This is a genomic window from Aliivibrio sp. 1S175 (genome assembly GCF_001690985.1).
Taxonomy (GTDB): domain Bacteria; phylum Pseudomonadota; class Gammaproteobacteria; order Enterobacterales; family Vibrionaceae; genus Aliivibrio.
Genome location: NZ_MAJS01000013.1, coordinates 57,672 through 173,014 on the forward strand (window position 1 = coordinate 57,672; position 115,343 = coordinate 173,014).

At 38.3% G+C, this 115,343-nt stretch carries 82 protein-coding genes, 3 tRNA genes and 2 riboswitches (2 of these 87 cut by a window edge); of the genes, 48 read left to right on the forward strand and 37 right to left on the reverse strand.

The features are described from left to right. The 3 genes from A6E06_RS06715 to A6E06_RS06725 all read left to right on the forward strand — a co-directional run. Nucleotides 1-732, forward strand: partial view of a YjjW family glycine radical enzyme activase gene (locus A6E06_RS06715; protein ID WP_065591876.1) — the 3' portion only. 180 nt of this gene lie to the left of the window's left edge; the window shows 732 of its 912 coding nt (coding positions 181-912); its start codon lies off the left edge, out of view; it ends in the stop codon at nt 730-732. Nucleotides 733-957: 225 nt separating this feature from the next. Further along, nucleotides 958-2,208 carry an alginate lyase family protein gene (locus tag A6E06_RS06720; RefSeq protein ID WP_065591877.1) on the forward strand — a complete coding sequence of 417 codons (1,251 nt, stop codon included), beginning with the start codon at nt 958-960 and terminating at the stop codon, nt 2,206-2,208. Between the two features lie 162 nt (nt 2,209-2,370). After that, entirely contained in the window at nt 2,371-3,378 is a 1,008-nt protein-coding gene (locus A6E06_RS06725; protein WP_065591878.1) for a substrate-binding domain-containing protein, read from the forward strand. Nucleotides 3,379-3,433: 55 nt separating this feature from the next. Here the strand turns inward: A6E06_RS06725 and edd are convergent, their stop codons facing one another. Beyond that, nucleotides 3,434-5,230: a phosphogluconate dehydratase gene (gene edd, locus A6E06_RS06730; RefSeq protein ID WP_065591879.1), complete on the reverse strand. Its 1,797-nt coding sequence runs from the start codon at nt 5,228-5,230 to the stop codon at nt 3,434-3,436. Next, nucleotides 5,227-5,781, reverse strand: coding sequence for a gluconokinase (locus tag A6E06_RS06735; RefSeq protein ID WP_060993256.1), 555 nt, complete (start codon nt 5,779-5,781; stop codon nt 5,227-5,229). Before A6E06_RS06735 ends, edd begins: the two co-directional genes overlap by 4 nt. Before the next feature lie 154 nt (nt 5,782-5,935). On the opposite strand from A6E06_RS06735, the gene A6E06_RS06740 reads away from it, so the two are divergent. The 3 genes from A6E06_RS06740 to A6E06_RS06750 all read left to right on the forward strand — a co-directional run bounded on the left by A6E06_RS06740 (nt 5,936) and on the right by A6E06_RS06750 (nt 9,631). Next, the gene (locus A6E06_RS06740; RefSeq protein WP_065591880.1) at nt 5,936-6,550 is read left to right on the forward strand and encodes a bifunctional 4-hydroxy-2-oxoglutarate aldolase/2-dehydro-3-deoxy-phosphogluconate aldolase; all 615 of its coding nucleotides are present in this window, start codon (nt 5,936-5,938) and stop codon (nt 6,548-6,550) included. 112 nt (nt 6,551-6,662) lie between these two features. Beyond that, the gene (ascF, locus tag A6E06_RS06745) at nt 6,663-8,126 is read left to right on the forward strand and encodes a PTS cellobiose/arbutin/salicin transporter subunit IIBC (RefSeq protein ID WP_065591881.1); all 1,464 of its coding nucleotides are present in this window, start codon (nt 6,663-6,665) and stop codon (nt 8,124-8,126) included. A 74-nt stretch (nt 8,127-8,200) separates the two neighbouring features. Next, the gene (locus A6E06_RS06750) at nt 8,201-9,631 is read left to right on the forward strand and encodes a 6-phospho-beta-glucosidase (RefSeq protein ID WP_065591882.1); all 1,431 of its coding nucleotides are present in this window, start codon (nt 8,201-8,203) and stop codon (nt 9,629-9,631) included. A gap of 60 nt (nt 9,632-9,691) precedes the next feature. Here A6E06_RS06750 and A6E06_RS06755 read toward each other — a convergent pair whose 3' ends face one another. Both A6E06_RS06755 and A6E06_RS06760 read right to left on the reverse strand, forming a co-directional pair. Further along, nucleotides 9,692-10,456 carry a bifunctional 2-polyprenyl-6-hydroxyphenol methylase/3-demethylubiquinol 3-O-methyltransferase UbiG gene (locus A6E06_RS06755; RefSeq protein WP_065591883.1) on the reverse strand — a complete coding sequence of 255 codons (765 nt, stop codon included), beginning with the start codon at nt 10,454-10,456 and terminating at the stop codon, nt 9,692-9,694. Nucleotides 10,457-10,517: 61 nt separating this feature from the next. Next, nucleotides 10,518-11,444 (reverse strand): LysR family transcriptional regulator, encoded by a 927-nt coding sequence (locus A6E06_RS06760; protein ID WP_065591884.1) that lies wholly within the window; start codon nt 11,442-11,444, stop codon nt 10,518-10,520. Nucleotides 11,445-11,604: 160 nt separating this feature from the next. Then, nucleotides 11,605-11,729: riboswitch (yybP-ykoY riboswitch) on the forward strand. A 95-nt stretch (nt 11,730-11,824) separates the two neighbouring features. On the opposite strand from A6E06_RS06760, the gene A6E06_RS06765 reads away from it, so the two are divergent. Next, on the forward strand, nt 11,825-12,382 hold the full coding sequence (locus A6E06_RS06765) for a TMEM165/GDT1 family protein (protein WP_065591885.1): 558 nt from the start codon (nt 11,825-11,827) through the stop codon (nt 12,380-12,382). A gap of 86 nt (nt 12,383-12,468) precedes the next feature. Here A6E06_RS06765 and A6E06_RS06770 read toward each other — a convergent pair whose 3' ends face one another. From A6E06_RS06770 to A6E06_RS06780, 3 genes are all read right to left on the reverse strand, one after another. Then, nucleotides 12,469-14,229, reverse strand: coding sequence for a transporter (locus A6E06_RS06770; protein WP_065591886.1), 1,761 nt, complete (start codon nt 14,227-14,229; stop codon nt 12,469-12,471). A gap of 460 nt (nt 14,230-14,689) precedes the next feature. Then, nucleotides 14,690-16,462 (reverse strand): transporter, encoded by a 1,773-nt coding sequence (locus tag A6E06_RS06775; RefSeq protein ID WP_065591887.1) that lies wholly within the window; start codon nt 16,460-16,462, stop codon nt 14,690-14,692. Nucleotides 16,463-16,987: 525 nt separating this feature from the next. Next, complete coding sequence (locus A6E06_RS06780) at nt 16,988-18,025, reverse strand: polysaccharide lyase family 7 protein (protein WP_065591888.1); 1,038 nt, start codon at nt 18,023-18,025, stop codon at nt 16,988-16,990. A 519-nt stretch (nt 18,026-18,544) separates the two neighbouring features. Here A6E06_RS06780 and A6E06_RS06785 point away from each other — a divergent pair. Together A6E06_RS06785 and A6E06_RS06790 are read left to right on the forward strand one after the other, a co-directional pair. Then, the gene (locus A6E06_RS06785; RefSeq protein WP_065591889.1) at nt 18,545-19,408 is read left to right on the forward strand and encodes an oligogalacturonate-specific porin KdgM family protein; all 864 of its coding nucleotides are present in this window, start codon (nt 18,545-18,547) and stop codon (nt 19,406-19,408) included. 126 nt (nt 19,409-19,534) lie between these two features. Next, entirely contained in the window at nt 19,535-21,271 is a 1,737-nt protein-coding gene (locus A6E06_RS06790; RefSeq protein WP_065591890.1) for a hypothetical protein, read from the forward strand. 373 nt (nt 21,272-21,644) lie between these two features. Here A6E06_RS06790 and A6E06_RS06795 read toward each other — a convergent pair whose 3' ends face one another. Then, nucleotides 21,645-23,210, reverse strand: coding sequence for a polysaccharide lyase family 7 protein (locus A6E06_RS06795; protein ID WP_065591891.1), 1,566 nt, complete (start codon nt 23,208-23,210; stop codon nt 21,645-21,647). 1,042 nt (nt 23,211-24,252) lie between these two features. On the opposite strand from A6E06_RS06795, the gene A6E06_RS06800 reads away from it, so the two are divergent. Beyond that, nucleotides 24,253-25,002, forward strand: coding sequence for an oligogalacturonate-specific porin KdgM family protein (locus tag A6E06_RS06800; RefSeq protein ID WP_065591892.1), 750 nt, complete (start codon nt 24,253-24,255; stop codon nt 25,000-25,002). 68 nt (nt 25,003-25,070) lie between these two features. Here the strand turns inward: A6E06_RS06800 and A6E06_RS06805 are convergent, their stop codons facing one another. From A6E06_RS06805 to A6E06_RS06815, 3 genes are all read right to left on the reverse strand, one after another. Then, nucleotides 25,071-25,787, reverse strand: coding sequence for a 3'-5' exonuclease (locus A6E06_RS06805; protein ID WP_065591893.1), 717 nt, complete (start codon nt 25,785-25,787; stop codon nt 25,071-25,073). Further along, nucleotides 25,787-27,652: a DUF294 nucleotidyltransferase-like domain-containing protein gene (locus tag A6E06_RS06810; RefSeq protein ID WP_065591894.1), complete on the reverse strand. Its 1,866-nt coding sequence runs from the start codon at nt 27,650-27,652 to the stop codon at nt 25,787-25,789. Before A6E06_RS06810 ends, A6E06_RS06805 begins: the two co-directional genes overlap by 1 nt. A gap of 117 nt (nt 27,653-27,769) precedes the next feature. Further along, nucleotides 27,770-28,480, reverse strand: a complete 711-nt coding sequence (locus tag A6E06_RS06815; RefSeq protein WP_065591895.1) for a FadR/GntR family transcriptional regulator — start codon at nt 28,478-28,480, stop codon at nt 27,770-27,772. Nucleotides 28,481-28,870: 390 nt separating this feature from the next. On the opposite strand from A6E06_RS06815, the gene A6E06_RS06820 reads away from it, so the two are divergent. From A6E06_RS06820 to A6E06_RS06830, 3 genes are all read left to right on the forward strand, one after another. Continuing rightward, nucleotides 28,871-29,590, forward strand: coding sequence for a FadR/GntR family transcriptional regulator (locus A6E06_RS06820; RefSeq protein ID WP_065591896.1), 720 nt, complete (start codon nt 28,871-28,873; stop codon nt 29,588-29,590). Between the two features lie 69 nt (nt 29,591-29,659). Continuing rightward, nucleotides 29,660-31,000: an MATE family efflux transporter gene (locus A6E06_RS06825; RefSeq protein ID WP_255312066.1), complete on the forward strand. Its 1,341-nt coding sequence runs from the start codon at nt 29,660-29,662 to the stop codon at nt 30,998-31,000. A gap of 296 nt (nt 31,001-31,296) precedes the next feature. Then, nucleotides 31,297-33,825: a VCBS repeat-containing protein gene (locus A6E06_RS06830; protein ID WP_065591898.1), complete on the forward strand. Its 2,529-nt coding sequence runs from the start codon at nt 31,297-31,299 to the stop codon at nt 33,823-33,825. A gap of 271 nt (nt 33,826-34,096) precedes the next feature. Here the strand turns inward: A6E06_RS06830 and A6E06_RS06835 are convergent, their stop codons facing one another. The 3 genes from A6E06_RS06835 to A6E06_RS06845 all read right to left on the reverse strand — a co-directional run bounded on the left by A6E06_RS06835 (nt 34,097) and on the right by A6E06_RS06845 (nt 39,743). Then, nucleotides 34,097-34,978 carry an NAD(P)-dependent oxidoreductase gene (locus A6E06_RS06835; RefSeq protein WP_065591899.1) on the reverse strand — a complete coding sequence of 294 codons (882 nt, stop codon included), beginning with the start codon at nt 34,976-34,978 and terminating at the stop codon, nt 34,097-34,099. A 443-nt stretch (nt 34,979-35,421) separates the two neighbouring features. Next, nucleotides 35,422-37,572 carry a heparinase II/III family protein gene (locus A6E06_RS06840; RefSeq protein WP_065591900.1) on the reverse strand — a complete coding sequence of 717 codons (2,151 nt, stop codon included), beginning with the start codon at nt 37,570-37,572 and terminating at the stop codon, nt 35,422-35,424. Nucleotides 37,573-37,574: 2 nt separating this feature from the next. Continuing rightward, the gene (locus A6E06_RS06845) at nt 37,575-39,743 is read right to left on the reverse strand and encodes a heparinase II/III family protein (protein ID WP_065591901.1); all 2,169 of its coding nucleotides are present in this window, start codon (nt 39,741-39,743) and stop codon (nt 37,575-37,577) included. A 339-nt stretch (nt 39,744-40,082) separates the two neighbouring features. Between A6E06_RS06845 and A6E06_RS06850 the strand changes: the two genes are divergently transcribed. The 6 genes from A6E06_RS06850 (at nt 40,083) to A6E06_RS06875 (ending at nt 46,725) form a co-directional block, all read left to right on the forward strand. After that, entirely contained in the window at nt 40,083-40,418 is a 336-nt protein-coding gene (locus A6E06_RS06850) for a cupin domain-containing protein (protein WP_060993237.1), read from the forward strand. 34 nt (nt 40,419-40,452) lie between these two features. After that, nucleotides 40,453-41,391 (forward strand): sugar kinase, encoded by a 939-nt coding sequence (locus A6E06_RS06855; protein WP_065591902.1) that lies wholly within the window; start codon nt 40,453-40,455, stop codon nt 41,389-41,391. A 76-nt stretch (nt 41,392-41,467) separates the two neighbouring features. Continuing rightward, on the forward strand, nt 41,468-42,091 hold the full coding sequence (locus tag A6E06_RS06860; protein ID WP_065591903.1) for a bifunctional 4-hydroxy-2-oxoglutarate aldolase/2-dehydro-3-deoxy-phosphogluconate aldolase: 624 nt from the start codon (nt 41,468-41,470) through the stop codon (nt 42,089-42,091). A 379-nt stretch (nt 42,092-42,470) separates the two neighbouring features. Continuing rightward, a complete protein-coding gene (locus tag A6E06_RS06865) occupies nt 42,471-44,237 on the forward strand; it encodes a transporter (protein WP_065592042.1) in 1,767 nt (588 codons plus the stop codon). A 141-nt stretch (nt 44,238-44,378) separates the two neighbouring features. Continuing rightward, complete coding sequence (gene nfsA / locus A6E06_RS06870; protein WP_065591904.1) at nt 44,379-45,101, forward strand: oxygen-insensitive NADPH nitroreductase; 723 nt, start codon at nt 44,379-44,381, stop codon at nt 45,099-45,101. Nucleotides 45,102-45,354: 253 nt separating this feature from the next. Then, on the forward strand, nt 45,355-46,725 hold the full coding sequence (locus A6E06_RS06875) for an L-serine ammonia-lyase (RefSeq protein WP_065591905.1): 1,371 nt from the start codon (nt 45,355-45,357) through the stop codon (nt 46,723-46,725). Nucleotides 46,726-46,807: 82 nt separating this feature from the next. Here the strand turns inward: A6E06_RS06875 and A6E06_RS06880 are convergent, their stop codons facing one another. The 3 genes from A6E06_RS06880 to A6E06_RS06890 are packed head-to-tail and all read right to left on the reverse strand — an operon-like array spanning nt 46,808 to nt 49,556. Further along, entirely contained in the window at nt 46,808-47,605 is a 798-nt protein-coding gene (locus A6E06_RS06880) for an ABC transporter ATP-binding protein (RefSeq protein ID WP_255312059.1), read from the reverse strand. Beyond that, complete coding sequence (locus A6E06_RS06885; RefSeq protein ID WP_065591906.1) at nt 47,602-48,642, reverse strand: iron ABC transporter permease; 1,041 nt, start codon at nt 48,640-48,642, stop codon at nt 47,602-47,604. Before A6E06_RS06885 ends, A6E06_RS06880 begins: the two co-directional genes overlap by 4 nt. Continuing rightward, nucleotides 48,642-49,556 (reverse strand): ABC transporter substrate-binding protein, encoded by a 915-nt coding sequence (locus A6E06_RS06890; protein ID WP_065591907.1) that lies wholly within the window; start codon nt 49,554-49,556, stop codon nt 48,642-48,644. Before A6E06_RS06890 ends, A6E06_RS06885 begins: the two co-directional genes overlap by 1 nt. Nucleotides 49,557-49,618: 62 nt before the next feature. Next, a riboswitch (cobalamin riboswitch) is annotated at nt 49,619-49,685 on the reverse strand. Between the two features lie 147 nt (nt 49,686-49,832). On the opposite strand from A6E06_RS06890, the gene A6E06_RS06895 reads away from it, so the two are divergent. From A6E06_RS06895 to A6E06_RS06905, 3 genes are all read left to right on the forward strand, one after another. Continuing rightward, the gene (locus tag A6E06_RS06895; protein WP_065591908.1) at nt 49,833-50,423 is read left to right on the forward strand and encodes a hypothetical protein; all 591 of its coding nucleotides are present in this window, start codon (nt 49,833-49,835) and stop codon (nt 50,421-50,423) included. Nucleotides 50,424-50,476: 53 nt separating this feature from the next. Continuing rightward, nucleotides 50,477-51,019, forward strand: coding sequence for a cobalamin adenosyltransferase (locus tag A6E06_RS06900; protein ID WP_065591909.1), 543 nt, complete (start codon nt 50,477-50,479; stop codon nt 51,017-51,019). A gap of 325 nt (nt 51,020-51,344) precedes the next feature. Next, nucleotides 51,345-52,931, forward strand: coding sequence for a sensor domain-containing diguanylate cyclase (locus tag A6E06_RS06905; protein WP_141676909.1), 1,587 nt, complete (start codon nt 51,345-51,347; stop codon nt 52,929-52,931). A gap of 7 nt (nt 52,932-52,938) precedes the next feature. Here the strand turns inward: A6E06_RS06905 and A6E06_RS06910 are convergent, their stop codons facing one another. Continuing rightward, nucleotides 52,939-54,132 carry an MFS transporter gene (locus A6E06_RS06910; RefSeq protein ID WP_255312060.1) on the reverse strand — a complete coding sequence of 398 codons (1,194 nt, stop codon included), beginning with the start codon at nt 54,130-54,132 and terminating at the stop codon, nt 52,939-52,941. Between the two features lie 111 nt (nt 54,133-54,243). On the opposite strand from A6E06_RS06910, the gene A6E06_RS06915 reads away from it, so the two are divergent. The 9 genes from A6E06_RS06915 to A6E06_RS06950 all read left to right on the forward strand — a co-directional run bounded on the left by A6E06_RS06915 (nt 54,244) and on the right by A6E06_RS06950 (nt 61,618). Next, complete coding sequence (locus A6E06_RS06915) at nt 54,244-55,113, forward strand: LysR family transcriptional regulator (RefSeq protein WP_065591911.1); 870 nt, start codon at nt 54,244-54,246, stop codon at nt 55,111-55,113. A gap of 56 nt (nt 55,114-55,169) precedes the next feature. Then, nucleotides 55,170-55,328, forward strand: coding sequence for a hypothetical protein (locus tag A6E06_RS19950; protein ID WP_176713276.1), 159 nt, complete (start codon nt 55,170-55,172; stop codon nt 55,326-55,328). Further along, nucleotides 55,325-55,936 (forward strand): toxin-antitoxin system YwqK family antitoxin, encoded by a 612-nt coding sequence (locus tag A6E06_RS06920; protein WP_065591912.1) that lies wholly within the window; start codon nt 55,325-55,327, stop codon nt 55,934-55,936. Before A6E06_RS19950 ends, A6E06_RS06920 begins: the two co-directional genes overlap by 4 nt. Before the next feature lie 262 nt (nt 55,937-56,198). Continuing rightward, complete coding sequence (locus A6E06_RS06925; RefSeq protein ID WP_065591913.1) at nt 56,199-57,305, forward strand: tetratricopeptide repeat protein; 1,107 nt, start codon at nt 56,199-56,201, stop codon at nt 57,303-57,305. Between the two features lie 14 nt (nt 57,306-57,319). Next, nucleotides 57,320-58,834, forward strand: coding sequence for a 4Fe-4S dicluster domain-containing protein (locus tag A6E06_RS06930; protein WP_065591914.1), 1,515 nt, complete (start codon nt 57,320-57,322; stop codon nt 58,832-58,834). After that, a complete protein-coding gene (locus A6E06_RS06935) occupies nt 58,834-59,139 on the forward strand; it encodes a hypothetical protein (RefSeq protein ID WP_065591915.1) in 306 nt (101 codons plus the stop codon). The genes A6E06_RS06930 and A6E06_RS06935 overlap by 1 nt, the downstream gene beginning before the upstream one ends. Nucleotides 59,140-59,223: 84 nt before the next feature. Further along, nucleotides 59,224-60,432, forward strand: coding sequence for a 4Fe-4S binding protein (locus tag A6E06_RS06940; RefSeq protein WP_065592045.1), 1,209 nt, complete (start codon nt 59,224-59,226; stop codon nt 60,430-60,432). A gap of 2 nt (nt 60,433-60,434) precedes the next feature. Next, nucleotides 60,435-60,653: a hypothetical protein gene (locus A6E06_RS06945; RefSeq protein ID WP_065591916.1), complete on the forward strand. Its 219-nt coding sequence runs from the start codon at nt 60,435-60,437 to the stop codon at nt 60,651-60,653. Nucleotides 60,654-60,742: 89 nt separating this feature from the next. After that, nucleotides 60,743-61,618: an AraC family transcriptional regulator gene (locus tag A6E06_RS06950; protein ID WP_065591917.1), complete on the forward strand. Its 876-nt coding sequence runs from the start codon at nt 60,743-60,745 to the stop codon at nt 61,616-61,618. A 69-nt stretch (nt 61,619-61,687) separates the two neighbouring features. Here the strand turns inward: A6E06_RS06950 and potE are convergent, their stop codons facing one another. Both potE and speF read right to left on the reverse strand, forming a co-directional pair. Further along, nucleotides 61,688-63,007 (reverse strand): putrescine-ornithine antiporter, encoded by a 1,320-nt coding sequence (gene potE, locus A6E06_RS06955; RefSeq protein WP_065591918.1) that lies wholly within the window; start codon nt 63,005-63,007, stop codon nt 61,688-61,690. A 53-nt stretch (nt 63,008-63,060) separates the two neighbouring features. Further along, complete coding sequence (gene speF, locus A6E06_RS06960) at nt 63,061-65,253, reverse strand: ornithine decarboxylase SpeF (protein WP_065591919.1); 2,193 nt, start codon at nt 65,251-65,253, stop codon at nt 63,061-63,063. 385 nt (nt 65,254-65,638) lie between these two features. On the opposite strand from speF, the gene A6E06_RS06965 reads away from it, so the two are divergent. The 3 genes from A6E06_RS06965 (at nt 65,639) to A6E06_RS06970 (ending at nt 67,297) form a co-directional block, all read left to right on the forward strand. Continuing rightward, entirely contained in the window at nt 65,639-66,112 is a 474-nt protein-coding gene (locus tag A6E06_RS06965) for a hypothetical protein (protein ID WP_065591920.1), read from the forward strand. 469 nt (nt 66,113-66,581) lie between these two features. Then, nucleotides 66,582-66,737, forward strand: coding sequence for a DUF5993 family protein (locus A6E06_RS19955; protein ID WP_176703452.1), 156 nt, complete (start codon nt 66,582-66,584; stop codon nt 66,735-66,737). An 8-nt stretch (nt 66,738-66,745) separates the two neighbouring features. Beyond that, complete coding sequence (locus A6E06_RS06970; protein ID WP_065591921.1) at nt 66,746-67,297, forward strand: disulfide bond formation protein B; 552 nt, start codon at nt 66,746-66,748, stop codon at nt 67,295-67,297. Nucleotides 67,298-67,419: 122 nt separating this feature from the next. On the opposite strand, the gene A6E06_RS06975 is transcribed toward A6E06_RS06970, so the two are convergent. Next, nucleotides 67,420-70,065, reverse strand: a complete 2,646-nt coding sequence (locus A6E06_RS06975) for a beta-N-acetylhexosaminidase (RefSeq protein WP_065591922.1) — start codon at nt 70,063-70,065, stop codon at nt 67,420-67,422. A gap of 521 nt (nt 70,066-70,586) precedes the next feature. Between A6E06_RS06975 and A6E06_RS06980 the strand changes: the two genes are divergently transcribed. Beyond that, nucleotides 70,587-71,066, forward strand: a complete 480-nt coding sequence (locus A6E06_RS06980; RefSeq protein WP_065591923.1) for a DUF1097 domain-containing protein — start codon at nt 70,587-70,589, stop codon at nt 71,064-71,066. A 251-nt stretch (nt 71,067-71,317) separates the two neighbouring features. Here the strand turns inward: A6E06_RS06980 and A6E06_RS06985 are convergent. The 6 genes from A6E06_RS06985 to A6E06_RS07010 form a co-directional block, all read right to left on the reverse strand. After that, nucleotides 71,318-71,393 (reverse strand) — tRNA-Asn (locus A6E06_RS06985). 31 nt (nt 71,394-71,424) lie between these two features. Then, nucleotides 71,425-71,500 (reverse strand) — tRNA-Thr (locus tag A6E06_RS06990). Between the two features lie 49 nt (nt 71,501-71,549). Then, nucleotides 71,550-71,640, reverse strand: a tRNA-Ser gene (locus A6E06_RS06995). 159 nt (nt 71,641-71,799) lie between these two features. After that, a complete protein-coding gene (locus A6E06_RS07000; protein ID WP_065591924.1) occupies nt 71,800-72,702 on the reverse strand; it encodes a diguanylate cyclase in 903 nt (300 codons plus the stop codon). 35 nt (nt 72,703-72,737) lie between these two features. Continuing rightward, nucleotides 72,738-75,191, reverse strand: coding sequence for an ATP-binding protein (locus A6E06_RS07005; protein WP_065591925.1), 2,454 nt, complete (start codon nt 75,189-75,191; stop codon nt 72,738-72,740). 130 nt (nt 75,192-75,321) lie between these two features. Beyond that, on the reverse strand, nt 75,322-82,752 hold the full coding sequence (locus A6E06_RS07010) for a tandem-95 repeat protein (RefSeq protein WP_065591926.1): 7,431 nt from the start codon (nt 82,750-82,752) through the stop codon (nt 75,322-75,324). A gap of 169 nt (nt 82,753-82,921) precedes the next feature. On the opposite strand from A6E06_RS07010, the gene A6E06_RS07015 reads away from it, so the two are divergent. The 6 genes from A6E06_RS07015 to A6E06_RS07040 are packed head-to-tail and all read left to right on the forward strand — an operon-like array spanning nt 82,922 to nt 91,966. Then, on the forward strand, nt 82,922-83,251 hold the full coding sequence (locus A6E06_RS07015; RefSeq protein ID WP_065592046.1) for an Hpt domain-containing protein: 330 nt from the start codon (nt 82,922-82,924) through the stop codon (nt 83,249-83,251). A gap of 54 nt (nt 83,252-83,305) precedes the next feature. Next, on the forward strand, nt 83,306-84,634 hold the full coding sequence (locus tag A6E06_RS07020) for an HlyD family type I secretion periplasmic adaptor subunit (protein WP_065591927.1): 1,329 nt from the start codon (nt 83,306-83,308) through the stop codon (nt 84,632-84,634). Between the two features lie 6 nt (nt 84,635-84,640). Further along, complete coding sequence (locus A6E06_RS07025) at nt 84,641-86,866, forward strand: response regulator (protein WP_065591928.1); 2,226 nt, start codon at nt 84,641-84,643, stop codon at nt 86,864-86,866. Beyond that, nucleotides 86,866-88,230 carry a TolC family protein gene (locus tag A6E06_RS07030; protein WP_065591929.1) on the forward strand — a complete coding sequence of 455 codons (1,365 nt, stop codon included), beginning with the start codon at nt 86,866-86,868 and terminating at the stop codon, nt 88,228-88,230. Before A6E06_RS07025 ends, A6E06_RS07030 begins: the two co-directional genes overlap by 1 nt. Further along, complete coding sequence (locus A6E06_RS07035) at nt 88,230-89,810, forward strand: ABC transporter ATP-binding protein (protein WP_065591930.1); 1,581 nt, start codon at nt 88,230-88,232, stop codon at nt 89,808-89,810. The genes A6E06_RS07030 and A6E06_RS07035 overlap by 1 nt, the downstream gene beginning before the upstream one ends. 2 nt (nt 89,811-89,812) lie before the next feature. Beyond that, a complete protein-coding gene (locus A6E06_RS07040) occupies nt 89,813-91,966 on the forward strand; it encodes an ATP-binding cassette domain-containing protein (RefSeq protein ID WP_065591931.1) in 2,154 nt (717 codons plus the stop codon). Between the two features lie 29 nt (nt 91,967-91,995). On the opposite strand, the gene A6E06_RS07045 is transcribed toward A6E06_RS07040, so the two are convergent. Both A6E06_RS07045 and A6E06_RS07050 read right to left on the reverse strand, forming a co-directional pair. Next, on the reverse strand, nt 91,996-92,793 hold the full coding sequence (locus A6E06_RS07045) for a family 16 glycosylhydrolase (protein ID WP_065591932.1): 798 nt from the start codon (nt 92,791-92,793) through the stop codon (nt 91,996-91,998). Beyond that, nucleotides 92,786-94,264: a DUF3131 domain-containing protein gene (locus tag A6E06_RS07050; protein ID WP_141676910.1), complete on the reverse strand. Its 1,479-nt coding sequence runs from the start codon at nt 94,262-94,264 to the stop codon at nt 92,786-92,788. The genes A6E06_RS07045 and A6E06_RS07050 overlap by 8 nt, the downstream gene beginning before the upstream one ends. Nucleotides 94,265-94,445: 181 nt before the next feature. On the opposite strand from A6E06_RS07050, the gene A6E06_RS07055 reads away from it, so the two are divergent. The 3 genes from A6E06_RS07055 to A6E06_RS07065 all read left to right on the forward strand — a co-directional run bounded on the left by A6E06_RS07055 (nt 94,446) and on the right by A6E06_RS07065 (nt 98,513). Next, on the forward strand, nt 94,446-96,143 hold the full coding sequence (locus A6E06_RS07055; protein WP_065591933.1) for a type I secretion system permease/ATPase: 1,698 nt from the start codon (nt 94,446-94,448) through the stop codon (nt 96,141-96,143). 14 nt (nt 96,144-96,157) lie between these two features. Beyond that, nucleotides 96,158-97,447, forward strand: a complete 1,290-nt coding sequence (locus A6E06_RS07060; RefSeq protein ID WP_065591934.1) for an HlyD family type I secretion periplasmic adaptor subunit — start codon at nt 96,158-96,160, stop codon at nt 97,445-97,447. A gap of 289 nt (nt 97,448-97,736) precedes the next feature. Then, the gene (locus A6E06_RS07065) at nt 97,737-98,513 is read left to right on the forward strand and encodes a hypothetical protein (RefSeq protein WP_065591935.1); all 777 of its coding nucleotides are present in this window, start codon (nt 97,737-97,739) and stop codon (nt 98,511-98,513) included. A 151-nt stretch (nt 98,514-98,664) separates the two neighbouring features. Here the strand turns inward: A6E06_RS07065 and A6E06_RS07070 are convergent, their stop codons facing one another. The 3 genes from A6E06_RS07070 to A6E06_RS07080 all read right to left on the reverse strand — a co-directional run bounded on the left by A6E06_RS07070 (nt 98,665) and on the right by A6E06_RS07080 (nt 105,588). Beyond that, on the reverse strand, nt 98,665-103,002 hold the full coding sequence (locus A6E06_RS07070) for a calcium-binding protein (RefSeq protein ID WP_065591936.1): 4,338 nt from the start codon (nt 103,000-103,002) through the stop codon (nt 98,665-98,667). A gap of 143 nt (nt 103,003-103,145) precedes the next feature. Beyond that, entirely contained in the window at nt 103,146-104,186 is a 1,041-nt protein-coding gene (locus A6E06_RS07075) for a hypothetical protein (protein ID WP_255312061.1), read from the reverse strand. Between the two features lie 124 nt (nt 104,187-104,310). After that, entirely contained in the window at nt 104,311-105,588 is a 1,278-nt protein-coding gene (locus A6E06_RS07080) for a glycosyltransferase (RefSeq protein WP_065591937.1), read from the reverse strand. Nucleotides 105,589-105,784: 196 nt separating this feature from the next. On the opposite strand from A6E06_RS07080, the gene A6E06_RS07085 reads away from it, so the two are divergent. From A6E06_RS07085 to A6E06_RS07100, 4 genes are read left to right on the forward strand one after another with little or no spacing between them, the layout of a single operon-like run. Beyond that, entirely contained in the window at nt 105,785-107,038 is a 1,254-nt protein-coding gene (locus A6E06_RS07085) for a SpoIIE family protein phosphatase (protein WP_065591938.1), read from the forward strand. Continuing rightward, entirely contained in the window at nt 106,990-107,322 is a 333-nt protein-coding gene (locus A6E06_RS07090; protein WP_065591939.1) for an STAS domain-containing protein, read from the forward strand. Before A6E06_RS07085 ends, A6E06_RS07090 begins: the two co-directional genes overlap by 49 nt. A gap of 18 nt (nt 107,323-107,340) precedes the next feature. Continuing rightward, complete coding sequence (locus A6E06_RS07095; RefSeq protein ID WP_065591940.1) at nt 107,341-108,492, forward strand: sugar phosphate nucleotidyltransferase; 1,152 nt, start codon at nt 107,341-107,343, stop codon at nt 108,490-108,492. Nucleotides 108,493-108,507: 15 nt separating this feature from the next. After that, on the forward strand, nt 108,508-108,948 hold the full coding sequence (locus A6E06_RS07100; RefSeq protein ID WP_065591941.1) for an ATP-binding protein: 441 nt from the start codon (nt 108,508-108,510) through the stop codon (nt 108,946-108,948). A 37-nt stretch (nt 108,949-108,985) separates the two neighbouring features. Here the strand turns inward: A6E06_RS07100 and A6E06_RS07105 are convergent, their stop codons facing one another. The 5 genes in view from A6E06_RS07105 to A6E06_RS07125 are tightly spaced (at most 31 nt apart) and all read right to left on the reverse strand, a layout consistent with a single transcriptional unit that may run on beyond the window. After that, nucleotides 108,986-109,921: a hypothetical protein gene (locus A6E06_RS07105; RefSeq protein WP_065591942.1), complete on the reverse strand. Its 936-nt coding sequence runs from the start codon at nt 109,919-109,921 to the stop codon at nt 108,986-108,988. Further along, the gene (locus tag A6E06_RS07110) at nt 109,918-111,300 is read right to left on the reverse strand and encodes a DUF3131 domain-containing protein (RefSeq protein WP_065591943.1); all 1,383 of its coding nucleotides are present in this window, start codon (nt 111,298-111,300) and stop codon (nt 109,918-109,920) included. The genes A6E06_RS07105 and A6E06_RS07110 overlap by 4 nt, the downstream gene beginning before the upstream one ends. A gap of 19 nt (nt 111,301-111,319) precedes the next feature. Next, on the reverse strand, nt 111,320-112,723 hold the full coding sequence (locus A6E06_RS07115) for a DUF3131 domain-containing protein (protein ID WP_065591944.1): 1,404 nt from the start codon (nt 112,721-112,723) through the stop codon (nt 111,320-111,322). A gap of 31 nt (nt 112,724-112,754) precedes the next feature. Continuing rightward, the gene (locus A6E06_RS07120) at nt 112,755-114,074 is read right to left on the reverse strand and encodes a DUF3131 domain-containing protein (protein ID WP_065591945.1); all 1,320 of its coding nucleotides are present in this window, start codon (nt 114,072-114,074) and stop codon (nt 112,755-112,757) included. After that, on the reverse strand, nt 114,064-115,343 hold the 3' portion of the coding sequence (locus A6E06_RS07125; protein WP_065591946.1) for a glycosyltransferase. The gene runs 583 nt beyond the window's last position; the window shows 1,280 of its 1,863 coding nt (coding positions 584-1,863); its start codon lies beyond the right edge, outside the window — the gene reads right to left on this strand; it ends in the stop codon at nt 114,064-114,066. Before A6E06_RS07125 ends, A6E06_RS07120 begins: the two co-directional genes overlap by 11 nt.

Here is a 115,343-nt window from a genome sequence, read left to right on the forward strand (position 1 = left end):
CATTGTGGTGATTGCGTCGAACCTTGTCCAACAGGAGCATTAACCTTTAATGATTCTCCAAACAGAAAAGTCATTTGGAATGAAGCCTTATGTACTCAATGTGATAAATGTATTGATGTCTGTCCAAGTAAATCTAATCCTAAAATAACGACTTACTCAGTAGAAAAGCTGCTTGAATTTACTAAAAAACATGCTCCATTTTTAAGTGGCGTTACTATTTCTGGTGGTGAAGCAACCCTACAATTGCCGTTTATTATTGAATACTTTAAAGCCATCAAATCAGAAAAATCACTCGGCCACCTTACGTGTTTTATTGACAGTAATGGCAGCTTATCTGAGCAAGGTTGGAATAGAGTTCTACCCTATTTAGACGGGACGATGATTGACTTAAAAGCATGGCAAAATGACACGCACTTATGGTTGGTCGGCAGAGAAAACCATCGCGTATTACACTCTATCAATCTATTAGCTAAGCATGATAAATTGCACGAAGTTCGTTTATTGTATATTCCAAATAAAACGGATTTACTGTGTGAGATAGATGCCATTAGTGAGTATTTAAAAACACTACCAGAGCACATAGCTATCCGCTTAAATGCCTTCCAACATCACGGGGTTATTGGTGAAGCCTTGACATGGGATAAGTGCAACAAAGTACAAATGGAAGAATTTGAGGCCAAGTTAATTACTAAATTGGGGCGACCAGTTATCACCCCATCGGTTTATACTTAAACAAAGCATTGATTCATAAAGAAAGCCTCAGTGGTGGTGATAACATTAAAGCTGTTCTTTTATAATATAGTTCGCATAAATTAGATCTCGATTCCAACTTCTACCATAGCTAAGAAAACTACCCTGCTATTGAGCAACATTTAATCTCTAATTAGAAGCTAATCACATTAAATAATACAATATTAAAATAATATTATTTTGAAGAATTTAACTTAAGGATATTAAATGAAACTCCAAACAAAACTCTTAGTAACCCTGTGTCCAGTTTTATTTTCAGCAAACCTTCTTGCCCAATCATTTGTTAACTTTGACGAAGAATCATTAAGCAACGCAAAAGAGGCACTTAACAATAAAACGGCTCATGCAGAAAGTACACTTGCTTACAATCAATTACTCACACTTGCAGATTCATTATTAACACTTCAAAATCCAACTGTCATGGACAAAAAAATATCCCCTCCAACAGGTGATAAGCATGACTATTTAAGTATCAGTCGCTATTGGTGGCCCGATGAATCAAAATCAGACGAACTGCCATGGATTAGAAAAGATGGACAAACAAATCCAAGCACTCAAAATAACGATGTCGATAAACAAAGAATCGAATTAACAACTAAAAGTATACAAGCACTAGCTCTCGCTTATTATTTTTCAGGTGAGGATCAATATGCAAAGAAAGGCGTCAGTCTAATTCGTACTTGGTTTTTAGATGAAAACACATTAATGAATCCTAATTTAGAGTTCGCTCAAAGCGTTCCCGGAATCAATAAAGGTCGTCGCTCAGGTATTTTAGATGGTCGTATCATCCCCCAACGAGTCTTAGATGCCATCACAATGTTCTCTGATTCTAAATATTGGTCTGAAGAAGACGATACAAAAATGAATGTTTGGTTAACACAATATTTAGCTTGGTTAACCACGAGTGATCTTGGAAAAGAAGGCGCAAAGCAAACCAACAATCATGGCTCATGGTATGAATATCAAGTTGCTGCCGTTTCTTATTACTTAGGCGATACAAAGCAAACTAAGCAAGCCGTTAAAAACGCTGAGATTATATTCTCACAGCAATTTGATTCAATGGGCGCTCAACCTCATGAACTTGAACGTACACGTTCTTATTTTTATAGTACATTTAACTTAGAAGCGATTACTAGCACTGCAATTATTGCAGAAAAAGTAGGCCTTTCTATGTGGGAGTATGAGAGTAAAAACAACGCCACATTAATAAAAGGAATTGATTTCTTAATCCCTGCGGCGAATGGAAACGAGTGGATATATAACTCTTCTGTTGAAGGGGTAACGCCAGATAATCTTGCGCCACTATTGGCTGCTATTCCAGAGAAAATCAGGTCAAAAGAACAATCAGAGCTACTCACTAAACTATTACAAGGTTTAGAAACAAATGACAATAAAAAAGCTTATCAAGATGAAATATATAAGAAGTTCTTACTTTATATGCCTCAATATATTAAATAAGCGTTAATCGATTCAAAATAGGTTCTGTCACTAATTATGCAGAACCTTTTTTGTTTAAAAAACAATTCATCATCACGCCAATAATCTATTACCCAAACAAAGCATTGATTCATAAAGAAAGCCTCAGCTATAATGTTACTGTAACATTAACTAAGGCTTATTATGACTACTGAGATTAGAAAATCACGCCCAACTTTACAAGATATTGCAGACAGAATCGGCATCACCAAAATGACGGTCAGCCGCTATATGCGAGCTCCTAGTTCAGTTGCAGAGCCAACGCGAGTCAAAATAAGAGCCGTTGTTGAAGAGCTTGGATACATTCAAAACCGTGCCCCAGCAATGCTTTCAAAAGCCTCAAGTAAAGCGATTGGTGTATTGCTACCTTCTTTATCAAACCAAGTATTTGCTAATTTTACACAAGGTATTGAAGCGGTAACCAATGCTTGTGGTTATGAAACCTTAATTGCCCACTTTAGTTACAGCAAAGATATTGAAGAAAACAAGATAGCGGCCCTACTTTCTTATCAGGTAGATGGACTTATTTTAACCAGTTCAGAGCATACTCCGCGTACATTACAAATGATAAAAACCGCTGGCATACCAATTATCGAAGCGATGGAGTTACCTGAAAACCCAATTGATATTGCTGTCGGATTAGATCACGAATTAGCGGCTTATACTGTCATTAAATCTATGCTCAATAAAGGGAAAAAACACATCGTCTACTTTGGTGCCCGACTGGATACCCGAACACAACTACGTATGAATGGTTACGATAAAGCGATTACAGAAGCTGGATTTGAGCCAATCCACATCCTAACCGAAGCTCACTCAAGCTTTACCTTAGGTCAAAAACTTCTTGAACAAACATTAAGCATACACCCTACTGTAGATGGGATCTTCTGTACTAATGACGATATTGCTATCGGAACAATCATGGCTTGCCAAGAAAGAAAAATCCCAGTACCACAACAAATTAGTATCGTTGGATATAACTCATTAGACATAGGCCAAGCAATGTCACCAAAACTAACCAGCGTAGATACGCCTTTATATGCTATTGGAGAGAAAAGTGCACAATTACTGCTAGATTCTCTGGCAGGAAAAAGCCCAGAACAAAAAGTGTTTGATCTGGGCTTTACGATTACACAAGGAGAAAGCTTGTAATTTCAGCTTTCTCTATTGCGCTTTATTCCTGCTCCTTAGATATTAAGCCAATCTATTAATACAAGAATGAAGCGCCTTCTTCTGCACTCGAAACATTGTCTCGCATAATTTTGAATATATCTCGTCCCCACGTGACCTGCTCTTTTTCCGTATCAATGACCATAGGTTGACGCCCCTCATACGAGGTTAATAAATCTAACTTTCCATTTTCACTGTCAAGACGAACAATATCTCCTTCTTGAATCAGTCCAATCACACCACCACGTAGGGCTTCAGGAGAAATATGGATAGCCGCTGGAATTTTGCCTGACGCGCCAGATAATCGACCATCAGTAACCAAGGCAACTTTATAACCGTCTTTCTGAATATTTCCCAAAATAGGCATTAGCTTATGTAGCTCAGGCATTCCATTCGCTGCGGGTCCATTGTGGGTCACGACAATAATACAATCTTGATTTAACAGGCCTTTTTTGTACGCTGCCTCCACATCATGTTGTGAAGTAAATACTTTCGCTGGCGCTTCTATAAATCGGTATTCTTTTGCCACAGCAGACACTTTAATCACTGCGCTACCTAAATTGCCGTGTAGCACTTTTGTTCCACCAGTACTTTGAAACTCTTCGCCACTACATGCAATAACATTAGGGTTTGCAGTGCCTATGACATCGAACCATTCAAGCTGCCCATCAACCAAGGTTGGTGACATTAGCTGTTGATTGAAATCGCCAAAAGCTGGAGTAACATCAGTATGCAATAATTCACTTTCATGCAGACGCTTCATTAGTGCAGGAACACCGCCAGCGACTTGAAATTCATTAATATCAGCTGGCCCGTTAGGATAAACCTTCACTAAAAGTGGAACAATATCAGACAAGTCGCTTAAATCTTCCCACGTTAAAATAAAACCTGCTGCACGAGCGATGGCAATCATATGAATGCTGTGATTTGTACTGCCACCAGAGGCTAATAATGCAATTAAGCCATTCACTAAACTCTTCTCTGTAAACACCTTTTTTAACGGTCTATACGATGGGGTATCAGCAGTCATTGATGCCAAACGTACTGATGCATAATCAGTTAATGCCGCACGAAGTGGCGATTCTGGATGAACAAAAGCAGAACCTGACAACATTAGCCCCATCGCTTCAAATACAAGCTGATTTGTATTTGCGGTTCCATAAAATGTACAAGTTCCAGAAGAGTGATAGGCATTACATTCCATTTTCTGCAACGCATCTTGCCCGACTTTTCCCGCTACAAATTTTTGTCGAACATCGACTTTTTCTTCATTGGTGATACCAGTAGACATTGGTCCTGCAGGAATAAATGCCGTCGGTAAATGAGCATAACTTAGTGCCCCCATTAACTGTCCTGGGGCTATCTTGTCACAAATCCCAAGCAGTAATGTCGCATCAAATACATTATGGCTTAACGAAAACGCGGTAGATTGAGCAATTAAATCACGAGAGAAAAGAGACATATCCATGCCTGCTTGACCTTGAGTTACACCATCGCACATAGCAGGAACGCCACCCGCGATTTGTGCGGTATGACCGTGCTCATTTAGTGTTGATTTAATTTGATCAGGATAGTCTTTATATGTTTGATGTGCACTTAGCATGTCGTTGTATGCAGTAATAATCGCAACGTTTGCGTGTGTTAAATTCAATATCGTCGACTTTTCACTAGAACAAGAAGAAGCAACTGCATGTGCTAAATTACCACAAGACATTTGAGCTCGACCTTTACCCGCCTTTTCTTGTTCTTCAATTTTATTCAAAAAAGCCTGACGACTATCAACACTTCGTTCTTGGATTCGTTTCGTTACCGCTAAGATGGTTGAGTGAGTCATGCTACTACCTTATTTTGTTGTGTATTACTTAGGTTGCTAAAGCGAGAAAGGCTTTCTAATTCTAAAACTGTTTTTTCAATAATGTCATTCAGCGTCGCATCAATATTTATGGTAATAACGCTTTTCTCACTCACTGGACGCTCTAAAATATCAAACTGACTCTTTACCATATTCTCTTTCATGAAATGACCAGAGCGAAAAGACATTCTTTGTAAGATAAGCTCAATACTTCCATCCAGAAAAACAAAACTGACGTTTTTATTCCCTTCTCGGATTTTATCGCGATAGCTTTTTTTCAATGATGAGCAAACAATTACACCTGTTTCGTTTTTACTTTCAATGCTAAATGCCGCATCACGTACTCGCTCCAACCAAGGCAAGCGATCTTCATCGCTCAATGGCTCACCACGTGACATTTTTAAAATATTCGCTTTTGGGTGTAAGTCATCCCCATCGATAAATTTCGCTGAAATTCGTGTTGCCAGCAATTCACCAATCGTGCTTTTACCACAGCCTGAGACACCCATAATAATGATGCTTTTTCCTGACATTTTTACTCCCTAAGTTTTTTTGAGCTAGATCTCACTTTTCAAACATCGTGAAGAATTTAGTTTATTTCCTAAATGTTATTGGTAACATGTTACCCGTAACTTAGAGGTTTGTGAAACTATTTTCTTCAAGCTTCGACCAATTAAGGAATAAAAAATGCAAACCATCGAACAGCAATTAAAAGAAATCAAAATCGTTCCAATTATCGCAATTGAAGATAAAAATAATGCAGTTCCACTCGCTAAAGTACTTATAGAAAATGGATTACCTTGTGCTGAAATAACCTTCAGAACCGAGGCTGCTGTTGAATCTATTCGTTTAATGAGAGAAGCATACCCAACACTGTTGATTGGTGCAGGTACAATATTAACAACCCAACAAGTTGATGACGCTATCGATGCGGGTGCTGATTTCATTGTCAGTCCAGGTTTGAACCCAACCACAGTGACTTACTGCCAAGAGAAAAACATTCCTATTATCCCAGGAGTTAATAATCCAAGCTTAGTTGAACAAGCAATGTCTTTAGGATTAAAAACCGTCAAATTCTTTCCTGCGGAACCTTCTGGTGGCCTATCGATGCTAAAAGCTTTATCTGCAGTTTATCCTGTCAGCTTTATGCCAACCGGCGGCATTAGTCCAACGAATGTTTCTGATTATCTTGCTTTACCCTCTGTTGTCGCTTGTGGTGGAACATGGATGGTGCCAAATGCCATGATCAACAACGGTGATTGGAAAGGTTTAACTCAGCTAGTAAAAGACGTAAATAATTAAATTCTGACAAAAACAAAACAATAACAAGGCGAGCGATGAGTACTCTGTTGGTTATTTAATCAATGATTCGTTCGTCTGTTCTCACACATGGAAAGTAAACTTGGAGTTAAGCATGTCAAAGAATTATGGCGCTACTGCACAATCCGTCGTTGAAAAACTCGGTGGTTCACACAACGTTATCGCAGTAACTCACTGTATGACACGATTACGCTTTGTTGTAAAAGACGAAAGTTTGATTGATGTTACTTCCCTAAAAGCAATAAAAGGCGTAATGGGTGTTGTTCATAACAGTGATAAATGCCAAGTGATTATTGGCAATACTGTCTCTTACGTATTTAAAGAAGTGACTGCGCTTTGTAATTTAAGTGGTCAAGAAGATATCGAGACGACTAAAGTAAAGCTGACACCAAAAGTCATTGGTGCAAAAATTTTAGATGCCTTAATTGGTACCATGTCTCCACTGATCCCTGCGATCATCGGAGGCTCAATGGTAAAACTATTAGGCATGATCCTCCTAATGGCTGGAGTATTTGAAAAAACAGATTCAACCCTTATTATTTTAAATACCATAGGCGACGGTGCTTTCTTCTTCTTACCAATTATGGTTGCCGCTTCTGCCTCTATTAAATTTAAAACTAACATGTCATTAGCCATTGCGATTGCGGGCGTGCTTGTTCACCCTGCTTTTGTCGACCTAATGGCACAAGCAGCAAACGGTGTCGAAGCAACCTTCTTTGGCGTTCCTGTCCTTGCCGTAAAATACACCTATACGGTTATCCCAGTATTATGCATGACATGGGTGCTTTCTTACATTGAACGTTGGGTTGATAGTATTACCCCCGCGGTAACTAAAAACTTCCTTAAACCAATGTTAATTGTCCTTATTGCTGCACCTATCGCTATTGTTGTGATTGGCCCTGTTGGCATTTGGATTGGTACAGGTATCTCAGCAATTGTTTATACCGTTCATGACACACTTGGTTGGTTAGCCGTAGCGATTATGGGTGCAATTTGGCCTCTGCTTGTTCTTACTGGTATGCATCGAGTATTTACACCGACAATTATCCAAACGATAGCAGAAACAGGTCGTGAAGGTATGGTTATGCCATCAGAAATTGGCGCAAACTTATCTCTTGGTGGTTCATCACTTGCGGTTGCTTACAAAACTAAAAACAGTGAATTACGCCAAACTTCATTAGCTGCTGCAGCGTCTGCCATCTTAGCGGGCATTTCAGAGCCAGCACTTTATGGTGTTGCGGTTCGATTGAAGACGCCATTAATTGCAAGTGTCATCAGTGGGTTCATTTGTGGTGCCTTGGCGGGAATGGCCGGATTATTTAGTCATTCAATGGCTGCTCCAGGATTATTCACCAGTGTACAGTTTTTCGATGTTGATAATCCGATGAGTATCGTATGGGTATTTGGGATAATGGTGCTTTCTGTCGTCCTCTCCTTTGCTCTAACGTTAATTATTGGTTTCAAAGATATACCGGAAGATGAAACTGACATTGAGCAGAAAGAAGTTCAGAACGAAACTACGCCAGCTAACATCAATACAAAACCTGAAACCGCGTAACTGATAAACCAATTTATATCATAAAATCAAAGTGCCAATTCTATTTGGTACTTTGCTATTTAAAGGATAACAAAATGTCTAATAATGTATTTCCTAAAGACTTTTTATGGGGCGGAGCTATTGCTGCAAACCAAGCAGAAGGCGCACACTTAGAAGGTGGGAAGGGATTAACCACGGTCGATATGATCCCTTACGGTGAAAATCGTATGGCAACAAAATTAGGTTTATTGGAAAATGTCTCATTGGATGAATCTGAATATTACCCTAGCCACCAAGCCATCGATTTTTACCATCGCTATAAAGACGATATCGCTCTACTTGCCCAAATGGGATTCAAAGTATTTAGAACCTCTATTGCATGGAGTCGTATTTTCCCTAAAGGTGACGAGTTAGAGCCAAACCAAGAAGGCATTCGTTTTTATCGTGATCTCTTTTTAGAATGTAAAAAGTACGGTATTGAACCTTTAGTAACACTTTGCCACTTCGATGTTCCTATGCATTTAGTCAAAGAATACGGTTCTTGGCGCAGCAGAGAAATGATTTCATTTTTTGAACGCTATGCAAAAACCTGTTTTACTGAATTTGATGGATTAGTAAAACATTGGCTTACTTTCAACGAAATTAATATCTTACTGCACAGCCCATTTTCAGGGGCAGGTATTCTTTTCAAAGAAGGAGAAAATAAAGAACAAGTTAAATATCAAGCTGCGCACCATGAGTTAGTTGCTAGTGCATTAGTTACGCGCATCGCACATGACATTAACCCACAAAACCAAGTGGGTTGTATGTTAGCCGGGGGGAATTTTTACCCATACTCATGCAAACCAGAAGACGTATTAACCGCAATGCAAAAAGACAGAGAAAACCTGTTTTTTATTGATGTTCAGTCGCGTGGTTACTACCCATCTTATGCTCAAAAGGTCTTTGATGATAAAAATGTGATTATCGATATCACTGATGAAGATCGTAAGATCTTAAAGAATACGGTCGATTTCATCTCATTCAGTTATTACGCTTCTCGTTGTGCCTCTGCGGATATGAACGATAACAATACCAGTGAAGCCAATGTAGTTAAATCCATCAAGAACCCTCACTTAGAAGCAAGTGATTGGGGCTGGGTGATTGACCCTGTTGGATTACGTATCACCATGAATACTTTGTATGACCGTTATCAAAAGCCATTATTCCTAGTAGAGAATGGATTAGGTGCGGTAGACACAATTGATGAAAACGGCGAGATAAACGACGACTATCGCATTAACTATCTTAAAGAACATATTAAAGCGATGAAGGATGCAATTTCTGATGGCGTTCCATTAATGGGCTACACCCCATGGGGAAGCATTGATTTAGTCGCGGCTTCGACGGGTGAAATGAGCAAAAGATATGGTTTTATCTATGTTGACCGAGATAATTTAGGTAATGGTTCATTAGATAGAATGCCTAAAAAATCCTTTTACTGGTATAAAAAAGTCATCGCGACTAATGGCGAAGATTTAGAATAAAAGAATCCTAATAATAAATAGCCAACCTCTTCCTCCAGAGGTTGGCTATTTATTTATTCTTTATTTAGAAAAAACAGCTGTGAGATAACGATTGTTTAGCCCTTTCGTTAATATTGAATGCACTCTAAAGAACAACGCACTTGGTTTTTTAACATAATGCTTAACGATATTTCGCCCCACGCCTTGTGATCGGTTTTCTTTAGATTCTTTTTTCGAAAACAATCCTTTAAACTCCCAATATTGGATCTGCTCAAACGTTTCACCCGCTTGATAATTTGAAGCTGAAAACAGACGATAAAAAGAGGCCACTGTGAAATCATGTAAATGATGCGGATTACCATCAACCGTTGGTGTTGTCGGAACAGACGCGATCATAACCCCTTCTTTACTCAATTGAGTTAATAAATGCGTTACCATTTTTTGAGGCTCAGGTACGTGCTCAATCGTTTCTAAGCTAATAATGGTGTCAAACTGTTGGTATCTGTTACCACTAAGAAAAAGTTGGAAATCCATCCCATTACCGCATTCATAGCGTAAGTTATCCGCTTGATAATGCTCTCTCGCGTACTCGACTGCTAGAGGATCAACATCAACACCCACAAATTGTTTATCGGGATGGGCCTCAGCCATTAAAGCCGTGCCATAGCCACAACCACAAGCTATGTCTAAAATATGAGTTCCACGTAACTGCGTTGAGGCAAATTCATAGCGTTCTAAATGAATATCTAATACATCTTGATGACTTTTTTCATCTTGATTCAGCTGTTTTGGGTAAATTCGTTCTAGGGAATGCTCAGCTGTTATCTTTTCTTTTGTGAAATCCATTTAAATACCTTGATAAATGACGCCTAAAAATAGTAATGACAATGCTCATGTTGGTTGAGGATCAGATAGTAACATTATTTGGCTTTTTCATACGCTCACATAACCAATTTAGCGACTGATCATTCAAACTTAATTTGTTATAAACCATGCTATAAGCAACCTGACCATAATCAAAAGGCAACGCTTTAATAACTAATCCTTGAGCTTGCTTTGCCGTTTCAGCCCATCTTTTAGAACAAGTAAATAAAAATTCAGTTTGATGACAAAGAATCGCAGCACTGCCAAAATCAGCCACTGAAATAACAACCTCTCTCGGTGTAAATTGCTGACTTAAGCACTGTTCAAAATAAGGCACATTTAGCTCTTTATCAAAAATACCAACATGCTTATAGGCTAAGTAGTCTTCAACGCTTAGTTCTTTATCAACTAACGGGTGACCTACGCCCATCAAGCAAACCATCTCATCATCAAGTACGGTTTCCCACACTAATTGCTTTTCTGTCGTTGGTGGCTGACTTCTATCGTGAGGTAACAAAATGACATCAACTTGGCCATTTAATAAAGCATCAAACCCTAATTGCTCTTTAGAATGAATTTCAACACGAGAATTAGGCGCTTGAGTCGATAAAATATCACTAATGATAGAAGAGAATATTTCAAAGGTACTCTCACGCATAGAAAGGGAGAATTTACCCGAAAACGCCATTGGTTCAAAAGCCGATTGATTTAGTAATCCATTCATATTATTAAGAATTTGATGGACGGTTGAACCAATTTTTAATGCAAATGGGGAAGGAATAAGCTGAGTTCCATCTCGATAAAATAATTCATCACCAAGTAAAGAACGTAATTGAGATAATGTTTTACTCACGCTTGATGGACTCATACACAAAATCTCAGCACTTTTCGTAACACTATGAGTTGATAGCATGACATGTAGAGCCGTTAGTTGTTTAAAGTTAATACGAGAGAGCTGTATAAGATCCATAATACCTGATGAATAAAGCGATTGTGTAACACAAATTATAATACGAACCGAGTTAAATAGATGCGTAAAAATATAAGCAATTAATCCATTAAATTACGACATTTACATTTTCTAACAATACCTTGACTTGAACCTAGGTGATTATTCCCCTACTATAACGCCCTTACTCTTTGGGGAGTAGCCCGCTTTCTCGTTTTAATTATCAAAAATAAACAGAGAGTTCGTACATCAACATAATTGGTGCAAAATCACCATGGTGTGCGAGACAAGCATGAGCAGCTTGTTCGGCAAGACCTTAGATTAACATCACGAACCATTGGGTGGGCGTGAGGTTTTTCTATGGATCTTATAATTATAATCCCGCCCAAGTGAGTAATGTCATGAGTGTATTAGCAATATCAATAACCACCGTCGCACTAGCTGAAATCGGTGATAAAACCCAACTCCTCTCTTTACTACTAGCCAGTAGATACCGAAAACCAATCCCTATTATTGCCGCCATCTTTTTTGCGACCATTTTAAACCATGCTTTAGCCGCTTATTTAGGCGTTGTTGTTGCCGATTATCTAACACCTGAAACCTTAAAGTGGGCTCTCATTATAAGTTTTGTTGCGATGGCTGGCTGGGTGCTGATCCCAGACAAGTTAGACGAAGATGAAAGCATCTCAAGCAGAGGTCCATTTATTGCAAGTTTTATCGCTTTCTTTATTGCTGAGATTGGAGATAAAACTCAAATTGCCACGTCGATCTTAGGGGCTCAAAATGCCGATGCTTTACATTGGGTTATTATTGGTACAACGATAGGCATGCTATTAGCGAACGTGCCAGTCGTATTAATTGGTAAGTTTTCTGCCCATAAATTACCACTGACTTTAATTCATCGTATTACTGCTGTGATTTTCTTAGGATTAGCCGTAAGTACTTTCTTCGGTATGTAACGGGTTAGTATTATAGTAATAAATAGATAAAAACCAACCGAACGTATTGTTCGATTGGTTTTTTTATATCTTATTTAAAAGAAAATTTATTCTGTAATTACCTGTTTCTCCAGCTTGTCATCAACCGCTTTAACCAGCAATAAACCAACGCTAAAGACAATAAGGCCACAGAATACAAACACCATACGGCCCCATAATGGGTTTGGTAATGTAAACATTGCCATCACACCAACACCAGCGACTGCGATTAATGAACCAAGCATACGGCGTTGTTTATTATCTAATATTTTCTGTTCTGCACTCTCAGAAACCAATGGTGTCGCTAGGTTTTCAAAGAACTTATCTACGTCTTTTTCACGATGTGCTGCTAGAGGTTTGTAGAATAGTGTTGATAGTAAGAAGAACCCACCAGTAAATATCATATGAGAAATCAGACCAATCGCAACTTTTAAGTCAGCCCATTCACGACTGGTTAATTCATTTAATCCAAATACGTTTTGAACCATCTCTGCCGTAACAACAAAACCAACAAAGTAAGACACAATACCACCAACCACTAAGGTTCCCCACCCTGCCCAATCAGGCGTTTTGCGGATAAAGAAGCCAAGGAAAGCGGGGATAGTCATTGGGAAACCAATCAATGCACCTACATACATCATGGTATCAAACAAACTCAGCTCTTTTAGCGAGTTAATAAATAACGCGACTAAAATAATCACTAAACCAAATATGGTTGATGATATTTTCGACACTAATACTAACTCCTTCTCAGACGCTTGAGGTCGAAGAATGATTTCATAAAAGTTTTTAACAAAAATACCAGAGTTGCGGTTAAGCCCTGAATCCATTGATGACATCGTTGCTGCAAACATTGCTGCAATAAGTAAACCAACCATACCAACCGGCATATATTTTTCAACAAAGTAAAGATATGCAAAATCAGCCGCTTTACTTCCTGCCTCTGGATAGTGAGCAGCAAGATCAACACCCTGACCGGCAAGAAACCAGCTAGGCATGAACCAAATAACCGGTCCAATAGACATTAGAATACAAGCAAGTAACGCCGCTTTACGAGCATTGTTAGAATCTTTAGCAGCAAGATAACGGTACGAATTCAACATGTTATTGTTGATACTGAACTGCTTCAAGAAAATAAATACAGCCCAAATACCAAAAATACTCAGGTAGTTTAAGTTACCACCAGTAATAAACGAGTCTGTTGGGAAATTTTCAACAATATTTGTTACGCCACCACCATGATAAATCGCGACAACCGCACAAGTGACAGTTACTGCCATAATGATAACCATCTGCATAAAATCAGAGGCGATTACAGCCCAAGAACCACCAGTTACCGACATAACCAATACAACTAACCCTGTTAAGATAATTGTTGTAGTCATATCAAAACCAAAAATTCCAGAAGCAATAATGGCAAGTCCATTCAACCATATCCCTGCCGAGATCAGGCTGTTTGGCATACCAGACCAAGTAAATACTTGCTCGTTCACTTTACCAAAACGCATACGAATTGCTTCAATTACCGTAACAACGCGAAGTTGGCGGAATTTAGGCGCAAAGTACAAGTAATTCATTAAATAACCAAATGCGTTAGCAATAAAAATAATTGCTACTGCAAAACCATCAGTAAATGCTTTCCCCGCAGCTCCGGTAAATGTCCATGCACTAAACTGCGTCATAAATGCAGTTGCACCAACCATCCACCACAGCATATTACCGCCCCCGCGAAAATAGTCACTTGTCGTACTTGTAAACTTTCTAAACATCCAACCTATTGCAATTAAGAATAAGAAATAGACACCTACGATAAGAGTATTAAGTTCCATCTTTTTGACCTTTTTGTAATTATGTTTTTATTGAAGCTGATTATAGATAGCAATAAAAACATTTGTACTACAATAATTCAAAATGGTGATAGAAACTGTTAATTTGAAACTTATATAATCAGACAAGTGATGTAATTCACAATTTTATAATTAATAGCAATGAGAATAGGAAAAAAAGGAGTAAATTACGGTAAAAAAAACCGGTAAGAAACTGAAATAAAAGTAAATACATAGATGATAACAACCAGTTAATAATTGATTATAAATGAAAGTATTGCTAACAAATTATAGTAAAAACAACACTTTTGTATGATTTATTGATGTAAAATAATCTAAGGTTTGCGTATTAATCGCAATGGTTTTAATACGAACCATCATTATTTGAAGGGTAAAAATAAAAAACCAACCCTACACTGTAATGTAAGATTGGTTCTTTATATTCTTTTTTATAAAAAGCAGATTATTCTGTAATTACCTGCTGTTCTACTTTGTCATCAACGGCTTTAACCAGTAGAACACCGACACCACCAACTATCACACCACATAAAATAAAGACTAAACGTCCCCACATAGGGTTAGTCAGTAATGCCATAAGCATGATACCAACACCAGCAACGGCGATTAACTTACCTAACATTTGGCGCTGTTTGTTATCTAGTTGCTTCTGCTCTTCAGATTCAGCGACCAGTGGCGTCGATAAATTACCAAAGAACTTGTCGACATCGGCTTGACGCTTTTCTGTTAGCGGTTTATAGAACAACGTTGATAGCATGAAGAAGCCGCCAGTTAATGTGATGTGAGCAATTAGACCAATAGCCACCTTAACATCAGACCATTCACGACTTGTTATATCTTGTAAACCAAAGGCTGCCGATACCATCTCTGCATTGATAACAAAACCAACCACATAAGAAACAATACCACCAACAACAAGTGTCCCCCAACCAGCCCAATCCGGTGTCTTCTTAATGAAGAAGCCAAGGAAAGCAGGAATTGTCATAGGGAAACCAATTAAGGCACCTACGTACATCATCGTATCAAACAGACTTAATCCTTTAAGTGAGTTGATGAATTGTGCGATAAGGATAATAGCAAAGCCGAATACTGCAGAAGAGATCTTAGATACGGTAACTAGCTCTTTCTCGGATGCTTGTCCCTTACGAATAATTGGTTCATAGAAGTTTTTAACGAAAATACCCGAGTTACGATTTAAACCTGAATCCATTGAAGACATGGTTGCTGCAAACATTGCCGCAACTAATAGACCAACCATACCTGCTGGCATGTATTTTTCAACAAAGTATAGGTAAGCAAAATCACCCGCTTTTTTACCCGCCTCTGGGTAAGCCGCTGCTAGATCAACACCTTGACCTGCAATGAACCAAGAAGGCATAAACCAGATAAACACACCACCCATCATTAGCACACAAGCAAGCAATGCTGCTTTTTTAGCATTCTTTGAATCTTTTGCTGCAAGGTAACGATATGAATTAAGCATATTATTTGTAATAGAAAATTGTTTAACAAAAATGAAAAATGCCCAAATAGTAAAGATGCTTAGGTAGTTAATGTTGTTGCCCCAAAGGAAAGAACCACCTTCCTGTACCGGGAAGTTAGTCACAATCTCACTCACACCACCGGCTTGAACCACTGCAACAACGGCACAAGTAACGGTTACCGCCATGATGATAACCATTTGCATGAAATCCGAAGCAATAACCGCCCAAGAGCCTCCCGTTACCGACATTGCTAATACTACGAGTCCAGTAACCCAGATAGTCATGTTCATATCGAAACCAAAAATACCCGATGCAATAATAGCCAGTGCATTTAACCATACACCCGCAGACACAACACTGTTAGGCATTGAAGACCAAGTAAATACTTGCTCATTAGTTGCACCAAAACGCATTCGAATGGCTTCAATTACTGTTACAACACGAAGTTGTCTGAATTTAGGTGCAAAATATGCGTAATTCATGAAGTAACCAAAGGCATTCGCAATGAAAATAACCGCAACGGCAAAACCGTCGTTATAGGCTTTACCTGCAGCTCCTGTAAATGTCCATGCACTAAATTGGGTCATAAATGCAGTCGCACCTACCATCCACCAAAGCATATTACCGCCCCCGCGGAAGTAGTCACTTGTTGTACTAGTAAACTTTCTAAACATCCAACCAATTGCGATTAGAAATAAGAAGTAGATACCGACGATCAGAGTATTGAGTTCCATCTTTTGACCTTTTGTAATAATGATTTGTTACAAAACCGTATCATTTTAACGGGGTCTATTTGTAGTACGATACCTCAAATTAGTGATCGAGATTGTTTATTTGATAAATATATAATCATACAAGTGACCTATTTCATAAAACCATCAGATTTTTTTACACCTAAATCACTACAAAAAAGACATAAAAAACACCTAAACACATAAAAAAACCGTACAAAACTCAAGTAATTTAACGAACAAAGCTCATTTTCATCGGTTGAATTACTGCTATATATAAATATACCAAAGCACCACAACGATCATTTTGTATTACCAATAGGTGAGTTGCATCTTAGATGTTATTCCTATTTATAGATAATGGCTGACTATCGCTAAACAAAAATAACGCAAATCATTAGCGATCTCTTTTTGATATAAAGAAGCCCTCGTTAGAAAATTAAGCATAAAAAAGGCCACTTAACTTTTCAGCTAAGTGACCTGATTATCTGTTTGAAGAACCTCAACAGATAAATTAATACCGACGAATTATTTGCCGTTCAACTTCAGTTCAGTGAAGGTGACACTATTATAATCACCATTTTTCTTATCAATCGCAAAATCTCCAGTGCCAGAACAACCTGGCCCCCAAACTGGATGCGAATCATTCACACTGCATTGACCATAAGCGCCAGCTTTAAAATAAAAAGCATCTTTAGCGTATCCTGTTGGATAATCTTTGTTATCAATACCTTTACTTAAGTCAATTTCATACGTAACCGTTTCATGTCGTTCAGTTTCAAATGTTAAATACATCATGGTGTCTTTAACATCTATTTTATAACTAAATTCTTCACCAAGCTTAATGCCAGCATCCCCTGGTTCTGCTGGGTTTTCCCAAGTGTTCCCCCACACAGGATAAGCAATATCAATACGGTTTGGATCATTCTTATCTAGATTACGTTCATAGTTCCAAAAGACAGATCCCATTTTGTGCCCTGGGAACTTCTTATAGAAAATCTTAATCGGCTCATTACCGTGCCCGTAACCCGTTTTAGCCTTAATTTGAGCATTGTCTTTTTCTGCATGGATCTGACCAACCACGACTGAGTATGCTGGATATCTTTCTGGGTATTTAGCATTCTCCGAAACATGGTTAACTTTTAATGTTGCTTCAAGTATGCCACCAACAGCACTAAATGTTTTTGCATCAGGATGACTTGAAAGTGCCCAGTTATTCAAATTATCATGTGTATCAATAGAGAAATCTGCACCACGAGCCATTTGACGCAATTCTGAACGTGCATTTTTAGAGTTTTTTGTCGTTACCGCTTTGTTATGAACTTCGAATACAACATGACCATCAGCATTTAAATAGAAGAAGTCCGTATGCGAATAACTCATCATTGCCACGCCTTCAATTTCATCAACGCGGCCATCTTCGTTGATATCTGAAGGAATTGTAATCTTCCAATTGCGCATATCAAATTTATCCGCAGGAACTGGATTCGATACTCCATTATTTGCAAATGACACCATTGGAACTGCCGCTAACAAAGCAACTGCCAATATATTTTTTTTAAACATCCATCAATCCTTAGTATTAAGTAAGCACTGAGTTACCTCCTCAGTGTGAAATTATATTAATTAAAAGAAAATCGGTAATTTATAAGCTATTTAATCTCTCTTGAAGCTGAAGCATATTATTTATAGATAATCCGTTTTATTGAAATCACTCTTTATAAAAAATTGGTACAGCGCCTCAAAAAGAAAAACACTATTAATTAACATTAACCACGCCTTTTAAGCTCGTTAATAAACGTCTCTTTTGGAACGATTTAATCATTATTTGTATTATTTAAATATAAATAAATACAAATATTTCATCAATGGGATCACAATCAATATAAATACAAAATCATCAACAAAAAATGGGATAACCATTGCAATTAGTTATAAAACCGGCAATTGCTATGAACTTTTTGATTGGAATCACAGAAAATTAACAAAATAATTCGTAACATATTTGTCATACATTAATTCAATATCATTAATTAATGCGTACTAAGCAGTCACCCAAAAAATAAATAATAGTGAGACAAAGGTATGAATTCTGTTACAAAAATTGCAGCCATTATTGCTTCAACCCTTTTTGCAAGTGCAGCCACGGCAGCCACAATGGATTATCGATACGAATATCGAGCAGCAACCGATTATCTAAAGAATGGAGAAACGGAAAAGTCATCTGTAGATGCTCGCCATCAACACCGCGTCAAATTAAGCGAGAGCTTTACTCTTTCTGATAAGTGGAAACACTCCACAGGTCTAGAGGTTAAATTTCATACCGATGATTCTTACTATGATGTCGATGATGGAGAAGTTAAAAGTGCAAACAGTAACAGCTTCTACAATGGCAACTTATACATATACGGTATGGAGATGGATAATACGGCGACCTACAAAATCGACAACCATTGGTATTTACAAATAGGTATGCCTATCGCATTAGATTTTGATGAGCCTAATGCTAATGATGGCGACTGGAAAATGAAAAAAATTACCTATAAACCACAATTACGAGTCGGTTACAAAGCTGAGATGGGGTTAACAACAGCTTTACGTTACCGTCATGAATATGCTGATTTCCGTAATTATAATATGTTTGGTGATACAGATTCTGAAACGGGTGAACGTCTAGAGTCAGCACAAAAATCGAAAGTGACGCTTACTGGTTCTTATAAAATAAAATCTCTACCTAAACTCGCTCTTGCTTATGAAGCAAACTACGTAAAATCTCTAGATAACGTACTTCTATATGATAGTAAAGATTGGGAATGGGATGCAGGTATAAAAGTCAGCTACAAATTCGAATCTTGGAAGCCTTACGCAGAACTATGGTCGTCTGACATTAGCTCGACATCAAGTGATCGTGAAGCTAAATATCGTGTAGGTGTTTCTTACTCATTCTAATCACCTTAATAGACATTAGATTGATGCTAGCCCTGCGTAAGTGTAGGGCTAAATTTTATTCATTCACGCTGAAGGCGTACTCCTAAATCTTTTGTCTGAAAAATATAACGTACAAGAGAGTTTATTATGAAGATTTCTAAAATAGCTATCGCTGTCGCTCTTTCCACTGGCTTCTTATTTGGTTGTAATAGCGATGGTTTACCTATTCCACCAGAAACGTCAGTCGAACCAGGAACCCCTGCGTCAGCATTAAATGGTGGCCTATGGCAAATTGGATCAGCAACCGCGATAAGCGCATTCTCTAATGTCGTGTCAACTGACTTACCTAATATTTATATTTTTGCTGATGGAACACAAAAATATTACTTCGATGATACCGTTTCAGGCACCTACGAAATAAAAACAACCACTTATACAGAAGATGTGGATTCTAAAACGATTATATTTACTTATTACGGGACAGATACTTCGACCAGTACTAATGTGTCAGGCGCTTACTCTGTAACGAATGGGACATTAAGCGTTGATACCGCATCAGAAGGGATCCTGACAGGTTCTGATGAGACTGGAAATCCTTCCGTGAGTGACGCAGTAACAAGAGCAAATGAAGAATCAGGTATAAACAACCAAGTACAAATCGTAGATACCTTAACAACAGATACCGGAGAGTTAAGGCTGAAGTTGTCAGACAACGATATTACAAACATTACCTCAGGTAAATTAACCGTAGATTTGATTTACCAAGCCGATGAGGATTCAATTGGTGATAGCAACAGTAAAAACGCGTATGTCTCATTTTATACCACAGGTACATCTACGACTAACTTACATGGTGAAATTGCTTTAGAGGGCGGTGTTATTAAATATCGTGACAACGCAAAAGCTTTAAACCCAATTGATGGCAGCTATGTAGAAGGTGAAACCTTAAAGATTGACGTTACTTGGGATACCAATGTCTTTACTTTCAAAGTAAATGACGCCGAGTACTCATACTTAGCTGATGAAATTCCTGAAAATAGCCCTGTTGAAATTATCGCATTAAGACTAGGTGACAATGGAAGCACCAATAACTATGAGCTTATTGCCGATAACCTAAAAATTTATTCAAGCGACAGTGGCATTGAAACGTTAGTCTTTGAAGATAGTTTTGATGGCTATTCAGCAGGTAAAATATTGAATAGTAAGCCTTATAATAACAACAGTTCTGAAGCGACCGTCATCGGTAGTGATAATATCCCAACAGATCCCACTGACCCAACAGATAACAAAGTTGCCGCAATTACCGATCAAGATACAGGTGACACCGGTGAACTTCGTTATAAGTTTGATTCAGGTATGACTACCGGAACGCATAAACTATCTATGTATTATGATGCTACTGAAACTGAATCGGCTTATGTCGCACTCTTTGATACCAAAAATTCAACCAGTTCTTTAATTGGTGAATTAAAAATCGATGAAGGTAAAATAACGCTGCGCGGTGAAGCTGAACAAGTGGCAACATTTACCCCAGATACCTGGATTGATATAGAGATGTCTTGGGATACCTCATCTACTACTGACGTCGGTACTTATTCAGTGAACATCGATGGTACCGAATATGGTCCTTATCATTCACAGAACATCACACCAGGAGTTGAAGTAACCGCAACCACAGTTAAGTTCTCATCAAATAGCAATATGGCAAACACCACCTTATTCGTTGATAATTATGAAGTGTATTCAGATGACTCAGGTACGATAGAAGTCTTCAATGATGACTTTGACGCACGTACAATTGGTGAAGATTTAAGTACCTCGCCATACAATTCAAGCACATTTTCTGCTGTAGTTGCTCAAGATCCACTTAACACAGCGAAATAAAACACCTTCATTTTTTACTGATTAAATGCCGTCATTACGACGGCATTTTTTATCTCATTAGCGACTGTATCACCAAACGCACCAATCAATAACGCCTAGTGACATACTCCCTCCTTCATTCCTGAACAAAAGCACTCCCTAAGTATTTTAATGCTTATTCGTCACCTAAACTTGTCACTATCCCTAATTATCATTAATAGGTACTGTCTGCTTCTTCATCAATGAGTTTAGCTAAATGAGCTGCGTCATAAAAAGAACGACCTAATGCTGCCTAAATTGATTGGAATGTAGAGATAACCGACAAAAAAAACCTCCAACTCAACGAGAAAGAGGCTTTAGTTTTATAACGTTATAAATAAGTTATGACACTTAATTAATCTTGGTATTTATCGTGTGATGTTTTAATTTTGTAGAAAGTAGCCTGTGCATAGTCATCTAATTCGCCGTTGATGTTTTGGTTATAAACACCCGCTTTAAAGTACATGTAACGACCGCCTTGATCGTAACCGCTCTCACTCATATCAACAACTTGTACAACATCATCTTTGCCTTCTCGCATCAAAGTAACTGTCATGGTGTTGCCTTTAACATCAATTTTATAGCTAAATTTTTCACCAAGGGCAATGCCTTTATCACCAATATCACCCGTCATATCACCCACTAAATTAAAGTAATTATCGGTACCTTCATTTGTGTTTTCATGAGCAAAATAAACCGTTCCTGTTGAGTGGTTTGGTAACTTGCGGTAGTAAAGGCGAATTGGTTCATCATCTTTATCGTGGATCTGACCAATGATAAAGCGGCCTACTTCATGCGCATCACCTGTTGTTGTTGTATGATCAATTTTAAGTGTTGCTTCTAAAACACCATCAATACCACCAGCCGCTTTCAGGTCTTCAGTCGGTGATGAACTAAATACCCAATTATTCGCGTTAACCCCTTTCGTCGAAATTGACTGATCACCGCGGCGTAGCATTTCTCGCATTTCTGTGCGTGCATACTTCGTGTTTTTAGAAGTACGTGTTCCCTTCACGAACGTTTTGAAAACCAAACCACCATCATCAGCTGTATAAAATAATTCGGGGTGCTCGTAACCATTTGCTAAGTTCCACTCAGAGACATCATCTGGCTTACCATTTTTATCATGATCAAACGGTTGGGATAGGTACCAAGTCGTTAAATCAAAGTTTTCACTTGGAGCGTTACCTGCAAGTGGTGGTGTTGGTAGATTGGTTGGTACAGGTAATGGACTGCGAGTATTACACTTCACCGTTGTATCGCATGGATAAACAGCAGGAGCTCCGAAGTCGCCTTTACGTAAGTCTTTACGAGCTTCTTTAAGTGCTTTATTTGCTGCATTCATTTCTGCAATTAAAACTAACTCAGCATCAACTACGTCATCAGTAATAATGTGGCTGACTGGGCAGGCATTAATGCCACAATTCACAGCGGCCAGTTCTGTTACTGAGTTCCAGCTATTTTTGGTATTGCCGTGACCAACGTATTTTACATAGCGTGCTTGCACAGGCTGAAACTGAAAACGCTCTAGACCTATAGCTTTGCCCGAACTTAGCTGCCCCTCTAAGATCGTTGTCCAATTGTCACCATCAACACTAACCAAAAGGTCGAACTTAGACTGGCGTTCATTACCTTTACTAAATGAGGCTTGAATTGCATCAATCTCGATCACTGAACCATAATCAAGCATTGCCCATTCACCGACACCATTTGCAGACCAACGAGACGTAATATCTTGATCAAATAGTCGCTCTGGACCGTTGCCATCATGACTACTAGCAGTAATAGCGACAGGGGTTAGGATTGCCTCACCCGTTTCTTTATTATTAGGAAAGTCAACTGTCGGAGATCCGGTACTCGTACAACCAACAGCAAATAAGATAGAAGAAGCTAGCAAGCTTTTTAAAATAATTCGTTTCATATTAAATCCATTATTATATTACAGGAGCAGTATTTTCAATTGAAATCGAGACCAAAAAATTATGATGAACAATGTGTTTAATCTCAACATCAACGTTAACTTCAAATAAACATTACATCATCTTATAATACAAATAAAAGAGTTGATTGAATTAATGAGACTACGACCTCTTTTCATCCATGTAATTCTGAATCTTGATCACACTTGCTAATATTAAATCCAATCAATTATGCTCTGCTTATAATGAACTAAAAGCGATTAACCTAAATGTGAACGTGTTTATTGATACTTCGTAAGTCGCTATCGGGTGATCAAGATTAACCGTTTCAAATGGGACTCCACTAATCTCACCGATAATAAAGAGACGCCATATCTAACCGGCACTTCTTTCTTCATTGAACTCAATATTCAAATTTTAGGCAAAAAAATACGCTCATGCCGCCTGTACAACATGAACGCAAGGGTAGTTTCAGCCACTACCGTTTCCTGCCTCTTAATCAAAGGCATGGATATATAATTAGAATCGTTGTGAGCAACTATTAATACGTTAATTTAACACCTTAATAATCTTTAGCTTAATCGGTTTACACTAATAATAGATCCTATGAACTCTCTTCATTACACCATCATTATGTTTATCACCCTTAACCACGAAATATAATAATATATTACAAATAATTTTAAAGTGCTGTATTTTAATTTCATGCTACAACGCACATTTTTGAAAATTTATAAATGTAAGAAAATATATTAAACCAATTAAAATCAAATAGATAATTCACCTATAAATTTTCACCTAAAACCATGAGATGATTTTTAATTGATAAGTGGAGTCAATTCACAGATCCAAGAGATCAAAATAATGTATTATATTTGTATTATTTAATAAGGACTCGTTAGATTGGAACCATAAATAATGACCCTTATATCTTGTTACTTTCCTCTTATGTCAGTTCTGAAGTATGACTGATACAAAGTATTGAGCGACTCGAATTAAACAAAATCTAAATTTATAATTATCCTTAACTTGTGGAATGAAATAATGAAAAAACACAGTAAAGTAGCCTTAGCGATTACATCAATAATTGCAGCAAGCTCTGTTTCTGCAGCTTCACTTGATATTCGACATGAATACAAGAGCCACACAGAACAACATGCAACTCGTGTAAAGATGGGGAATAGCATTGGCGATTTTTATTTTTCTGGCGAGCTAAAGTTCAAAGGTGAAGACGGTGATTTTCTTGAAGATTTGAAGAATAATGGTTGGGAGTTAGATCTTGGTTACCGCTATAAATTAAGTGATAACCTAACATTACAACCAGGAATGCCTATCGAAGGTCGTTCTTCTGGTGTTACTTTTAAACCACAAGTCCGTTTAACTTATGATTTAGACAGTGTTGATGGGTTGAGTTTAAGTGGTCGTTACCGTTATGACATGATACAAAATACTCATACAACGGATTATATTAATGATGATGGTACTCCGATTCTGGATCCAGACGGTAACCTAGACCCTCAATACCGTAACTTAGAGAATCAACGCCGCCATCGTCTAACTGCCAATGTTAACTATAAAACTGAAAATTGGCGTTTTGGTGTAGAAGCCAACTACTACAAAGCAGATGGCTACAACATCTATGATAATGACGACACAAATTATGAATTGAATGCCAGTATCCGTCACATTATGGGACAATGGCAACCTTACGTAGAATTCGGAGATGTGAGCACATCATCAAGCAGTGCAACTAGAGAACTAAGAAGCCGTGTTGGGTTAACTTATAGTTACTAATCTCTCTTTTAAAAAATAAAGCCAGCATAACTGCTGGCTTTATTCATTTAGCATATTATTTCAATACACTACATACTTAGCTTATACATCAACCCAATTGAAACATTTGAATTTGGTGTTACTCTTTTTTGTTGAGCCAATAGCAGTTCAGCAGTAGAAACGGCATCAGCTAGTGCATTATGGGCATTATATTCAGGCAAACCATATCGAGACCGAGTTACGGACAGTGTTAAATCTATATCTTCATGATTACTGATCGCATTCGCTAATTTCTTTTCAATACATAGCGTATCTAACCAAAGTAGCGGTAATTCTCGTAATCCATAAGTTTGAAATAGATAATGGTTAATAAAGTTACGCTCCATCACACAAGCATGAGCAACGATCACTTTTCCTTTTGCCGCTTCAAAAAACGTCGCCATAGCATCATGAATTGAAGCACCTTTCTCTAACATTTGTGGTGTTATATGATTAATAATTGCCGTTTCTGGTTTTATCTGAGAATCATTCGTCAAATACAAATGCTGCGCGGAAGCTAAATCAATCTTATTGTTTATGACATCAACCCAACCCATAGATAAAATCAAATCGCTTTCACTGTCTAATCCAGTTGTTTCTAAATCAAGGACAATGTAGTTACTATTTTTAGCTAAATCATGAATTTCAGGACAAGGCTCTTCAACCAAGCAACGTAACATTTTAGGTAGATTAACCGTATTTATGTATTTTTTTCGCTTTCTCTTTATCCCCTCTAAAGGGTGAAAATACGTTAATAACGCCTTCATTATCGGCTCCCAAAGCGTACTTTTGCGCCCTCTTGAAGATCTGCAATAATTCTAAATGCATCTTTTAAATGTTTGCGCTCAAAACTGCCAAAGCTGTTTGGATCAATATTATTGTTCGGTTCTTCACCTCTTTTGAGCGCTTCTAATTGGTGACTAAAGCGATATGACAGTATAAATTCGTATGCACCCAAAATATTTTTAAACGCATCATCACTCAGCATACCTTTCTCGTTCGCCGCTGCAAAACGTTCATCCGTAGCAGACAGATCACACTCCACCGCTAATCCGTAAATTCGAGCAAGATCAATGACCAAATTAATCGCGTATTTTTTTACGTTCAGTGTTTTCTTGTTCTCGCCTGATTTTTCTAATACCAAACTATTGAAGATACCTAATGGCGGATTCGTATTAATGGCATCTCTGACTAAGGTACTCAAAAATTCACGATTATTACGGATATTACGGTGCAGCTCATCCCTTAATATCGATTCAAATTCACTGTTGCCATAAACAGTGCGGATCTCTAAAAATACACTGATGTTCAACAATCGTTCGTATTCTGGATTCGCGACCCATTTTTTATAATAGTGTTTCCATACATTCAGTGGCTGACACCATTTCGGTGTGGCGGCCATGAATTTTCCTGGACACAATGGGTAATCACAACTGTCTAGCCCATTCGTCACAATCATCGCTAAATGCTTAAAGTAAATTCGGTCATTTTCTGTCGCATCATCTGCAAGCACAATCGCACTGTCTTGATCCGACAACATATGCACTTCATTTCGAGCGTGAGAACCTGCAACGATCCATGAGAAATCACACGGCGGAGGGCCTAATTTATCCATCGCTATTTGAATAATTCGACGAGTATATGCATCCATAATCATCGTCATTACTTTACCAATGATTTCTGGAGACACTTTACCTTCGACTAACGCTTCAAAAATCGCTTGGCGCTCAGGCGTAAAACTCGCCAATGATTTTATGCTGCCTGCGTATTTTATTTTTTCGATTAAGAAAATAGCCTGAACACGGTGATTTTGAACCAGATGAGAGGTGGTTAACAGCCCCACCACTTTATTGTCTTTTACTACGGGTAAGTTACGTATATTAAATTGCATCATTGCCGATGCCGCATGCAGAACCAAATCATCAGGCTTAATGGTTAATGGCGAATGCGTCATCACATCACGTATTGGACGATCATACGACACACCATGAGCGATCACTCTTTTGGTCATGTCTCTGTCCGTAATTAAGCCAATGATCTTGTCATCTTCATAAATAACGGCACACGACGTTCGATGTACAATGCGCATTTCATGGGCAACTTGCTGAATACTTTGATCTGACGTCACGACCGCAACTCGACCACTCGCAATATCTTCCACCTTGCGAATAAACAGCCCTTTCTCTTTGTTTGACCAGACCACATCAAGTGCCGATTTCAGACGAACTTGCGCTTGGGACGCAAAATGCTCGGCACAAGCAGGGTAAGTTTTAAACAATACTTGCAGTGCTGAATGAGGAATAATGTACAACAGCGTATTATCTATTGCAGTGGCTTTATACCCTTGCTCGTTATCCATATCAGAATTAAGGAAAGTAAAACCAAACAAATCTTCCGACCCTAATCTGGCTCGTAAAACTCCATCCGATTTTCTCTGCTCCATAGAACCGGTTCGAATGATATAAAGCGATTTTTCTTTCCCGATTTCACACATATCAACCACTTCACCTTTACTTAAGTAAGTGATTTGAATATGTGCCGCCAATTCTCGTAACGCTCCTTTTGGTATTTTATCAAAAGGATCTATTTGACCAATAAATTGGATGATATTTGGCAATAGGGATTGAGGCATAATAATACTCTCTGTGATTTAATTAGTATTATTATATAACCTATAAGGAGAAGCACAATTTATTTAGGTATAAAAAAAGCATACCTAAGTATGCTTTTTAATAAATAGTTCTATCTTTTATACCAATCGATGTTTTGATTCTTGCAGATGATTTGCTGAAGCTTGACGTGCTTTGTCGCTATTGCCTGCCATAATTGCTTCATAGATTTGACGGTGTTCATTAATGCAAGTACTTCCTTCTTCCGAAGAATGAACAATAAAATTTACAAACATTGTTGTAAGGATATTGCCAAAAGGCAGGTAGAAATCGTTGCCTGTTGCATTAAAAATTAAACTATGAAACTTCGTGTCAATAGATGTCCAATCTTCTTGAACAAACTCTTCCGCTTCAGATACTTCAACCATTTTTTGAAAAATTGAAGAAAGTTCAATACGTTGCTCTGCCGTTGCAAATGTTGCAGCCAATGCACACGCTTCTGGTTCTATAGCACGACGCAATCCTAAGAATTGGAAGCAAAATTGATCAACATCGGTTAATCCATCCATCCATTCAATTAACTGTGGATCTAAGAAGTTCCAATAAGCACGATCAACAACTCGAGTACCAATTTTTGGTCGAGACTCTAATAACCCTTTTGATGTAAGAAGTTTTACCGCTTCCCTTAATGCCGTGCGGCTAACTCCAAACTGCTCACATAACGCCATTTCGCCAGGAATAATTGAACCTTGTGGTAATTTACCTGATAAAATTCCACGGGCGATCTCACGAGCAACTTGGACGTGTAGGCTGCGTTTTGAGCCTGAGATTACTTTAAAAGCATCTGACATATTTTCACTTCAATTCATTAATATGTATTATTTATACCTTACTATAGCACCGAATTTATAATGCTCCAAATAAGTACAATAAGAACGTGAACTCCCTTAAACTCTAAGATCTTAGGAACTCAATTCATTCATTTATCAATACAAACACTCCTCATTTGTATGAGCAATATCACAAAAAAATCTTAACTTAGTCATTTATTCCCTTCAACCATCCGTTTTTCTTATAACATCATTGAATATGCAAGGTAGTATTGTATTATAATAACCATAACAATAATAACTAATCACTTATTAAGTGTGCAACGTTCAATTAAGCGTATGTACAAATAAACCTAAAGCCCAATTTAGCTGGCTTTCTTATGCTTCATATTTAAATTTCAGGTGGTGTACATGTCAATATTTTCATTGGTGGATGATTCAAGCTGCCGTATTCATGTCCAAGTAGCGAGGCAAATCGCTCGTAAGATCTTATCTGGTGACATTAAAGAAAACGAAAAATTACCTTGCGAAATGGATCTTTGTAAGATTTTTGGCGTAAGTAGAACCGCACTTAGAGAATCAACCAAATTATTGTCAGCTAAAGGCTTAATTGAATCAAAACCTAAAGTAGGTACTCGTATTCAACCACGCTCACAATGGCATTTCTTGGATCCTCAGCTACTCGATTGGATTCAAGACTTAGAAGACACTAAACCTTTCCTTTCTCAGTTCCTCGGGCTACGTAAAGCCATTGAACCCGAAGCCTGTGCCTTAGCTGCGACCAATGCGACGGTGGAACAGCGAAAAACGCTGTCAGTCTTATTTCAAAAGATGTCTCTTGCTGCAAATAATTTCGACTACGAAGAGTGGACCATTAACGATCATCTTTTTCATCAGACTATATTCCTCTCAACGGGCAATCAATTTTATATCCCATTTGGCAAGATTCTATCTACCATTTTTAAACAATTCATCGACCACTCAGCAGAAGGCGGCCGTTTTTGCTTAGATGAGCATAAAGCTATTTATGATGCAATCATGTCAGGAAATGCGAATCAAGCTCGAACTTGTTCCCGCATTTTATTAGATGATGAAAACCAAAAATTAGCTCAATTAAAACTAACTGCCTAACACTCAACTCCCCTATTAGTTAGGGGATTACCATTATCAGAAGGTATTATTTTGTCTTCCCAATCCTACATCAAAAAGAATTTTTCGCTCGCTTGGCCTTTAGCTTTTAACGCATTACTCATGCAATCAATGCTAATGATCGATACCTTGCTTGTCTCCCCTTTAGGTGAAATCCCCCTCGCAGCAATGGGTATTGCAACAACGATAATCGCATTTATCCTTGGTATTCAAATGGCTTTAGCCAACGGGACACAATTGGTATTAAGCCGAGCTGTAGGATCAGGCGTAAAAACATCACTATCCAAAGCGTTTTGGGCTGGCCTTACTATAAACACTGTCGTTGCCTTGTTATTTTTGATTTTACTTACCTTCTTTGAACAGCCACTGCTTCACTCCTTAACCGAAGATACATCTCTCCATTTACAGATCAGTAGTTATCTTGATTTCTCAAAATACTTGGTGATTTTTACAGCGTTAACTCAAGTGATCATTGCCTTATTTAATGGATTAGGAAGAACTAATGTTCCTTTCAAAGGCTATTTAATTGAACTGCCTATTAATGCGTTTTTATCTTATGTTTTGATCCACGGCGTTTCATCATTTGGGGGGATTGGGGTTGAAGGGGCTGCGTTAGGCAGTTTAATTGCTATTACAATTCGACTCATTTACTTAGTCTTATGCGTATATTATGACTCTAATGTTTCCATAAAAATCAACACGACAAAAACAGCATTTATTACCAATATTCGGAACCATTTTATTGAGATATTCCCTGTTGCCGCCAATGTAACTATGTTGTCAATTGGTGCGACAATTTATCAATTACTTTATTCTCAACTTAATATTAATGCTTATGTTGCGATTACTTTAGTGATGCCATGGTTACGTGCTGGTACGCAATTTATTACCGCGTGGGCACATTCATCAGCCATTACAATTAGCCAAGCCATTGGTTCTAAAAAAATGGACGAACTGACGAAAAATGTAAATACAAGCATAGATGTTGCCGTTGGTATGTCATTTATTTGTGCTTTATTCTTCGCAGGGCTTAGCCTTGTTATTGCGGATATTTATCCTGACTTAGATCCGTCCACTTATGACGCTCTTATCATCATTGCTCCACTTTATATTTTCTTACCCATAGCAAGGGGTTACAACACCGTTCATGGTCATGTATTAAGGGCGTTAGGAAAGACAACGGATGTGTTTAAAATTAATTTCACAGGGCAATGGATTATCTCTATCCCGCTTTGTGCATTGGTTATTTTTGGTTTTGATGGTTCGATATTTTGGGCATTTGCGATACAGCCTCTTGAAGAAGTCGTTAAAGCGTATCCGTTTCGACACCTAGCAAGAAAATCATTAAAAGAATTTGATTTACAAAAAGCCAGTAAGCTCATGTACGATTGATAGCGTAGAACTGAGTTCTATTTATACACTGCTCTAATTCCCCTCCCTTTGCTTTATTACTCATGGCCAGAATTATCAATACTGGCCATTTTTAGATCATGAGTTCAAATATAATCACAGCCGATGATTAAATATACAAAAAACGACAGATACTAGATTTATCCTTTATATTCAACAACTAGAAAAATAAAATGCCTCTTTTGGGTTACAGCTGTGTTAATCTCACCGCCTATTGCGAACGCGATGCTATATCATCGCAATCGATTGTTATTAATATATATTTGTTAAGAGTTCTTATGTATAAAATTAGAAAGAAATGGCTAGGCGGCGCATTACTTAGTTTATCACTAATTGGCTGTGGCGGCGGAGATAGCACCGAAGATAGTGCATCTAAAGGGGATGCTCCATTGGTGGTGAACAGTACATTTGCTGCAACCTATCAACAAACAATAGAGAAGCCATCATCAGAGCACGTTGCCGTAAGTTATTCCTCATTAGAGCAGAATAACATTCAAAGCCAGTCTCAAAATTTGAATACAGCAATAAGCTATGATGGAATTCTGGAAGTAACTAATCTTCTAACGAAAGAAAAGCATAAGTTTGATTGGCCTGTTACCCAAAAGATAGATAGCGATGGAAATGTGGAAACTATTTCTCATCGATCTCTAACATTAAAACCAGGTAGCTATGATTTCATCCTACTATTAACAACAAAAGACGTTAAGCTAAGCCAATATATGGCGAAGGCTTTAGGCGTAGATATTATTGACGGTGAAAGCCCTGAAGTTGATTTCATCTTACTGCCTAATTTAGGTGATACCATTAACGATTTCGAACAGATTTCATATGTATCTACGTTGAAGTTTTCTTGGCCTGCAGAAGATCTTGCTGGGTTAAATACTCCACAATTTGGTTTATCTATTAATGGTAACGACGAGGCTGTTTACAGTATCAATAAAGAGACTGGTATTGCTGAATTGATCATGAATGTTGAACCTGGTGAATATCAATTATCAATGCATCTTTATGATGGTGATATGATGGTAGGAAAAACCGAAGAAGAAGATAATACGGTGAACTTTGTCGAAGGCGAAGACGCTAAAATGGACATTATCCCTCTTCAAGCTGACGTAAATATAAACCTAACTCCATTAAAAGATCAGGGAACGTTTACCTTTACCATTCCCGCCGAAGTTATTAATGAAGTCAATTCAGCAGAAGAGTTAGCATTGATCGTTCGTCTTGGTGGCCATAATGTGCCAGTGCAAGAAAAAGTATTAATCGTTCAAGAAGAAAATGGGATTTATACCGCAAGCGATTTGTTTGAAACCGGAGGTCAAAAACAAGTTACTGCCTATCTTACGTTCCATAATATCAATGATGCAACTGAAGGGTACAATACTACACCCTTTGCAAGCTGTAATACTGATATTAGTACTGAACAAAATCAAACCTTAGGTTGTAAACTTGAACTCAAACGCGAAAGTATTATTACTGGCCGTATATTAGGCACTTTGATGCTGAATGTCTTAGATGAAGATCTACAGCCAGCGCTCGGTATAAAAGTCTATGTAAATGACAAACTCATTGGTTTAACTGGCGATACATATAATACAGGCTCAATTAAAGTTAACTTAACTCCTGGCCTACATGACATAAAAGCGGAAAGTTCTCCATTGTCAGCATCTGACAAAATTGACATGAACCCATTGGATGTAGTCAACAAAGTACTCTATTTAAAAGAATCACCAAATATCGGTAAAGGACATTTTGTTGCTCAACCAGAGATTACTATCACCCATGGCTGGAGTGAATTAGGCGTATTAACAGATCTAGATGGCGATGGCGATCTTGACTATGTAGCTCCTCAACGCAACAGAAAAGAGATGATATTGGCATTAAATGACGGCAAAGGTAATTTCACCGTCATGGATACTGCCATTGCACTTAATCATATATCTGAAGCTGTAATTGCTGCTGATATCGACGGTGATGGGGACAATGACCTCATTACTTTAGGAAAATATACCGCAGGAAATGCACATCAGTTTTTTTATAACGATGGCAAAGGGAAATTTACAGCAGGACAAGAAATTATCTTAGGTAAAGACGATGGTTCTGCCTCTAAAAAGTTAGCTCAATTCTCTGATTTTGATGGTGACGGTGATTTAGACCTTGTTGTTAAGATTGATCGAAGTAGTGCCAAAGTATTTAAAAATGATTCTAAAGGGCTGTTTTCAGTACTCCAATATGTGATTGATACATCAACCGATAAGCCATTTGTTATTTCTGATATTAACGGAGATAAATACCCTGATATTGTAGCCAAGGACAATTGGATAAATAACGGAAAGGGAGAATTTACTAAGGATGGAAGTGTATCACTAGGAGCAAATAGAGGCACTTTGCTCAGTGACGACTTTAATAACGATGGCAGTCAGGATTTGTTTTTCTATTCCGAAACATCATATGATCATGAGCGACATAGACTTTTACTAAACAATGGTGCTGGCAACTTTACAGACGCGACCCACAGTTTTAATAAACCTGATAATAACGAAACATTAGCATTAGCAGATGTAAACGGTGATGGCAGTACAGATATCATCATGGCAGCAAACTTGAAGGTAAACTCTTCTTCTGTAAATCAGATACATTTATATGTTAATGATGGTCTAGCTGATTTCGGAACTCCTACGTTAATAGATGAAAAAAAATCGTCTGAACAACTTTTAACGGGTGACATTGACAACGATGGAGATGTCGATGTAATTAGTACATGGGGTGGACAAATGAGTATTTACTTGAACCAACCACAGCCATAATAATTATTTAACTTATCATTTTCGTTTGGGGCATATCTTGAAATAGGAGTGCCCTATAAGTAATTATTACTCACTCCCCTTTTTCTACAGGCATAAAAAACACTCGACGTTTCCATCGAGTGTTCTAAAATTTAATAGGCCGTTTTCTGGACTTAAGAGCATGTCCTTCTGATTATAAACCAGCTTCTTATTTTATCTTTCCGCTTACTTTCAATCACGACTTTTCAAGATAACCATCAGCGAGATATCATCTTTAATATATTTATCTAGATTACTTCTCTAATTTAGTAAAGTAGTCAAAGATAACTGGTACGTCGTTTTGACCAAGGCCAGCATCAACAGCGGCTTGTAGGTTTGCAGCTGTACCTTGAGCGATTAGAGACTCAGTACCTAACTCTTCACAAAGCGCAAGGAAATAACCAAGATCTTTATTTGCGTTTGCAACAGAGAAACCTAATTTCTCTTCGCCATCTACTGCGTAGAACTTACAGAACTGCATGAATGGTGAATTAGATGGGCCTGCCGACATAATGTCAAACAGTTGTTGACCATCAACACCAGCAAGCTTAGCAACAGCAAATGCTTGAGACATCGTTGCAACGGTTGTCATGCCCATAAAGTTGTTTACAAGCTTAGTCACGTGACCTGAACCCAGAGTACCTAGGTGGAATACGTTTTCGCCTTGCTCTTCAAGGAGTGGTTTAACTTTATTGAACGTATCCATATCGCCAGCTGCCATGATGTTTAAAAGACCATCTTTAGCGTGTGCAGGTGTACGACCTAAAGGAGCATCGATCATGCCTGCGCCTTTCTCAGCAAGTGCTGCACCAATTTTCTTAGTAGAAGCTGGAATAGAAGTACCGAAGTCAATTAATACTGACCCTTCTTTGATACCAGCAAGAACACCCTCTTCACCGTAAACAATTTTTTCAACAACGGCAGAAGTAGTAAGACAAAACTCAACGATATCACTTGCTGCTGCTAATTCTTTTGCAGAAGTAAACGCTGTTGCATTACCGCGAGCTGTAACGCGAGCCATCGCTTCTTCGCTAAGATCCATTACGTTTACGTGGTAGCCGCGAGTTTGTAGATTTTCTACCATGTTGCCGCCCATAAGACCTAGGCCAATGAAACCAATTACTGGTTTAGTCATGTGTAACTCCAAATATGTTATTGTATGATTATATACCTATTATAATATCCACCCATTTATATTTAATCAACCGTTTTTAATTGATCATTGCATTGTTAGTTATGAAGTGTGATGACGCGCCTATAATTTATCACTCACGCCAATAAAATAGAGACATTTATACTCAAAAAGCACCTAATTATAAGGTGTTAAAACTACTAAATAGTTTCAATGCACGTATCTAAATTTACTCTTTGTCGTTTGTTTTTTCAGAAAACCAAGCCAATCACGAAGGGTTCATAAACTTATTAGTGACCATAACAGCAAAAAAATACACACAATTGTATTACTTATTAACATAGGAATATGAAAATTGTGTCATCCATAAAAAAACCGAATACTCTATGCGAAAGTATCCGGTTTGGTCTTATTTCCCAATCTACAAATTAAATCATTCGTTTATATTAAAGCTGAGCGAACGATCCATTCCATGTGTATGTATTGCCACCAAATTCAACCGAATGCAGCGCTTGCTGTGCGTCTTCAGCTTGGTTTGAAATACCGTAATGGTAAGTATTGCCAGAAGTCGTTTCAATGCGAATAACGGTACCAATAGGGTTGTGACCCACCACTGAAACTGCTTTTACTAACCCACGAGCACCAACAGACGCTTCAATAGATTCGTTAAAGTAACCATGTGTTTCTAATACGGATGCAAATACGTGATTTTGGCCTGATTGGCGTAAAATCAATGCAGGCTCACTCTTTAAGTTAAAGTCAGGATCATTTGCGCCAGTACGAGCAAAAATTACCTCACTACCCTCTACTGCACTTGTTACTAAGCTGTAGTAGCTGCTGTCATGTAACCAGCTGACTAAAGAACTGCCTTCTACTTTACCTGAGCCTACGTTCCATAGGTGCTGATACCCATTATCTTCGCCCAAAGGTCTCAATGTACTTTCAACTTGATAATCGAAATCGGTACGGATGATTTGGCCTGAATGGTGAACAGGTAAATCATAGTCATGCTCTGCATCTGCTTCAATGCGGTACACATCAATCACCAATGGCTTTTCAAACTCAGGGAGATCCGCAAGGATGATACTGCGTTGCATATCTACGCCAGTATAGTAATCAGAAATCGTGCCGCTCATGCCTTGCAGCGATTGATCATCAGCAATAAAGAAATGCTTCTGACCAAACTTTGATTCTGCCAGCGCGGTATCAAAATTGTTCTGTGTTTTCTGATCAACCGTTACAGTGTTGTGAGCAACTGTCTGCTTACAATAGGTTTTATTTTCAGGGATATAACGACCACCAAATTTAGGCTCTACGTTTACCCAACGACCAAAGCCGTAATCGTGCAAGACTTCATGACCACGGTTAAACACACTTAGGTGTAAACCATCGTAGTGACCGTGATCTAACGCTGAATGGTATTGGTGATCAGAACCGTGCTGACCAAACCAAATTAACGCCATGGTATCGTCGTCTTTTTCATCACGGTGACGAAGAATGCTTACGCCGCCTTTTTCACCTTCTGGGCCATCAGTAACAAATAAGCTACCCCAGTTAAATGGTTTGATTTCATCAGCCTGTTCAACCGCATTTGATAATGTTTGACCTGAACTATGAACCCAAACATCTTGTTGGTGATCAGCCATTCCAAGTAACGTTTCTGTTTGCTCATAACGGTGATAACACACCGATGTTGCCATGATAACGCCTTCATCGTTGATAGAAATCGTTTTCGATGAATCGTTCAGTGCTGGTAATGTTCCGTCAGGGAATGCCGTTTTAAAGACAGAGTAAGATGTCGTTTTAATCACTGAATCATTAAATTCATAAATACCAATTTCAGGCTGACGACGTTCAATCGCTTCAGCAAACAAGTAAATTGGACGCAGTGAGAAACGGTGGTAATAAGGACCTTCCATGTAGTAACCATCAGGCGAAAACAGTTGGTCAAGTTGTGCTAAGAAGCCACCACTCACTTTGTCCATTTTCAAACCATATAACGCTTTATCTACTGATTCTTGGTCATTGATTGCGTAACCACAAATACCAACCGCTGCAACCGCCCATAGACCATGGTTGTGTACGATATCGAAATCGTGCGCGTAAGTTACGACGAACATTTCAATCATTTGCTTTAGAAGATCATCTTCGATTAAGCGCTTTTGTTCTTCTGAAATCGTGTGGTAAATACAGCTGTACGCACAAGAGGCATAAAGCATCCACATATTTTCATTCAATGTCTGGTGGAACAGTTTACCTGGAGGATTAGAATCAAGGCTAACATTGCTTTCAAGCGTTGGGTACACCGTTGCATACGCCGTTAGCATATCAACAATGTAATCACGATATTTACTTTCTTCTGTAATCAAAAACAAACGACCAGCAAGATCCATATGGATGTAGTTTTGCTTATGACGGTTATGTTCGTAACCACCACCTTCGCCGTGCCCCGGAACTTCAATACCTACTTCTGCCATGTAAGCATCTGTTTGTTTCATATCACGAGTAAGGGCTTTTCCTAACAGGCTATCCTTGCCAAGTTCTTTACGAAGCTCAGCGGCTTCATCAAAATTCAGTAAAAGTGGTTGATAGCTCATTATTATTTCTCCTGCTTAATCGTATTTTTTTCTAATGAAGACGTTTCTAGCGAATAGAAGCCTGTCCAACTGTATGATTTTCCATTTAATTCTACGGTGTGCGCGGTATTCTCTGTTGCACCAAACTGATTACTTATCATCACCGTTACATTAGAGTGTTCTGTCTGAATTTCAACAACCGACCCTACTACTGTGTGACCAATAACCTGAATATTTTTTACCACGCCGCGAGCATTAACAGATTGCTCAAATTCTTCGTTGAAATAGCCGTGTGTTTCTAGCACTGATGCAAATAACGTTGATGGACCTTTACTACGAAGAATAAACGCGGGTTCACTGCGCAAGTTAAAGCTTGGATCATTCGCACCGGTACGAGTAAAAATCACTTCATTGTTAGCATTCGAGCTTGTGCCTAACCATGTGTAGTAAGTATTGTTTTGTAGCCAACTAACCAGAGCAGTATCGCTTACTGCACCGCTTGCCACATTCCACAAGTGTTGGTAACCAAAATCACTGCCTAACGTATTCAGCTCTTTGTTTGCTTGATACTCAAAGTTAGTACGTACTATCTGACCTTCATACTGGTGAGAGTAATCGTATTGATGCTCTCCTTCACCAACAACGCGATAAAGATCAAGCAACAGTGGCGATTCAAGTTCATCAAGCTTCAACATAAAGACGCTGCGTTGCATATCAAGACCATCATAATGATCATTAGCAAATGCGCTCATACCATTAATACTTGGATCTTCTACTTTAAAAAAGTGAGGTAAGCCATGTACTTTATCTGCACGTTCAACATCAAAGTGGTTTTGGCATTGCTCATCAACGGTAACTGCATTATGAGCAATGGTTTGACGAGCGTACGATTTGTTTTCATCAAGGTAACGACCGCCAAATTTAGGCTCTACGTTTACCCAACGACAAAAACCATATTCACGCAACACTTCTTGGCCGCGATTAAAGAAGGTAATACCCAACGTGTCAAAATTACCATGACCCATACCATGTTGACCGTAATTCATAACAAGTTGAGATACATCGCCTTTTTTATCCTGCATACGGATAAAGCCTTGTGCGCCAAAGTGACCATCAGGGCCTTCATTTAGCTCAACACTCGGCCAGAAAGGCATATTAATTTCATGATTTTCTGACGCTTTTTCATACGCTTTTGATAATTCTAAACCACAAGCGTGCATCCAAACACGGTCTTGTATTTTTGCCATGCCTAAGATATTTTCATCAAGTTCATAGTGCTTGCTGTAAACACTCACTGCCACCTGAACGCCCATGTCCGTGATACCCATAGTACGAGATGAGTCATTTAATGCAGGGAACTCACCATTTGGGTATGCGGTTGAAAGCATTGCTTGTACTGTATTGCCAATCACTTGCCCTTTGAAGTTATAAATATCAACTTCAGGCATATGACGGTGGATAACCTCAGCAAATACACACGTTGGACGAATCGCGTAACGATGGTAATAAGGCCCTTCCATGTAATAACCAGAAGGAGCAAACAATTCAGATATTTGCGCTAAGAAACCGCCAGTTTCGTTACGTTCAATGCCATAAACTGACATATCTAAATATTCACGCTTACCAATTGCTAAACCACAGATACCGACAGCAGCTACCGCCCAAATACCGTGGTTATGAATACGGTCAAAGTCGTGTGCGTATTTAACGGTAAACATATCAAGCATTGGCTCAAAGATACGCTCTACAACCGTATTTCGCTCTTCTTCTGTCATGGTTGATGCAACACAAGAATAAGCAAGGCTAGTAAATAGTAACCAACAATGTTCATTTAAGATTTGGTGAAACAAACGACCCGTTGGATTTGTGTTTTTTTGTACATGGAAGTCAAATGTTAGGTATTTATCTGCATAAATTGCTAATAACGCTTTCACGAAATTGGCGTATTTCTCATCTTTAGTGACAAGAAACAAACGGCCAGCAAGGTTCATATAAGTGTAGTTTTGTTTGTGGCGATTATGTTCGTAACCACCCGCCTCTCCGTGACCAGGAACATCTAACGGAAGCTGCATAAATGCATCAACATCTTTTTTATGCGCTTCAATGGTGTTACCCATTAAAGTAGAACGCCCAACTTCTAGATGAAGTTGCTCTATTTCGGCATCCGTAAGTAAAATTGGTTGTGTAGTCATATTCTTTTTCACCCTCAATCTCAATAAAGAGTATCTAATTTCTATACGTTAACTAAATTATCAAACTTCATATAAAGTAATACAATATTAGCTTTAGTAACACCTTAGCGTTATCAAACAATGATGACAATCACACAAAACAATATAAACAACTGATTTTAAATGATATGAATTTTGTAACAGGTCATTAAATAATCGTAAACATCGAGAGTAAGTAAATTCTTATTTGATTCACATCACACAAAATAAACTATATTGTATTACAAATTAAATTATTAGCTTATAGTTCTTCCCATCGAAACAATAAATTTAGTTGATACCTTCATTAGGAGAAGCGTTATGAATAATTTTTTTAAATTACAAGAAAACCCGTGGGAAGAACTAGGTGGCGGCATCAAACGCAAAATTGTCGGCTATACAGATGAACTAATGGCTGTTCATTTATGCTTTGATAAAGGTGCTATCGGTGCTCCTCACTCTCATGAAATCCATGACCAAATTGGTTATGTCGTTAGTGGTAGTTTTGAAGCTGAAGTTGATGGCGTGAAGCATGTACTTACTGCGGGTGATGCTTATATTGCTCCTAAACATTTTATTCATGGTGCCGTCGCCCTTGAACAAGACAGTATTTTACTTGATATGTTTTCACCAGCACGCGAAGATTTCTTAAAATAACCACTAGCGCAACCTCAGTTGCTAAGGTAAGCATATGACATCATTAAACATAGCGATCATTGGCGAGTGCATGGTTGAGCTACAGAAAAACGAAAATGGGCTTAAACAAACATTCGGTGGTGATACATTAAATACGGCGCTTTATTTATCGCGCTTAACCAAAAGCAAAGGCGTTAATGTCAGTTATGTAACGGCATTAGGCAATGATCCTTTTAGTCTTGATATGCTAGAAAAGTGGAACGCCGAAGGGATCAATACGGATCTTGTTACTCAGTTAAATAGCAAACAGCCTGGTCTGTATTACATCGAAACCGATGATACGGGTGAGCGCACTTTCCATTATTGGCGTAACGATGCCGCAGCTAAATATCTGTTCGACCAAGAAAATACTGCACAGCTTTTAGATCGCCTTTTTTCTTTTGAGGCTATTTATCTCAGTGGGATCTCTATCGCTATCCTCACTGATAACGGACGTCACGTACTGTTGGCATTTTTAGAGCAATATAAAGCTCAAGGCGGAAAAATTCTGTTTGATAATAATTACCGACCTAAACTTTGGAGCGACCAATCTGAAGCCGTGTCATGGTATTTAAAAATATTAGCGCTTACAGACACTGCATTACTTACTTTTGAAGATGAACAAGCCCTTTACGGTGATGAACATCTTGAGCAGTGCATTGAAAGAACGTCAAAATCGGGTGTTAATGAACTCATTATTAAACGAGGAAGTAAGGATTGTTTAGTCGTACAAAACGATAAAGCAAATTATGTAGCCCCTTACCCTGTAGAGAAAGAAACAATCATTGATACAACAGCCGCTGGTGATTCATTCAGTGCAGGCTTTTTAGCAAAACGTTTTTGTGGCGGCAACGCGCTTGAAGCGGCGTATGCAGGACACGTTGTGGCTGGCACTGTGATCCAATATAAAGGCGCCATCATTCCAAGTGATGCCATGCCTGATTTATCTTTATAATTTTTAATGCGTTACCTAAATAAGTATTCAGATTTAGGTGCGTGTCGTTAATCAAATTCAACATGAGAGTGTAATCATGACAACCTTAAATGAACAACTAGCAAGTCTTAAAGTTATCCCTGTAATTGCAATCAATAAAGCGGAAGATGCCATCCCTCTTGGCCGTGCATTAGTTGAAAATGGCATGCCATGCGCAGAAATCACGTTTAGAACACCCTGTGCAGCAGAAGCCATCCGTGCTATGCGTGATGAGTTCCCTGAAATGCTGATTGGGGCTGGTACGATCTTAACCAATGAACAAGTTGACCAAGCAATTGAAGCGGGTGTGGACTTTATTGTTAGTCCTGGTTTCAACCCACGTACAGTCCAGTATTGTTTAGATAAAAAGATGCCTATCGTACCTGGTGTAAATAACCCAAGCTTGGTTGAGCAAGCAATGGACATGGGCTTGCGTACACTGAAATTCTTCCCTGCCGAAGCATCAGGTGGTGTCGCTATGCTTAAAGCATTAACCGCGGTTTATCCTGTGCAATTTATGCCTACTGGTGGCGTAAGTTTAAAAAATATTGATGACTACCTTTCTATTCCTGCTGTTTTAGCTTGTGGTGGCACTTGGATGGTCCCAACAAACCTAATTGACGAAGGAAAATGGGAAGAATTAGGTGAATTAGTGCGTGATGCTGTTGCTCGTGTAAACTAATAAAAAATTAACAAATTCTTACTATTTATCAGGCGAGCCAATGGCTCGCTTTTGTTATATTACCTCCGTAAACTATTCTGCTTATTTTATCTTACCCATTTTCTACTCTTCATACTTACATCAAACTCTTTAATTTATAAAAATAGGACACCACCCATTTGTATTACTATATAAATTAAAAGCAAGTATTTATCCAAAATAAAAATAGACTCTAAGCAATTGAAATTATTAGGGTAATATTAAATCATAAGATTATTCATTTATTAACATTAAAAAACATACGTTTCAGATCACGATAAAGACATATTGTAGTACAAATAAAATTTAAACAAGGTAATCTAGATATCAGTTAATTATGATACTTAAAGGGCTGAAAAAAATGACTATCGATACTCTTGTTGTTCTCGCCTACTTCTTCTTCTTAATCGCAATTGGTTGGATGTTTAGAAAGTTTACAACCTCTACTAGTGATTACTTTAGAGGGGGCGGCAAAATGTTATGGTGGATGGTTGGTGCAACCGCTTTCATGACACAATTCTCAGCATGGACGTTTACTGGAGCCGCAGGACGCGCTTTCTCCGATGGTTTTGTTATTGTAATTCTGTTCTTAGCCAATGCATTTGGTTATTTCATGAACTACATGTACTTCGCTCCAAAGTTCCGTCAACTACGTGTTGTGACTGCAATTGAAGCAATCAGACAGCGTTTTGGTAAAACTTCAGAGCAATTCTTTACATGGTTCGGTATGCCAGACAGCTTAATATCTGCGGGGATTTGGCTAAATGGTTTAGCCATCTTTGTTGCTGCTGTATTTAACATCCCAATGGAAACAACCATCATCTTTACCGGTGTTGTATTAGTAATCATGTCGGTAACGGGGGGTTCTTGGGCCGTTGTTGCTTCTGACTTCATGCAAATGTTAGTTATCATGGCAGTGACGATTACCTGTGCTGTTGCCGCTTACTTTCACGGTGGTGGTATCACAAATATTGTCGATAACTTCCAAGGTGACTTCATGTTGGGGAATAACCTCAACTACGTAAGTGTATTCGTACTATGGGTTGTCTTCATCTTTGTAAAACAATTCGGTGTAATGAATAACAGTATCAATGCTTACCGTTACTTATGTGCTAAAGACAGTGAAAATGCTCGTAAAGCCGCTGGTCTTGCTTGCATCCTAATGGTTGTTGGTCCTCTTATTTGGTTCCTTCCACCTTGGTATGTAAGTGCATTTATGCCTGATTTTGCATTAGAGTACGCGTCAATGGGCGATAAAGCCGGTGATGCAGCTTATTTAGCATTCGTACAAAACGTGATGCCAGCAGGGATGGTTGGTCTATTAATGTCAGCGATGTTTGCAGCAACGATGTCTTCTATGGATTCAGGTTTAAATCGTAACGCTGGTATTTTCGTAATGAACTTCTACAGCCCTGTTCTTCGTAAGAATGCAGAGCAAAAAGAGCTCGTTATTGTAAGTAAGCTAACGACGATTCTAATGGGTATAATCATTATTGCGATTGGCCTATACATTAACTCGTTACGTCACTTGAGCCTATTTGATATTGTAATGAACGTGGGTGCGTTAATTGGTTTCCCTATGCTTATTCCAATCTTCCTAGGTATGATTGTTCGTAAAACACCAGATTGGTCAGCTTGGACTACATTGATTGTCGGTGGTTTCGTTTCTTACATCTTTGGTATTTCTCTACAAGCAGAAGATATTGAACACCTATTTGGTCTAGAACAAAATCTAACAGGGCGTGAGTGGGCAGATCTTAAAGTTGGCTTAAGCTTAGCAGCACACGTAATCTTCACTGGTGGCTTCTTCTTAGCAACTCAATTCTTCTATAAACCTTTATCAGCTGAACGTGAGAAAGAAGTTGATACATTGTTTACTAACTGGAACACACCACTTGTTGCTGAAGGTGAAGAACAACAAAACTTAGATACAAAACAACGCTCTATGCTTGGTAAGCTTATCAGCACAGCAGGTTTTGGTATCTTAGCGATGGCATTAATTCCAAACGAACCAACAGGTCGACTACTCTTCCTTCTATGTGGTTCAATCGTATTAAGTGTTGGTATTCTACTTGTAAATGCGTCAAAAAATGGGGCTAACCCAAAAACAGTTGCTACTAATGACTGATTAATATCAAAATCCCTATAATCAAAAGCCTTGCAGCTCCTAGCAAGGCTTTTTTTTTGATATAACATTGTGTTAATAATAGAGGTAACTAATCACGCTATAATTAGCTTTCTATACTCTTTGTTTAATGATGGACTATTTATGAACCCAGTTATCGATACGATTTTAAACCACCGATCTATTCGTTCTTTCACTAACGAACCTATCTCTAAAGAACAATTAGATACCATCATCAGTGCCGGTATTGCAGCCTCTTCTTCTAGCTTACTTCAAGTAAATTCGATTATTCGTGTTACTGATATAGCGAAACGTAAAGCACTGGTTGAACTCTCTGGTGGGCAACCTTATGTGGAAGGCGCTGCGGAGTTTTTGGTCTTTTGTATTGATTTTCAACGTCACCATGAAATGAACTCAGAAGTAAAAGCGGAATATACAGAACTAACCCTGATTGGAGCTGTTGATGCAGGGATCATGGCTCAAAATTGCTTATTAGCGGCAGAATCAATGAACCTCGGTGGCGTGTATATTGGGGGTTTACGTACTCATGCGCAAGAAGTCGATAATTTACTTGAGTTGCCAAATTACACGGCAGTTCTCTTTGGTATGTGTTTAGGCCATCCCGCTCAAACACCACAAAAGAAACCACGTCTAAGTCCTGATGTCATTGTTCATGAAAATACATATCAGCCATTAGATAAAAGAAAAATCCATGAATACGACGACATCATGTCGACATACTATGCAACACGTAGCAGTAATCAAAAACAAAGTTCATGGTCAGAACAAATCACAGGCAAGTTGTCACAAGAGTCACGCCCTCATATCAAGGGGTACTTGAATAACAAAGGCCTAGCGATTAAGTAATCAATAAACCCTTTACCCCTTCTTTTTTGGGGTATTTGTCCTTCCATATTCGTGTTACTTTCCGCCTCATTAATCCCGAGTTATCATTATGTGTACTTGGGATTTTTAATTTTGATACCAACTAACGAAATTCAATTGGTATCAGCACAAATCTACAAAACAACTAAACTTAATAATTATAATAGCAATGCCTGTAAATGCCGCTCACACATTTATATTCCTGGTTTTGCAACTCTAAAATAGGTAATGTCTTATGCTGTCTATCTTTGATATCTACAAAATTGGCGTTGGGCCATCAAGCTCACACACAAATGGTCCTATGATTGCTGGATACAACTTCACCCAACTTATTCAGCCACATTTAGCGCAAGTTTCTCGTGTTCAAGTTGATTTATATGGGTCGCTCTCGCTGACGGGTATCGGCCACCACACCGATCGCGCGACTATTTTAGGCTTATTAGGCAACCGCCCTGACACCATCAAGATTACTAGCGCAAATTTGGCGATGAAAAAAGCCATTGAAGACAAAGTACTTACCGTTGCCGGTGATCATGAAATCATTTTTGATTATGAAACTGATATGCTTTTTCATAAAACCAACTTGCCATTGCACGAAAATGGCATGACGATTTCAATCTTTGATGCGGCAGGCCAACAGCTTGCCATCGAAACTTATTACTCTGTGGGTGGTGGTTTTATTGCAACCGCAGATGAATTAACGAATGGAAAAAGCACCACTAATGTTGAGGTTGAATTCCCATTCAAATCAGCGGATGAAATGCTAGAAAAAGCAGAAGTTCAAGGATTAAGTTTAGGCGCTTTTGTACTACGTAATGAAGTAGCCTTCCAACCAATGGAAGCGATTGATGCGAAAGCAGATCAAATCTGGAAAGTAATGTCATTGTGTATGGAACGTGGTTTTCAAACCGAAGGCATTCTTGATGGCGGCTTAAACGTGGTCCGCCGTGCACCTGCATTATTAAAAAAACTGGAAGCAAATGCCTCTATTGAAAACGACCCAATGGAGATCATGGATTGGATTAATTTATTTGCTTTTGCAGTAAGTGAAGAAAACGCCGCTGGTGGACAAGTTGTTACTTCTCCAACCAATGGCGCGGCGGGGGTTATTCCTGGTGTATTGATGTATTACCATCGTTTCATTAAAGAGCTAGACACCAAGCAATTAAAAGACTTCTTAGCGGTATCTGGCGCGATTGGTATTTTATACAAAACCAATGCGTCGATTTCTGGTGCTGAGGTGGGTTGCCAGGGTGAAGTCGGCGTTTCATCCTCAATGGCAGCAGCAGGCTTAACTGCGCTTCGCGGTGGCAGTAATGAACAGATTTGTATGGCGGCAGAGATTGCAATGGAACACTCATTGGGCATGACGTGTGACCCGATTGGAGGCCTCGTTCAGGTGCCTTGTATCGAGCGTAATGCAATGGGTTCAATGAAAGCAATTAACGCGTCTCGTATGGCCTTAAAGCGCACAAGTAAGTGTTTAATCTCGCTAGATAAAGTGATTGATACCATGTACCAAACAGGTAAAGACATGAATCGAAAATACCGTGAAACTTCTTTAGGTGGCTTGGCGTTAATTCACATGGCACCACCGTGTGAATAATTTCATCTAACCAATAAACAAAAAAATCCAGAGCTCTCAAACGAGGTTCTGGATTTTTTATAGTTACTATCTAAATATTGAATTATTTTTTATACGGCGACACTATCGTATTCCCTGTCACCGCATGGTGAGACACCATCACTAAATCTTGATATAAAGCTCGAATATTCTCTTCACACAGCACATCATTAGGTTTACCTTCTGCCATCACTTCACCTTGGTTAATCAAGATTAGACGATCACAAAACTCGGCGGCGGTATTTAGATTATGAATCGCAACCAAGGCGGATTTTCCATTTTTGCACTCTTTATGGAGTACATTCATTAACTGAGATTCATGGCCAATATCCAAACTGGCGGTTGGCTCATCAAGCAGCATTAATGGCGTTCCTTGCACTAATGATCGCGCAAAATGCACTAGCTGTTTTTCTCCGCCAGATAAGTCTGTCACGGTTCTAGAGCTTAAATGCCCAATCCCCACTCTTTCTAAGGCAGCTTGGCTTTGTTCTTTAATCACGGCTTTAGAAATAAGTTCTTTCTGTTGCTTTGCATGAAACCCTAACCCAATGGTTTCCATCACGCTAAATGGAAATGCAGCTTCACTGTATTGGGGTAAATAACTCATGCTTAATGCACGTTCTATATGAGAAAGGCTCGATAACGATTCACCTTTAATTAAAATGTCACCCTGTGAATACGTTTGAAAGCCACTGATGCATTTCATCAAGGTGCTTTTACCGGCGCCATTAGGGCCAATAATCCCAACTAACTCTCCTGCATTCACTGAAAACGAAATGCCTTTTAATAGCGTTTTAGAGCCGACTTGATAGCTGAGGTTTAATACGTTTAGTAGCGCTTCTTTTGAATTCATCTTACTCATGCTAAACGCCCTTTTCTTTGGAATCGAATAATCAAACCGATAAAGTAACAACCACCGATAAACGAGGTAATGATCCCCGCTTTCAACTCATTTGGCGCAATAATCCAACGGCCTAACAAATCACATACGAGCAAGAAAATAACACCAAAAATGGCAGAGAACGGCAACAGCTTTTCATGCGCAGGCCCAACCAATAAACGCACTAAATGTGGCACCATCAAACCAATAAAACCAATTGGTCCGGCTATCGCTATCGACATTGCCGTTAACAAAGTAGCGAACATCAATAATTTGAATCGGGTCTGCTTTACATTAAGCCCCATACCGTGCGCGCTTTCTTCACCTAATGCTAATAAATTTAAGGCGCGACTCTCTTTTAAGAGCAAAATTGAAACGATAATAATGACAGGCGTTGGCCATAATAAATGTTGCCACATACGCCCATCTAAACCACCCATTGCCCAAAAGACAAATTGGCTGACTTCATATTGCTGAGCCATTAATAGCAAACCCATTCGAGCGCCACCCAATAAACTAGAAAGCGCCAAACCCGTTAAGATTAAAAACAAGATTTGAGAGGATGAATGACGAGATGCAAGCACATAAATAAATGCTGATGCCGCTAATGCCCCCACCGTAGTAAAAATAGGTAACCACATCGGGTTCATAAACGAGAAGCCCGATACAATAACGATGACCGCCCCAAAACTACTGCCAGAGCTCACACCTAGTACATCTGGACTGGCTAATGGATTTTTAAATAAGCCCTGAGTACAAGCTCCCGCCAACGCCAATGCACCACCAGCCAGAATAGCGGCACACGCTCTAGGTAAGCGAATGTGCATTACAATCGCAGAAGCTAATGGGTATTCTTTTGCTGCGAGTTCGCTACCATTAAGTAAGTAACTCTTAAACATCGCCAATATATCGAAAACTGGGATATGCACTGCTCCAAGGCTGAGGTAAGCCAAAAAAAGACCAATAAACAGACTGACTGAGATAATAATTTGAAATGATGTTAAACGATAAAAAGGCATTAGAGTTTCTTATACACTGAATGATTAACAAAAAGAACAGCATCAATAATGTACTGACTATAAACACTTCTTAATACATGAGGCATTTGATACACACGCCCTTCTTTAATCGCAGTGACCGATTGCAATGACGGATCAGACATCACTTCTTGTCTAAAATGCTCTGCACCATTGTCATCACCATAAACCCAGGCAGGAATAAATAACACATCTGGATTAAGCACAATCACCATTTCTTTTGATACTGGCACTTGTCCGTATTTATCACTCACTAATCCTTCAATCGCATTATCTAGATCCGCTTGTTCTAATACTTCATCCCATGTGGAATCTTGCCCGCTAGAAGTACCCCAAGGGTTATAATCGAGTGCCGTTAATCTTTGTTTCGGTTTAACCACATTTTGATCTAATCGTGCTTTCATTTTGGTAATGATTTTTTCAGCCGCTTCGCTTTTATTAACTATTTCACCAACACGTAATATCTCAGCTTCGATCTCAGTAATCGTTTTTGGGGTTTGAATTCGATAAACCGGAATGCCTGCACTTTCAATAATCGCCAATTTTGACGCATCACTCCAATTGGCAGCAAAAACAATATCAGGACGATTCGCAATGATCATTTCAACATTTAGAGCCAATAAGGGAACAGACTTTGGAAGAATGTCTTTTACCGCAGAGTAATTAGGGTTACTGGCTAAATCCGTGAGGCTTGATAACGAATGTTCATCGACTAACTCTAATAACACCGCATCAGTAAAAAGGGTTTTAGAAGAAATCTTTTTAGGTTCTTTTTCGATAATGACTTGCTTACCTAAACCATCAATTAAAGACAACGGATATACCGTTTCAGCCATTGACGGAAATGAAACAAGTAAAGATAAGATAAAAAAATGCTTAAACGCAGGCCAATGCATGGCAACTCCTGTAAATCGCGTACCTAATAAAATGGCTTACTTCATTGTAAGCCTTGCTCTTCGTATCTGACTTAAGTACTTAATATACTCTTACAGTGGCGCGCCCGTTACGGACTTTCACCGTATTCCGAAGATGCGGTATTGTACTTCGCTGTCGCTATATATTCTATCTTTATACCTTGAAAGCATTTGTTTTCTTAGCGTTAAGCAATGGTAATAGAAGCCATTTTTTTCTATAGTAACCCTATATAGGATGTTTTATTTAAAGGATTAAAAATGAAATACTCGTTGCTGTTTCTGATAGCCATGTTCACTTCTGCTAGTTTTGCAAATACAGAAGAACCCGTCACCACTCAACCTCTTGTGACGATTAACGCTATGATTGATATCAAAGGCATTGAGCAATCTGCCGAACAAGGCGCACAAGCAATGCTAAAAATGGCTGACTCTCTTGAGCTCATCGCACAAAATAGAAACCTCACTCCAGAGCAACAACAAAACATTCATAAAACAATAGAAAACATCAATAACCTTGTCGATGTTTCATCTGATTCACTTCAATCGTTACCCACTTTTTTAAAAGAATCAAAAGAAACCCTTTCTACAACCAGTACACAATTTTTTGATGACCTAACTTTTAAAGTCATTTTATTACTCGCTATCGTTGTCCTTGCCTTGGTCGCGATTATTGCCTGCTTCTATTGGTTTATTCTTCGCCCGTTACAAAATACCTTATTACAAGCGACTACCAATATTTCAACCATGGCAAAAGCAATCGAAAATTCAGCCCTATCTCTTGAAATGACGAATAAAAATCACGACAACATTTTACAGCTACTAAGCCAAGAAAAGGATAATCAATCCTAGATAATACGTGATAAAGTACGTTCACTCTTTATTGATAACTAAGTGATTTAATTATGGCACTAAAAGCATCTGGTGTGGTTGGTGAGCTTTCATACCCTTTTATTTTTGAAGACAGTCCACTGTGTGATTTTGAGATCCTAACCGATGAGCTATGTGCCTATACTGGTTTAGCACTTTCTCAAATCACTCACGTTCAAGTAAGAGGATCTCTAGAGCGTTTACAGCCAAAGATCTTTCATTTAAATGGGTCAATTCGTGGTAAATGCGGTATTTTTGAAGAAGACGTACAAGAACTGCTCGCTGAAATGATCGCGTTTAAAAAACAAGTTGAAGATAAAGGAAAACGCTTTGTTCTTCCAAGAGGAACCGGTCCCGTAATTCAACTGCACCAATGTCGTAGCTTAAGTAAAAAAGTGGTTCGTACTTTGGTTCAAATAGATAAATTAACCACAAAAAAGATACCAGAAACCCTACCTCGTTTTGCCAATGTACTCGCTAACTACTATTTCGTGCTAACACGCGTATTAAACCAAGAAGCTGGAATAGAAGAGCCTGAATACGTCAGTATTAATTATCCTATGCCACCGAAAATTTAATCAAATGATTAATTTCAACATATTTTTTGTCAACCTAATATAATAAATAAAATATGCAATAAATATACACAACCGTTATTAACAATGAAATCAATAGCTAATATTGTTACAGTTGTACCAACGCTGTAACAACCTTTCAGTTATTTAAACATTCCTTACCACGATTATAATTTTTGATGCTATTTCCGATTCTAAAATATTGATATAAATGCTTATTGAGTGGTAAAGTCTCCCTTTATAGTTTCCTTGTACAATTTAGTGATGTCTCATTCATAATGACCTATATACCACTACCTTATTTTTATATTTATAAGTGAATAGAATAATGAAATTAAATAAGCCTAATAAATACCTTTTTTGGCCTAACTTTCTTCTTTTGTCCTTATTGATGTTTATCATCCTACTTTCTGTATTCTATTTTTATAAATACTCTGAAAATGAAACATCTCTTAATAAAATAAAGTATGAACAAAAAGCCGTTGTTGCTGCTCAGAAAAAATATATTTCAATGACATTAAATAGTATTGGGCAAGACCTTTTATTACTATCTGACTTTATCGAAATTAACCAAGCTTATGACAAAAATAATAAAGAAATGACCGAATTGGCCGAGTTAAATGCAATGGCCCTCAGTTTACGTAAAGGTCTTTATGATCAACTTCGTTACCTTGATTTAAAAGGAAACGAAATCATCCGTATTAACTATAATAATGGCGTTCCATCTGTTGTTCCAAAGGAGCGACTTCAAAATAAAGCAGACCGTTATTATTTCAAAGACAGCTTAAAATTACACGATAGCGATGTCTATATATCCATTCTTGATTTAAACATTGAACACAATAAAATTGAGCTTCCACATAAACCGATGATAAGGTTGAGCACACCTGTATACGATAAAAACGGTCATAAACGTGGCATTGTGATTCTTAACTATTTAGCAAAACATCTTCTTGATGGCTTAAAAATATTTAATCTAAATAACAAAGACCATCACATGTTAATAAATAGTAATAATTACTTCCTATTTTATGACAAAAGACCAGAACTTGAATTTGGGTTTATGTTCCCTACACGTAAAAATCAAACGTTTTCAGATATTTTCCCCAAAGAATTTAATTGTGTAAACACACACAAAAAGGGGCAGTTCGCTCTAGACTCCGGGGTATTAACGTTTGATTCTGTTTTCTCTTACCCTAAGAATCTTGATTCATTCAAAGACATTCATATTATAAAAAATGATACGTGCTGGCGTTTAATTACGTACTCTCCGTATTCAAACCAGTGGCCATTAGAAAAAACATCGACCAATGATATCTATATTTTAATCAGCATGGTCTTCTTTTCATTCTCAATGTCCTATGTTATCGCTCGATTGCAGCTTAAAAAGAGCATAGATCATAATGAAATAAGAAAACTGGCTCACCATGATAGTTTAACGGGGCTGATTAACCGTGGATATTTCAAAAAACTATTCCATTGGAAAATACAAGATGCACGGCGTACAGGTTCAAAATTAGCGTTAATCTATATAGATCTTGATGGGTTCAAAGATTTAAATGACAGCTTTGGCCACAGTGTTGGTGATCTCGCATTAAAAGCGGTCTCTAAAAACCTAGAATATGCATTCTCCATTAATGCTTATGTTTCTCGTATTGGCGGTGATGAGTTTGCCATACTTATTTATAATGTAGAAGATACAAAAGACATCATTTCACAAGTTGAGGCCTATTTATATTTATCTCACCAACCATTAAAACTTGATGGCGAACAACATATGTTGAACACCAGTATCGGTGTTGCTTTCTATCCTGAACATGGCTCAAATATCAACGACTTAATGCATAACGCCGATGAAGCGATGTACTACATTAAGCGTTCAGGTAAAAATGGATATCAAGTATTTAGCCGATAAACATCCGTTACACCCATACCCTATTAGTATGGGTGTAACGATACAAGCGCCAGCAAAATAGGAACACCGCACCATACAACAAACTTGACCCTAACATGACTAAATCCCACCCTCCATGCTGCCAACAATACGTTAAATAAAAACCACCCAAACTGCCACTAACATAATAATGAACAAGATATAAAGCCGTTGCTGTTGATTTAGCATTATCCGCCTGCTGACTCACCCAGCCATACGCTAATGAATGCGTAAAAAACGAACCAAAGCTTAATATATTTAAGCCTATCAAAATGACAACTAAAGAATCACTGCTTGCTACCAGCATTCCTAATAAACTAATCAACGTACCAAAAAACATACCTAGCACAGGGGTAAAGTGGTGATTCCATATTCCCACTAAACGAGAACTAACCGTACCAGAGAGATAACATAAGAAAATCATTGAAGCGATGCTAATGGGTAAAAAATAAGGTTCACTCACTAATCGAAAACCCGTTACAGTGTACAAATTGACAAACAGAGCAAAATTAACACCACCAATAAGCATCGCAAAAAATATCTTCTTGTTTCTTAAATGCTGAAAAATAATTCTATGATATTGAGATAATGATGCACTCGGCACGCTAGGTTGTTCTTGTTTCGGTAATACTAAAGCCACGACAATCGCCCCAATCAAACTAAGTATTGCCATGCAAACCACCGCCGTTTGCCAATCAAAATGATCCGTAAGCATACCGCCAAAAATACGCCCAGAGATCCCACCTAATGAATTAGCACTAATGTAAGCCCCAATAGCATGACTAAACGCTTTAGCTGAAAACTCTTCAGCCATATAAGCAACAGCCACCGCAGTAAAACCAGCTAACGCCATGCCCATTAACCCACGACTAATTATCAATAGCGTTAAATCATCAGTCAGTAAGGACGTTAATCCAATAGCAGGTAATAAAAAAAGGCTGATTAAAAGAACTTTACGACGGCCTATTATTTCCGATGTAATAGCCCAAGGAAGTAACATTAAGGCTAAAGTAAATGTCCCTGCGGATAATAACCAATTAATCTGTGTTGCAGACACCGAGAAATGCAATGCTAATACTGGCAACATTGGTTGGAACAAGTACAAATTACAAAAAACTAAAAATGAGCCGAATGCTAATGCGGCACTTACTTGGTAATAGGCTTTACTACGAAACTCAATCATCTCAGTGATCATCATCAGGAAAACAATACCAAAACAGTAGCAAGTTCATTGAAATAATGAAAATATATAATAATTATCGATTTGATAGTTTTTAGTTATGGTGATTAATTCATGGATACACGATTATTGAAATACTTTGTCGCAGTTGCAGAGCATAAAAACATCACTCACGCTGCTCATTCCCTCCATATTGCTCAGCCAGCACTAAGCGTTGCCATCAAAAAGTTAGAAAACGAATTAGAACTCGATTTGTTCCGCCGTAATGATCGAAAGATAGCGTTAACTCATGAAGGTGAAACGTTGCTCATTCACGCTAAGCTCATTCTTCAACAATTGGATGATGCGACCCTTGCCATGAAGGAATTAAGAGGATTAGAAAAAGGCGAAGTTCGATTGGGGGTACCTAGCATAATGGGAACCTATTACTTTCCAGATGTACTGATGGCCTTTAAAAGCCGATACCCAAAATTAAAACTCACCATGGTAGAAGCAGGGGCTCAATCAATTCAAAAAATGTTACTTGATGGGGAGATAGATCTTGGGATTACTCAAGTAAGAAACTTACCTGACGCCCTTGATTCTGACCATTTATTACGATCTCAAATGGTTGCAGTGGTGAGTCCTGAACATGAATTTGCAACAAAAGAAACGCTGTCATTTAAAGCGTTTTTCTCTCAAGAATTAGTCATGTTTAAACAAGGGTATTTTCATAGAGAAAGGTTAGATGCCATTTGCCAACAACAGAAACTGACCGCTAATTTCTCTTTTGAAACCAACCTATTACCAGTAATACTGAAAATTGTAAAACGAGACTTTGCCATTAGTGCCTTGTTAGAACTGGCCACCGAGAACGAGCCCGATATTGTCTCTATTCCTTTTAGTGATCCTATTTTTCTTGATATTTCGATTGCATGGAGAAAGAACGGTTACCTATCTAAAGCCGACAGAACCTTCTTAGACTTTGTGAAACAAAACCACTAGTACTACCCCAAGAAGCACGAAAAGTTCCCTAAATTAACACCTCATAAATGAAAATTATGACTACCAAATTCGGTACTGACATTACTAAAAATAAGTGGAATATTGAATACCAGCTTAGCTTTAAACATCAAAATAATAAAAATGATGAGAGCGATATAAGCCAAAACCATAGCCGTTCATATGAAATGTTAGCGAAAAATGAGGTACCACTATGAAGAAATATATTCCTGTTCTACTTGCTCTAAGTGCAGTGTCTGGTGCCAGTTACGCAGCAACAGCACCAAAAGACAGTACTGTTGATTATTTACAAATGCGTAATGGCGTAGCTTATCAAGTTAACCAAGAAAGCCCATACACAGGGGCATTCGTTCAAAAATACGATAATGGACAAATCTCAACTAAAGCACAATTCAATAAAGGCTTAGAGATTGGTACTGAAAGTAATTGGTATCCAAACGGTCAAATGGCGTCGACTCTTAATTACAAAGACGGCAAATTAAATGGCCACATGCAGACTTGGTATGCTAATGGTCAAAAGAAAACTGAATTTACTTATAAGAATAATCAGCTAGATGGTCAGGCAACTCGTTGGTATGACAATGGCGAGAAAAACTTAACCATCAGCTATGATGACGGCCAAAAAGACGGTCAATACACTAGCTACTATGCTAACGGAAAAAAAGCGACCCAAGCCAATTATGATGACGGTAAAATTAAAGATGGTTCAGTCACTCATTGGAATAATAACGGCGATAAAGTAGAACAATTGACGTTCAAAAATCAAAAGATTGTTTCAGAGCAAACATGGTTACCTGAGAGTTAATACCTAGCTACCTAGTAACGAATAACTTTATAAAAGCCCTTACGCGTATCATGCTAAGGGCTTTACTTTATCTACTTCGTTATAGGAAACGAGATAAAATATCACGACGCCCTGCTGAAGAAGTAACCATCATCTTTTGATCAAAATCATAATTATTGATAAAGGGATAAATACTACCTATTTTGGGGTATTTTATACCTTTTAACCACCTTGTTTATACTGAAAAATCCTCCTGATATTTTAGTATGGACAATAAAACCGCATGATAAACAGTAAATGGCTTGAGCTTTACCTGTATATACATAGCCACATTGATGATCTCCCAACAGAAAAACTCATGGAAGAGCAGCTGAACGATAAGCTTATGTTTCTGAGTGCCCAATTTCTCGATAAGAAGAAGCAAGATAAAAACCAAATTGATTGGCTAGAACATGAGGCATTCACTCTCGTATTAAGTGATGTACTTCAAAAGACGTCATTTACTTCATCCACACTCAGTTTTCTATTTGAAACCTTAATGGCTGCACAGCTATGCCAATTAGCTATGTCGATGATCAATCATCATAAAAAAGTCTTACCTGAAGAGGATTTCAAAACAAAATGTGGTTTAGTTTACCAACAGCTCGGTGATTATGATCTAGCTAAAGCAATTTTTGAAGAAGTGCTTACGCTCAATAACACCAATCCAATGACACATTGCCATCTTGGTTTTACCCACCTTTATCTCGGAAATATAGAGCAGGCGGAAGACTGTTTTGAAGAGAGTATTGAGATAGCTCCCGATTTTGTCGGTGGTTATCAAAATCTATCTGGTCTGTATTATCAAGAAGGTAATTTCCTTCAAGCAGTAACCTATGCAGAACAAGCTCACCTTTTAGATAAAAAACTCATTTCAACTTACATCACTGCGATCAGTAGTTATTTAGCCTTAGGTGAAAAAACTAAGGCTGAACAATGGATAACGGCAGCCTTTGATAATGAAGTCGTCTCTATGGAATTAGTCCGCCTTGCTGGGATCTCAGCTCATCAAAATGGACGTTGTGAAGAAGCCATTGAAGCACTAGACCATTATCTATCGGTCAATCCTTCTTGTTTCGATGTCCTTAATATTCGAGCTCATGCTAAAGCTGACATTAAAGACTACACCAAATTAGAACCAGATCTTAAACAATTGCTTGTATTTGAACCTCATGATGAATGGTCATTAGAACAGTTGTTCCTTTGTTACTTTCATACCGAACAATGGAGCAATGCACAAATTATTATGGTTGAGCTAAACAAGCTATCTGCCCATTTCAAAATTACTCATCGAGAGCTACTCAATACAATGAATAAAAAATTGAGCCTCGATATTCTCGAATTAAGTTAACCATTGGAGCTATTGTGAAACAACACAATCACCAAGAAATCGCGAGCACTTCTCGCCGCGACTTTCTAAAATTAGGCGGCATTGCTGCCGCAACCGTAACGGTAGGGGCCGCCGCAGGAGCGGGCTTTGTATTAGGACGAGATCCTGATGCAAACGTCGGTTATGGACGCACAGAAGCCGGCAAAGATATGTTCTTTAACCGTGAGTCATTTCGTGTCGATGTCGCACCAACGATGGAAGTAGCTTCAGAACTCATCCGTCCTGAATGGGGAGACTTCTTATTCCATCGAACTCGCGTACTTGGCGCAGAAATGAAAAATGGTTGGATCCCAACCCAAGATTGGCGCGATATTCCACACGATGGTGTACGCGAATATTACTCACGCTATCCAGAGCGTTGGGCTGATATGTATCAATCATTTGAAGAAAAAGCAGAACACGCTCAAAATTTTGAAAAGCATCGTGATCGCTTTGCCTTAGGTTGGGCTTATTCAGCCGCTTATATGCGTGGTGTTTATAGTGATTTCCCACCAAAACCACAAGGCCACCCAGACGAGGTTGATTTCCAATGGGTTAAACGTGAAAAACAGGAATTTAAGTCACCAAAACACGCCGCTGATTTGATCAAGAAAATGGCCTTCAAATTTGGCATGAGTGTGGTTGGTATTACAAAACTAGACCCGAATTTTGTATTCAAAAATACCATGCGTGGAATGCCAGATTGGGATGACAGTATCCCTAAACATTGGAAAAACGTCATCATTTTTGGAACACCAATGAACTGGGATCCAATGTATGCTGCTATTGGTTATTCGACCTCATACGACGGTTACTTCCGTGCAAAAAACGCCTCAGGTTTGATGGCTGCTTACCTTGGTGAGCTCGGTTATGCGGCTCGTCCACAATGGCCGGGATCTGATTATGAGATCGTAGTCCCCCCTCTGGCAATTCAAGCTGGTATGGGCGAAGCCGCTCGTAATGGTATTTTATTAACCCCAGAATTAGGCCCAAACATTCGCCTTGCTGCCGTTATCACTGAACTCGATATGGAAGCGGATAAACCGATTGATACCAAGGTGAAACACTTCTGTGAAGAGTGCAAAATCTGTGCAGATTCTTGTCCAAGCGGTTCAATCAGTAAAGCCGATAAACCAGATGCTATCGTGCGCGGTTATCGTAAATTTGAATTTAACCAAGACAGCTGCTGGACAATGTGGCGTCAAGGCCCAACCGAAAGTGCAATGGGTTGCCGAGTCTGTATTGCCGTGTGTCCATACACTCGTAAGAACAACTGGATTCATGCATTAGTGAAAGAAGCCGATCCTAGAGATCCAACTGGATTAACTCGTAAAACCTTACTCGCAATGCAACACAATTTCTTCTATTACCCAGAAGCAGAAGCCTATCACGGTGACTGGAATGGTGGCCGCTTTGCAGGTTATCACCAACCGCCAGAATGGATGCGAAGTGAAAACTATCTCAAGGTTGAAAAGACATGGGATTACGATGGTAACTGGGAGGGTTTCTAATGTTTCCACAATCTACGGTACTCGATCCACTTTTTTGGATGGCATTAGGCGCACTGCAAGTTTGGGTATTTGCAGGAGCAAACCAATGGGCAAAACATTTTAATCTCGGAATGACAGGGGGGAAATGGGCGTTAGTTGGCGGTTGGTGGGCATCCATTATCTTAACTATTGCTGGCGCATTTACCTTACTTGGCGAAAATGAAGGATTAGCAGGTTGGTATTTCTTAGGATTTGCAGGGACAGGGTTAATCATCGCAGGGGCAGTTTTACTTCGTATTTTAGTTGCATTAAAGCCTAAGATGTAAAGTCATCACTCTGAAATATATATAATTTAATTATTAAAAGGAATAAGCCACAAGCACTAATACGCATTGTGGCTTATCATTTATATGGCAAAACAAACCTCATCGAAGAGAAATAAAAATCGCGATAAAATCCTTAGTATATCGTCGATATTACTCTTACTTTTATCATGGTTTCTTGGTGGATTACGCGTTAACCATTCTCAATCCCAGTTCTTTGAACATATCACAGAAAAAGGAGAGACAATTGTTGAGGTTACCCCTCTATTATTCAAAATAATCTCTAACAATACAACGGATGATAAGCTCATAAAGTGGGTTAGCTTTGGCTCTGGTATTGGCTATGGGGGGGAATTAACCGTGGGTAGTGTTTTTCTTCCTGATGGAACAATACAAAGCCTCGCTCTACTGTCTTCTAAAGAAACATCATCGTATTTTGACAAAGTAGTAGAAGAGAAACTACCAGAGGAATTACTCGGTAATTCTATTGAACATTTATTAGAATTTGATGCCATTTCAGGCGCGACACTCACATCACAAGCTTATGTTCACGCGGTAAATCAATCCGCTGACCTTATTCGTGAACAATTGTATGGAAAACGCTTGGTCAGTAAATCTTCTGTTTTAGATTATGTAAAATGGTTAGATTTTGCAGCCGTCGTCTTTTTTATTAGTGCCGTGTGGATTAACCGTTCTCGGTCTGCTTATAAAGCCAAATTTAACGCAGGGCTACTCTTTGGTTCAACCATTCTATTTGGTTTTCATTCAGCCTCGTTATATTCCTCATCCACGATGGGAGGCTTGCTTTTCGGTTCATGGATATCTGGTGTCGCCAATTATACACCGTTTATTTTATTGATATTAAGTGTCGGTTATATCCTCTATTACAATCGTAATATTTATTGTCAGAGTTTATGCCCTTTTGGTGCAGTACAACAATGTTTAGCGAAAGTTGGCAACGCAAAATCCGCCCCTATTCGCCATCAATTTTTTATTTGGTTTCCAAGAGTTTTATTACTAACCACGCTGTGTATGGGCGCGTATTTTAGAAGCCCAGCAGAGTTTATTTATGAACCTTTTGGCATTGCATTTGGCATGATTGGAGGAATGTATTTATTTGTTTTAACCGTTATGATCTTACTTACATCGTTAGTGGTTCGTCGTCCATGGTGCCAAAGTTTATGCCCTATCAACGCGATGACAGATTTTATTGTCTTTAATAAAAACTGGGTAAAACAAATACGAAATAACGCAACAAAAAAACATAAGTCCTCCAAAAAAGAGAAAGGAGAATAGCAATGAGAAAACACATTTCACTGGTATTTTTTATTCTATCTTCTGTTGTGATTTTACTTCAGTTAACGTTAAGTTTTATGGCTCTCTCAAGCGAACAGAGTCATAATCAATTGCTGCATACAGTAACAAGCCAAACAAAGAAAATTATCGTTCCAGAAAAGGCTAAGCCTAAGATAGATTTCAAGAAAATGGCCGAAGATATGTCACACGAGAAATACTGAAATCAACGCTTTAATGTAAACTTCAGTATATGACATTATTTAAATGGAGATTAGAAGCCCGCTTTTAATCTCACTTTTTTGAGCTACCTATGAACGAAAAATGCATTCCTATCGAACGCTTACGATCTGATACGGCATTAGCAAATCCGTATATTTTCCGAATTTCTGAGCTGTATGATTTAAGAGGAATTGATGACGTTTCTCAACCTCACCGTCTTAATTTTAGTGCCTTAATTTACGTATCAAAAGGCGAAGGTTTTCATTATATTGACCATAAAAGACACATTATTCGAGCAGGTACTTTACTCACATTAGGCAAGAACCAAGTCCATTCGTTTGCTAAAGAGCGCACGGTTGATGGTTATGTTTTACCTTTCAATTGTACTTTTTTATCTTGTGGTAAAAATGACCCTTATTTTGATTTAATGATCATGGCATTAGGACACCTTAACTGGATTGATAATATTGGTGATGACATCGGTTCACTATTTGAAACGATGGTAAAAGAGTTTGCATCGACCTCTGAATTCAAAGCTGAAATTATTCGTAATTTATTGCGTTCAATCATGCTAAAAGTAGTTGTCCCTACGTTCCAAAGTGAGTTTAATCCCGTAAATCAAACCATTGGAAGTAATGATTTCTATCGTTTAAAAAACCATATTGAAACTCACTTTTATGATCGCCCTTCGGCAAGTGATATCGCGCTAGCGTTAGGAAAAAGCGTGAAGCAATTAGATAAATTGGCAAAAGATAATTCAGGAGAAAGCGTAAAAGAACTTGTCGATGACCGAGTTCTTCTTGAAACCAAGCGTTTACTGGCCTTTAGCCAACATTCGATCTCAGAAATTGCGACTCAACTGAGATTTAATGAAGCCACAAATATGACTAAATTTTTCAAACGTCACACTGATGTCAGTCCAAAAGATTTCCGTCAATTATGTCGAATGGGGTTACATCAAAAATAACTGTCTATTTATTCAAACAACCCCTTCATTTCAGCCTAACGAAATGCAGGGGTTGTGGCTTTGAGATTTCTATTTAACGTGTTCAGTTTCTACATCTTCATGTTTGTATGCGATAAAACCATACATAGTCCAACCAAAGAAAGTAACAATAGAACCCCACATCATTGCGTCATAACCCGCCCCATAAAGAGCATAGAAACTATATACCGCAGCAACTACCGCAATAAAATTCGTTTTACTCATCTCTTTTTTACTAACATGAGCGAATTTTTGCATGATAAAAATAGCTGCCATACATAAAATATAAGGCACTACGTTAGTCACTACCGCTAAGTTCACTAGCGATTCAAATTGTTCATTTAACGTTGGACTGATTGTCATTAACGACAGTACCGTTTGAATTACCGTAATAATGACCATTCCTTTTACTGGTGTTCCTCGTTGATCAATCTCAGAGAATACCTTTGGAAAGAAACCTTCATCAGCCGAGCTTTTAAACACAGAGGCGATAGTAAACTGCCACCCTAATAAAGAGCCTGTACATGCAATCACGGCTAAACCTGCCACCGCTTTACCAGCCCAAGAGCCAAGCATTACTTGCCATACCAAACTGAATGGCGCGGTTGATGCGGCTAATGCACCATTCTCAACAATACCCGCACAAATGTTAGTAGATACTATATAAACCACAGCAGCAATTAACGTACCGCCAAGTACCGCGATAGGCACATTTTTCTCTGGATTTTCAACTGAATCACTGTTCGCACAGGCTGATTCTAACCCAAGGAATGCCCATAATGTCATCGCAATTGAGGCGCTCACCGCTTCACCAAATGGTAAGCTATGTGGGTTCCAAGAGTTAACGTACATCTCAGGGCTAAACCAGAACCAACCAATAATCCCTAAACTACATACCGGTAAAATTACCCCCCAAACGGTAAACGTACCAATCTGGCCTGTGACTTTTGCACCACCAAAGTTAGCCGCAGTACATAACCACAAAACTCCTATTGTAGCGATACAAGTTTGAATAGGTGTTAACGATATTTCAAAAAATGCTTGAGCATAACCAACTGAGGTAATGGCGATGGCGATGTTTGCTATTAGTAAAGATAGGCCATAAGTCCACCCCGCCATGAAAGCACCAGAATCACCAAAGGCATAAGAAGCGTAACCATTCATACCGCCAGGACGTTTACTAAATCGCCCACACTTAGCAAATACGTAAGCTAAACTCATCGACCCAATCGCAGTCACAAGCCATGAAATAATCGAAATCGAGCCGACTTGTGCCAATTTACTTGGCAACATAATAATGCCGGACCCAGCCATATTAATGAAAGTAAGGACGGTAAGTTGCACTACGCCCATTTTTGATTTTTGTGTCATAAGTTCACCACTGAAGTGGCGCGGAAGGAGACTCCCGCCGCGCTCATTAGTTATTAATTTGATTCGTTAAGGACATAACAAAAAGCAGTTGTTCGGCCATTTACTTCTTCCAAATAAACACCTTGAATTTCAGGAGCGAATCCTGGGAATTGGTTAATCCCCTCTTCTAACGCTAAGAAGTATTGAGTAACTTCTTTGGTCCATGCTTCACCAGGGATCACACACAACACACCAGGAGGATAAGGAAGTGCACCTTCTGCGGCGATACGACCCGTTGCTTCTTTTAGCTCAACGTATTCACAGTCACCACGGAAATACTGAGTATTCGCTTGCTGAGGAATGAGTTTCATCTCAGGGAAATAAGCTTCTCTGAACATACAACGTTGTAACTCTTTCACGTTTAGCTCTCGATACATATTGTGCATTTCAAGACACAATTGCTGAATCGTATAGCCTTTATAACGGTCTTTATTCGCTTCATATACGGTTGGCAATACCACTTGTAATGGCGCATCGTCTTTAACAAATTGTTCAAAGCGATTAATTTGAGCCACCAATTGGTGCATTTTTGCCATATCTTCTGCGGGTGTAAGTAAAAATAAGATAGAGTTCAAATCACATTTTTCAGGGACAATGCCATTTTCGCGTAAGAAGTTAGCTAACAAGGTCGCTGGAATACCAAAATCAGCGTAACCACCATGTTCATTAATGCCCGCCGTTGTTAGTAATAACTTACAAGGGTCAACAAAGTATTGTTCCTTTCCATAGCCTTCAAACTTATGCCATGTATCTTCTGGATTAAATAAGAAGAATTTTTTCTCCTTAGCAATAAGTTCGGTGTCGTATTCTTGCCATAATTTACCATCCACTTTTTCTGGAATGAACGGGATAATATATTCACAGCTATTCAATAATTCTTTACGGGTATCGATACCGATTTTCACACATTCATGCCATAGCTTGCGACCAGAGGCACCATCATGGATCTTCGCGTTCACATCTAATGCTGAGAACAATGCGTAAAATGGACTGGTTGAAGCGTGCATCATAAAGGCATTATTGAAACGTTTATGATTACAGTAACGAGCTTGACCTTTGATATGACTATCTTTTTTATGAATTTGTGACGTTTGAGAGAAGCCCGCCTGTTGCTTATGAACAGATTGAGTAACAACTACCCCAGCATCTTCTGGTTTCAAATCCAATAACAACGGTGAACAGTCTTTCATCATAGGAATAAATTGCTCATACCCTACCCACGCAGAATCGAATAAGATGTAATCACATAAATGACCTATCTTATCCATCACAAAACGCGCGTTATAAATCGTACCGTCGTAGGTGCCTAACTGAATAATCGCCATTCTGAATGGACGTTCTTCTTTTGCTCTTTCTGGATCTGTCTTTGCAATGAGATCGCGAATATAACTTTCATCAAAACAATGTTCATCAATACCCCCAATAAAACCATAAGGATTACGTGCTGTTTCTAAATAGACAGGGAGTGCACCCGCTTGAAATAAGGCACCGTGATGATTTGATTTATGATTATTTCTATCAAATAACACTAAATCCCCCGGGGTTAAAATAGCGTTACAAGCAACCTTGTTTGATGCAGATGTCCCATTAAGAACAAAGTATGTTTTATCTGCATTAAACACTTTTGCAGCGTGTTTTTGTGCAGCACACGCATGTCCCTCATGGATTAACAAATCGCCTAACGCGACATCCGCATTACATAAATCGCTTCGGAATAAATTTTCACCAAAGAAATCATAGAATTGCTTACCTGCTGGGTGTTTTTTAAAGAACTGGCCACCTTGGTGTCCTGGACAATCAAACGCTGCATTCCCTTGGTCAACATATCGAGTAATCTTTTCAAAAAATGGGGGCAGAACTTTTGATTCGTATTTATGGGCAGCTTCGTTAATTTGACGGCAGTAATACGAAATAGATTGCTGTGTTAAGTCAATCACACTGGTTACTTTTGCATAATCACAAGAACAAAGTTGGCGATCACCTTCGCCTGAAATAACAAACACTGGAATGCCATAACACGTTTCTTCAATGTGTTTATGAACGTCGCCAGACACATCTTCAATCGACAAAATAACCGCACTTACATCGGTTAGCGCAACGGTATCAATCGGTCTCAGTTCTCGGTTAAAGGTTTCAACGAGCATATCTGCGAGAGGCATGAAGTAATCACCAAGATTATTGCTTATTGCGATACTTAAATTTTTCATAATTATTTTCTTCTGTTTGGATGACAGGAAGAAAATTAAAATAATCAGATCATTAAAAACAACATCAAGAGTGATTTGTTGATCTAACTCACATTAATAATACTAATAATAAATTGAATCATAAATATATGCTCCCATTACTTTTATTAATAATTAAAAAGTGCTATTCACACGTATATTAATAATGAATATCAATATTAGACTAAATGTTACTATCGATGTTAATAAAATTAACCCAATTTAACACAATGTACATTTATGTCATTCTGTAAATATACAGTTGCATATTTTTACTTACTAATTTATATTCTAAAAAAAACAAATCATAGATGATTAAAAATTAGACATAATATTAATTGTATTTAAATATTATAGGAAGATAACTATGTATGATATTAATACCCACTATAAATTTATTGCTGCTCGATTTTTACTTGAATTAAATACAGCTTATCTATCAAAGCTATTTGGCGTTCCTTTATCAAAAATTAATAGAATGGAATCTAACACTTGCAACATACCAGCAGTCTATTCCTATGCTCTTAACAACTTGATTTCACATGAAGAAAATTCAGAGGGTATATATCAATCATTAGAAAATGATGATCTGGAAAGCTTTTGCCGAAAAATAGACAAAGCATCCAAAATAAGTAGGTTAAGTTGCTCTAAATGCCATTCAAGAAAACTGCATGTTATGAAAATAAAGGAAGGTATCTATTTTATCGAGTGCATGAAATGTAAAAAAACGATGTATTCAAGTAAAGATTCTGCCATAAGGTATTATTCATGGCAAAACAGAGGGGTTTATTTATCTCACTATTTATATACAAAAAAAGAAACGAAATACAGTAAGATTTAAATATGACATACACTTAATATAAAAGAAACTAATTTTATTAAAATAATTCAAACTCACAATTATATTAATAAAGAATAAAACCAACATTTACTTTTATATTATTATTGAATAGAAACATATTTAGTTTCTAATTTTTCTCACCATAATAATATCTATAATTATCACTCATAACGTATAAATTCCTTTTAGCCTTACCATTCACCTCATGAATCAATAGAACCTCCCATTGCCGGAAAGATGTTTTTAAATAGCCCTATCCTCAATAAAGAGACTTTCATCGCTGTTTTATTTATTTACACTCACCAATGAAAAGTAGATCAGTCTGAACATTACATTCAATTATATGAATTTATGTCATTTTCAACCTATATTTAAGATCTCGAAAGTAAAAATTAAAGTCAGGTACTCATCAATCCAACATAGGATTTAGGGTATTCAATTAAATTATAACTAAAGGAAGTGTTAACTTATGATGAGTTTAATCTTCTTGCTCCTACTCGTTGCAATGCTCTGCGCGTTTAGTGGCAAAAAAAGCACCAGTTACGTTTTATTTACCGCTTCAGTCATTATTGGCTTGTATTGGTTTCATCATCACGCGACAGATCCTCTGTCCATTTTACTGTAGGTGAATGTATGAACAGTAAAAACGTAACTTTACTCAATATTCTAGGGCTACTTGGCATTACCTTTGTTTTACTCATGGGTTCAGTCCTTCAGGTCGCTTGGAATGAATTACCTTGCCCACTTTGTCTTTTACAACGAGTTGGCTTTGTTATGGTGATGTTTGGCTTTATGCTAAACATTATTTACGGTACGCAACAACGGCATTACGGCGTAATATTGGTAGGTGCGTTGTTTGGGGCGGCAACCGCATTACGTCAAGTCTCTTTGCACGTAATTCCAGGAACGCCAGGATTTGGTAGCCCTATCTTAGGTATGCATTATTACACATGGGCATTTGTGATCTTTATGATGGCCATTGTTGGTGTGGCTGTACTACTCATGCTTTGGAATAATGAATGGTCATCTGAAGTCTATCAAATGGAAAGATTTGGTCGATTTGCCTGCATATTAGCAATTATTGCAGTATTGGTTAATGTACTTTCAACCTTTATTGAATGTGGCCCATATCAGTGCCCAGATAACCCTGTAAGCTATTGGTTGCTGGATATGTTTAGTCACTAGAAAACAATAAAAGAATGATTCCATTTTTAATGGTATGAAATTTATTTCATAAAAAACGGCACCTCTATAAAGAAGTGCCGTTTGATTATTTAATGACTGTTTCTACTGTATTTCTAGCGTAATTATTTAACGCTAGTTACTCGGCTAACACGCTCGCCAGTAAATGATGTTGAACGAATTTGAACATCACCCGTTACTTTTGGTTTGTTCGCATTATCGTATGCTGCCCATGTTTTACCACCATCTACAGAGTATTGTAGCGTTACTCCTGGGAATGAAATGTTCATGCTTAGTTCGCCGTTTGCAATTTCTGCACCTGGGATTGGTAGACGGTAATCAATACCCGCTCTTTCAAGCTTCGCTAATTCACGTTGACCCATAGTGTTGGCAAAGTTAGTCCAATCAGTAAGCTGTGCTTTCTTATTCACTAGGTTTGTATCTAGAGAGTATTTAACACCTGCTTTGTATTCATTTTCCCAAGACGCTTCATGCCATGCACGCTCTGCTGCTGCGATAACACGTGGGAATACCATGTACTCATATTGCTCATCAGTACGTACTGTTTCAGACCAAAGTTGCGCAGACAGACCGTAGAAAGGTTTCTTCGGTGTTACTGTACCCGCACTTTCAAAGCCGTTACCGTCACGGTCAACTGATGTTTCCGCATTTTGAGGTAGGTTTTCTGGTGCAAAACCAAACATCTTACGTGTATCTGTTGCACGAGTTGCCCAGTAGTAACCACGCTCTTTCGCGTCAACTTCGTATGGGAAATCCATGTAAACGTAATCTGGGTTAGAGATAACTACGTCGTAACCTTTTTCAGCCCACTCGTACGCTGAAGCACCACCGCCCCAGTATAGAGTATCCCAGAAGTTTGCACGTACCGATTCAGTTGCGAATGCATTAGCACCTTCAGAGTGTTTCAGACCATCCTGCCACGCTTGGAAGTGTGGAATGCCTTTCGCTGCAACAATTTTAGATACTTGCTCTGCAAAATGGCTTGGTAGGTGTTCGAAATCTGCAACTTCACCGCTTGCAATCAGAGACTGACACTGTGGAGATTTAGCAAATGGGAAGTCTTGTTTAGATAGGTCTAAATCACCTTTCCATGCGATTTTCTCTTCATCGTTGATGTCTTGGAAACCAGCGTGAAGTTTGATGTTTTTCGCTTCATCACCACCGAAGTGCCATGTTGATAAAGGAACACCAGCCGCTTTGTGCATTGCTGCAACTTCAGTGATTACTTTATCTACGAACGTTGCAGATGAATCTAAACATGGGTTGATGAAACTTTGTTTGTTGTAGAACTGAACCGTTGTTACGTTTGATTCGTCTTTTGGATCCATCAGACGGTATTGGTTTGCTTCTTCCATCTTGCCTTCAGCAGCAAGACGTGCGTAACGAGCTTCCATTGACATTACTGCTGCACGTGAGTGAGCTGGCATATCGATTTCTGGGATCACTTCAATGTTACGGTTTTTCGCGTACGTTAGGATCTCTAGATAATCTTCTGTTGTGAAGAAACCAGAACCAAAGTTATCTGAATCTGCACCTGAACCCAGTTGAGGCAATAGACAAGATGTTTCTGACTCATCAAAACAACGATTACTACCGATGTCAGTTAGCTCAGGAAGACCTGGAATTTCTAAACGCCAGCCTTCATCATCGGTTAGGTGAAGATGTAATTTGTTAAGTTTGTAGGCTGCCATTTGATCAACAGTTGCAAGAATCGCTTCTTTTGAGTGGAAGTTACGAGCAACATCAACCATTACGCCACGGTACTCAAAACGTGGGGCATCTTCTACGTTTAGAGTTGGGATTTCTGAACTATCTAGGCTTACTAGTGCGAGTAGAGATTGAACACCGTAGAATGCGCCAGCTTCATCAAATGCAACAATCGTTGTTTTGCCTTCAGTGACATCTAGTGTGTATGCGCCAGATACGCCATCTTTAAATTGGCTCTTATCAACAGCTACAGATACTGGATAGTCACCCGCCGTCTCAAGGCCTAGAAGTTCAGCTCGTTGATTTAACGCAGCAAGTTGGTCAGTATCAATACCGTTTGCAGTAATAGAGATACCTTTTGCTAAATCAACCGTTTTGTTCGTTAGCGTTGTTTTTAAAGGTGTTGGAATAATATGAGAAGACGCATCTACTTCCGCTACGTCCGCATTTTTCTCAAAACGCGTATTTGCTGTTGCTGTTACGTTATTATCAGCAAGAGTACGTTTTAATTGAACACCGATGATTTCATCAACATAATCGCCAGTATTTTCAGTATCTAAAGAAATGATATTACGAGCTTCTGCACCTGGAGCTGTTACAAAGGCACCTGGCATAAAGTCAGTTTCAAATAACTGCCAGTATTCAGCAACCAGTGGAAGAACGACTTCTTCGCCTGCAGCAAAACCATCAAACTTATCTGTTGGTTCAAGTTTATGTAAATCACCCGTTACACGAGTAATTTTAAATTGGTCATTTTCAACATCTAGAATTAAACGAATGCTGTGGAAATAGATAGTCCAATCCGCTGAATCAACCGCTTCACCAGTGTTAGTAATGGTCATGTTTACTTTGTTACATGATGCCCATTCAGCTTGAAGTTCTTTACACGCAAGGCCATCATCAGCACCTTGGTTAGTGATCACTGTATAGTTAACATCTAGGTTTTCAGCCAGTTGATTAACCGTTGATTGCTCAGAAGAAGTAGAAGAACAAGCCGCTAAACTTGCCATAATAACAGTAGAAAGAAGAGTTCTTTTCAACATGATTCATTCCTAATAAATAAAGTAATTAAATTTCAAATCTGGAATTACAATACAAAAGTTTTTTAACTTTACAAATTAAGATAATCTCGATTTATGCTTTGAATCACACTTAATTCTATATTTCACGGTATAAATTAAAATAATGAGATTCACATCAACATATAACAGAATGGCATACTAGGAATTTTGATAAAAACATTTTTATCATTATGTGAAGTTGACCGCAATAAGTCCTAAGTGGCTGAGGTGTAAAATAAATATTTAGGACAAACAAGACATATTACCTACCTTAAAGCACTTAATTCACAATGAAATAAAGTTTTACAACTATGTGTCTGTGTATGCCTAAAATTCAATTATTCCATTTATATCTGCACACAATAAAATAGTAATCGATTGCATTCTCACTTTAAAAAGAGAGTGATGTAACAATAATTAATTAGAGTGATTTTAATCACTAAACTTTACCATTAAAGGCATTATTATACGTAATTAGCAGATAAACGATTATAGGTATAACCATGAGTACACTAATTGCAATTGCGATTACTACAGGCATTCTTTCTGGTCTTTGGGGATGGGTCGCTGTAAGTTTAGGCTTATTAAGTTGGGCTGGTTTTCTTGGTTGTACTACCTACTTCGCTTCACCTACCGATGGACTAAAAGGCATAGGCTTAAGTATCGCAACTAACCTTAGTGGTGTATTTTGGGGGATGGTGATAATCAAACTTTCTTCGATGGTCAGTTTAGAAATCATAGGCTACGTAATTACCGCTATTGTTGCTTTTTTTATGTGCGCACAAGCAAAGAAGAGTTGGTTAAATTTTATCCCTGGCACCTTTATCGGTTCATGTGCAACTTTTGCTTCAAATGGTAATTGGCAGCTTGTTATCCCATCTCTAATTTTGGGCGTTGTATTTGCTTATGCAATGAAGACATCTGGTTTGTGGTTAAAGGAAAAATTAGATGCCAATAAATTAGTTGAAGCAAGAAAAAACTAAAGCGGTTAATGTAGAAAAAGCCTCTGACTAAATAATAATTATCTAGTGAGAGGCTTTTTTATTCATCCTTGAATACTTTCCTTGGCTTTCTAGTGTTGTAAAGTGACAAGCAAATTAAAGCACATTCCATAACAATAAAAACAACAACTTATGAGACAAGCACATAAAAAATTGAAATGATTAATTATTTTTCATAACCTACAAATACAAAAACGCCGCTTGATATTGCTATCAAGCGGCGTTTTCAAAGGTGGCTCCCTTTGCTGGACTTGAACCAGCGACATACGGATTAACAGTCCGGCGTTCTACCAACTGAACTAAAAGGGAACAGGTGTTGCATCTCAATAAAGAGAAAAGATGGTGCCGACTACCGGAGTCGAACTGGTGACCTACTGATTACAAGTCAGTTGCTCTACCTACTGAGCTAAGTCGGCACACTTTATCTTTTGCATCATCAAGCTAATTTAGCTCAACAATGGAATGTGGTGGAGGGATAGGGATTTGAACCCTAGAACCGCTATTAACGGTTGCCGGTTTTCAAGACCGGTGCATTCGACCACTCTGCCATCCCTCCACGGGACTCTTCTGAAGCATCTGCCTCATCAAGTGATGTCGCGCATTATAGAGAAAATGAGATCAGGCGCAAGTCTTTTTTGAAAAAAAATGTTTGTTTGGTTAATTTTAAACCCAACTGATTGTTTTTTGTTATTTATGAATAAATAAGCACCAACAATCAGATAGTTATGGTTGAAACACGGTTACGACCTTCTTCTTTCGCTTTATAAAGTTCTTTGTCTGCGGCTTGAAGTAACGATAATTCAGATTGGCCTTCCGTAGACTCTATTAAAGCAACACCTACGCTAATGCTCACTTTTTTATGGGGTGAATAGTCATGGACAATCGCTAAGTCATAAATACAGTGACGAAGTAATTCTGCGGTTTGTTTCAATTGTTTCATATCCGTATCAAATTGAATAAGAGTAAACTCTTCACCTCCATATCGATATACTCGATCGCTTTGTCTTTGTAGTGCGCTCATTAATGCTCTTGATACTCGAACTAACGCTTCATCACCAGCAGAATGACCGTAATTGTCATTAAATTGTTTGAAATGGTCGATATCAAATATAATGAGCCCTACATTTACGCCCAATCGACGCCCTTCTGCCCATTTACTTTCTAAATCAGAATCAAACATTCGTCGATTTAACAAGTTGGTTAACCCATCCAACGAGGCATGTTTTTCAAGTAAATCTGATTTCAGCTTTAATCTTAATTGGTTACGAACTCGTTTTTGCAAGATAACTGAATTAAATGGTTTTGTTATGAAATCAACCGCCCCTAAATCCAAGGCTCGGATTTCATCTTCTGTTGAATGGTTGACTGTAATAACAATAATAGGAATGTCTTTTGTTTTATCATCGTTTTTTAGTCTTTCTATTACTTCAAAACCACCCATGATAGGCATATGGATATCCAATAGAATTAAATCAATCTCTTCTCGACCAATAGCATCAAGTGCTTCGATTCCATTTTTAGCCATAATAGAGGTTAATGGTTTGAGTAAATGCTGTAATACCTGACGACTTACAGGTTCATCTTCAACGATTAATATTTTTTGTTCTACTACTTGCATACATTCCCCACGTTGATGGCTTACATCAAACCCACTTATTTTTTATAGGTTAGCTGCAATTTTGCAATTTTTTCTTGAAGTACTTCTCTTCTAAAAGGTTTCGGCAAATAATCATCCATTCCGCTATCAAAACATTTTTGAATGTCGTCGTCCAATATTGAAGCCGTTAACGCTATAATTGTTGTAAGTGTCATGTTTTCATTTTTCTCTAACTGTCGTATTGCTTTTGTTGCATCAAACCCATCCATGACAGGCATCATACAATCCATCAATACCACTAAAATTTCTGCGTGATGTCTTTTATATAGCTCAACGGCCTCTGCCCCATTGTTTGCTATTTTATAATCGATACCTAGCATTTTAAGATTAATCGAAGCGACCTGTTGATTGACCTTATTATCTTCAACAATGAGAACCATACCTGCATTTTGTTTTTCAATACAAGTCTCATCAGCAGAAGTGTCGTTGTCATCATCATGTAAATGCTCAAAAATAGAATGCAATAAGTTATCTAAACGAGATCCAAGTAATGGATAAGTGACATAAGCGCTAACGCTTTCTATTTCAATATTTGTATCGGTATTATTTCGAACGAGAACGATAGGTAATAAGGGATGTATTTTTTTAACTGTATCAATTTTGTCTAAAAAATCTTCTTTTTCTAGAACGACTAAAGATTCCGATGTTTCTTGAACTTTAATTTCTTCAACCGAATACACGACCTCGAGATGGTAACCGTATTCTCGGACTTCATTAATCAATAATTTCTCAGGTGATTTAGAGCAATAAATAATGGTTTTATTTTCTCTGCTTTTCCTGTTTTTTTCAGGCGTCTGATCTTTTTCTAACTCAATAGAGAAATAAAACTCACTCCCAACGCCTTTACTTGATTTTATTTTAATTTCGCCTCCCATCATTTTGATCATTTTAGATGAGATAGCTAACCCTAATCCCGTACCTCCATAATTCTTAGAGGTGTCGTCATCTTCTTGCTTAAACTCTTCAAACACTTGGCAATGTTTACTTTCGTCAATACCTAAACCGGTGTCTTTCACTGAAAACAAATATCGATTCGTCGTTTCCGTCTCTTCTTTTAATGATAATTCAAACGAGATAGAGCCCGCCTCGGTAAACTTAATCGCATTAGAAGCTAAGTTCATCAAAACTTGTCTGATTTTTTGCTCATCTGCTTTTACATAGGCTGGGAAATCGTCACTCATTATGATTTTTATATTAACCCCTTTTTGTTGTGCTTTTGGTGCTATCAACGCTGCGGTATCAAAAATAACTTCCTTAATCTTGCAACTATGTACATTGACTTCAATGTTGCCAGATTCAATTTTAGATAAATCAAGAACATCATTAATGAGCATTAATAACGTTTGAGATGAGGCGTTAATAGTGGCCAGATAATCTTTTTGAATGGCGGTGAGCGTCGAGGCTGACAGTATCTCTGTCATGCCAATAATGCCATTTAACGGGGTTCGTATTTCATGTGACATATTCGCCAAAAATGAACTTTTGGCTTTATTCGCTTTTATTTCTTGATTCTGCGAGCGCAGTATTCGTTTTTCTAAACGGGAAGTCATAATAATCACTGCACACAGAACGGTTACGATCAAAGAAAAAAGAACAACAGAGAGAATTTGGCTATAAAAGTAGAACCGGTGGATTTCTTGAGTCGTTTGTACAGAGACTGTCTCAAATAATATATTCAATCGTTCTTCTATGGTATGTATCGCTTTACGCAATTCTGCATGCAAACCTAAACGATGATTATACCCCGCAACAGCATGAACTTTTTGAACATTTACAAAGCTGTTTTTAAACACTAAGTAATCATTCATTACTCTCTCATTATTAAAATGAGCAATATCTTTGCCAATAATATCGATTAATTGAAAAATCTGCTCAAGTTCATAGTTAATGGTTCCTTCTTTTTTACTTGAGAGTCCTGAATAAAAGTCATAGACACTTTCTTGTAGTACTAACATTGTTTTATTTAGTTCTACATCATCCAGTAATAATAGCCCTTCTTCTAAATCAATGGATTCTTCTTTTAATTTATCAAACAATCCTTTTTCGTTATTAATCCCATTTAATACGCTTAAAAAATCTGTTAATTCATGAAAAGACTCTGCATATCTGTCTATCGCTTGTATTAACTCTACATTATCAAATTTAACCTCTATTTCCTCGACAACTAATGCTCGGTAGATGCGAGATAGGCGGGTTTCAAAACGTTCAATACCGATCTCTAACCGATCATGATATTTAATATCATTTCGGCTGATGAAATCCTTTTCATTACGACGCAAGATTAATACGTCATTTTCAGCTGATTTAATGTCTAATTGCAGTTCGGTTAATCTTTCCTCATGCTCATGGAATTGGTAATTCATATAAAAGTAAAATAATAAAAGAGCAGTAATGATTATCCCTGCTATTTGTAATAATGATTTTATTGAGAGAGAGGCTAGACGTTTCATGCATATCCTTATGGCATTTATTCTAATAAAAACAGTTTAGGATACTTTTAGGCAATAAAAAAAACCTTGGCTCGTCTTTATCATCAGATAAAGAGATAAACCAAGGTTTTTTATTAATGACTATAAAGGGTTATTGATCACTCAATGTAGATTGCTCATCACCGGCTGTCATTTCTTGATTCGATGAATCGAAGCTTGCGCTATCGTCCATTGTATCGATGCCTTCATCTGTATTATCTGATGTTGTCCAATCTTCATTTGATGCTTCATTTCCTCCTTGAACCCCATCATTTGCATTATCAGCACTTGTTCCTTGCATTTCATAACTAGAATTAACATCAATTAGGCTAAAACCTGTCGCCCCATCAATTGGGTCATCCATTGCTGTCATGCCTACCATTTCGACTCTTACTTCCCCTGAGAAGCCTTCATCAATAGCAAGTGCGAGTGGTTGTGAAGTATCACTAACAATATAGCCTCCTTCTCCATCTGCTAATCCTTGAACAGGTTCAATTCCATCAGGCAAGCCTGTCACTTGAATATGATCAACGCCTGCATTTTCAGAAATTTCATTTGGCACCTCGATATTAAGTGTGTCCCCAGGGGCTGCTGTATAATCGGGTTCTGGTTCAGATGGAGTGTCTACCAATGGTGATCCAACATCATTAGTTGAGGCATTCTCCACTGAATTTTCAGTAAGGCTATCTTGAGTTAATACGACTTGATGCGTTTCACCATCTGATGTAGTGAAATCAACATTTATCTCACCATCATAATCAGGGTTAGTCCAAAAACTCCACGTTCCATTATCGTTATCAATTAAAGTCCCGTCATCGCCTGAATACGTAACCTCAGAAAGGCTGTTTTCTGGCGAATTATCACCAAGTGAATTAAGTAAGTCTGCGCTCAATAGCAATGCATACCCATCTTCATCTAACTCAAAAGAAGATGCTTCCGATTGAGAACGTCCAAGTTCTTGAGTCACTGTATTATCTGCAGGATCTTCCACTTCATCCAACGACACAACGGATACGGTGACAAAGAAATCTCCGTTGAAATCTGCGGGTGGTATCATGGTCATATCATCAAGGTTCCAATCACCAATATCGATACTCTGCCCTTGTTCGGTAATCGTCACACTATGATCACCATCCCCGACAACAAATCCAATGGGATACCCTGTCATCATGACGCTAGTCATAATTTCCGATGTATCTAGTTGTTCAATGTTCAGGCCGAAATGCCCTGTTGAGTCTTCAGGGAAAACCAACGGTCCATCAAAGCTTGTGGTAATTGCGACACCATCAGCAACAGGACGAATATAGACGTTCATATCCATGCTGACTTCTGTCGTACCATCAGTCACAACGACTTGTAAACCGGTAGTGCCTGCAAAATCATCCGTTGGGGTGAATGTCCACGTTCCATCCTCATTATCAATGACGGTGCCTTCCGCTTCTTCTCCTTCAGCAGTTATCACTCGTGACACGGTTACTGCGCTATCAACATCACCAAAAAGATCAATCAAATCGGCACTATTGAACGTCACTGCACCATCTTCATCCGTTGCTAAATGTGCATTGCCTGATTGGAATGGCGCATCATCTACAGGAATGATAGTCAGGTTTACGGTTCCTTCCGTTGTTAACTCTCCATCACTCACCGCATAAGCAATATCTATCGGGCCATTGAAATGTTCAGGTACAATAACTTGATACATTCCTTCTTGGTTTTGAGTAATTGAAGCTTGAGCAGGTGAGCGAATACTGATGCTTTCCAACGTAAGTTCTGCGCTATCTACGTCGCTTACTTGCGATAAAATGAAGTTAGGGTCAATCAATAAGACTTCATCTTCACTTTCACTTATCACCAATGTTGGGGCAACAGGAGCATCGTTTATTGCGGTTACGGACAATTGAAGTTCTGTACCTACGGTATGTAAGCCATCACTCACATCAAAACTCACATCAACTGCACCATTAAAATCAGCATTCGGTGTGATTGTATATGAACCGTCTTCATTTAAAGTTACCTCAGCTTGTCCATTAGTAACAATTAAATTCGTTGCGACTAAATCATCCCCATTAATGTCCGTTGCATTTGCTAATAAATCAGCTTGGGTTAATGTTATTGAGTTATCTTCATCAATGATAGCCGTTATTGGTGCCACTTCTGGCGCATACTCTATCGCATCAATGTGGATTGTTTGTGTCGTTGTTGAAGTGTCTTGATTTGACTCTTCTGTTGACGTCGCTTCAATAATTAGATCAAACTCATCACTGTATCCCTCTGGCAGTTCCAGGGCGATAACTTGATCTAAAATGATGGTAGGAATAATGATTGGATCATCGCCAATGACGGGTATTTCACCGCTATAGATTGATTGATTCACTTCACCCAAATCGATAGTAAAAGTGAAATCATCGTAATCTCTATCGCCACCACCATAGATATCTTCAATACCATAGACTAGCTCACCCTGCTCATTCATGGTTGTTCGAGTATGCTCAACCCCATCTTGATTTAAGTTAGTGCTATTACCACCATGGTAAATGGTATCGCCATTTTGACTTTGAATCAGAGTTTCAATGCCACTTTCATCAATAAAAACAAGTTGAGGATCGATTGAATCCATTGTGGATTGTGACCCATTTTCATCTCTAAAAACAAATTCGCCATTGTGCATCTCTCCAAAGTTATTATGATTAAATCCATTTGGGACAACGAATAAATTAAAGCTTTGCCCTTCTTCAATATCAAATGAGAAAGAAGACGTTCCAGGAATAAGATCCCCACCAGAACCTTGCTCTGAGGCATTTTCATACACTAATTTAACATCTGAAATTGACCCATCAGCTTCAACAATATAGTAACCTGCAGAGTTTTGATAACCAGCTTCTTCTCCTTGGAAAGTCACGGTAACATTCGTATCTGCATAGCTGGTTAAACCATAAGTTTGATCATTAATAATGGCATCACCATCATAATGAATAACACTGCCTTCTGGTGCCCCCCCCATTGTAACGACTAAGCTTTCTGATAAATCTTGATCTACAAGTTCGGCGCCTAAATTCAGTTCAATAATATTGGCATTATCTCTAATTTCATCGCCATCATTAATAGCTTGGCCTTCACTATTAGTAATCACTAATTCAGGAGCATCAGCAACTGCATCAACCGTAATGGCGATATTCGCATTCACGCTATCAGTACCATCATTAACGCTGAAATCGAGATTTAACGACCCACTAAAATGTTCATTTGGTGTGAAAGTATGGGTGCCATCGCCATTAGAAACTACGCTGCCATTTTCTCCAGAATAAAATACGGACTCTACACTCAATTCATCATTATCAATATCGGATGAACCCGCTAATAACTCGTCATCGGTAATGATCAATACACCATCTTCATTTAACGTAAATTCATGGTCTTGAACTACGGCCAAATCATTAACTGCCGTCACAGAAACGTCTACTTGAGCAGGAACAACAGCACCATTGCCATCGTCAACGCTGTAATTAATTGAGAATTCACCATTAAAGTTTTCATCTGGTGTGATGGTGTAAGTGCCATCGCCATTGTCTGTAATCACGCCATTTGGAATAGAAATATCGCTAATCGAGCTTTCGCCACTACCTGAATTTTCCTCTTCTCCATCAGAATTACCAGAGCCTTCAGTATTGTTGTTTTCAGATTCATGATTTTCATCATCAGAGCCATTCACTACATCACTAATATCAATGGCGTCTAAATGGCCACTCACTTCAGCTTGGCTAGGTACTGCAAACTGACTCTCTGAAGCAACAAATTGTGCAGGGACAATCACACCATCAACAATATCAAAAACATGCCAATGATCCCCTGTCGGATTTTCAGGTAAGTTAGGCACAAATGAGGTGACTAACGTGTCTCCAACAAAAACATCAACCTTAACATCATCAACGCCTTCTACATCCCATGAACGGGCAGTATAGTTATGCACTGAATAATGCATATTCGCATCCGCGTAATTCGGAATTGAAATCGTTTCAGGGCCATAGTGACTAGTATCATCGACATCTTGTAAAACGGTTCCGTCACCCAATTGATGTGACATATCTTGATAATAAATATGATCAAGTTCATCACCTGTCTCGGTGTTATATAGCCATAAATGATTATCTAAATCACGAGTTTCGCTCGAATCACCCCATGTCACAACAATACGCATATCAGTCACATCCATGACTTCAGATATCGCTATCGTACCGCTGTTTAATGTCTCCCCTTCATTAACAGGGAAGTATGACGTAATACACCCTTCTTCAGTAATGAATACCGTGCCTTCTCCTGAAACTAACCCAGTAACAGAGTATGAGCCATCCATTTCAGTGACTGTGCTAGCACTATTACCAAATTCATCACTGAGTTCAACTGGTACGCCTGAAATAGGGTCTCCACTTTCAGCATCAACTACAACCCCAGTCGCTGTTGTTTCAGTTCCTTGCTCTCCAATGTTCGCGGTTAAATCATCATTATCAACATCAGTTGCAAATTGCAGTAATTCTTCTTGGGTAACCGTATAAGATCCATCTTCTTCAATCGTGATTTGAACATCTGCTGAGATAACAGGCGCATCATTCACTGGATCAACCGTTAATAGCAAATTCGATGCAACCGTATCGGTTCCGTCATGGATGCCATAACTAACATTAATCATTCCATTGAAATCTTGGTGCGGTGTGATGGTGAATGAACCATCCTCATGAGCAACGATTTCTGCGTTTTCAGCCACTAAATTAAGAGCTGAAAGTGCATCACCATCAATATCTGCGGCATTAGCAAGTAGCTGCGCTTGAGTTATCGTTATTGAATGATCTTCATCAGTAGATGCCGATACATCACCAGACACAACGGTTAAGTCATTCACTGCATTAACCGTTAAATCAATCCCGGTTTCTACAACATCAATCCCATCGGTAACGTCAAAACTAATCGCTAGTTCACCATTAAAGTTCTCATCAGGAGTGATCGTAAATGAACCATCCTCATTTTCGATGATTTGTGCATTTCCACCTACAGATAGATTAGATGCCGTTAACGCATCCCCATCAAGATCCGTGGTATTTGCTAGTAATTCTTCTTGAGTTAACGTAACAGAACCATCTTCATCCATAACAAGATCAAGATTACTTGAAACGATTGGTGCATCTTGCTGAGGTATAACATCAATAGTGACCGTAGCTGAATCAAATGACCCATTGCCATCAGTTACGACATAATGGAAATCTGCCTCTCCAGAGTAGTTTGGATCTGGGGTATAAATTACCTGTCCATCTTCAGTTAAGCTCACTTCCCCGTGAGAATTATCGGTTGTATGCACATCTACGATAGTTAACAGATCACCATCAGCATCGGTATCATTCGCTAACAAATCACTGACGCTTAAAATTAACTGTCCATCTTCCAGTACTTGTATTGGTGTTGAAGTAATTGAATCGTCAATGTTTATCAACTCTTCTGTCACATCAATTGCTTGTTCTGCTGTGTTGTAATTTAATTCGAGTGTGAGTTCAGTGCTGGTTTCACTGCCGTCAGGTTGAATAGTGACTAATTGAAGATCTTCAGACAACGTGCGAGAAACCGTCATATTTTGAACAACATACGTGCCACCACCACCACTTGTTCCTAATTCAAAATGGTGTACCGGTTGATCTGTTGTAAATGCATATAAATCTTGAAATTCACCCGACTCTCTATAGCCGCCTTGCGAATCAATCACATTGCCTTCTGCATCATAAGCCGTAATCACAACTTCTGTTGCTTGCGGATGTGATTCATCAAACCAACCGCCGAGACCATCCAGTTGAAAGGTTATTTGATTTACATCCTCTCCTTCAATTGTCACAACAAGCGTATCATCATCAGAAAGCCCATTATTGGCTTGATCACCAATACCAGCCCCCATTGCTTCCCCTGCACCATTCCAAGCAAACAACTCACCGTTAGTCACTTCAGTTGTAATGGTTACTTCATCCTTAATAAAGGTGGCTGTATTTCCATCAACAACCCCCCAATCAGAAGTTGAAGCAACTCCATCAAAAATTGGCGTGTCTGTATTATTATCAAAGCTACCAACTTGAATATCACACGTAGCAGATTGAACGCCTTCCACATTAGGTACAAATTGTACTTCTGTATCCGCGGGATATTCCTCACCAACAACCATTTCTACCCATTCATATTCGTCATTTAAATATTCTAATGTTCCGTGCTCTGGGGCCGCATCTAGACGAATAAGTGGTTCACTTGCCGCTAATTCTGAATCGTCAACGGCAATAACAGGGTCGTTAATAGATACAATTTGAACGTGTGCCGTTGTACTTGCCGTTGCTCCTTCATCATCAACAATCACAACGTTAAAATCTAACTCTCCGTAATAATTAGGGTTTGGAGTGAACGAATAAGTGCCATCCTCATTATCAATTAATTCGCCTTCAAAACCAGGGTAAGTAACAGATTGAACCGTAACGTCACCTTCCACATCACTTGAATTAGCTAATAGTTGCTCGCTGGTAAAAGTAAGCACATGATCTTCATCTACTTGATACGATGTCGCCCCTGCAACAGGGATATCATTAACACCTTCAATGGTTAACTCTATCTTTGCCTCAACCGTTGCTTCACTGTCCGAGACGATAAAACCAAGGTCAACAAGGCCATTAAAGTTTTCATTCGGGGCAAAAGAAAAACTGCCATCTGGATTTTCAGATAACACCCCATCAATTCCGGTATAAATCACAGCATCAATGTGCAAAGTATCGCTATCTATATCAGCAGATCCCATTAATAACTCTTCTGCTGTAAAGGTAATAATCCCATCTTCTTGCATCGAAAATAACTTATCGACTGCGGTTGGGGCATCATTCACCGACGAGACATTGACCGCGAAAGTCATTGTGTCCGTTATTTGGTCAGTATGATCTAATTCATCAGAATACATCGAACGGTCTGATTCAACGTTCACACCAAAAGTATGAGAATCTACTGCTTCATCACTAAAATTTCCTTCCACAGATGAAGGGGCTTCTGCTCCATTATTTCCGCTATTAGAAGATGAGTTCTCTGGTGCTGATGAATCGGTATTATTAGAACGAGATGCCGCTGAAGACGAGGATTGAGAAGATCCCCCGCCTACATTTTGAGTCTCTGAATTTGATTGTTGCGATGACGCATTTGATTCTGTTTCTTCACTGTCATTTTCATCATTATTAATAACATTGGAATCTGAATTATCATCAGGATCCGTCTCCCCCCCCTCATTAACTGCATTTGTTCCGTTCTCGGCATTCTCTTCAGCTGCTGGCGAATCGCTTGAATCTACGTCTTGATCTGATTGTGATTCCTCTTCTGGCGAGCGCGGCTCGACGGTATCACTCCCTGTAGCAACAGTATTTGCTGTTGATTGTTGATTATTCTGATTACTATTATGATTTTCCGAAGACGGTGAATTATCCTCCGTGACCTCCTGCTCTACAGCACCATTTAGATCTTCATTATTATTATTACCAGCAGCCATATATTGCTCCTTGCCTTTAATCCCGACTAAACATACCAATAAAGAGTATGTGATTCATAAGAGAGCATAGGAAACAGTGACTCAAAAAACCAAAAAACAAATTTATTATGGATAATAAGAACTTCTGTCCTATAGTAATCATACGTATTGAATTAATAGGTTAATGGCTGTGATTAATATAGAAATGTTAGATGACATGTTTGGGGGAGATAAAGAAATTACCCAACAATTATTTGAGCTTTACCTTGAGGAAAATGCAACAACGGGAGACATCATATTAACCCAATATGAAAGCAATGATTTATCAGCATTATTTCATACCTCTCATACGCTTTCAGGGGCTCTAGGGAATTTATGTGAGATGGATATTTTGCCTAAAATTAAAGAAATAGAAGCCGCAGCAAAAACAGAAAATACGCCAAATAAAGAGACAATAGATACGGTAATAGAAGGATTAAATAAAATAAAAGAGCAAATGAGGAATCACCTTTCTAGTTAACATAATACGTTAGTAATAGCATTAGTAAGATGAGAACAAGGATGAATTTAGCTCATGAGTAATTTAAATAAGATTATAGAGAAATCCATTAACAATACTCATATTGAGCGATTTAACAGTACGAGCGACCAAAAGGAAAAAGTCTCTACTCATAAAATATTTATCATTCTTGTTGTCTTCGCTCTTTTTTTATTGGTTTGGTCTTCTCAAGCCAGTATTGATATTACCGTTTCAACACGAGGTGAAGCCCTTCTCGATTCCGATGTAGAAAAAGTACAACACCTAGAAGGTGGCATTTTAAATGAAGTGTATGTATCCCCTGGTGATTTAGTTTTTAAAGGACAAAAGATTGCTCTATTAACTTCAAAAGATCGAGTGTCTGAGTTAAATTCAACTCAATATGAGATTACAGGATTGCAAATTGAGCAACAAAAATACAACGCTCTAATCAATAATATTACGCCTAATTTCATCCCTTTTAACCAATTTCCTGAATTAGTAGAAACCCACTCCTTATCATGGGAAGAAGAAAATAACCGAAATCGTTCTGGTGATGAGTTAATTCTGCATGACATCAAACATAAACAGAGCCTCATTGCTTCAATGCAGCGTCGAGTAAAATCGTCGAATACCCAATTAAGTTTAATTAAACAGCAGCTGAAAATAAAACAACAATTGTATGATGAAGAAATGGCATCTTATATTGACGTGCTCAATATGAAGGTTCAGCACATGAACATGGTAAGAGAAATTGAAAATCTACAAGAAGCCGTATTAAATGAAGAATTTCAATTAACTCGCCTTGAAAAACTGCTTGATGATACTCAGAAAATACGTAATACCGATTATTACGCCAAATTAACCGAGGTAAATAAGCAGCTAAATATTAAACTCACTCAATTACCGACCATTAGCGATAAAGTAGATCGCTTATTAGTATTCTCTCCCGTTGATGGCACTGTTGATAAAGTGAATTACAACTATTTATCCGCGATAATCTCCCCTGGTGACAGTATTGCAGATATTACCCCATTACGAAATACGCTTCATGCTGAGGTAAAAATCCCTCGTAAAGATGTCGGTTTTATTGAAAAAGGCCAAGAAGTAAAATTAAAATTTGATGCGTATAACTTTGCTAAATATGGCGTAATTACGGGTAACATTTCGTCTATTTCTCGCAGTTCTTATGAAGAAAAAGAAGAAGAATATTACCTTGCCAAAGTCAACATCACTCAGAATTATTTAGAGCGTAACGGCATTAAATATCATATTTCCCCTTATATGGAATTTACTGCTGATATAAAAACAGGCAGCAGAAAAATTATCGATTACGCCTTGAAACCAGTCATGGCAGCACTAGATGAATCTTTTGATGAAAGGTAATGAATAATGAAACGATTCCTTCAGCCTAATACCCCATTTATTCATGTCCTTTTCTTTATCACTTTAGGGATAATACTGGCACAAGGCGCTTATTCTCTTCGTGAAGTACTATCAGCTGCTGATAATAGCGAAAGTAAAGTACAAGTGTTGCTCGTAAATAAATCAAGAGAGATTTTAAATAGCATCAGTCGATTAAATGCAACGTTGGACGTTTGTACTCGAAATGATTCAAATTGCAGTACGGCACAAGTTCAACTATTCACGAATGAATTATCCAACGAGATTGATAATTTTCATGCCCTCATTGCCAATGAGAAATCTCTCGCGTCTTCCTCAGGTATTTTAGGTTTTGATTTAATACAACTTTATATCAAAAAGTATAATCGTACTTTTAATATAAATGAGCTCAAACAATCGCTGGGCGTCGCCTTCACAAACAGCACTTCCATCATAGACAGCTTATTATTAAATCACGCCAGATTAAGCAAAGAGAAACAAGATAATCATCTTTATATTCTACTTATGCTAAACGGCAGTTTGATCTTAGTCTTTGCACTTTATTACTTATTGAACACCAAATTAATACGTGCCGCTCATACAGAAAAGAACCGTATATCAAGTACATTTAAAAGTATTTCTAATGATTTAAAAACCATTGATCACGACAAAGTGAAAGAACGGATATCAAATGTATCGACCAGTAGTATTGAAAAAAACATCTATGCCAAACTGCTTTCTAGTTATGAACAACTTGAAGAACAAAAATCAAAGACCGATTTATACCAACGTTTATATAATCTATTAGGTTACGAGGTTCGCGGCATTACCAATACCATTCAAGGTGGCGTAAAATTGTTAATTAAAGACGCCGATGAAAGCGGTGCGCTATTAGCAAAAGAAATAATGGCTGCCACCAACACACTTGAAAACCTTGCCGATAACTTTAATCGCCTCTCAAACATTGATGCAATGAGCCACAATAAGACCATTCATTTTTACCACTTAATGAGTGAATTAATCGTATTAACGTCAACCAAAGCTAAGCAGCAATCAAAAGAAATTGAATGTTTTGTCGATAATGCAATTCCACTAAAAATGTACGGTAATCAAACGGGGTTATTTTGGTTATTACTGCTACAAATATCAAATATGATCTCGGCCTCTAACCAGCCAAAAATACTATTAAATGCGAGCTGTAGTAGCTCTGATCGTGTAGATAAGCTCACCATACACTTTACATTGTATCTGTATTTAGATGATTACAATGCAATTCAAAACATAGATACGTTAGCGTGGGATCAGGCTCCTGAAAAAAATGTAACTAACAACGAGCTATCTAACAACTTACTTAATGGTATTAATAACTACACAGCCATTACGCAAGATTTAGGTTATGCCGAAAAACTCCATGTCTCTTTTGATGTCAATACCTCTGAATACCAAACACACAATAATCGTTTAGCGGGTAAAACTATCTTATTGTGCGGAGCCTCTGGCATTCAGGTGGATGTCATTGCCAATACCTTGTCCAATCAAGGGGCGAATGTAATTATTGCTCATACCGCTAATGATATCTTCAAATCGATGAAACGATTAAGCGCCAATGATGGCATCTTCTTAACCGACCGAATTAAGGGGATTACTCTCGATTCTTTCTGTAAGACGTTAAAAGCACGATTAAGTAAACGAAACATTAAACTCTTCTTATCGGTTTCAAATTCAGCTGATATTGATGATATTTATAACCATGTAGATTACGTGTTTTATCATCCATTCACCCCTATCGACTTTATCGACAATATCATAACGACACTTAACAGTGATTCAGAAAAGGCAGAAGAGATCACTAGCCGATTCTTAATCGTTGAAGATGATAAAGTACAGCAGTTCATTTTAAATAAAATTCTTACCGGTTTTGAATTCCAAAGTGAAGGGGTTGATGATGGAGCAAAAGCCTTAGCCTTGGTAAAAGAAAACAATTTCGACATTATCTTTATGGATTGCATCATGCCGGGCATGGGAGGGATGGAAGCTACCTCGTTAATTCGTCAATATGAAAAAGAGCATCACCTGCCACCAACCACCATTATCGGTGCAACTGCATTAACCAGTAATAAAGAACACAAACAATGTATTGATGCGGGTATGGATTACGTCATCAGCAAACCGTATAAAAATGAAGAAATATACGCCGTCATTAAGAAGTACATGGCCATAAGGAAAGTAGGCTAATGACAAAAACAAACCGTACATTTATTATTTTTAGCTTATTCGTTTCCTGGCAGCCTTCTCTTAATGCGAGTGAACTATCAGCCTTAATCAATGAAGCGTTAAAGAATAATTATCAAATCATCAACTCTAAATACGAAGTCGACTCCTCTGAATTTGATCAAAGTATTAGTGGTGCATTCTTTTATCCAACCATTAATGCCAGCGCAAATACGACATGGAATGATTCAAACGTCGATTCTAACACCCCCTCAGACAGTGAATATAACAGTTATGGGTACCGTGTTTCGTTATCACAAACCATTTTAGATATGTCGAAAATTCGCTCATACCAAGAGAGTGGTATTGATTTACAAATCAATAAATTAAAGCACGATAAGATCGTAAACGACATCATCATTCAAGTGGTAGACAATTATTTCTCATACTTGAAATACCACTCTCAAAAAAAAGCAACTGACGCTCAATTTCGCTCATCAGAAGCGCGATTAAAGCAAATCAGTCGTAACAATGAATTAGGCAATTTACCTAAAACTGATGTGTATGAAACTCAAGCACAAAAAGAATCAACTTATAAGAAATTAGCTGACATTCGTAAACGCATTAATCTTGCTTTAGTGCAGTTACAATCCACCACTCAGGCTCCTATCAGGCCATCATATGATGTAAAACTGAATAATCAATATACGGAAATTGATTACTATGAGAAAAGCACACTTGAGAAGAATTTGATTGGCAGTAACTATGATATTGCGATTGCAAAATCTAATTTAGATAAGTCGAAACGGTCACTTACTCAATCTCGTTCTGATTTCTATCCAACATTATCTGCATCAGCAAATTATGAATACACCGACAGTAATTTTGATCGTTCAAAAACCGACGACGCTACCTATGCACTGACGTTAGATATACCGATTGTGAATGGTGGTTCGGATTATTACGATTATCAAAAAAGTAAAACAAAAATTAACCAATATTCATCACAATACGATCAAGCCGTAAATGATAATCGCGTCAACTTTGAAGAACTTATCTACAGTATCAACACTAATGTAGAATCTTTAGCTATTTTAAAATCCATAATCAAATCTAATTACCTTGTTTATAAAGGCAATCAAAGGGCATTTAAGTTAGGCACAAAAACACTGACTGATTTACTTAATTCTGAATCAGATTTATACGATAACATCCGTGAATACCATTCAAATCAATACGATTACATCATTAACATGACGAAGTTATATGCATTATTTGGATCCGTTGATCTTGCTTCCCTTGAAGAAATTTCAAACAGAATGGAACCCATCAGTGACACTTTTGATATTACTCTATTAGAACGATTTACATCAGAAGGAGTGAAGTAATGAACAAACTCCACTATTTACCACGACTTGGGTTATTTGATGCGTTATTTTTGTTTACTTCAAGCCTAACGACTACCTTACTAGGCTTAGTGCTGCCTTTTTCTATTCTAATTATTTTTGACCGTATCTTACCTAATAACTCAAGCTCTTCACTCTATTTCATTTTTTCCATTATTTTAGTCGCCATCTTCTTAGATTATAAAGTAAAAAATTTAGAAGACGCGATGGTCTCTCGTATTGGAAACCGGTTTGAAAAGAAAATTACTAACCAACTATTTCACGCCATTTGTCATTCAAACTTATCATTATTTACACAATTAGAGACAGGGGAATACTTAGAAAGATTAACGGCTATTCCCGGTTTAAAATCCTTCTTTAGTGGCGCCCTTATTCGCTCGGCTATTAATGCCTTTACGTGTTTTATTACGTTGGTGATCATTAGCATAATTAATCCCGGAGCTGGCGTTATACTCTCTCTGGCTTCGTTGTTTTTATTGCTTGTCTCTTTACGCTTATCAAAGACAAAAATTAAATTAATGGAGAAAAAATCCGACATTGAAGGCATCACCAACTCTAAAGTGATTGAAATCATTTCTTACCCTCTAGATATTAAAAGTCGCTCAATGGAGTATCGCTTAGAAAACCTAATGGAGACGATGGTAAACGAGAGAGAACATCACACCACTGAATTTGAAAAACAAGAATCTCGCTTTAATTTAACTTTGCATTTAATTCAACAATTAGCGGTAACGTTTACCGTTGTAAGCAGTGCGATAGCGGTAATCAATCTAGAGATCAGTCAAGGTGTGATGGCTGCCATCATTCTATTAACTAATCGCTACTTTTCCCCATACCAACAAACGATGAGAACCATCAGCCAATGGCGAGTAAATAAAAGTTATATCCAACGTCTTAATGACATTTTATCAATGGAAGAGAGTCAACAAAGAACCATTGCGCCTCAGGCTACCCCTCGAGTATTAAGTTACCATGGCAGCAACGATTACCATTTTACGGCTGAAAAAATATCTATTATTTCAGGCCCTTCTGGTTCAGGAAAATCCTCAATAATAAAAGCTTTTACGAATAAACCATTAACTCAAGATTGTCATTTATCTATTAATGGATTAAAAGAAGAAAACTATTATCAATCAGACACAATAAGTAATGTGATTTTAGTGGATAAAAACAGCACCTTTGTTGATGGGACCATTATTGATAACATTACCTGTTTTCGACCTCAGTTGCATAAAGCTGCCTATTCTCTTTGTGAGGCACTCTCTATAAAAAGTGACATTGACGATCTCAGACTTGGTTTTTATACCGAGATTACAACCACAGGTATTAAACCTTTTTCTCGAAAAGTGAATTTTGCTTTATTCATTGTGAGAGCCTTATTAAGTAATAAAAAGATCATTCTTATTGATGATTTTGATTTGGTCTTTGATGATGATTTCAGCCTAAATTTACTGTCTTGTCTTCGTCCTCGCATTCAATCTTATTTGTTTGTGATCGTCAGTAATAAAATTAAAGACACGGACGTAAAAATTCAGCATACCCCTATCAATGAGGTGGCCTAAGTATGGATACATTAATTGCGTTTGATGAGATACAAGAGCGTCTCCATCACTTTAAAAATGGACACCTTCATACTCGTTATTCAGAAAATCCGTTATTACTTGGATTGGCTTACACTTTAGTCACGCTTGAATGGGAAGGAACCCCAGATATTCTTTCTGATGCGTTTTTATCTGATCACGACCACGTTATTTCATTTAATAAAACACTGACTCGACTTGGCTACCAATGCATTGAAAGTAATATCACCCATGCAGACCAACTCTTAGCGATAGATTGCCCTAGCTTTATTACCTTACATGAACAGCACTATATTCTCTTAAATTTTGACGATGATATTCTCTATTTGTATGACTATGAAAATGACATTACGATAGAAAGTGAAGCCAAAGGAAAATTGATTGCTAAGGTATGTGCTATTTCTAAATATTCACGTTTATTTAGAGAGCCACCACCAGAATCACAAGACAAGCGAAATTGGATAAAGCATGTTTTCTATCACTACAACAATGAATTCAAAAGCCTTGCATTATTAAGCCTTTTAATTAGCTTGTTAGGCACCTTGCAGCCCTTTTTTATTATGGGGGTATATACCTTTGCATTAACTGCTGACTCTATCTCAACCCTTTATTGGCTTGCTTCTGGCGCCGTGGTGATCGCAGGCATGGAGTATTTATTTAAAAAACAACGAATGGCTATTTTAAATACATCAGGTCAAGAACTTGCCCGTTATATCTCTTATCAAGTCATATCAAAATTACTTTGGCTGCCCTATTCTTTGACCTCTAATGCCGCCACTTCCTCTCAACTTGCTCGTTTAAAAGACATTGACCAATTTCGTCAACTCGTTACTGCTGAATCAAGCCTAAGTTATTTTGATTTACCTTTTATTTTCATTTTCTTAATCGCTATTTTCATCATGTCTGGCAGTGCTGCGATCACCGTAATTATTGGTATCGCTATCATGATGTTATTCTGTATTTATGCTCGATATATTTATATGCAAGCGACATCAAGAAGCTCTCGAGCCAACGCGATGGTGTCTTACCAATGGAATGAAATATTAAGTAACGTCAACTCAATTCAAAAATTACCGTTACTGTCAGTAATTAAATCTCGCTTTAATTCAGCCTTAACTCAACGCTTACAAGATTCTCATCATGTTTCAGTGACTAACTCGAAAATACAGCAACTAGGAAGCAGTTTTATTCAGGTCATTGGGACAACAACCATTGTGATTGCAGTAACAGCTGTAATGGCTGGAGATACTAATCCTGGGGCAATGCTTGCCATCATTATCTTAGTTTGGAAAACATTAACGCCGATTATGGGGATATATAACTCATTGGCTAAAATCGACACTATCAAGGCATCAACTGCACAAATAAATGCATTAATGTCTTTAGATGATGATAAAAGTCGCATAGAAAAAAGCACACCCATCCATGAGTTTAGTGGCGAATTATCAATTTTAGGTTTATCACACCGTTATCAAGGTGTGAGTAAGGGATTAACAAACCTTTCTTTTGCAATAAAAGCTGGCAGTAAAATATCAATATGTGCGCCATCGGGCAGCGGTAAGACTACCTTAATGAATATATTGAGTGGTATTGAAACGCGCTTTCAAGGGCGGTTATTAATTGATGGCTACAACATAAACCAATTCAACAACTTCCGCTTTCGTAACAGTATTTGCTATGTTCCCTTTGATATGCATTTATATCATGGAACCGTTCATGCTAATTACACCATCTATAATGGTTACGTTCCACCAACCTTCATTGATGCCATGCTAAACTTTTTGGATTTATTGCCTTATCTTCCTAATGGAAAAAATACGCTACTAAGCGCGGATTTCCTTTCATCATTACCAGATGGAATACAACGAAAACTGACACTTGCTATTGGCATTGGCTATTGCAGAAAAAGAGTCGTCATAATAGACGAACCTTTCGTTGGATCAGAGCATGAGAACAGTAAATATTTAACGTCTTTATTCAGTGAATATCTGGCAAACAGTACGGTTATTTTTACTACAACAAGTAAGTCAATGGTGGCAACGTCTGATTTCTGTTTGTTACTCGAAAAAGAGGGTTCTCAGAAATTCTATGGGACGCCAGATAAAGTATTGCAAGCCGCCCCCGCGATGTTAACTTAATTTAAAATTAATACGGTAGAGTCGATAATTTATTTATCGCCTCTACACCCTTTATCTGGTGTAAAAGATAGGTTCCGATAAGTCCCATTTAATGGTTGATTTAAAATATCCACTTTCCCTGCCCATGAGGCTAGTTTATCGTCTACAGGCCAAACATTCGCCATGATTTTTAAGCGTGAATCGCTCACGGTTGGAATAGGGTTACTTTTTGATTGCAGTACCTCATAACGCATTTCACCATCCACAAACCATTGAATACGATCTTTCTTCCATCGCATAGCATATTCATGAAACGCCTTAGAGGCATCAAACCCTAAGGGAATTAGAACTGCATTATTACTAGAATAATCATTATCATTCGTCCAAAAATTAAATTGGACGGACTCTGTATGTTTGCCAACAAATTCTATATCTATTTCATTATGTTGGGCATTACTCCCTTCATATTTATCGTGCTGCCCTGAAAACAAGAAAAATGACGTAATAATTCCTGGCGAAGAGACCGGTTTCATTTCAATAGAAAAACAACCATAACCATAAAAATGACGACTGCGTAATTCACCAGAGCGGTATGTATATTTTTCATTCTTCTTTGGATCGTCACTTAACTCTATTTTCATGCCGTCATCTGAAAAATTAATCGCTCCTTTTTCCCATCGATTTGTAAAAGGGAATCCATTACTCCAATGGTGAGAACGTTCAAACAACCCCTCATTCAAATCGTTTAATGGGTCAAAAAAATAATCACCATTGCATTCATCCACGTTACACGCCTCCACAAAAAAAGAAGAAAAGCCGGCAACCAAAAACACGCCATATCTATTCATTACTCCCTCCAACGAGATCTTTTGATTCATTATGACGAATAATACTTGTTGGTAGCATGGCTGTCCTATTTCTCATTTTGTATAACAACGAAGATAAGATCATTGAGTTAGTATTAATATTATAGGCCGTATTGATTGAACGATCGCTATACACACCAGTAGGTATTGAGCGATAACTTAAGCTATTACTCACCACGCGTTCTGATAATCGTTTTGAATAATCATCGTCATAAATAACACTCAACCCTAACGCGACTTTATTGCTGAATGTTTGAAACACTTCAACCGGTTTTCCTCCCGATGAAGTACTCAACCAACTTTTACCATAGAAAAAAAGATTATTATAAGCAAACCATGGCGTTCTATTCATAGCATCTTCTGCAAATACCCATACCCTTTTCGTTTGTTTTTCTTTTTGTTTATGCAAAAGATAAATCGTATCTAATTGCTCCCACCACTGTGTAAAATCGCCCAATTCCAACCGCGTTAATACATAAGGATCCGGCGTTGAAAAAGGCATATTTCGATCATCAATATAAAATAGAATGCCCTCAATATTGACTTGTGTTACGTCTTTCTTTTCATAACTGGCACTGACATCAAAGCCAAATAAAGAGAAACCAAAAGCTGCGTATTGCAAATAACCTAAACGCCCTTCTTGGCGATAATATTCCCCTTTGCTTCCTAATTTTGTGCCATATAACGTCTTATCATGTACCGCAGAAGCCAATGACCATGCGATTGTAATATCATTCACTAAAGGGGCTAACTGCGGCTTTTCTTGTGTAAGGATATGCAACCAAATCAATAACCGACCAATGTCTAATGCCGACCACCCATTTCCGTTATTGTTCGTTTTACTGTATCGACCAGATGGCTTTCCTGTTTTGGTATTGTATTCTCGATTGGGAAGTTTATTTTGGTATAGCGGCATTGTGAGCAAAGTATTAAGTAAGCGCTCTAATTTCGTATTGGTAAGTTCAATCGATTGTAGCCCTAGCCCTTCTAGTGATAACTGAGCACTGATATCACTACCAACATCCCACATGGTGACATGATGGTACCCTTGGACCGAATCGGTAAACCCGGTAGATTTATTCCAATTACGTTCAAAATAATAATGTGCTTTTTTGGCAAGTAATTTTTCATTACGAGAAAGTTCGATTAATGGCAAAAAATCGGTTGAACTCTCGATTGAATTAGACGAACTATGCTTGGCATTTAACTCACTGATTGTCGCTGTTTTTACGCTCTCTTTAATCGCTACCTCACTCAACATAGGGTCTTGAGTCGGAGTAATAACGATAGATCGACGCTGAAAGGTTAAGACTGGAGATTCAGGAGCGTTTTCAATAGGCGCGACCGCTCGCTTCCCATAAAAACTAGGGGAATCCGTGTCTGCAAAGACCATTGTTGCGAGCAAGGAAAAAATAATCCCTATTCTATTACTCCAGACACCAATTTGCCCCATCACACCTCCTCTGTGTGTATTATCTAAGCATAGGATAAGTAAATGCATTTTCGTAAAAAAGAATGGTACAACCCACATCATTTATTGAGATATGAAGAAAGTGCCACTTCTAATTACGGATCCTAGTTTCTTTTTCCTATACTGATTTCATTGAATGATTCTAAATTATTGAGGTGTCTTTTTGTTTAAGGATAAGCTAAAAAAATCACTATCAGAGACAAAGAAAGATATTTCGTTCGCATTGTTGTTCAGTTGTGCGATTAATTTTTTGGTACTCACTTTGCCTCTCTACAGCTTACAGTTATTCGATAGAGTACTTGGTAGCTCTAGCTTGGATACTCTTTATGCATTACTTTTTATCGCTATTTTTCTATTAACCGCCCAAGCGGTTGTTGAATATTTTCGTATTATCCTATTACAGCGTTCTGGTTTAAAGCTGGATGTCGCTATCAGCTCAATGATGCTATCGGAAAGTATTCGGCAGTCCGCCATATCCAAAAACATAAGCAAACAAGGCTTACAAGATATGTCTGAGATAAGACGTTTCTTATTATCACCTTCTAGTGCAGCCATTTTTGATATGCCTTGGATCCCGCTTTTTCTTGGCATTCTCTTTATGCTTCACCCTGCCATTGGATTAATAACGCTATCGGGTTGCGTCATATTTATCGTGCTTGCCGTCATAATGATGCACTCTGCAAAAGCCTCTACTCTTGAGAGTAATAAAGTTGCGGCTAAAACAACGTTAGAATTAAATGATTACCTTAGAAACGCCTCGACACTTCGAGCAATGGGTATGGCTGAAAGCGTTGGGAAATATTGGAATAAACAAAACCAAAAAATGTTAGGCCTGCAATGGATCGTAAACTCTCGCATTGGCCAATTACTTGCTATCAGCCGCTACCTTAGAACCATATTACAAGTATTGATTTTAACCGTCGGGGTTATGCTCGCATTGCAACAAGACATAGGAACAGGCGCTATTATTGCCAGCTCTATCATTATGGGGCGAGTATTAGCGCCTTTTGAGCAAGCCGTAAACGGTTGGAAATCATGGTATAGCGCATTCAAAGCTTATCAACGCCTGCGATCTTTTTCTTTTGCAGAAGAGAATGCCGCTAAAACCACCTTGCCAAACCCCAAAGGCGACATACATTTTCAAAACGTGGGTTTAAAACTGCCACACAGAAAAGAACCGGTTCTACAAAATATCAACTTTAAATTAGGGCATGGTAATGCGCTCGCTATTTTGGGTAATTCTGGTTCAGGGAAATCAACATTAGTGTCTCTATTAATGGGGATCCATACCCCAAGTATTGGATCAATCAAAGTCGATGGTGCTGCAATTCACCTTTGGCCTGAAAAACAATTTGGGCAACATATTGGTTATTTACCTCAGCAAGTCGGGTTATTGTCTGGCACCATTGCTGAAAACATTTGTCGTTTTACCGAGGCTCCAGACGCAGACATTATCGCTGCTGCTCGACTAACCTGCATTCATGAATTAATTATTTCTCTTCCTCAAGGCTACGATACCTATTTAGAAGAAGGCGGCAGCTCTCAACTCTCTGGTGGTCAAAAGCAACGTATCGCTTTAGCTAGAGCTATTTTTTCTAATCCTTCCATTTTAGTGCTCGATGAGCCTAACTCGAATCTTGACCCTGAGGGTGAGATTGCTTTAGCGATTGTTCTTCAATACTGCAAAGAGAAAAAAATTACGGTAATAATGATAAGTCATCGCCCTGGTTTTTTACGCCAAATGGATTGGGTTATTTCATTAAAAGAAGGACAAGTGCAAAAAGCAGGACCATCTAAACTGTTTTTAGAAGACATGTCTGGCATTGATACCCCTACTGATGCCGTTCCCCAAACCGCGTAAATAAGGATAGTGATATGACTCAGTTCGGTACCACAAAAATTATCATCATGTGCTCTCTCTTTATCCTTTTTACTGTGGGCGGCTTTGCCTTATGGGCTACCACTGCCCAATTAAGCTCCGCGTCCATTGCTAATGGCTCTCTAGTTGTAGAATCTCAGCGTAAAAAAATTCAGCATTTACAAGGGGGCTGGGTAAAAGCAATTCATGTTGTTGAGGGACAACACGTCGAAAAAGGAGAACTGCTTATTGAGCTTGCTAACACGAAAGCCGATGCCGATTATTATCGTTTAATGCTGCGTTCAATTTCCTTAAAAGCCACAATAGAGCGCTTACAGGCGGAATTAGAAAATAATGAAACCATCACCTGGACAAAGACCTATCATGAAGAAGCCAACAGTGCTGACGTAATGAACATTCTAAATAGTCAAATGCTTCAGTTTCAACAATTCTTATTGCGTAATGAACTACGAACCAATCAATATAACCAAAATAAAGAGCAACTGACCGAACAAATTCGCGGTTCTAAATCTCAATTAACGTCGATTAAACGTCAACTACAATTGGTAAATAAAGAAATCGCGATGATGAAAGGGTTGCTTAAAAAAGGATACGTTTCTCAAACTAAGATGTTTGAAATCCAACGACATCAAGCCAGTGTTGAATCTCAGCGAGAAGAATTACAAACCAAAATTAATGTATCTACTCGCCAACTAACTACGCTAAAACAAGACTTCGAGGCTAAAGACATTGAATTAAAACAATCAATTTCCTCGCAATCAAACCAATTAGAAAAAGAGTGGTTAGACATAAATCAAGCATTAAAAACGGCGCTAGATATACGTTCAAGAATTAAAGTAAGAAGTGAACATACTGGCACTATTGTCGGTTTAAATGTTCACAGTATTGGCGGCGTAGTCAATCCTGGAGATATCATCATGGAGATTGTTCCAAATAATGAACAATTAATAGTACAAGCCATAGTGAAACCTGAAGACATTGACGTAGTAAGAACAGGACAAACAGCAAAAGTCAGATTAAGCGCTTATAACATTCGTAAAACCCCTCCAATAACAGGAACCGTTATCTACGTTGCCGCAGATAGGCTAAATCAACGTGGTGAAAAAGAAACCGGTTACTTGGTAAAAATCCAACTACTTCAAGAAGAGATCACCAAGCTAAGCAATGTTGAGCTTTACCCCGGTATGCCTACCGATGTTTTAATTTTACTTGAAAAAAGAACGCTATGGGATTATCTCACCGCGCCTTTATTTAATTCTTACTACAAAGCATTTCGTGAACAATAAGGATATCTCATGATTTTTTGGCTTAGTTTTTATCTGTTTTTCTTTGCCTTAACTGCTTTTATTGGTTATCGCAAAGGAAATTTTATTGCTGGAATACTACTTGGGTACGTACTTGGTCCTGTTGGATTGTGTCTTATTTTATTAAGTAAAAATCGCATAAAATTGCCATGCCCACATTGTCAAACACTTATACATAAGCACTCTTATTTTTGTCCACATTGCGATGAAAAAGTGCTGCATACTTTAGTTTAATAAACGCTTAACGACCAATTAATTAGAGAACGTTCTCATGATTACATACACTAAAAAACTGCAAATTTTCCTTATGTTCCTCATAGCTTGTGTTTTTATCGGCGGAATGATGTTGCTGTCTTTAAGCTCATCGATTAATAATAAAAACGAAACTATTGAGAAATTAACGAAGGCATTAATGACAGAAAAAATGATGGCAACATCATTGGAAGAATACAACGGTATAACCTCTCAATTAGAAAAGGAGATGCTTGAACTCTATGATAAAAATAACGTCTTACGCCGAGATTTAAGTATGGTAAGTGAAAGTTTAGTAGAGAAAAATCTGACTATCAGCTTATTAGAACAGCAGTTACATAATGAACAACGTAAGCTGGCCCGTTATAAATCGAATTACAATAGGAAAATGAAAACGCAATTAGCAAATGAACAAAAAAAGATGAATACCCAACTAGAAAAAGACCGAATCGCCTTACAATCTAAAGAGGCTGATCTTGAGCAACAACGTACAGAATTAGATAAATTAAAGAACACTCCTGTAGAAAAAACGGTAAGTGCTGAAGAGAAAAAAGCCATTGATGAGGAAAGAGTAGAATCATTGATGAAAAAATTTGATTCATACCAAGTAGATTTAAGTGTAGAGAATAAATGCGATAAAGATTATTTATATCGTTATAACGAAGCTAAAAGTACCCTAAGCCATATTAGAACTTACTTGCAAAAAAACCAAATGGACTCCAGTTATTATCATTTTGTTATTGCTAATGATACATCGATTACAGCTCAAAACCGTCAGTTATGTATTGAAGATTAACATCTTAAAAAGCCGATAAAAATTACGGTCATCGGCTTTTATCTCTTTAATTATAATAAGCTACAAAAAAGCCCACGTCTTACATTTAAATGGAACGTGGGCTTTATTTCATTAAAGTGAAAAATAAATAATCACAGTAATGACACTATAATTACGCCATGTCATTTGGGTCTGCTATCGTAATTTGGTCTTCATCGCAATCACTCCAGATGGTAACTTCATCACCGGCACTGTTCGCAAAGGTATAGCCATTTAAGCTAGTGGTATCTATATTACTGGCTTCATAAGCGTCTTTTAAAGCACTGTCCATAGATAATGGATTGCCGGTTAATTGCCAATGAGAACCATCGATATTAAGGGTTTCGACGCCTGAACAAACAAACTGCCCATTTGCTTCTCCAGCACTCTCATTAACCAATATTTTATCTAATGCGATTTTCAATTCCGTATTAGAGGTATTAACCACCACGCCTTCGATTTCTTGGTAAGCCGTTTGTGTCATATCAATGACGTTATCTTGACCATCACTACCAACAACCATGACATCAAAGCCTTCGCCACCACTAAAGTGAACGGTTGCTCCATCGGTTGTGTTTATATCATCTTGGTCGAAAACTAAGGTGTCGTTGCCTGAACCAGCAAAGATCTGATCACTGCCTGAGCCGCCATCAAGATAATCATTACCTTCTTGACCAAAAATAAGGTCATCGCCCGAGCCACCATCTAAGGTATCATTGCCTACACCACCATCAAGATAGTCATCATCATTACCACCAGAGAGTGAATCGTTCCCCTCTCCACCAGAGAGGTTATCTGCGCCAGAATCTCCTGATAATCGGTCATCACCTACATCACCATAAAGTGAATCGGCATTACCACCACCAGATAAGGTATCGTCACCTTCTTGGCCATACAGTACATCATCTCCCGATCCACCTTGAAGAGTATCATTACCCTGTTCTCCCCAAAGGACATCGTTTCCACTGTCACCTTTTAAGGTGTCATTACCATCGCCACCATACAGGCTATCATCGCCAGAGCCGCCAGAAACATAATCGTTACCAGAGTTCCCATAAAGCTGGTCATTATCGTTTTGACCAAATAATCGGTCATCCCCAACGCCACCATCAAGAATATCTGAACCTGAACCACCGTACAGTTTATCGTTGTCTTCACCGCCAAAGAGCTGATCATTACCAGAGCCAGAAACTAAGGTGTCATTGCCACTGCCACCTTGCAATACGTCATGGCCAGAGCCTGAAGTTAGATTATCATTACCTTCTCCACCATCAAGCGTATTGCTACCATCGCCAGCCTCAAGCGTATCTTCACCTAAACCACCGACCAAGGTATCATTACCTGATCCTGATTTAAGATTATCGTTCCCTTCTCCGCCATCTAAGGCATTATTGCCACTAAGCGCTTCTAATCGGTCATCGCCGGCATCACCATACAATGAATCATCACCTGAACCACCGTATAAAACATCGTCTCCATCATTCCCATGAAGAACATTGTTACCTGACTCGGCATGCAATTCATCCTGACCATCTCCCCCTGATAAATTATCGTTACCAGAGCCTGCAAACAATTTATCCGTACCTGAACCTCCTTCTAACGTATCGTTTCCCTCTCCACCAGCAAGAACATCATCGCCCTCTTGACCTTGAAGTAAATCAGCACCTTGACCGCCATCAAGATAATCAACACCACTGCCACTGGCTAAGGAATCATTTCCTTCGCCACCATATAAGGAGTCATCACCACTGCCTGATACTGCACTATCTGACCCACTGCCGCCAAATAAGGTGTTTGTCCCTTCTCCTAAATCAATGGTATTAGTGCCGGCTTCGCCGTAAACCGTATCATCGCCAGAGCCTGCGGTTATGGTATCGGTACCACCACCTGCGAATAAGGTATTATCGCCTTCGCCACCTTGAATGGTATCTGCCCCTTCGCCACCATAAAGCGTATCACCAGCAGCACTTCCGACAAGAGTATCGTTACCTTCTCCGCCATACATTTGATGGCTGCCTGTTGCTGCAGCTATTAACGTATCATCGCCACCACCACCAACGAGAGTATCTTGTCCATCATCGATTAATGTATCGTTGCCTTCTCCACCGGCTAAGAAATCATAGCCCTCACCGCCAACCAGAGTATCATCCCCATCCCCACCAAAGAGGCTGTCGTTACCCAATCCACCAGCAATATCATCATTCCCAGCGCCAGCATCAATACTGTCATCGCCCAAGCCGGCATCGATTACATCAGCCCCTGCTCCTGCATAAATCGTATCGTTGCCCTCGCCTGCAGTTATCGTATCTGTACCTGTACCACCATAAATCGTATCATTACCAGAACCGGCATCAATTTGGTTTGTACCAGAGTCTCCATAAATGGTGTCATCGCCTTCACCGGCAATCAATGTGTCGTTACCGGAACCTGCTGTTAAAATATCATCCCCTAAACCACCCATTAAATGGTCATCGTTACTGCCGCCATGTAACTCATCATTTTCACTCGACCCAACAAGTTCATCATTGCCTTGCCCGCCAATAAGTACACTGCCATTTTCACCTGCATATAACGTATCATTGCCTTCTTCTCCGACCAGTCGATTATTACCGGTTTCACCATAGACAATATCGTCACCAGCGCCAGCATAAACAGCGTCGTTGCCCGAACCTGAATGAATGACATCAGCTCCACCACCTGAGAAAATAGCATCATCTCCAGCGCCTGTTTGAATCGTGTCTTGGCCTGAACCAGAAAAAACCTGGTCATTACCTTCACCTGTTACAACAGTGTTTTCCCCATCGCCGGCATACACAATATCGTCACCAGTACCAGTATCAATGGTATCAACGCCAGCATCGGCATAGACCACATCAGCCCCTTGCCCCGTAGTGATTTGATTATCGCCAGAACCAGAATAAATGAGGTCATCACCCGCACCAGAGTCGATAACATCGTTGCCATAATCGGTATAAATTGTGTCATCCCCATCACCTGATACTATGGAATTATTGCCTATTTCACCAAAAACAGTGTCGTTTCCTTCACCTGAATCAATAACATCATTACCACTACCCGCATAGATAACATCATCACCTGAGCCAGCATTAATAACATCATCCCCCTCATTGGCATGAAGAATATCATCACCAGAACCACCATCTAATCTATCGGTTCCTTTTCCGCCAAAGAGTTGATCATTACCTTCTCCGCCAATAAGAACATCATCACCATCATCGCCATAAAGCTCGTCATCACCAAGGCCACCAGTAATAGTGTCGTTACCTAATTCACCAAAAAGTAGATCATTACCTGCATCACCTGATAGTTGGTCATTTCCATCACCACCCAGTAATAAATCATTATCATCTTGTCCTGAAATTACATCATCGCCAGCGCCGCCTAAAACGAAATCGTCGCCCGCCCCCCCTTCAATAATGTCACTTCCTGCATCACCTTGTAGTTCATCGTTGCCTTCACCACCATAAAGTTGGTCAGAACCCGAACCACCAAGTAATAAGTCATTTCCTTCATCGCCATAAAGTACATCATCACCGTCATCACCGATAATAATGTCATCTCCCAAACCACCTTCAATACGATCATTCCCAAGCTCGCCTAGAAGAATGTCATTACCCGCATTACCAAATAAAGTATCATCACCATCACTGCCTAACAGGGTATCGTTACCTTCGCCGCCGTGCAGTTCATCATCACCATTACCACCGATAAGCACATCATCGCCTTCTCCGCCATATAAACGGTCGTCGTTTATATCACCATCGAGGAAATCATTGCCCGCCCCACCCATGATAAGATCTGAACCTTGCTGCCCAAAAATGGCATCATCACCATCACCACCATCAATGCGATCGTCATAAATGTTATGAGCGACAAACTCGACCGCTTCAATGTCAGTAATTAGATCACCATTAGGATCTTTTAAGACAAAGTTAATCACTTGATCGTTACTGATTTCATCACCCGTAAAGTTAATATCTAGGTTGACCTCTCCATTTTCATCAACAGGGGCTTGAACTGTTTTAATCACATTGCCATCTTGATCCGTCAGCTCAATCGTCACCGTGGTTAATACCGTATTAAGCGTAAACTTGGTGGTAATATTGCCAACGTCATCAACTAAATAATTACCTAATCGCGCGCCATGCGTCACTTCTTCTGCGGGCGTGTCTTCTGATGCTGTAAATTGATAAACAGATTGAGACGTTCCCCAACTATCACCGCCAGAGCCAGCGTCAGGGGTTTCTGAAGCATTGTCCTCAGGGGTATATTCTACATCGCCAAAAATAGTGTCTTTGCCTTCACCACCAGAAATAACGTCACTGCCCTCACCGCCAGCAATGTGATCGTCACCAGATAAACCCTCTACCTGATCACTACCTGATTGAGCATTTACATTATCATCTTCTGATGTGCCCGTGATTGTATCGTTATATTTGGTTCCTTCCATTTGGACCTCTCTATTATTAATAACAATTACATTAAGTAGGACTTCACAACACCGCTACCATTTTCGTAATATAAGGTTCGTTATAAATAGAATAGGAATAAATAATTAGATATCCATAAATATTAAGACAAAGCGTAATTTATTTAAAAAGAAAATGAATATGACAAACTAATGGCACCGTCAATAAATCGACCAGTATCATCGCCTCTGTCTGAGGAGTTCCATCGATTGCCTGAATAGTTATTATATTGAAGTGTAATTGTTCCTGGATGCCAATCAAAATAACCAAAGCCATAGGTATAATCTGGATTCCATGGTTGTTGTTGATTTTTATCTAAATAATAAAAAGCAGTGCCATTAATATACCAATTCCCAAAAATAGAATATTTGCATCCAAGTGATACCGTTTTATGACCATTTAAATATTCACTCGTCTCTAAATTGAAATACTCGTGGGTATAATTAAAATCAACCTGGCACCCGATACTCCCTTCATCAGTAAACGTAAACCAATTAACCACAGGTTCTACTATTGGAAACTTCCAACCAAGAGACCACGTTCCTTGATTAAAATGAGTCATCGATTCACCCTCATCAGGACTGAATCTATTCCCCCCATAATTGGCGTAAACCAAGCTCAAGGTATAAGGGCGCCAATCACTGTAACCAAACACATACGTAAAATCAGGGTTCCACGTTTGCTGCTGGTCTTGGTCTATATAATGATATGCAGTTCCTGATACAAACCAACTGCCCAAAATACTGTATTTAAGCGACAATGTAAGGGTTTGATTGGTATTCGTAGGTCCTGATGTCGCACCTGCTGGAATATTTGCTGAGGGCGTATCTAATAATGGATAATTGTAGCCTACATTACCACTTAGCCCATGAAAGAAACCCTGTTCATCATCCCACTGCTCTATAGGGAAATAGAACGAACTTTGGACACCATTCCAGATATGTTCACCCTCTGTAGGGGGCGATTCAGAAGCTGAGCTATTTCTTGGTTCAGTAATATTTGGGGACGTCGGCGCGTTTTTGTGTTTCGCGCTATTTGATAAGTATTCATTAGAAATTGCAGATAAAGAAAAACACAACGGAAATATCAATCCACTGATCGGTAAAATGACTCGGTTGTATTTTATTGTCATCAAGGCGTAAATCCATCCGTAGATAAGCCACATAACCTCTTTTTCTTTATCAGAAATAAAAGAGCCTCGTCAATAAAATAAGTCCTCAATTTACTCGAAGACTTATTTATTAATGTACTTATTGTAATCTAGGATGCTATTGCTACAAAAACAACTATCAAGCCATGGCTGGTTGTTGTTTTGTTTTTGTTTTTGCTTTATCAAACCACACTTTCAATGCTTTTGGAGACATTATTTTTGGATCTCCCAATTGATAATCTTCAGCATTCATAAGCTCTGGAGGCAGAATATCAATAATCAATTCGAGATCTTTATAAGAGGTCACTTCTTTATCAAAAATGGCTGCCATTTCATTATTGTGTTCGGCATTTCTGGCTCTAACTGCCTTAACTAAACCATCAAGTAATGTATACCATGTCGTCATTGGACCTTGAGTAATTGAAGCGGATTCCGCAGCTGAATCAATAAAAGCAAACGGCACTGTCATTATCGATTTATTTTGTTCCATGGAAGCTAAAATCCAATCGGTATCAAACGAAAAATCATACACTGTTGGTGCTTTTAATATATCAACAAGTGCATCGTGGCTATACAGTTTAAACGCCGCTTGAGTGTCTTTAATTCCTTGGGTAAATATTTGCGAACCAATCATACGCTGCATATGACGTAGGGTTTTAATGCCAACTCCCCAGCGCTCCTCCTGTTTAACAAGGATAGACTCTTTATGCTTACGATTGCCTAAAATAACCTGTGTATTATTTTCAATATAAGGGGCAAGTAACAAACCAAGTTGTCCTAAATGAACGGAATTATCCGCATCAGTATAAACAACACAATCCATGCCATCCTCTAATGCTTTTTGACAACCAAGGATAATTGCTCCGCCTTTTTTCGACTCATCAACATGGTGAAGGTTCTGTAATGGTCCTGTCTCTGTCGGTATGGCATCATTTAACCGCATTACGTTTACTTGATCTTTAGCATCACTTTCCTGCGCTATTTTATTTGCAATATCGAAGCTATGGTGCGGACAACCATCATCAACTGGATAGAGTTTCCAGTGCACACCTGTGCCTTCTGTAATCCAACTTAATTGTTCTATTTTAGTGATTAATGAATTTTCCCCATTAGGGTTTATTTTCGATCTTTTATTTAATCGATGATGTTCTCCCCACATAGCAAAAACAATACCAACGGTTAATGGCGTTGTTATATTCATGAGCAGCCGGCGAGACTCTACTAATTTAACCGCTAATTTAAACATAAGTGGGGGTGATTCTAATTCTAGAAATGATTTATATTCTGAGACAGAGATATTTTCAAATGAATTTAATTTATCGGCTAATAACAATAATTCTTTTTGATCTTTCTCGCAGGTTAAATCAAATGAATTATTTGAATGAGTCATGATATTTAAAATGGTTTTATTATCCATATTCCGCCCTTCCTTTTTTAATACTTAATCATTATTTCTAAAAAAGAATAGGCAAGGTAAGGGAGAAAACCAGTAAAATGAAACAAAAATAAAAAATAGTTTATTTACCCTTGATTACGGAAAAATATATCCTAGGCTAGATAAAAGTATTCAATTACATACTTATAATTAAAGGCCATCAAGAAAAGGATTTTAAATGGAATACATTTTAATAGTAGACGATGATCCTGTCAGCCTTTTGTTTATGTCATCCCTATTAAAACGTTGTGGATATCAGATAATCTCAGCAAAAAATGGATTAGAAGCTCTGACCATTTTAACTGAGAAACCACAAATTCAGTTTGTCTTGAGTGATTGGATAATGCCAGAAATGGATGGCATTGAATTATGTAAAAAATTAAAAGAGCTTGAGTTCGACCGTTATATTTTCTTTGTTTTACTCTCAGGAAAAGATGACAAATTATCCGTCATTAACGGTATTAATGCCGGAGCTGACGATTTCATCGTAAAAGGAACGGATGTTAAAGAATTGGAAGCGCGTGTAAAAGCCGGCTTTAGAACCTTAGAGTTACACAATAAGCTTACGGATAAAAACCAAGAACTCGATTTAGCTTACGCCACGATTAGAAAAGATCTCGACTCCGCAGGGGATCTCATACGACAACTATTACCAACACAAACCAATTTTGCGGGTGTTGAGCTAAATTACATGTCGATTCCAAGTGCTCAAATTGGTGGAGATATGCTGGGATATATGCAACTAGATCCTGAACATCTCGCTTTTTATCTTTTTGATGTCGCGGGACATGGCGTCTCATCCGCATTAATGTCTTTTTCTGTTCAACAAAGCTTATCAATTATCGAAGGCCCATCTTCTATTGTGAAAGACATAAATAATCAAATAACGCCACCGGAAGAAGTTATCAATAAATTAAATAAGCTTTATATCAGTGATGACAAAATTCAACTCTATTTCACGATGATCTATGCCGTACTCAATGTAAAAACAGGCGATATGCATTACTGCTCAGCGGGGCACCCCCCTTTAGTTTGGTTACACAACGATTCAAAAAAAGCCGAACTTATCGGCCATGACAATTTTGTCGTAGGTGCCTTTGATTTTGTTGATTATCAATCATCACAAATAAAGCTCTCTCCAGGCGACAAAATTTGGGTCTATTCTGATGGAATAACCGAAGCTGAAAATAAACAAGCCACAAAGCAATTTACCGAGAACGGGCTTAGAAAATCTATTATGGATATAAGCTCCCACCCTACTCATTTACAAACCGAGCTACTCGTTAATAGAGTACGAACATGGCAAGAATCGAATACGTTCGAAGACGATGTCAGTGTTCTTGCTGTCGAGTGGAAAGGCAAATTCAAACAAGAGGATGACTCATGCAATACGAAATTAACGACCAAGGTAAATGCACAATTCTTCAGATAAACGAAGAACGTTTTGACGCAAAACTAGCGCCTCAGTTTCGCAAAGAAGCGGAAGAATTACTCCCTCAATTTAGTGACCATTTAATCCTAGATTTAGGCAGCGTAAGATTTATGGATAGCAGTGGTCTAGGCGCAATCATGGGGGTTTATAAATTATGTAGAGGTAAAACAGTCAGTGTTATTAATCTACAAAAACCAGTAGAAGACTTATTAAAACTCACTCGAATGGACCGTTTAATTCCAAATTACGCAACACTTGAGGATGCACTGCTTACGTCAGCGTAAAGTATAAAAGGAACGATTATGAAAGGTATGATTTTAGCTGCTGGTAAAGGGACGAGAGTAAAACCCATTACCCACACAATTCCAAAACCGATGATCCCTATTTTAGGTAAACCCGTGATGGAATCGATGATTGAGCTTTTCGCCAAACACAACATTAATAAAATTGTTATTAATACAAGTCATTTATCTGAGGTGATTGAAGGCTATTTTAGAGATGGTCATCATTTCAATGCCCAACTGTCTTACTCCTATGAAGGCGAAATCATTAACGGTGAATTCAAAAGCAAAACCTTAGGATCTGCTGGAGGAATGCAGAAAATCCAACAGTTTTCAGGTTTCTTTGATGATACTTTTGTCGTGGTGTGTGGTGATGCATGGATTGATTTGGATCTAACTAAAGCAGTTAAACATCATAAAGAGAAAGGTGGGATTGCCACAATTGTAACTAAAGCGGTATTAAATGAAGACATTCATAAATATGGCATTGTGGTTTCTGATAGCCATGGACTAATTACCCATTTCCAAGAAAAACCAACACCAGAAGCTGCGTTATCTAACCAAGCGAATACTGGGATCTATATTTTTGAACCGGCTATTTTCGATTTTATCCCTAAAGAAGGAGAATACGATATAGGCAGTGAGTTATTCCCATTACTCGTCGAGAAAAACATTCCATTTTATTCCGTAAATATGGATTTTCAATGGCTTGACGTAGGTAACATTACCGATATTTGGGATGTAACCAACGACATATTAAATGGCAAAGTGAATGGCTATCCTATTCCTGGTACGCAAATAAAAGCAGGGGTTTGGCTAGGTATTAATACGGTGATTGATTTAAAATATTGTAATATCACTCCTCCTGTTGTCATCTCTAGTGGTTGCCATATAAAAAATGGGGCAACGATTGAAGGGCCCACTGTTATCAGCCCAAATTGTACGGTTGATTCAGAGGCGATTGTTCGTAATTCATTAATCTATGATTATATTCATATCAAAGATTTTATGCTATTGGATCAAAAAACAGTCTTTAATAACTATTGTATAGACCGTGAAGGGAACAGTACCTCCTACTCAGAGTTGAGTACGGAGTGCATATCTACCGTTATGGAAGATACCTTATCTGATATCTCCGTATTCACCAATACGAAAAGTACCACAGAAAAGTAATCGCAAGGAGGCGTTGTGGAATCTATTTTTTCAAGTACCTATCCTAGTTCAATCGAAGCATCTCGATTTGTATCTAATGATATTAAGATCTATTGGGCATCATTAAATATTTCTGAAGATACCATAAATCAAGCAGAACTATGCCTCGTCGAAATGGTAAACAACGCCTACGAACACGCCTATCTAAATCAAGATGGGCCTGTAATCGAAGTAAAGTCTTACCTGCAAACTCCCGCTCTACTTATCACGGAGATTTCTGATTATGGTCAAGCGCTTCCTCAAGAAGTATTAGTACAATCTACTGAACAAAGCTTTATCGTACCCGAAGAAGATAAACCAGAAACGTGGCTAACTTCAGGGCGTGGATTCATTATTGTCGACCAATTAATGGACACCATTGCCTATGAGAACAAAGATGGGAAAAACACTTTCTATTTAGGTAAACGCTTACGTTAATTTAAGCGTTTTTCTTCGTTTTGATGAATTGACCGTCTTACTTTTCTGGCTCATTAACTACTGGCATGAACGTTCTTCGTTGTAGAATTTCAACTTTATTGTCATCTATATTACCAATATTCGCTTTATGAATTGGATTATATTTTTCTTTCTCAACCACCTTTTTCTCTTCTTTCTTTATAACATTGTCTTTTTCTACGTTTCGGTAATCAAACTCTTCATCTGGTGTAATAACAATCCCATTGCGCAATTCTATCGTTTCTATTTTAGCAGCTTCTTCCTTTTTTCTATCAACCGGCTCATTCGTTACTGGTATGAAGCTTTGGCCGCGAGAAAAGCCCCCTCCTAACCCTGTTAGCTTTTTCTTTCCTGTTGTATCAGAAGATTTAATCGCTCGAGGTGAATGATAGTTAGGCGTTGCCGGTACAGAAACGTCTACATTTGGATTCTTAGATTTCAAACCCAACTTAGGCCCTTTAAAGGTAAACAATCCTAATTTTTCTTCCCATACTTGCAAAATAGTTAACTCTTGTTCCCATTGATTATCTAAAGAGATCCCTACATCAGAAGACGTTAATTGCGTGGATAATTGAGTATTAATTTGCTCATAACGGCGGTGTAGGTGTTTTTGTATTTGAGGCCACTCTGTCCCTCCGGTTAATAAATAACGAGTGCTATTTGACCAGTATTCATACGCTTTTATATCATTCCGCTTATTGGCAGCAATCGCAGCTAATGCTTCAGATAAACCTGCATATTGCCACATAACCTGAGAACCCAACTTAGATTCTGAGGCTATAATTTTATTTGATAATTGGTGCCAATATTCAGCTGATTGCCTTTCTCTAGGGCTATTCGCTAACATCGTTCCTTTACTGTATATCGACAATTCAATATCAACCACTCTGGCAAAGCTTAACGAAGAGCTTAATGATAGAAGTACGCTTAAAGGTATTAATGTGTATCGTATCATCGGAATGTCTCCACTAAACAATGACCTGGATGTGAAAAACGAGATTTAAACTGCACATCTCGATATTCTTTACTTTTCTCAGGTTGGTAAAGTTTTCCCTGTGATTTATACAATAATGCTTCTAATACCCCAGCATTGGTTTGTAATGAAATGCTTTTTTCATAACGGCTGTTTAATTCATATCGGCCTTCGTACCAACCTCTATCTGGATCATATAACTCTTGGACTAATATCATTAATCTATCGGTATAATCAGATTTCCACAGCGCCCACATTTGAAAAGCAACTCGGGTAGACACTAACGCGAGTTCATCATACGAACTGCCATCTTCAGATAACGTTATCCAAGGCGTACCTAAAGCGTAAATAGCATCATACACAAAATAAGGTTCACCTGAGACAATATGCTCTCCACGTGCCGTATAAATACGATCATTATCCCAACGAGCCTCTTGAATACGATACATGGAATCAGCCATTGCTGACATCACTTCATTACTATGCGTTGCATCGTTAGAGTTACTATCCTCAATATTATCCCAATTAAACTCTAGCCCCAATCGTAAATATGGCGTGCTATACACTGGACGTAATACGTCAAAAAGCCGTGGATCTCGACCATCAAATAGAAAATCAATCCCATACATGGTTGCTACGTTATATGGGTCTAATCTCATTGCTTTATCTGGAACTATTTGCCAATCTAAATAGCCATAAGAAGTATATTCCTCAACACCTAATCGCCCTTCTTTGTACCTAAATACATTACCATTATTAACGTTGCCACCAAAAAGTTCACCCTCTTCATTAACCAGTTCACAAAAGTTCCATTTCAACACGGCTTTATCAATATATTCAATAAATTGGGGATTATATTGCTTCACAATGGCAAGCACGATCAGCAATCGACCTACATCAATAGAAGACCAGCCAATATCGTTAGGTTGATTACCGTAATCCACCATTTGACCCGTTTGAGTGCTGTACACTTTATTTGGGATTTGCCCCATGCTTAATGGCATTTCATTTAAAAAAGTAAGGACAAGGGAAAGTCGTTCGTCATGTTCTTTACTGGTGATAAACTCAAATTCTCGAGCTGCAGTTAATGCTAATAAATAATCAGCGATACCTGACATATTGGTGGTTGGATAGTTATCAATACTATTTACGAGACCGGTTTTTAATTGAGTATTATTCTCTACATATACCCAAGCAAGGCGAGCCCATTCAAGCTCACCTTCTGTTAATTCGCCATGCCTTCCTTGTCGTATCGCTTGCGATTGATTTAAAGAGGTCACTCCATCTTGGACGCCTCTATACAATACACCGCAGGATGACAAGAAAAAGCATATTAAGATCAGTACTGCACTTTTTAGCATTTATCTTCCTTTATAAATACTATAAACGAGAAGGCTTCATTGGCTTTCTTGGTAAACACTGACCTTCGTAACCAAATGGACTTTCTAGTGCTTTTTCCCATAGACTTGGCGCAACATTCTCTTTATAAGTGAGGAGCTTTCCTTGTTCTTTATAAAGTAAAATTTCTAACGTAATGCCGTTATTATTTGATGTAAACGTGTTAATTCGGCCGGTTCCGTTTTCAAAAATACCTTCATAAAACCCTTTTTCACGATCATATAAGGTGGATATATGGTCAAACAATAAATCAGTATACGCGGTATCCCACAAGACCCACATTCCCATCGCTCCTTTTACCGCAACGGCTGAATATTGGGGTAAGAAATCACCGTTTTCAGAGATCGTATTCCAAGCAAAACCATCCGTATAAATAGTGTCATAAACAAAATAGGGGGCACCCGCTAATTGATGCTCCGTTCTTGCGGTAATAATGCCAGTTTGGTTATACCGTTCTTCTTGTACTCGATAAATATTAAGTGCAAATTCAGCCATCCATCCATTCGAATAACTCGTATCATGAGGACTATGGTCTGTTGTTAGATCCCAACCTAATTCAATTGCATCCAAGACATAACTTTCTGTCACAACATAGCTGTGGGCTTTAAGCTTTCTTGGGTCTCTTGTGTCATAAGGTACATCATATCCATATAAATTAATCGTTCCGTACGGTTCTGGCATAGAGGCTTGTGATGTATCAAACCCCCATAATTGAAACCCTTTTGCTGCATATTCTTCATAACCTAAACGGCCTTCTTGAAGATACTGAACGGGTTTATCTTTCTCTAATAACGCTCCAAACATGGTGCCATTTTCATCGACAACGTTACAGAAGTTCCAACGAAGAACGACTGAATCAATACTGGTCGCAAATTCAGGGTACCTGTTTTTTAATATATGAAGCCAAATAAGTAAACGCCCTAGATCTAAAGCTGAGTAACCAATTTCCCCCGGTTGATTACCGTAATCCACTTTTGCCCCATTCTGCGTATTATAAGCTTTGTTAGGCAGTTCCCCACGGAACAGATCTAGAGTGTTTAATGTGGTCAAAAATTTGATTAGACGGCGATCAAATTCTTCTTTATCAATAATCCCTAGCTCGTATGCACTCGTCATCCCTGCGAGGTAAGATGCAGCATCCCACCAAGTCACTGAGGGATAATTATTTACCGCATTTACGAGTCCTGTCGATTCTTGGTAGTTATTTTCAAAATAAGTCCATGCGATTCTTGCCATGTCCATTTCTTTTTCAGTCAAGGTACTTTGACGAGCTTGAGGGACGCTCCAATGATCTTTTTTAACCACAATATCTTCTGAGAATTGATCATATTTATTACCACAGCCCACAATAAATAAGCTCAGTAAACCAATTGAGATATAACGCATAGATAGGTCTCCTTCCTTATCCCAATAACAGTTATTTAGCGCCTACGCTAAGTAATGAACCATTTTCAATGTAAGCCAACGACTCTAAAACAATACCGTTCGTATTCGCAGTAATTGCTTTATTGGTCTCTCCAGAAGCTTCATATCTACCTGAATACCAGCCTTTATCCTCTGAAAATAACGTTTGTGCTTCTTGAATTAAAATATCTGTATAATCCGTTTTGTATAATGCATACCAACCAAAAGCCGCTTTTGTAGATAACGATTTAAATTCAGACGCATCTTCTCCTGTATCAGTAATTGCGTTCCATTCTTTGCCATCAGAAAATACGGTGTTGTAGACAAAATATGGGGCTTGATCAAGGTTATCCTCACTGACAGCGGTGACTATTCCAGTCTCGTGATAACGCGCTTCTTGAGCTTGATACACTCGATGAGCAAAGATTTTTGAGACACTATCAGCACCAAATTCTAAGCTATCAAGAATATAAGATTCACTTACCACATAGTTATGTGCATGGTACTTTGCAGGGTCTCGTAAATCCGTTGGTACTTCTATGCCACTAATGGTTCTAAATTCCAGGTAATCTATATATTTCATTGCATTAAATACATCTCGCCCCATCAGAGACATTGATTTGGCTGCATATTCTTCATAACCAATTCGCCCTTCTTGTACTAATTCAAAACCGTCAGATGACGTTGAAAGACGGGAACCATATAAATAGCCTTCTTTAATCATGTCACCAACATGCCATGCATTTAATATATTATTAACGTGTTTATTAAACTGAGGGTATTGCCAAACAATGATATTTAACGGCACGAGAACACGGCCAATATCAATCGCTGACCAACCAATACCATTTGGCGTTGGTTTATTGGTGTAGTCCACCATTTCCAATGTCACCGTATTGTAAGCTTTGTTTGGCAAACGATTATCAACAAGAGGCAAGCGAGATAACGTGTGTAGAACCTTCTCCATACGAATAGTAAACACATCATCAGTGATCACATTTAGTTTTTCTGCCGAGATCAGTCCCATAATGTATGACGCAGTATCCCACATGGTAGTTGACTCATAGCCATCAACAGAATTCACTAACCCTGTATTTTCTTGGTAGTTATTCTCAAAGTACGTCCAAGCCGTGTTTGCCCATTGATACTCTTGTTGAGTTAAAATACGATGTTGCTTTAATGGCAGCTCTTCCGATTTTTCAAAAACAATATTCCCTAAAACTTGAGGTTCTTCACGCGTTTCAATCGTAAATGAAATCAATAACGCAGTCGCTAATCCGAGAATAAACACGAGATGGTGACGAGCATTCACAAGTGCTTTTTTAAATTCCATATTCTACTTCCTCTTTTCCCTGTTCTGATTCTTTTTGTTCATCACCATCTGATTTTGGATTCCAAAACGCTGAAGCTATCATGCCCCACATCGCCATCATATTATTGATAATCCAAAACGTATTTAGTACTAATCCACCCAGCGAATAGCTTCCATGCATACCTGTTGAGTACCCAGTCCATGCATAAAGTAGACTGAATAAACTCAATCCAAACACTGCCATTTGGGGAATAACTAATTTTGCAAACGTTCCACTTTGTCTTTCTTTAGGTGTCGTAGGGAAACTGATTTTTTTCCCTCTTAATACAGTCCAGAGCGCTTTAAAATTCACAGGGAAGAAGGAAAGAAAATTAGTTTTTCCTTTGTATCCTGCGACTCCCCAAGTCCCCACCATCATTGCAAGTTCAGCAGTAAGAACAAAAGGTAAGAAGTGCATATAAAAAGTGACATCATAAGCACTTACCGGTGCGATGCTCGTTAGAAAATAGACGATTGGGCACAATAAGAAAATAATGTTCCACACGGCAGATAAATTCGACCAGAAGCTCGCCCCATACATTAGCTTCTGCTTCAGGCTCATTCCTTTTCTAAAAAGTGGATTATCATTCATGAAGATATCAATAGACCCACCAGAATATTTAAATCGCTGCACTGTCCAAGTTTGTAAATCTTGGGGTGACAACATTTTACTTTCAACTTCTGGATGCATCACTGAACGCCAGTTTCGCTCTGAATCCGCATGCAGAACTAACGAGGTATACAGGTCTTCTGATACATGGAATTTGTAAGGTGTAAATTCCGTATCAATAAATATTTCTTGTTTTAAGTTATCTGAAATATCTTTATCTACCGTTTTTTCTTTGGTCATCTTTCTGATTTGTGTTTCTATTTCAGATTGTTCTTTTACTATTTGCTCACTGTAACTACGAAGTGCAGCTTCCATTACGGCTTCACGTCTATGAATCGAACCAGCACCGCAACAGAATGACGCATTCGCCCAATTTCTACGGCGTTGTATTACGTCATAAAACATTTGAGGATCATTAACAAAAGGATCTTCCCCTAATGTCACTGGTCCATAAAACTTTTCAATTCCATGCCCAATTCCTGTTGACCACTTGCCAAGTTTTCGTTGCATAAAATTAGGTAAACGCTCACCTTCTGGAATATCAAAAAACCATTGTGGCGTTTGAACCCAAGCGACATCTGGGTCTCTAAAGTAACCTAACGTATGCTCTAAAATTGTTGAGAATGGTCGAGTATCTGCAT

Coding starts and splice junctions, on each gene's coding strand:
- A6E06_RS06720 (WP_065591877.1), top strand. CDS start 958: ATGAAACTCCAAACAAAACTCTTAGTAACCCTGTGTCCAGTTTTATTT.
- A6E06_RS06725 (WP_065591878.1), top strand. CDS start 2,371: ATGACTACTGAGATTAGAAAATCACGCCCAACTTTACAAGATATTGCA.
- edd (WP_065591879.1), bottom strand. CDS start 5,230: ATGACTCACTCAACCATCTTAGCGGTAACGAAACGAATCCAAGAACGA.
- A6E06_RS06735 (WP_060993256.1), bottom strand. CDS start 5,781: ATGTCAGGAAAAAGCATCATTATTATGGGTGTCTCAGGCTGTGGTAAA.
- A6E06_RS06740 (WP_065591880.1), top strand. CDS start 5,936: ATGCAAACCATCGAACAGCAATTAAAAGAAATCAAAATCGTTCCAATT.
- ascF (WP_065591881.1), top strand. CDS start 6,663: ATGTCAAAGAATTATGGCGCTACTGCACAATCCGTCGTTGAAAAACTC.
- A6E06_RS06750 (WP_065591882.1), top strand. CDS start 8,201: ATGTCTAATAATGTATTTCCTAAAGACTTTTTATGGGGCGGAGCTATT.
- A6E06_RS06755 (WP_065591883.1), bottom strand. CDS start 10,456: ATGGATTTCACAAAAGAAAAGATAACAGCTGAGCATTCCCTAGAACGA.
- A6E06_RS06760 (WP_065591884.1), bottom strand. CDS start 11,444: ATGGATCTTATACAGCTCTCTCGTATTAACTTTAAACAACTAACGGCT.
- A6E06_RS06765 (WP_065591885.1), top strand. CDS start 11,825: ATGAGTGTATTAGCAATATCAATAACCACCGTCGCACTAGCTGAAATC.
- A6E06_RS06770 (WP_065591886.1), bottom strand. CDS start 14,229: ATGGAACTTAATACTCTTATCGTAGGTGTCTATTTCTTATTCTTAATT.
- A6E06_RS06775 (WP_065591887.1), bottom strand. CDS start 16,462: ATGGAACTCAATACTCTGATCGTCGGTATCTACTTCTTATTTCTAATC.
- A6E06_RS06780 (WP_065591888.1), bottom strand. CDS start 18,025: ATGTTTAAAAAAAATATATTGGCAGTTGCTTTGTTAGCGGCAGTTCCA.
- A6E06_RS06785 (WP_065591889.1), top strand. CDS start 18,545: ATGAATTCTGTTACAAAAATTGCAGCCATTATTGCTTCAACCCTTTTT.
- A6E06_RS06790 (WP_065591890.1), top strand. CDS start 19,535: ATGAAGATTTCTAAAATAGCTATCGCTGTCGCTCTTTCCACTGGCTTC.
- A6E06_RS06795 (WP_065591891.1), bottom strand. CDS start 23,210: ATGAAACGAATTATTTTAAAAAGCTTGCTAGCTTCTTCTATCTTATTT.
- A6E06_RS06800 (WP_065591892.1), top strand. CDS start 24,253: ATGAAAAAACACAGTAAAGTAGCCTTAGCGATTACATCAATAATTGCA.
- A6E06_RS06805 (WP_065591893.1), bottom strand. CDS start 25,787: ATGAAGGCGTTATTAACGTATTTTCACCCTTTAGAGGGGATAAAGAGA.
- A6E06_RS06810 (WP_065591894.1), bottom strand. CDS start 27,652: ATGCCTCAATCCCTATTGCCAAATATCATCCAATTTATTGGTCAAATA.
- A6E06_RS06815 (WP_065591895.1), bottom strand. CDS start 28,480: ATGTCAGATGCTTTTAAAGTAATCTCAGGCTCAAAACGCAGCCTACAC.
- A6E06_RS06820 (WP_065591896.1), top strand. CDS start 28,871: ATGTCAATATTTTCATTGGTGGATGATTCAAGCTGCCGTATTCATGTC.
- A6E06_RS06830 (WP_065591898.1), top strand. CDS start 31,297: ATGTATAAAATTAGAAAGAAATGGCTAGGCGGCGCATTACTTAGTTTA.
- A6E06_RS06835 (WP_065591899.1), bottom strand. CDS start 34,978: ATGACTAAACCAGTAATTGGTTTCATTGGCCTAGGTCTTATGGGCGGC.
- A6E06_RS06840 (WP_065591900.1), bottom strand. CDS start 37,572: ATGAGCTATCAACCACTTTTACTGAATTTTGATGAAGCCGCTGAGCTT.
- A6E06_RS06845 (WP_065591901.1), bottom strand. CDS start 39,743: ATGACTACACAACCAATTTTACTTACGGATGCCGAAATAGAGCAACTT.
- A6E06_RS06850 (WP_060993237.1), top strand. CDS start 40,083: ATGAATAATTTTTTTAAATTACAAGAAAACCCGTGGGAAGAACTAGGT.
- A6E06_RS06855 (WP_065591902.1), top strand. CDS start 40,453: ATGACATCATTAAACATAGCGATCATTGGCGAGTGCATGGTTGAGCTA.
- A6E06_RS06860 (WP_065591903.1), top strand. CDS start 41,468: ATGACAACCTTAAATGAACAACTAGCAAGTCTTAAAGTTATCCCTGTA.
- A6E06_RS06865 (WP_065592042.1), top strand. CDS start 42,471: ATGACTATCGATACTCTTGTTGTTCTCGCCTACTTCTTCTTCTTAATC.
- nfsA (WP_065591904.1), top strand. CDS start 44,379: ATGAACCCAGTTATCGATACGATTTTAAACCACCGATCTATTCGTTCT.
- A6E06_RS06875 (WP_065591905.1), top strand. CDS start 45,355: ATGCTGTCTATCTTTGATATCTACAAAATTGGCGTTGGGCCATCAAGC.
- A6E06_RS06880 (WP_255312059.1), bottom strand. CDS start 47,605: ATGAGTAAGATGAATTCAAAAGAAGCGCTACTAAACGTATTAAACCTC.
- A6E06_RS06885 (WP_065591906.1), bottom strand. CDS start 48,642: ATGCCTTTTTATCGTTTAACATCATTTCAAATTATTATCTCAGTCAGT.
- A6E06_RS06890 (WP_065591907.1), bottom strand. CDS start 49,556: ATGCATTGGCCTGCGTTTAAGCATTTTTTTATCTTATCTTTACTTGTT.
- A6E06_RS06895 (WP_065591908.1), top strand. CDS start 49,833: ATGAAATACTCGTTGCTGTTTCTGATAGCCATGTTCACTTCTGCTAGT.
- A6E06_RS06900 (WP_065591909.1), top strand. CDS start 50,477: ATGGCACTAAAAGCATCTGGTGTGGTTGGTGAGCTTTCATACCCTTTT.
- A6E06_RS06905 (WP_141676909.1), top strand. CDS start 51,345: ATGAAATTAAATAAGCCTAATAAATACCTTTTTTGGCCTAACTTTCTT.
- A6E06_RS06910 (WP_255312060.1), bottom strand. CDS start 54,132: ATGATTGAGTTTCGTAGTAAAGCCTATTACCAAGTAAGTGCCGCATTA.
- A6E06_RS06915 (WP_065591911.1), top strand. CDS start 54,244: ATGGATACACGATTATTGAAATACTTTGTCGCAGTTGCAGAGCATAAA.
- A6E06_RS19950 (WP_176713276.1), top strand. CDS start 55,170: ATGACTACCAAATTCGGTACTGACATTACTAAAAATAAGTGGAATATT.
- A6E06_RS06920 (WP_065591912.1), top strand. CDS start 55,325: ATGAAGAAATATATTCCTGTTCTACTTGCTCTAAGTGCAGTGTCTGGT.
- A6E06_RS06925 (WP_065591913.1), top strand. CDS start 56,199: ATGATAAACAGTAAATGGCTTGAGCTTTACCTGTATATACATAGCCAC.
- A6E06_RS06935 (WP_065591915.1), top strand. CDS start 58,834: ATGTTTCCACAATCTACGGTACTCGATCCACTTTTTTGGATGGCATTA.
- A6E06_RS06940 (WP_065592045.1), top strand. CDS start 59,224: ATGGCAAAACAAACCTCATCGAAGAGAAATAAAAATCGCGATAAAATC.
- A6E06_RS06945 (WP_065591916.1), top strand. CDS start 60,435: ATGAGAAAACACATTTCACTGGTATTTTTTATTCTATCTTCTGTTGTG.
- A6E06_RS06950 (WP_065591917.1), top strand. CDS start 60,743: ATGAACGAAAAATGCATTCCTATCGAACGCTTACGATCTGATACGGCA.
- potE (WP_065591918.1), bottom strand. CDS start 63,007: ATGACACAAAAATCAAAAATGGGCGTAGTGCAACTTACCGTCCTTACT.
- speF (WP_065591919.1), bottom strand. CDS start 65,253: ATGAAAAATTTAAGTATCGCAATAAGCAATAATCTTGGTGATTACTTC.
- A6E06_RS06965 (WP_065591920.1), top strand. CDS start 65,639: ATGTATGATATTAATACCCACTATAAATTTATTGCTGCTCGATTTTTA.
- A6E06_RS19955 (WP_176703452.1), top strand. CDS start 66,582: ATGATGAGTTTAATCTTCTTGCTCCTACTCGTTGCAATGCTCTGCGCG.
- A6E06_RS06970 (WP_065591921.1), top strand. CDS start 66,746: ATGAACAGTAAAAACGTAACTTTACTCAATATTCTAGGGCTACTTGGC.
- A6E06_RS06975 (WP_065591922.1), bottom strand. CDS start 70,065: ATGTTGAAAAGAACTCTTCTTTCTACTGTTATTATGGCAAGTTTAGCG.
- A6E06_RS06980 (WP_065591923.1), top strand. CDS start 70,587: ATGAGTACACTAATTGCAATTGCGATTACTACAGGCATTCTTTCTGGT.
- A6E06_RS07000 (WP_065591924.1), bottom strand. CDS start 72,702: ATGCAAGTAGTAGAACAAAAAATATTAATCGTTGAAGATGAACCTGTA.
- A6E06_RS07005 (WP_065591925.1), bottom strand. CDS start 75,191: ATGAAACGTCTAGCCTCTCTCTCAATAAAATCATTATTACAAATAGCA.
- A6E06_RS07010 (WP_065591926.1), bottom strand. CDS start 82,752: ATGGCTGCTGGTAATAATAATAATGAAGATCTAAATGGTGCTGTAGAG.
- A6E06_RS07020 (WP_065591927.1), top strand. CDS start 83,306: ATGAGTAATTTAAATAAGATTATAGAGAAATCCATTAACAATACTCAT.
- A6E06_RS07025 (WP_065591928.1), top strand. CDS start 84,641: ATGAAACGATTCCTTCAGCCTAATACCCCATTTATTCATGTCCTTTTC.
- A6E06_RS07030 (WP_065591929.1), top strand. CDS start 86,866: ATGACAAAAACAAACCGTACATTTATTATTTTTAGCTTATTCGTTTCC.
- A6E06_RS07035 (WP_065591930.1), top strand. CDS start 88,230: ATGAACAAACTCCACTATTTACCACGACTTGGGTTATTTGATGCGTTA.
- A6E06_RS07040 (WP_065591931.1), top strand. CDS start 89,813: ATGGATACATTAATTGCGTTTGATGAGATACAAGAGCGTCTCCATCAC.
- A6E06_RS07045 (WP_065591932.1), bottom strand. CDS start 92,793: ATGAATAGATATGGCGTGTTTTTGGTTGCCGGCTTTTCTTCTTTTTTT.
- A6E06_RS07050 (WP_141676910.1), bottom strand. CDS start 94,264: ATGGGGCAAATTGGTGTCTGGAGTAATAGAATAGGGATTATTTTTTCC.
- A6E06_RS07060 (WP_065591934.1), top strand. CDS start 96,158: ATGACTCAGTTCGGTACCACAAAAATTATCATCATGTGCTCTCTCTTT.
- A6E06_RS07065 (WP_065591935.1), top strand. CDS start 97,737: ATGATTACATACACTAAAAAACTGCAAATTTTCCTTATGTTCCTCATA.
- A6E06_RS07070 (WP_065591936.1), bottom strand. CDS start 103,002: ATGGAAGGAACCAAATATAACGATACAATCACGGGCACATCAGAAGAT.
- A6E06_RS07075 (WP_255312061.1), bottom strand. CDS start 104,186: ATGTGGCTTATCTACGGATGGATTTACGCCTTGATGACAATAAAATAC.
- A6E06_RS07080 (WP_065591937.1), bottom strand. CDS start 105,588: ATGGATAATAAAACCATTTTAAATATCATGACTCATTCAAATAATTCA.
- A6E06_RS07085 (WP_065591938.1), top strand. CDS start 105,785: ATGGAATACATTTTAATAGTAGACGATGATCCTGTCAGCCTTTTGTTT.
- A6E06_RS07090 (WP_065591939.1), top strand. CDS start 106,990: ATGCAATACGAAATTAACGACCAAGGTAAATGCACAATTCTTCAGATA.
- A6E06_RS07095 (WP_065591940.1), top strand. CDS start 107,341: ATGAAAGGTATGATTTTAGCTGCTGGTAAAGGGACGAGAGTAAAACCC.
- A6E06_RS07105 (WP_065591942.1), bottom strand. CDS start 109,921: ATGATACGATACACATTAATACCTTTAAGCGTACTTCTATCATTAAGC.
- A6E06_RS07110 (WP_065591943.1), bottom strand. CDS start 111,300: ATGCTAAAAAGTGCAGTACTGATCTTAATATGCTTTTTCTTGTCATCC.
- A6E06_RS07115 (WP_065591944.1), bottom strand. CDS start 112,723: ATGCGTTATATCTCAATTGGTTTACTGAGCTTATTTATTGTGGGCTGT.
- A6E06_RS07120 (WP_065591945.1), bottom strand. CDS start 114,074: ATGGAATTTAAAAAAGCACTTGTGAATGCTCGTCACCATCTCGTGTTT.